This is a genomic window from Microbacterium sp., from assembly GCF_017305435.1.
In the GTDB taxonomy this organism is placed as follows: domain Bacteria; phylum Actinomycetota; class Actinomycetes; order Actinomycetales; family Microbacteriaceae; genus Microbacterium.
On record NZ_JAFKIP010000004.1, the window covers coordinates 170962 to 285986 of the forward strand.

The window sequence follows — 115025 nt, forward strand, 5'->3', positions numbered from 1 at the left end:
CCGAGAGCAGGTCATCGGGGAGCGAGTAGCCCGTGAAGCCCTCGGCCATCGCCAGGATGAACAGCACGAAGCCGATCACCCAGTTGAGCTCGCGGGGCTTGCGGAACGCTCCGGTGAAGAACACGCGCAGCATGTGCACGCCGATGCCGGCGACGAACACGAGCGCGGCCCAGTGGTGGATCTGGCGCACGAGGAGTCCGCCGCGGATGTCGAACGAGATCCGCAGTGTCGAATCGAGCGCGGCAGACATCTCCACGCCGCGGAGCGGCAGGTAGGCGCCGGCGTAGTGGGTCTCGACCATGGATGCCTGGAAGAAGAACGTGAGGAACGTCCCCGACAGGAGGACGGCGACGAAGCTCCACAGCGCGATCTCGCCGAGCATGAACGACCAGTGGTCGGGGAAGATCTTGCGACCGAGCTCCTTAACCATGCCGGACAGGCTCGTGCGCTCGTCGATGTAGTTCGCCGCTCCCGCGACGAAGCGGCCGCCGAGCGGCTTGTCGTCGCGCCGCTCGGCGGACGACGGGGTCTCAGTGACGGTCGCGGTGCTCAATGACGCTCCCAGAAGCTCGGGCCGACGGGTTCGGTGAAGTCGCTCTGCGCGACGAGGTAGCCCTCGTCATCGACCGTGATGGGCAGCTGCGGCAGCGGCCGCGCGGCCGGGCCGAAGATGACCGCGGCGGAGCGCGAGACATCGAACTGGGACTGGTGGCAGGGGCACAGCAGGTGGTGCGTCTGCTGCTCGTAGAGGGCCACGGGGCATCCGACGTGCGTGCACACCTTCGAGTACGCGACGATGCCGTTGTACGACCAATCGAGCTTATTGTGCTCGGCGGGGAGCTGCTCGGGGAGCAGACGCATGAGAAGGACGATCGCCTTCGCCTTCTGCTCGAGGTAGCCGTCGTGGTGGCTGAGGCTCGCGAGCTCCTCGGGGATGACGTGGACGGCGGAGCCGAGCGTCAGGTCGGCTGCGCGGATGGGCTCGCCGCTCGGGTCGTGCGCGAGCCGCATGCCCTTCTTCCACATCGTGTGGCTGAGGAGCGCCACCGGGTCGCCCGCTTCGGGGTGCTCGGGGCTGGACTCCGGCGCGAGGCCGCGGAAGAGCGTGATGCCCGGGAGGATCGAGGCGACGAGGGCGGCGATCAGCGAGCCGCGGATCGCGGTGCGGCGCCCGAACCCGGACTCGTCGTTGGCGTCGCGGAACGCCTGCACTGCGGCCTCGCGCGTCGTGTCGCGGCCGCGGGTCGCGTGACGCGGCTCGATGAACTCCTTGTCGCTCATCACCGCCTTCGACCAGTGGATCGCGCCGATGCCGATCGCGAGGAGGGCCAGCGCGATGCCGAGGCCGATGAAGAGGTTGTTGTGGCGGATGTCGATGATCCGGCCGCTCTCGATCGGGAAGAGCATGTAGGCGGCGATCGCCCAGATGCTCCCGGCGAGCGAGAGGTAGAAGAGCGTGTAGACCGTGCGGACGGCGCGCTTCATGGCGGCCGGGTCCTTGTCGGTGACGCGTTCCCGGTGCGGCGGGAGGCCGGGATTCTGCACGGGATCGGGAACGGCGACGGCGAGCCCGGAGGAGGGCTTCCACGAAGCCCTCTCGTGCTCGAGCGCGTCTTCCTCGTGTGCCATGGTGGGTCCGTTTCCTACGTCGGTGCGGGTGTCGTGCAAGTATTCGGGATCAGTTCGACTTGGCTGTGATCCACACGGTCAGCCCGATGAGGCTGCCGATGCCGAAGATCCAGATGAACAGACCCTCGGAGACGGGACCGAGCGAGCCGAGGTTCAGGCCGCCGGCGGACTCGTTCTCCTGGATGAACAGCAGCGAGGAGATGATGTCGCGCTTCTCCTCCGTGGTGAGCGTCATGTTGTTGAACACGGGCATGTTCTGCGGGCCCGTGACCATGGCGGCGTACATGTGCAGCGCGCTCGTCGACGTCAGCGCGGGGGCGTACTTGCCCTCCGTGAGGGCTCCGCCGGCCGCGGCGACGTTGTGGCACATCGCGCAGTTGACGCGGAAGAGCTCCGCGCCGTTCGCGACGTCGCCCTGGCCGTCGAGCGTCTTCGCGTCGGGGAAGGTCGGCCCGGGAGAGATCGACTGCACCCACGACGAGATCGCGAGGATCTGGTCCTCGGTGAACTGCACGGGCTTCTGCGGCGCCTGCGGGCCCTGCATCTGCAGCGGCATCCGGCCCGTCGACATCTGGAACTCGACCGCGAGCTCGCCGACGCCGTACAGCGAGGGTCCGTCCGCCGTGCCCTCGAGGTTCAGGCCGTGGCACGTGGCGCAGTTCGCCTGGAACAGCTTCTTGCCGTCCTCGACGGTGAGCGTGGTGGATGCCGAGGTCGGCTCGGTCGCGGCCATCGCCGCCGAGGCGCCGGCGTAGACGCCGCCGGTGGCGAGGAGGCCGATGCCGATGAGGGCGGCGGCGGCCCACTTGCTGCGGCGGCCGGACTTCTGGCGCGGGGACTTCGAAGACATGGGTAGCGTCTGCTCCGCTCTCACTTGACGACGTAGATGACGAAGAACAGGACGATCCAGACGACGTCGACGAAGTGCCAGTAGTACGACACGACGATGGCCGAGGTCATCTCCTTGCGTCCGAAGTTCTTGACCGCGAAGGCGCGGCCGATGACGAGGAGGAATGCGATCAGACCGCCCGTGACGTGCAGGGCGTGGAAGCCCGTCGTCAGGTAGAAGGCCGATGCGTACGAGTTGGCGCTGATGGGCAGACCCTCAGCGACGAGGGTCGCGTACTCCCACACCTGACCCGAGACGAAGACGGCGCCCATGAGGAAGGAGAGGAAGAACCACTCGACCATGCCCCACTGGCGGAACTGCCAGAACGATCCCTTGCGGTAGGGCTGGAAGCGCTCAGCGGCGAAGACGCCGGCCTGAGCGGTGAACGAGGAGAGCACCAGGATCACCGTGTTGACGGCCGCGAACGGCACGTTGAGAACCTGCGTCTCCTCCGCCCACAGGTCGGGGGAGGCGTTGCGCAGCGTGAAGTAGATCGCGAACAGACCCGCGAAGAACATGACCTCGCTGCCGAGCCACACGATGGTGCCGACGGCCACCGGATCCGGTCGCTTCACGGATCGCAAGGCCTGGGAATAGGTGGCAGGAGTGGTCGTCACACACCCCATTATGGCGGATTCGGCGCTCGGTTTTCGCATCCCTGAAGGTGGGTTCGCGCACCGCCCGACTTTCGGAGGCATCGGAACCCGCTTCGAAGCGCCCGCGAGTGTGCTGACAGTCTGCCGATAGGATCGACATCCATGGCGGACCTCCACTCGTGGCCTGAGATCCTCACGGCCGTCCTCGATCGTCGCGACCTCAGCGTGTCCGAGTCGACGTGGGCGATGCGGCAGGTGATGGAGGGGCGTGCGACTCCGTCTCAACTCGGCGGATTCCTTCTGGCGCTCCGGGCGAAGGGGGAGACGGTCGACGAGATCGTCGGATTCCGCGACGCGATCCTGGAGGCGGCGCTTCCGCTCCCGGTGCCGGCCGACGTCCTCGACATCGTCGGCACGGGCGGTGATCGCTTCGGCACCGTCAACGTCTCGACGATGTCTGCGATCGTGGCCGCCGCCACCGGCATCCCCGTCGTCAAGCACGGCAATCGCGCGGCGAGCTCGTCGTCGGGGTCGTCGGACGTTCTGGGGGCGCTCGGGATCGACCTGACGCTCTCGCCCGAGCGAGTCTCCGAGATCCTCGCCGAGGTGGGGATCACGTTCGCGTTCGCGTCAGCGTTCCACCCGGGCTTCCGGCACGCGGGGCCGACGCGATCCGAACTGGGCGTCGCGACCGTCTTCAACTTCCTGGGGCCGCTGTGCAACCCCGCGCGTGCCGAGGCTAACGCGGTCGGCGTGGCAAGCCTCGACCGTGTGCCGCTCATCACGGGCGTCTTCCAGACGCGCGGGGCGACTGCGCTGGTCTTCCGCGGCGACGACGGCCTCGACGAGCTGACGACGACGGGTCACAGCCGCGTGTGGGAGGTCAGCCGCGGCGATGTGCACGAGCATGACCTGGACCCGCGCGACCTCGGCATCCCGCTCGCCGACATCGACGACCTGCTCGGCGGTGACGCGGTGCACAACGCCGAGGTCGTCCGTCGCGTGCTCGCGGGCGACAAGGGGCCCGTGCGCGACATCGTCCTGCTGAACTCCGCCGCCGGGATCGTCGCGTACGAGCTCTTCCGGGATGCCGCGCAGGTGCAGCGGCCGATCGTCGAGCGCCTGGCGGACGCCCGCGACCGTGCTGCCGCGGCGATCGACGCCGGTGCCGCTGCCGGCGTTCTCGAGCGGTGGGTCGAAGCGACCAATCACGCTGTGGCCTGAGCGCAGCCTCGGTGGGGTTTTCCCCGGCGTCGGCCCTGGTGGCGGGAGCGAACCGGACGCTACGGTGAAGAGCGTTCCCGGCACTCCAGGAAGGACCGCCCCACATGTCCGAAGCAGTCGTCACCTCAGACACCATCGAACCCCCGCAGAAGAAGGTCGGGTTCGTCAAGGCCGCGGGCGTCCTCGGCATCCTGGGCGGCATCGCCCTGATCATCGTCGGCGTCGTCGTCTGGGTCATGGTCTCCAGCCAGCTGCGCGCGGAGAACATCACGGTTCCCGACGACGCCATGGCGTTCCAGGGTCAGACCGTAGCCGGCCCGTTCACCGCGTACGTGCAGGCCGACATCATCCAGCATCACGCGCTCAAGATCTCGGGCGGCAAGACCTATGCCGAGCTCGCACAGGACGACCCGGTGCGTGTGACGATGATGAACGCCTCGTTCCTGCGGACGTCGCTGTTCACGTCGGTCGTCTCGTTCGGCGTCGCAGCGTTCGCGATCGGAATCGGCATCCTCTCGATCCTGTTCGGAGCCGCATTGACGAGGCTCGCCTCCGTGCCGGTCGTCGTCAGAAGGTCGACCGTCACCAGTTCCTGACCGTCGAACGGGCCCGCGCGTGAGCGCGGGCCCGTTCCGCATTCCCGCTCGCACACCCATGCACCCCACCGACGCGCTCACCGAGATCGCCGCTCTGCTCGAACGCGAGCGGGCGTCGCGGTACCGCTCGGCCGCGTTCCGCAGAGCAGCCGCCGCGATCGCCGGGCTGAGTGAGAACGAACTGACGGATGCCGCGGCGCTGCGACGCCGTCCGGGGATCGGCGACTCCTCGCTCGCCGTCATTCAGGAAGCGCTGGCCGGCGACGTCCCCCGTTACCTCGCCGAGTTACGCGCACGCTACGCACCCGCGGCGTCGGCGCTGCGCGGACGACTCCGCGGCGACCTGCACTGTCACTCGAACTGGTCGGACGGCACGACACCCATCGCGGACATGGTCGCGGCTGCGCGCGCGCTCGGGCACGAGTATCTCGCGCTGACAGATCATTCACCACGGCTGCGTGTCGCGAACGGCCTGTCTGCGGAGCGGCTGCGGGCGCAGCTCGCCGAGGTCGCGACGTTCCAGACGGACGGCTTCACGCTGCTGAGCGGCATCGAGGTCGACGTCCTCGACGACGGCGACCTCGATCAGGAGGATGCGCTCCTCGGCGACGTCGACGTGGTGGTCGCCTCGGCGCATTCGAAGCTGCGGATGGAGTCGGCGCCGATGACGAGGCGGATCGTCGCCGCGGCATCCCACCCGCGTGTCGACGTCCTCGGTCATGTCACGGGCAGGCTGATCGCGGGGGACCGGGGAACCCGTCCGCCGTCGCAGTTCGACGCGCGGGCCGTGTTCGAGGCGTGCGCGGCGCACGGCGTCGCGGTCGAGATCAATTCGCGGCCCGAGCGCGAGGATCCGCCGGACGAGCTCATCGCGCTGGCGCTCGACGTCGGATGCCTCTTCTCGATCGACTCCGACGCGCACGCGCCCGGGCAGCTCGGTCTGCTCGACGAAGGGGCCGCGCGCGCGGAGCGCGCGGGGGTGCCGGCGGAGCGGATCGTCACGACGTGGCCACTCGAGCGGCTGCGCGAGTGGACGGGGCGCGATCGCTGACCGCCACGAGCGAGTCCGGATGACCCGCGCTGATTCAGGTGGCGCGAATGCGGTGCTCGGCGTCGCCGAGAGTCGCGTCTGCGCCACCTCATCGCTCTCCCGCGATGGCTCAGGCGCCCCCGTCAGGCGCGCGCAGTGATCGCCGCCACGGCACGATCGAGCGACGCGCCGAGCCCCCACATCTCAGCGAGGGAGCTGATCGTGGCCGCGTCGGGCGCGTGCAGCCGTGACGGAGCAACCGGGAGCTCGAGAGTGCGGACGACCTCCACGACCTGTGGAGCCACGTCGAGGTAATCGGCGGCCGCCACGATCTTGGCGCGAACACCTGCCGTCATCCCTGTGCCGGAGGTCGCGGCCGCACGGATGCCGGTGAGATCGCCGTGCTCTCTCAGGAGGCTCGCCGCGGTCTTCTCCCCGATGCCGGCGACCCCGGGGAGCCCGTCGGAGGCGTCGCCGCGGAGCACGGCGAAGTCCGCGTACTGGGCGGGGAGGACGGCGTACTTCGCGACCACGGCCGCCTCATCGAGGATCTCGAGATTGCTCATGCCCTTGCCGGTATAGATGACGCGCACGCCACGCTCGTCGTCGACGAGCTGGAAGAGGTCGCGATCCCCGGTGACCACGTCGACGGGCAGCGTGGACTGCGCGGCGAAGCTCGCGATGACGTCGTCCGCCTCGTGCGCGGCGACGCCGACGACCGGGATGCCGAGGGCGTCGAGTTCTGCGCGTATGACGGGGATCTGGGCCTCGAGCGGATCGGGCACCTCCTCGACGTCGGGGGACCCGACAACGACCTCGACCACGCGATGCGCCTTGTAGCTCGGGATGAGGTCGACCCTCCATTGCGGACGCCAGTCGTCGTCCCAGCAGGCGACGAGGTGCCTGGGCTCGTACGTCGTGACCAGCTTCGCGATCATGTCGAGGAGTCCACGAGCGGCGTTGACGGAGCGCCCGTCGGGCGCCTTCACGGTGTCGGGCACGCCGTAGAACGCGCGGAAGTAGAGGCTCGCGGTGTCGAGCAGCATGAGGCGATCGGTCACGCGCCGGAGTCTACGGCGTTGCTCCGGCTCAGCAGCCCGGTCCGCCCGGATTCTCCGCACAGGTCTTGTCGACGAGCGCCGTCCGCGCGACGAGCACCTGGATCTCGACCGACGGCGTGGGGATGTCGAGGAGCCCGTCGATCGGGAGCCAGCCGGGGCCGAGGTTGTATTCCGCTGCGTAACGGATCTGCGCGTTCGCGGTGTACGTGCCTCGTGCCGCGTAGGCGTGACTCGTGTCGGTCGCCGAGAACTGCGGCAGACCGAGCGCGGCCCACGTCGCGCCGCCCGACGCCGCACTGCGCTGAGTCCCGTCTCCGTGGACGTACACGACTTCGACCGGCGTGAAGCGGACGGCGATCGGTACCGAGAACAGCGTGCCGGCCTGCTCGTGCACGGTCGGAGCGGTCACGAAATTGACCGGCATGCCGACGATCCCGACACCGTCCGGCTCATCGACGATCGTCAGGGATGCCGGGGCGAAGCGTGCCACGTCGGCGAGCGTCGGGCGGATCACCGGATCCTCCGGTGCCGACGGCGGTGCCACGCAGGACGTGGGATCGGTGGGGCTGCAGTCGTCGACGGGCGGAGGAGCAGGGACCGTCGGCCCAGGCGCGGTATCCGCGTCACCTCCGCCATAGCCCGAGTCGCCGGGAAGTGACCCTCCGGGCTGCGTGGCCACGATCTCCACGGTCGATCCGTCGTTGGATACAACGGGACAGGATCCAGACCATCCGAGCCCATCGCTGCAGTCAGAGGTGTGTTCCGTAGCGAACGACGACGCGCCATTTGTCAGTGCGGTCAGCGTCAAAGCGATTGCGACTATTGCGTGCACAGCGGCTCGCCTTCGCGGCCTGCAAAGGAGGAAATCAGCCACGAATTGTCCTCATTCAGGACGACAGCCATAAGGCTCTGTTCTTTCGGCCGATCGCCGACCTGAGACACGCCCGCCTCGTCTGTGAGTCTGATATCCGATACATCGACGCAGATGAGCAACTCGACCGTGTCAGTTGCTGTACCTCGCTGTGGTTTGACCAGCGCTATCCGGCTTTCGCCAGCGACTGTCCAGCCGTCTGCGTGCATTTGAGTGAATGACTTCTTGGCCGCGCTTAACGCATCGCCCGTGAGTTCGGCATAGACCGGCTCGAAGGTCTCAGGATCCGACAGCCGTATGCCGTTGGTTGCGTCCACATACGCGCGATACGTGGCCTCGGCCGCGGCGAAGGCCTTCTCCTCCGACGCGAACCCCGTCGGCGTGGGGGTGGGTGCGGGACTCGGAGTACACGCGGTCGTGAGTGTCAGCGCGAGGACGAGAGCCGCACCAGCGGCGAAGCGTCGTTCCCGAATCATTCCCCCACGCTAGTCAGTCGGGCCGACGCGATCACGGGTTATCCACAGCGGGGCTAGTTTCGATCCCATGTCGTTCGGAGCCGCCGCCCACGCCGCCCGACCCCGTCGCGACGCCGAATCCGCGTGTCCGTGCGGCGCGGGCGTGTTCGGCACGTGCTGCGGCGCGATCATCGCGGGATCGCCGGCACCGACGGCCGAGCAGCTCATGCGATCCCGATTCACGGCGTTCGCGATCGGCGATGCGCAGCACCTGCGGGAGACGTGGCATCCCCGCACGGCACCGGCATCCATCGACCTCGACGATGCGATCGAGTGGCGCCGTCTCGAGATCGTCCGCACGGAGGACGGCGGGCCGACCGGCGAGCGCGGCACCGTCGAGTTCCGCGCGCACTGGCGAGCGTCGGAGACGGGGGAGCGCGGCGTGCTCCACGAAGTCAGCCGCTTCCGCCGCGTCCGGGGGAAGTGGTTCTACCTCGACGGCGACGTCGAAGAGGAGTCCGCGCCGCGCTGAGAAGACCGCGCCGCGGGTGCGCGCGGGCGTAGCGTGAACGCATGTCGCCCACGCGCCCTGATCATGCCGCCGCTGCCGAGGCGCGCCCGGAGTCGCTGCTCACGGTGCTGATCGCACTCGGCGCGAACCTGCTCATCGCCGTCGCGAAGACGTTCGCCGCCGCGCTCACCGGCGCCGCGTCCATGGTGGCCGAGGCGGCACACTCCTGGGCGGACACCGGCAACGAGGTGTTCCTCTACATCGCCGCGCGTCGCAGCACGAAGCCGGCCGACCCTCGGCATCCGTACGGTTACGGCCGCGACGCGTACGTGTGGTCCCTGTTCGCCGCGTTCGGGCTGTTCACCATCGGTGCCGGGGTGTCGATAATGCACGGCATCCAGGAGCTCCTCGATCCCGAGCCCGCCGACCGCTTCGTCATCTCCTACATCGTGCTCGGGATCGCGTTCGTCCTCGAGGGCACGTCTTTCCTGCAGGCGACGCGGCAGTCCAAGCGTGAGGCGACGGCGTCGCACCGCGACCTGCTCGACCATGTGATGAGCACGTCCGATCCGACACTGCGCGCCGTCTTCTTCGAGGACGCCGCAGCGTTGATCGGCCTGGTGATCGCGTTCGCCGGCATCCTGGCCCACCAGATCACGGGATCCGCGACACCGGATGCCGTGGGCTCGATCCTCGTCGGCGTGCTGCTCGCCGTCGTCGCGATCCTCCTCATCCGGCAGAACCGGCGGTTCCTCGTCGGCGTCGCAATCGACCCGGAGCTGCGCGCGGCGGCGCTGCAGCGCCTCCTCGCCCACCCGTCGATCGCGCAGATCACCTACCTCCACATCGAGTACGTCGGCCCGGGCCGCGTCTTCCTCGTCGTCGCCGTCGACCTCGCCGGCGACACTCCCGAGCACGAGGTCGCCGTGACCCTCAACGCGATCGAAGACGAACTCGCCGCGTCCCCGCGCGTCGCGTGGGCGGTGCTCACCCTGTCGCGCCCCGGGGCGCCCGCGCTCGACCCCGCCGACCCCGCGGATCCGCTCCGCGGGTGAGCCTCAGCGTCTGATAGCATGAAATGTCACGCGTGTGGCCCTTTGGCATGCGCGTGGACTCGAAAGAACACACCCTTCGCCGTGACCCGGCATCCGTTCGCGCTCGCGCGTGCGATATGGGGCACGGCCCGACATCCCACCACCCAAGGACAACCCACTACATGACTACCGCAACGACCGCCCCGGCCACCAAGCAGGTCGCCATCAACGACATCGGATCTGCTGAGGACTTCCTGGCCGCGGTCGAGAAGACCCTCAAGTTCTTCAACGACGGAGACCTCATCGAAGGCACCGTCGTGAAGATCGACCGCGACGAGGTACTCCTCGACGTGGGCTACAAGACCGAGGGCGTCATCCCCTCGCGTGAGCTCTCCATCAAGCACGACGTCGACCCCAACGAGGTCGTCAAGGTCGGCGACGAGGTCGAAGCCCTCGTTCTCCAGAAGGAGGACAAGGAAGGCCGCCTCATCCTCTCCAAGAAGCGCGCGCAGTACGAGCGCGCGTGGGGCGATGTGGAGAAGATCAAGGAGAACGACGGCGTCGTCACCGGTCAGGTCATCGAGGTCGTCAAGGGTGGCCTCATCGTCGACATCGGCCTCCGCGGCTTCCTGCCGGCATCGCTGATCGAGCTGCGCCGCGTCCGCGACCTCACGCCGTACCTCGGCCAGGAGATCGAGGCCAAGATCCTCGAGCTCGACAAGAACCGCAACAACGTCGTGCTCTCGCGCCGCGCCCTGCTCGAGCAGACGCAGTCCGAGTCGCGCACCACGTTCCTCAACAACCTGCACAAGGGTCAGGTTCGCAAGGGCGTCGTCTCGTCGATCGTCAACTTCGGTGCGTTCGTCGACCTGGGCGGCGTGGACGGCCTCGTGCACGTCTCCGAGCTGTCCTGGAAGCACATCGAGCACGCCTCCGAGGTCGTCGAGGTGGGCCAGGAGGTCACCGTCGAGATCCTCGAGGTCGACCTCGACCGCGAGCGCGTCTCCCTCTCGCTGAAGGCGACGCAGGAGGACCCGTGGCAGGTCTTCGCCCGCACCCACGCCATCGGCCAGGTCGCTCCGGGCAAGGTCACCAAGCTCGTTCCGTTCGGCGCGTTCGTGCGCGTCGCGGACGGCATCGAGGGCCTCGTGCACATCTCGGAGCTCTCCGGCAAGCACGTCGAGCTCGCCGAGCAGGTCGTGTCGGTCGGCGAAGAGGTCTTCGTCAAGATCATCGACATCGACCTCGAGCGTCGCCGCATCTCGCTGTCGCTCAAGCAGGCCAACGAGTCGGTCGACCCCAACGGCACCGAGTTCGACCCGGCGCTGTACGGCATGACGACCGAGTACGACGAGAACGGCGAGTACAAGTACCCCGAGGGCTTCGACCCCGAGTCGGGTGCCTGGCTCGAGGGCTTCGACGCTCAGCGCGAGAAGTGGGAGCAGGAGTACGCTGCGGCCCAGGCGCGCTGGGAGGCGCACAAGGTCGCCGTCGCCAAGGCGCTCGAGGCCGAGGCTGCCGCCCCGGTCGAGACCGGCGCGTCGAGCTTCTCCTCCGACTCGAACAGCGGCGGTACGCTCGCCGACGACGAGGCGCTCGCCGCTCTGCGCGAGAAGCTCTCGGGTCGCTGATCCGCTCCATTCCGATCGGATAGCGCGCACCGCGCATCCCGATCCCGTACAGGGGCCGGCATCTTCGGATGTCGGCCCCTGTCGCGTCGATCCCCACGGCATGGTCGGCGCGCGGTACCGTGATCGGTGAGGTACGCATGAAACGACAGACCCCCCCTGCCGTGGCCACCCGATCGACGTCGCGTGCGGCGTTCCGGTTCGAGCTGCGCGACCGCGTCGCGGCCGGCAACCAGCTGCTGCTGTGCGGCATCGTCGCAGCGCTGTTCATCGGCGGTCTGATCCTCGGGTCGCTGACGCAGCCGGGACTGTTCGCCGCCGGCGCGTTCGCGATCGCGGTCGGGGCGATCGCCGCGCTGTCCGTGCCGTGGTCCCAGGTTCCTGCGGGGTGGGTCGCCGCGGTGCCGATCCTCGACATCTTCGCGATCGCGGTGCTGCGTCTCGCCGAGCCGACGAGCGGGGTGGGGCTGCTCTGGGCCTTCCCCGCGATGTGGCTGGCCTCCCTCGGCCGGTGGGGGCTCGTGACCGGCTGCGCCTTGACCACCACGCTGTACTGGGTGGTCGTGGCCTTCGGCCCCTACTCGGTGTTCACGTTCAGCACCCTCCTCCTCCCGCTCGTGATCATCGCGATCAGCAGTGCGGGATACTCCTCGTCGCAGCGCTTCGCCGCTCAGCGCGAGCTGCTGGATGCGCAAGCGGCGCGCCTCGCTTTCGCGCGCGCTGCGGCGGTACGGCAGGAGCAGCTCGTCTCCGAGGTGCTCGACACGGTGGACTTCGGTGTCGTGCGCCTGTCGGTCGGCGGTGACATCGTCTACGAGAACGACGCCGTGGGGCGTTTCAGCAGCGCGATCCCCGGACTGCATGCGGCGTCGGCGCGCACCGACCTCCTCGCGGAGGACGGCGTGACCCCGCTCGACCCGTCGGACCATCCGCTCGCGCGCGTGCGACGCGGCGAGACCATCGAGGACGAGGTCGTCTGGTCGAGGGATGCCGAGGGTCGTCTCAGCGCGCTGAGCTTTGCCTCCCGCCGACTGATCGACCACCGCGGCGAGGATTCCGGGGCGGTCATCGTCGCGCGCGACGTGACGGCGGAGCGTGAGGCGCTCCGCGCACGCGATGACCTCGTCGCCTCCGTGTCGCACGAGCTGAGGACGCCGCTGACCTCGGTGCTCGGATATCTCGAGCTGGCGTTGGACGATGACCTTCCCGATCGAGCGCGGCGGCACGTCGACACGGCGCTCAGTAGTGGTGAGCGACTGCTGGCGATCGTCGCGGACATCCTTTCCGCATCACGCTCCTCCCGGCATTCGGTCGAGTCATCGGTCCATCCGCGCGAGATCGACGTGGCCGACGTCGTGCGGGCGTCGGCACTCGCTCTGAAGCCCCTTGCGGAGGAACGCGTCATCAAAGTCAGCATGACCGGCGACGAGCGCGTTGCGGCGTACGCCGACGCGAGCCGCATCCGGCAGGTCGTCGACAACCTCCTCGGAAACGCGATCAAGTTCAATCGCGACGGCGGGGCCGTCGAGCTCGCCGTGCACGCAGAGGGCGACACGAGCGTCATCGAGGTGCGCGACACCGGCGTCGGCATCGCCGAGGCGGACCGGGCGCACGTGTTCGAGCGCTTCTACCGGGCATCCGAGGACGTCGCGGGGAACGGGCTCGGGCTCGCCATCAGCGCGGAGATCGTGAAAGCGCACGGCGGGCAGATCTCCGTCGAATCCACTCTGGGGCACGGATCCACGTTCGTCGTGGAACTGCCGGCGCGAGGGCCAGGGGGGCGCAACGCATGACCCTCGATCTCTTCACCCTCACCGTGACGACCGCCGTCGTGGCATCGGTCGCGAGCATGACGTACATCATCGAGACGATCCTCCGTCGCGACACGGGGCCAGGCCGGCTGTGGGCGGTCGCCTTCCTCTGCGGAGTTCTCACGACGTTCGCCTATATCGCGTGGTCCGCCGGCATCGGGAACATGGTGCCGGTCGCGATCGGCAACGCGCTCTTCGTCCTGGTGCCGGGCTTCATGTGGCTCGGCAGTCGCCGCTTCAACGATCGCCCGAGCTTTCTCGCGTCCGTGGTGGTGGGAGTGCTCGCCCTCGCCACGCTCGTCGCGGCGCTGCTGGAGACGCCCACCCGGGGCAGCTGGGGAGGGTGGCCGGTCATGGCCGTGAGTCTCGTGGCGCTCTTCACGGCGGGCGCGATCGAGATCCTCCGCGCGCCGCTGCGGCGACTGCGCACGTCGTGGGCGTTGACCGCGGTCCTGGTGTTCGTCGCGCTGTTCTACGCCGTGCGGGTCGTGCTCTTCTGGACGTTCGGGCCCGACAGCGCGCTCTTCTCGACGTGGTTCGGCTCCATCACCGCGAATTTCGTGACGATGACGCTCACCGTCGTCGCCGCGATCGTCACGTCCGTCCTTCGCTCGCACCGCACCGCCGAGAGCCGGTATGCCTGGCTCACGGAGGGCGGGGTGGCCGCGGACGGTGTCATGCGCGCACGGACCTTCGCCGACGCGGCCGCCGACATCCTGGCGCGCGCCTCCTGGCGGGCGGACGGCGTCGCGATCATCGTCATCCACATCGACGGAGTGGCGGAGATTCGACGAGCCTTCGGCGCCGAGGTCGCCGACGCGGTGGCCCACTCCTGCCGGCAGGCGGTCCGTCGCTATGCGCCGGCATCGGCGATCGTCGGGGAGGATGCCGATACCGAACTCGCCGTCTGCGCCCCCGCGCCGACCGCCGCCGACGCCCGACGACTGGGCGCGACGATCTACCGGGGATGCATGGAGGAACTCTCGGCCGCGGAGTCGGGGCTGTTCCCCGTCGTCGGGGTGGGTGTGGCGTTCACCGAGGACATCGGCTACGAGTTCGCGCCCCTGCAGCGTGTCGCGCTGGCGGCGGCGCGCCGCGCGATCGAGACGCCCGGGTCGTCCGTGCTGCTCGGTGCGCCCACCTCGGCGTCGTGACAGGCTGATCGGTATGACTCTCATCGCCCTCACCGGCGGGATCGCGTCCGGCAAGTCCACGATCGCTCGCCGACTCGCCGAGCACGGCGCCGTCATCGTGGACGCCGATGCCCTCGTACGCGAGGTGCAGCGGCCGGGATCGCCCGTGGTCACTGCGATCGCCGACGCCTTCGGCTCCGATGTCGTGACGCGCGACGGCGCGCTCGACCGCGCGGCCCTCGGTGCTCGCGTCTTCGGCGACCCGGAGGCTCTCGGCCGGCTCAACGCGATCGTCCATCCGGCGGTGAGGGCGGAGTCGGCACGCAGGTTCGCGGCGGCCGCGGCCGCCGATCCCGCCGCCGTCGTCGTCTACGACGTGCCGCTTCTCGTGGAAGCCCGCGTCGACGATCCGTGGGATCTCATCGTCGTGGCGGATGCCCCCGCCGAGCTCCGTGCGCGCCGGCTGGTCGAGCTGCGCGGGCTGAACGCCGACGAGGCATCCGCGCGGATCGCCTCCCAGGTGGATGACGACACGCGCCGTGCGATCGCCGACGTGGTCATCGACACGTCGGGGTCAGTCGACGCCACCCTCGCGCAGACCGACGCGCTGTGGGCGCGTGTGCAATCGGCGTCGGCGACGTAGCAGCACCACGACCGCCACGACGAGGCCAAGAAGAAACACGCCGGCGATGACCGGCGCGAGGATCGCCGCGAGGGCGAGCGCCAACGAGGAGACGTCCTCCGCGGTCGACAGCGCCGGTGCCGCGAGGCCCGCCGTCGCCATGTTCGCGACGGGCCGGACCGCGGCCTTCGCGAGGTGGACGAGAAGTGCGATGACGACGCCGACGACGATCGGCACCCAGGTGCCGTCCGCGAAGAGCCGCGAGGGGTCCGTCACCTCCTGAGCCCCCGCGCCGGCGCCGAAGGCGATGCCTCCCGATGCCGGGCGGACGATCGTCTGGATGACGTCGTTGACCGAGTCGACGGCGGGGATCTTGTCGGCGACGATCTCGACGACGAGGAGGGCGCCGATGATCCACAGCGCGACGTCACCGGAGAGCCACGACCATGCCGTCGGCAGCGCGAATCCCGGAAGCAGCCGGTCGAGGAGGCCGAGCGCGAACAGCGGCATCCATGCGTTGAGGCCCGCCGCTGCGGCGAGGCTCGACCCGACGAGGAACTCCAGCATGCCTCCAGGGTAGGCATCAGGCGCCCCGATCACACGCTCGCGGCGAACGCCGACCCGCATGTCGGAGGCCGCGCCTACGCTGGAAGCATGCAGACCACGCGATCCGTGCGCCCGTTCGAGGTCGTGAGCGAGTACACGCCGAGCGGCGACCAGCCCCAGGCGATCGCCGACCTCGCGGCGCGCATCAACGCCGGCGAGACCGATGTCGTGCTCCTCGGTGCGACCGGTACGGGCAAGTCCGCGACGACGGCCTGGCTCATCGAGCAGGTGCAGCGGCCGACGCTCGTCCTCGCTCACAACAAGACCCTCGCGGCGCAGCTCGCGAACGAGTTCCGCGACCTCATGCCGAACAATGCCGTCGAGTACTTCGTGAGCTACTACGACTACTACCAGCCCGAGGCCTACGTGCCGCAGACGGACACGTTCATCGAGAAGGACTCCTCGATCAACGCCGAGGTCGAGCGGCTGCGGCATTCGACGACGAACTCGCTGCTGAGCCGTCGCGATGTCGTCGTGGTCTCGACCGTGTCGTGCATCTACGGCCTCGGCGCGCCGGAGGAGTACCTGCGCGCGATGGTCGCGCTGCAGGTGGGGGAGCGGTACGACCGCGACGCGCTGATCCGCAAGTTCATCGCGATGCAGTACAACCGCAACGACGTCGACTTCTCCCGCGGCAACTTCCGCGTTCGCGGCGACACGATCGAGATCATCCCGGTGTACGAGGAGTACGCCGTGCGCATCGAGCTCTTCGGCGACGAGATCGAGGCGCTGTACATGCTGCATCCGCTCACGGGCGACATCGTTCAGCGTCTCGACAGCGTGCCCATCTTCCCGGCATCCCACTACGTCGCCGGCACCGACACCGTCCACCGCGCGATCGGGACGATCGAGACCGAGCTCGGCGAGCGGCTGAAGGAGTTCGAGGGGCAGGGCAAGCTCCTCGAGGCGCAGCGTCTGCGCATGCGTACGACGTTCGACCTCGAGATGCTGCAGCAGCTCGGATTCTGCTCCGGCATCGAGAACTACTCACGCCATCTGGACGGACGGTCGCCGGGCGAGCCGCCGCACACGCTGCTCGACTTCTTCCCCGATGACTTCCTCATGGTCATCGACGAATCGCACGTGACGGTGCCGCAGATCGGCGCGATGTACGAAGGGGATGCCTCGCGCAAGCGCACGCTCGTCGATCACGGGTTCCGGCTTCCGAGCGCGATGGACAACCGCCCCCTGCGCTTCGACGAGTTCAAACAGCGCATCGGCCAGACCGTGTACCTCTCCGCCACGCCCGGCAAGTACGAGATGGGGATCGCGGACGGCGTCGTAGAGCAGATCATCCGCCCCACCGGACTCGTCGACCCCGAGATCATCGTCAAGCCGTCGAAGGGGCAGATCGACGACCTGCTGGAGGAGATCCGCATCCGCGTCGAGCGGGACGAGCGCGTGCTCGTGACGACGCTCACGAAGAAGATGGCCGAGGAGCTCACCGACTTCCTCGGCGAGCACGGCGTGCGGGTGCGCTACCTGCACTCGGATGTCGACACCCTGCGCCGTGTCGAGCTGCTGACGGAACTGCGTCAGGGGGTCTACGACGTGCTCGTCGGTATCAACCTCCTCCGTGAAGGGCTCGACCTGCCCGAAGTGTCCCTCGTCGCGATCCTCGACGCCGACAAGGAGGGGTTCCTGCGCAGTGGCACGTCGCTCATCCAGACGATCGGTCGCGCGGCGCGCAACGTGTCGGGCGAGGTCCACATGTACGCCGACAACATGACCGACTCGATGCGCTCCGCCATCGAGGAGACCGACCGCCGCCGCGAGAAGCAGATCGCGTACAACCTCGAGAACGGCATCGATCCGCAGCCGCTGCGCAAGAAGATCGCCGACATCACCGACGCGCTCGCGCGCGAGGCATCCGACACGCAGTCCTTGATGAACGGACGGGCGACGGCCAAGAACAAGTCCGGAAAGGGCAAGTCGCCGACACCGCAGCTGCGCCGCGAGGGCATCGCCGCGGAGGGGGCGATGCAGCTCGAGGCGACGATCGAAGACCTCACGGCGCAGATGCTCGCCGCAGCCTCAGAGCTCAAGTTCGAGCTCGCCGGGCGCCTGCGCGATGAGGTCCAGGACCTCAAGAAGGAGCTGCGCGCGATGGAGAGGGCCGGGCACGCCTGATGGATCAGCGAGTGAGTCTCGTCACGCTCGGAGTGAACGACCTCGAACGCTCCATCCGTTTCTACCGCGCGCTCGGCTGGGAACCGCACCCTTCGTCGGTCGCGGGAGAGGTCGCCTTCTACCAGGCCGGTGGTCTCGTCGTCGGGCTGTGGTCGCGCCGTGCGCTGGCGGCGGATTCGGGCACCGTCGACAGCGGCGGCTGGGGAGGCGTGACCCTCGCGCACAACGTCGTCTCTCGTGACGAGGTCGATTCCGTGCTGACGGATGCCGAGGCCGCCGGTGCCCGCATCGGGCGCCGCGCAGCGGAGACGGATTGGGGTGGCTACTCGGGCATCTTCATCGACCCCGACGGGCACCCGTGGGAGGTGGCCGTGAACCCGGGGTGGACGATCGACGAGACCGGGCGGACGCTGCTGCGCTGAGGCGGTGGCTCGCGCCGCGTTTGGTATCGTCGTGGGGTTGGCAAGACGTCGCCCGAGGGGGCGCGAGAGGCACCTGTGACGAACGAATCCCCGCGGCAGCAGCGCGATGCACGGCCGGAGGCCGACATCTCCCACTCCCTCGCCGAGATCGCTGCGCACGTCGGTGGCGACCTCCGCGTCGATGGGCCCGCCGCCCATGGCGTCGCGTTGAGCACCGCCGGCGTGCGTACGGGTGACCTCTTCGTCGCGGCCGCCGGCGCGAGCACGCACGGTGCCCGATATGCCGCTGACGCGCGGGCTGCCGGTGCGGTCGCGGCGCTCACCGATCCTGCCGGCGCCGAATGGGTCCCCGCGGGCATGCCGCTCATCGTCGTCGACGACCCCCGCGGCCTCCTGGGTCGCCTCTCCGCCTGGTTCTACGGCCACCCGGCGACCGCGTTGAAGACGATCGGCGTGACCGGTACGCAGGGCAAGACGTCGACGACGTTCCTCATCGACGCGGCGCTCGGCGAACGCAGCAGCGGTCTGATCGGATCGATGGGATCGAAGATCGACGGCATCCCGGTGCCGACCAAACTGACGACGCCCGAAGCGCCCGCACTGCACGCGCTGCTCGCGAAGATGCGCGAAGAAGGCGTCACCTGGGTCTCCTCGGAGGTGTCGAGCCAGGCGATCACGATGCGCCGCGTCGACGGGCTGGTCTTCGATGTCGCCGTCTTCCTGAACCTCGGCCACGACCACCTCGACTTCCATGGTTCGCAGGAGAACTACCGCGCGGCCAAGCGCGAGCTCCTCACGCCCGCGATGTCGCGGCTCGCGCTCGTCAACATCGACGATCAGGCCGGCCGCCGCTTCCACGACGATCCCGAGCTGCGCACGGAGTCGTTCTCGATCACCGGTCGCGACGCCGACTGGCGGGCGATCGACATCGAGCTCGGACCCGACGGCTCGGCGTTCACCGTCGTCGGTCCGGAGGGCCAGTCCGCGCGCTTCACGACGCCCATCATCGGCACGTTCACGGTGAGCAACATCCTCGCCGCCGTCGCGGCGCTCGACCGCGTCGGATACCCGCTGGAGCGCTCGGTCGCGGGTCTGGCGGACTTCACCGGGCCCGAGGGGCGCGTGCAGTTCGTGCCGGTCGACGCCGACTTCCGCGTCGTCATCGACGCGGGCCACAAGCCGGAGGCGATCAACGCGCTGCTGTGCGCGCTGCGTCCCGCAACGTCGGGTCGCATCATCACGGTCATCGGCTCCAACGGCAACCGCGACGCGCACAAGCGCCCCTTGATGGGGCGATTCTCCGCCATGGCATCCGACATCGTCGTCGTCACCGACGACAACCCCGCCGACGAGGACCCGGCGATGATCCGCCGTGCCGTCGTGGCCGGCACCCGCGGGTCGAGCGCTCAGGTGTTCGACATCGCGGGGCGGGCGGAGGCGATCCACCACGCCGTCGAGCTGGCGGAGGCCGGCGATCTGCTCGTCATCGTCGGCAAGGGCGACGAGCGGCACCAGATCACGGCGCACGGCATCGTTCCCCACAGCGACCCCGATGAGGTCGCGTGGGCACTCGAGCGGCGCCGCGACCGTACCGCGGACTGACCGCCTCGCCCGCTCGTCACGGGCAGTGCAGAAGCGGTTTGGGCCCGGAGCGATCCACCGTGTGGCTGGCCATCGCGGCTCCGCAGACCGGACACGTCCGCTCCGCCGCCGGAGCGACGGGGACGTCGTCGTATGGGCCGACCGAGGCCGGGCCCGCGAAGCGGATGAGCTGGCGATTCAGGTAGGTGTACCACCCGCCCGCTTCGCGCACGCGCGTGCGGAGGGACGGGCGCTCAGCGTCACTTCGTGTCATGATGATTAGTGTACTAACGAATTCTGAAGGGATGCCATGGACGACGCCGATGCCCGCGACGCGCTGCTGAAGCTCGACAATCAACTGTGCTTCGCGCTCGTGACGGCGGCGCGCAACGTCGTGGCGATCTATCGGCCCATCCTCGAGCCGCTCGGCCTCACACACCCTCAGTACCTCGTGATGCTCGCTCTCTGGGAGCGTGCGCCGCGCCCCCTCGGCGACCTCGCCGAGGAACTCGCCATGGAGCCCGCCACGCTCTCCCCGCTCGTGAAGCGGCTGAATGCGCGCGGACTCGTCTCCCGCGACCGCAGCGAGAGCGACGAGCGCATCCTCGAGGTGGGGCTGACACCGGCGGGGTGGGCGCTGCGGACGCGCGCGCTGGATGTTCCGGCTCAGGTGATGGCGTCGACGGGAATGACCGCGGAGCGTGTCGCCGCCCTGCGCGATGCCCTCGCCCCATTCGCCGGGCGACGCGCTTCCTGAGCTCGGCACGCCTCCCCGCACGACGCACGGACCCCGTGTCGGAGGCCCCGCCTAGACTTGAGCAGTGCCTATCGTCCCCGTCGCAGCCTCGAAACTCAGCGTCCGCGGAGCCCGCGTCCACAACCTCAAGAACGTGGATCTGGACATCCCGCGCGATTCGCTGGTCGTCTTCACCGGTCTCTCCGGATCGGGGAAGTCGTCCCTCGCGTTCGACACCATCTTCGCGGAGGGACAGCGGCGCTACGTCGAGTCGCTGAGCGCCTACGCGCGCCAGTTCCTCGGCCAGGTCGATCGCCCCGACGTCGACTTCATCGAGGGGCTGAGCCCGGCGGTCTCGATCGACCAGAAGTCGACGAACCGCAACCCGCGCTCGACGGTCGGCACGATCACCGAGATCCACGACTACATGCGCCTGCTCTGGGCGCGCATCGGCGTGCCGCACTGCCCGGAATGCGGTGCGCAGATCCAGCGTCAGACCGTGCAGCAGATCGCCGACCAGCTGATGGAACTGCCCGATCGCACCCGGTACCAGATCGTCGCCCCCGTCGTCACGCAGAAGAAGGGCGAGTTCGTCGACCTCTTCAAGGAGCTCTCCGCGAAGGGCTATGCGCGCGCGGTCGTCGACGGCGACCTCATCCAGCTCTCCGAGCCTCCTGTGCTCAAGAAGAGCTACAAGCACGACATCGCGGTCGTCGTCGACCGCCTCGTCGCCGCTCCCGACATCCTGGGGCGCGTCACCGATTCCGTCGAGACGGCGCTCGGCCTCGCGGGCGGCATCGTGCAGGTGAACTACGTCGATGAAGAAGGGGATGCCGCGTGGCAGAGCTTCAGCGAGAAGCTCGCCTGTCCGAACGGCCACCCGCTGCAGCTCACCGAGATCGAGCCGCGCACGTTCTCCTTCAACGCGCCGTTCGGCGCCTGCCCGGCGTGCTCGGGCCTCGGCACCCGGATGTCCGTCGATGTCGAGCTCATGTTGGGGGACGAGGACCTCTCGATCAACGAAGGCGTCATCATCCCCTGGACGACGCAGGGCAAGGGCCTCTATCAGTACTACGAGCGGCTCCTCGTCGGTCTCGCCGATGACCTCGACTTCTCCCTCGACACGCCGTGGCGCAAGCTCCGCGCCGAGGTGAAGGATGCCGTCCTGCGCGGCGAGAACTACAAGGTCACGGTGAAGTGGCGGAACCGCTACGGACGCGAGATGCGGTACTCGTCCGGCTTCGAAGGCGTCGTGCCGTACATCGAGCGGCAGTACACCCAGGCGGAGACCGACACCCAGCGACAGCGGTGGGCCGAGTACCTGCGCGAGGTGCCGTGCCCCGTGTGCAACGGCGATCGGCTCAAGCCCGAGGTGCTCGCGGTGCTCGTGCACGGGCGATCGATCGCGGATGCCTCACGGATGAGCCTCGGCGACGCGCAGTCGTACTTCGACGAGCTCGATCTGACCGATCGTGAGGCGAAGATCGCCGCGGCCGTGCTGCGCGAGATCCGCGCGCGCCTGGACTTCCTCATCCAGGTGGGGCTCAACTACCTGAGCCTCAGCCGCGCTGCGGGCTCCCTCTCCGGCGGTGAGGCGCAGCGCATCCGTCTCGCCACCCAGATCGGCTCGGGGCTCACGGGCGTGCTCTACGTGCTCGACGAGCCGTCCATCGGACTGCACCAGCGCGACAACCGCCGACTCATCGAGACGCTCGTGCACCTGAAGAGCCTCGGCAACACCTTGATCGTCGTCGAGCACGACGAGGAGACCGTGCACGCGGCGGACTGGATCGTCGACATCGGCCCGCGCGCCGGCGTGCACGGGGGAGAGGTCGTCCACTCCGGGCCGCTCGCGTCGCTGCTCACCGAGGACCGCTCCCTGACGGGCGCGTACCTCAGCGGACGACGGTCGATCGAGACACCGAAGAAGCGCCGCAAGATCGACAAGAAGCGCATGCTGACGGTCGTCGGCGCGCGCGAGAACAACCTCAAGAACGTGACCGCGGACTTCCCTCTCGGGGTCCTGACCGCTGTCACCGGCGTCAGCGGCTCGGGCAAGTCGTCGCTCGTCAACGGCATCCTCTACGAAGTGCTCGCGACGAAGCTCAACGGTGCGCGCCGCGTCGCGGGCAAGCACACGCGCGTCACGGGCCTGGACAACCTCGACAAGGTCGTGCACGTCGATCAGGCGCCGATCGGGCGCACGCCGCGCTCGAACCCCGCGACGTACACAGGGGTGTTCGACCGGATCCGGACGCTCTTCAGCGAGACGAGCGAAGCGAAGGTGCGGGGCTATCAACCCGGTCGGTTCAGCTTCAACGTCAAGGGCGGACGGTGCGAGGCGTGCTCGGGCGACGGCACGATCAAGATCGAGATGAACTTCCTTCCTGACGTCTATGTCGACTGCGAGGTGTGCCACGGCAAGCGCTACAACCGCGACACGCTGAGCGTCCACTACAAGGGCAAGAACATCGCCGAAGTGCTGGAGATGCCGATCTCCGAGGCGGCCGACTTCTTCGAGCCCATCCAGGCGATCCACCGGTACCTCAAGACCCTCGTGGACGTCGGTCTCGGCTATGTGCGTCTCGGGCAGTCGGCCACGACCCTCTCCGGCGGCGAGGCGCAGCGCGTCAAGCTCGCGACCGAGCTGCAGCGCCGCTCCAACGGGCGGAGCGTCTACGTGCTCGACGAGCCGACGACGGGCCTCCACTTCGAGGACGTCGCCCGCCTGCTGGAAGTGCTCGGCGGCCTCGTCGACAAGGGCAACACCGTCATCGTCATCGAGCACAACCTCGACGTGATCAAGTCGGCCGACTGGATCATCGACCTCGGACCCGAGGGGGGATCGGGCGGCGGCCAGATCGTCGCCACCGGCACGCCGGAGCAGGTCGCGCGCGTCGCGGAGAGCCACACGGGCGCCTTCCTCGCCGAAGTGCTGGAGGTCGCCGAGGTGCTGGAGTCCGGCTCCGCGGCCACTCGGGAGCCCGCCCGCAAGGCCGGCTGACATGGCGAACGCGCTTCCCTACAAGCCGAAGCCGGGGGAGATCCCGACCCAGCCCGGGGTGTATCGCTTCCGCGACGCCGACGGACGGGTGCTGTACGTCGGCAAGGCGAAGAACCTGCGGGCGCGGCTGTCGAACTATTTCGCCCCGCTGCACACGCTGCACGAGCGCACCCGCCGGATGGTGCTGACGGCGGCATCCGTCGAGTGGACGGTCGTGGCGAGCGACGTCGAGTCGCTGCAGCTCGAGTACATGTGGATCCAGGAGTACTCGCCGCCGTTCAACGTCCGGTACAAGGACGACAAGTCGTACCCGTACATGGCGATCACCCTCGGCGACGAGGCGCCGCGGGTCATCGTGACGCGCAACCGGAGGATTCCGGGCGCGCGCTACTTCGGCCCGTATCCGAAGATCTGGGCGGTGCACGACACGATCGATCTCATGATCAAGGTGTTCCCGATCCGTACCTGTTCGGATGCCTCGTACAAGAAGGCCATGGCGACGGGCAGGCCGTGCTTCCCCGGGCAGATCGGGCGCTGCGGCGGTCCCTGCTCGATGAAGGTCACGATCGAGGAGCACCGCGCGATCGTCGACGACTTCGTGGCCTTCATGGCCGGCGGTGACGCGCGGTTCAGCCGTGAGCTCACGGCGCGGATGCGCGAGGCATCCGCTGCGATGGACTACGAGGCGGCGGCGCGCTACCGCGACCGACTGCAGGCGATCGACGCCGTGCTCAGCCGCAGCTCGCTCGTCCTCGCCGACGACACCGACGCCGATCTCTTCGGGATCGCGGAGGACGAGCTGTCCGCCGCCGTCCAGCACTTCGTCGTGCGCGGCGGGCGCGTCCGCGGTGTACGTGCGACGACGATCGACAAGGAGCTCGACATCTCCGGCGCCGACCTCGTCGATCAGGTGCTCCAGCGCACGTACGGTGCGGCGAGCCCGAGTGAGATCCCGCGCCAGGTGCTCGTCCCGACGCTTCCCGACGACGCCCTCGAACTCGAGCAGTGGCTGCAGGAGCGTCGCGGCAAGCGCGTGTCGCTCCAGGTCGCGCAGCGCGGACGCAAGGCCGATCTCCTGCGCACCGCGACGATCAACGCGCAGCAGGCGCTCCTCCTGCACAAGACGCGGCGCACCTCCGACTACACGTCCCGTACCAAAGCCCTCACGGACCTGCAGCTCGCGCTCGGGATGGACGAAGCGCCGCTGCGCATCGAGTGCTACGACGTGTCGCACCTGTCCGGAACGAACGTCGTGGCATCCATGGTCGTCTTCGAGGACGGGCTGCCGCGCAAGGACCAGTACCGTTCGTTCAGCGTCCCCGAGACGACCGACGACACCGACTCGCTCTATCAGGTGCTGATGCGCCGCCTCGCGCACATCGACCGCGACGATGCGGTCACGGAAGCCGAGGCCGCCGCGCGCGCCCTCGGCGAGTCGGATGACGAGGCTCCGGTCGTGACCGAGCGCAAGCGCCCACGGTTCGCGTACCGTCCGCAGCTGCTCGTCGTCGACGGCGGCGCACCGCAGGTCTCGGCGGCTGCGCGCGCCCTGCAGGACTCCGGCCACACCGAGATCGCCCTCTGCGGCATCGCGAAGCGGCTCGAGGAGATCTGGCTGCCCGGCGACGAGTACCCCGTCATCCTGCCGCGTACTTCGGAGGCGCTGTACCTGCTGCAGCGACTGCGCGATGAAGCGCACCGCTTCGCCATCACGCACCAGCGCACGCGGCGCGGGCGCGACATCACGACGGTGCTGGCGGAGGTCCCGGGGCTCGGAGACGCGCGGATCAAGGCGCTGCTGAAGCACTTCGGGTCCGTCGCGGCACTGAGCCGGGCGAGCGCTGCCGAGATCACCGAGCTGCCCGGGATCGGCCCCAAGCTCGCCGCCGCGATCGAGGAACGTCTCGCGAAGCGCGCAGCCCCAGGTCGCGCCTCCGCCCCTGCTCGCGCGGCCGGCTTCGACACGGTCGAGACCGTGAACCGGTGAGATCGGGCCCCGCCACCGTGCGGCGACTCGCTAGGCTGAGGGAGATCCTGGGGAGGACACGTGGCTGAGGACGAGGTCGCCAGCGAGATCCTGATCGTGACCGGGATGTCGGGCGCCGGGCGCACGACGGCCGCGAACGCCCTCGAGGACCTCGACTGGTACGTCGTCGACAATCTTCCGCCGCAGATGCTGCGGCCGCTGCTCGACATCTCCGACCTCGCCGCCGGTGCGCTGCCGAAGATCGCCGCCGTCGTCGACGTGCGCGGGCGCGACCTCTTCCGCGAGTTGCCCGCCGTGGCGAGTTCGCTCCGCGCCGCGCGCCAGGTCAGAGTGCTCTTCCTGGATGCCTCCGACGACGTCCTCGTGCGTCGCTTCGAATCCGTCCGTCGCCCCCACCCGCTGCAGGGTGACGGGACGATCCTGGACGGGATCCGCCGGGAGCGGGAGCGCCTCGCGGCGATCCGCGAGAGCGCGGATGTCCTCATCGACACGAGCGCACTCAACATCCATCAACTCGCGACGCGCGTCGTCGATCTCTTCAGCGAAGAGGGCGAGGCGCGGCACACCGTCACCGTCATGAGCTTCGGCTTCAAGTACGGTCTTCCGACCGACGTCGACCTCGTCGCCGATATGAGGTTCCTCCCCAATCCGTTCTGGATACCCGAGCTGAAGGGGCTCACGGGGGAGGAGGAGCCCGTGCGCGAGTTCGTCCTCGGGCAGACCGGCGCGCGCGAGTTCATCGACGCCTACGCCGCGGCGCTGCACCCCGTGCTGGAGGGGTATCAGCGCGAGAACAAGCGCCATTCCGTCGTCGCGGTCGGCTGCACGGGGGGTAAGCATCGCTCGGTCGTCACCGCCGTCGAGCTCGCCGCGCGGCTGGCGGAGGTGCCCGGAGTGGCCGTGCGCGTGAAGCATCGAGACCTCGGACGCGAGTAGGCTGGTCGTTCGTCCCCGCACCGAAGACCGAAGGATCGCCGTGTCACCAACCGTCGACGTGAAGACCGAGCTGGCCGGGGTCCGTGACCCTCGACCCACGGCTCGCGTGGCGGAACTGACCGCGATCCTCCGATTCTCCGGCGGGTTGCACCAGATCGCGGGACGGGTTGCCGTCGAAGCCGAGCTCGAGTCGGACCTGCTGGCTCGACGCGTCGCGCGCGACATCATGGAGCTCTACGGGGTGCGCCCCGAACTGCACCGTGTGCAGGCCTCGGGCGGGCGCACCGGCGGGACGTTCGCCGTCCGCGTGATCGACGGCGGCGAGACGCTCGCACGCCAGACCGGTCTGCTCGACCAGCGTCGCCGTCCGGTGCGGGGTCTGCCGAACAAGCTCACCACGGGTGCGCGCCCCGATCTCGCCGCGGTGTGGCGCGGCGCGTTCCTCGCCGCCGGTTCGCTCTCCGATCCAGGGCGCTCCGCAGCGCTCGAGATCGCGTGCCCCTCGGGTGAGGCGGCGATGGCTCTCGTCGGAGCGGCGCATCGCCTCGGCATCACGGCGAAGGCTCGCGAAGTGCGCGGCATCCCGCGCGTCGTCGTGCGTGACGGCGACGCCATCCGCGTGGCTCTCGCCGAGATGGGTGCGGTCCGCACGGCCGACGCGTGGGAGGAGATGCGCCAGCGCCGTGAGGTGCGTGCGGGCGTGAACCGCCTCGTGAACTTCGACGACGCCAACCTGCGGCGTTCGGCCCAGGCCGCGGTGGCGGCGTGCGCGCGCGTAGAACGGGCCCTCGAGATCCTCGGGGACGAGGTCCCCGATCACCTCAGGGAGGCGGGGGAGCTGCGCCTGTCGCACCGCGACGCGAGCCTCGACGAACTGGGCCACCACGCCGACCCGCCGCTCACGAAGGACGCCGTCGCGGGCCGTATCCGCCGCCTCCTGGCGATGGCCGACAAGAAGGCGACCGTCGACGGCATCCCCGGCACCGAGTCCGCCGTCCCCGAGGGCTTCGAGGACTGACGCGCCGCCGCCGTCGTCCGCCCCTCGGGCAGCGACGCGTCGCACGGACACGCATCGCACAGAGACGCATGGGGAACAACCCCCTGCCGCGAGCGTTGCACGTCAATAGGATGAGACTCGTCCCCTCGCCGTGCCCCGTGCGCGGCGCGAACAGGAAGAAGAGAACATGGCGAAGTACACACTCCCGGACCTCCCCTACGATTTCGCGGCCCTCGAGCCCCACATCAGCGGCAAGATCATGGAGCTGCACCACGACAAGCATCACCAGGCCTACGTCACCGGCGCGAACACGGCGCTCGAGCAGCTCGCCGAGGCGCGGGAGACCGGCAACCTGGCGAACGTGAACAAGCTCGAGAAGGACCTCGCCTTCAACCTCGGCGGTCACGTCAACCACTCGATCTTCTGGACCAACCTCGCTCCGGCGACCGACGGCGGTGGCGGTGAGCCCGAGGGCGAGCTGAAGGCCGCGATCGACGACAACTTCGGGGGCTTCGACAAGTTCCAGGCGCACTTCACGGCCGCTGCCACCGGCATCCAGGGCTCCGGCTGGGCGGTGCTCAGCTGGGACCCGATCGGCGAGCAGCTCATCATCCAGCAGCTGTTCGATCAGCAGTCCAACACGGCGCAGGGCACCGTCCCGATCTTCCAGCTCGACATGTGGGAGCACGCGTTCTACCTCGACTACCTCAACGTCAAGGCCGACTACGTCAAGGCGGTCTGGAACATCGCGAACTGGGGCAACGTCGCACAGCGCTTTTCGACGGCGCGCGATAAGACGGCGGGCCTGCTCAAGTAGTAGTGTCGTGACCAGGTGAGGATGCCGGGTCTCGCCCGGCAACGGGAGAGACCCGGCATCCTCTTCTCATAAACCAATCGAACGCGTCGGGGTGCGCTCCGCACCGCCAACACGGCGCGACTGAATCGGGAGACAACGTGTCTGTCAAGATCGGAATCAACGGCTTCGGCCGCATCGGACGTAACTTCCTCCGCGCGGCTCTCGAGCAGGGTGCGGACCTCGACATCGTGGCGGTGAACGACCTCACCGACAACAAGACCCTCGCGCACCTCCTCAAGTACGACTCCGTCGGCGGACGCCTCGACGCCGAGGTCTCGTACGACGCGGACTCCATCACCGTCAACGGCAAGGCCATCAAGGTCTTCGAGGAGCGCGACCCCGCCAACCTGCCGTGGGGCGAGCTCGGTGTCGACATCGTCATCGAGTCGACGGGCCGCTTCACCAAGGCTGTCGACGCCAAGAAGCACATCGAGGGTGGGGCGAAGAAGGTCATCATCTCGGCCCCCGGCACCGATGTCGACGGCACGTTCGTCATGGGCGTCAACGACGGCGAGTACGACTCGGCGACGATGAACATCATCTCGAACGCGTCGTGCACCACCAACTGCCTCGCGCCCCTGGCCAAGGTCTTCAACGACAACTTCGGCATCGAGCGCGGCTTCATGATGACCGCGCACGCCTACACGGCCGACCAGAACCTGCAGGACGGCCCGCACAGCGACCTGCACCGGGCCCGCGCCGCGGCGATCAACATCGTGCCCGCGTCGACCGGCGCCGCCAAGGCCATCGGCCTCGTGCTGCCCGAGCTCAACGGCAAGCTCTCCGGCTCGTCGTACCGCGTGCCGGTTCCCACCGGTTCGATCGTGGACCTCACGATCATCACCCCGACCGAAGGCCTGACCGCCGAGGTCATCAACGCCGCCTACAAGAAGGCTGCGGCTGAAGGCGAGCTCGTCGGCTACCTGAAGTACAACGAGGACGCGATCGTCTCGAGCGACATCCAGCTCGACCCGCACTCGTCCGTCTTCGACGCCGGTCAGACCAACGTCTCGGGCAACCTCGTCAAGGTGTCGTCGTGGTACGACAACGAGTGGGGCTACTCCAACCGTCTCGTCGACCTCACCGAGCTCGTCGCCGAGAAGCTCTGATCTAGAACATCATGGCTCTGCGTACCCTCGATTCCCTGGGTTCGCTGGCCGGTAAGCGCGTCATCGTCCGTGTTGACTTCAATGTCCCTCTCAAAGAGGGCGTCATCACGGACGATGGCCGTATCCGGGCGGCTCTTCCCACGCTCAATCACTTGATCAACCAGGGCGCGCGCGTCATCGCGTGCTCCCACCTGGGCCGCCCCGACGGGGCCCCTGACCCGAAGTACAGCCTCGAGCCGGTCGCACAGCGCCTGTCAGAGCTTCTCGGCAAGCCGGTCGCCTTCGCGACCGACACCGTCGGCGAGTCTGCGCAGACCGCGGCATCCGCGCTCGAAGACGGGGACGTGGCCGTCATCGAGAACCTCCGCTTCAACCCGGGCGAGACAGCGAAGGATGCCGCTGAGCGCCGCGCGTTCGCCGAGCAGCTCGCGGCTCTCGGCGACGCGCTCGTCTCAGACGGGTTCGGTGTCGTCCACCGCAAGCAGGCGTCGGTGTACGAGCTCGCCGAGCTCCTGCCGTCCGCCGCCGGCTTCCTCATCGAGAAGGAGGTCGACGTCCTCGACCGTCTCACCGAGAAGCCCGAGCGCCCCTACGCGGTCGTCCTCGGCGGGTCGAAGGTCAGCGACAAGCTCGGCGTCATCGAGCACCTCCTACCGCGTGCGGACAAGATCCTCGTGGGCGGCGGAATGCTCTTCACGTTCCTCGCCGCCCAGGGCCTCAAGGTGGGCAAGAGCCTGCTCGAAGTCGACCAGATCGACACCGTCAAGGGCTATATCGCGACGGCGGCCGAGAAGGGCGTCGAGCTCGTCCTCCCGGTGGACGCGGTCATGGCCTCCGGCTTCGCGGCGGATGCCGACCACGTCGTTGCGGCTGCGGACTCGCTGGAGGACACGCCGTTCGGCGCCGACGGCATGGGTCTGGACATCGGGCCCGAGACGGCGACGATCTTCGCCGACGCCATCCGCTCGTCGAAGACGGTGTTCTGGAACGGCCCGATGGGCGTCTTCGAGATGCCGGCGTTCGCCGCGGGCACGAAGGCCGTCGCGGAGGCGCTGACCGACGTCGAGGGCCTGTCGGTCGTCGGCGGCGGCGATTCCGCCGCGGCTGTGCGACAGCTCGGCTTCGCGGACGACCAGTTCGGTCACATCTCGACCGGCGGCGGCGCGAGCTTGGAGTTCCTGGAGGGCAAGAAGCTCCCCGGGCTGGAGATCCTCGGATGGGAAAGCTGATGGCACGGACCCCGCTCATCGCCGGCAACTGGAAGATGAACCTCGACCACCTGCAGGCGGTCGCATTCGTCCAGAAGCTGCACTGGACCCTGAAGGATGCCGCGCACGAGGACGGCTCGGTCGAGGTGGCCCTCTTCCCGCCATTCACCGACATCCGCACGGTGCAGACACTCATCGACGCCGACAAGATCCCGTTCGCCTTCGGTGCGCAGGATCTCTCGACGAAGGACTCCGGAGCGTACACCGGCGAGATCTCCGGCGTCTTCCTGTCGAAACTCGGATGCCGCTACGTCATCATCGGGCACTCCGAGCGCCGCGACTACCACCATGAGACCGACGAGCTCGTCGGCGAGAAGGTGCAGGCGGCCCTCCGCAACGGGCTCGTCCCGGTGATCTGCGTGGGCGAGACGCTCGAGCAGCGCGAGGAGTCCGGCCCCACGGCCGTCTCGGTCGGTCAGCTCGAGGTCGCCCTCGAAGGCGTCTCGGCGGACGCGGACATCGTCGTGGCCTACGAGCCGGTCTGGGCGATCGGCACCGGCCAGGTAGCCTCGCCCGAGCAGGCTCAGGAGGTCTGCGGCGCCCTTCGTGCGGTGATCGCCGACAAGCTGGGAGCCGACGCGGCCGCACGCACCCGCATCCTGTATGGCGGCTCTGTGAAGTCGGGCAACATTGCGAGCTTCATGCGCGAGCCCGACGTCGACGGCGCGCTGGTCGGCGGGGCGAGTCTCGTCGCCGACGAGTTCGCTGCGATCATCCGGTACCAGAAGCACGTCGGCGTCTGACGACGGCATCCGAGGGCGCCTCCTCCGGGGAGGCGCCCTCGGACGGTATACTCGACCCTTGTGCGCCCTGCGGTGGGCGCAGCGAAAGGCTTCTTCGACTGTGGACATCCTCGAGTTCGTGCTGCAGGTCCTGCTGGGGATCACCAGCCTCCTGCTGACCCTCCTGATCCTCCTGCACAAAGGGCGCGGGGGTGGCCTGTCGGACATGTTCGGCGGCGGCATGAGCTCCGCAATGGGATCGTCCGGTCTCGCGGAGCGCAACCTCAACCGCTTCACCGTCGTCCTCGCGCTCGTGTGGTTCGTCTCCATCGTCGCGCTCGGACTCATCACCAAGTTCCAGGGGATCTGATGGCTACCGGAGGAAACGCGATCCGCGGCACCCGTGTCGGTGCCGGTCCCATGGGCGAGCAGGACCACGGTCACCACGCCGACCGCGTGGCGATCTCCTACTGGGACGCTCTCGGCAACGAGACCGTCCGCTACTTCGCGGCAGGGATCCCCGAGGAGGAGATCCCCGAGGTCATCGACTCGCCGCACTCCGGCCTCCCCGCCGGTCGCGACAAGGAGAACCCTCCCGCGCTCGCCAAGACCGAGCCGTACAAGACGCACCTCGCCTACGTGAAGGAGCGTCGCACCGAGGAAGAGGCCGACGCCCTCCTCGACGATGCGCTGCAGCAGCTGCGCGAGCGGCGCGGACAGGCCTGAGGCTCAAAACTCCTGATCGATGAGTTCGCCGGGGACGTTCGCCGCGGCATCCTCGTCGACGAAGAACAGCGTGCGTCGGCGGCCCTTCGCGCCGGCAGCCGGCACCGTCTCGTAGCTCGCACCCGCGAGGGCGAGCCCGAGGGCGGACGCCTTGTCGACGCCCGACAGCACGAGCCAGACGCACCGTGCGGAGTTCAGCACGGGCCGTGTCAGACTCAGCCGGTCGCTCGGCGGCTTGGGGGCATCGTGCACCGCGACGACGGCGCGGTCGGTCACCTGGATCTCCGTGCGATCGGGGAAGAGCGAGGCGATGTGTCCGTCCGGCCCGACGCCGAGGAAGCACAGGTAGAACGCGGGCCACGCCTGCTCGTCGTCGCCGTAGCGCGCGAGTTCCGCAGCGTAGGCGTCGGCGGCGGCATCCATGTCGACGACGTCCCCCGAGGTCGCCATCGGGTGGACGTTCTGCGGCGGGATGTCGATGTGATCGATGAGAGCGGCGCGCGCTCCCACGTCGTTGCGTTCCGGGTGGCCTGCGGGCAGGAACCGCTCATCACCCCACCACAGGTGGACCGCCGACCAGTCGACCTCGCCGCGCCGCGGATGCGCGCCCGCGGCGCGGAGCACATCGGTGCCGATCGCGCCGCCGGTGAGGATGAGATGCGACGTCTTGCCGGCGAGCGAGCGGCGGATGAGCCGCACGACGAGCCGCTCCGCGACATCGGATGCCAGGGTCTCGGCGCCGGTGCTGATGACCACTCGCTTCTCGGTCCACAACTGCGCCATCGGAGCTCCTAAGACTCGGACTGGGGGGACGCCTCGAGATGCTCGGGCGGTCCGATCAGGTCCCAGCCTTCCGTGATCACTCGACCATACAGGAGGTCGGGATCGAGGCGTCGGAGCTCTTCGGCGAGGCACTCGCGCAGCGTACGCCGGGGGAGCACGATGTCGTGCGCGGGCTGGCCGGGCTGGGTCAGCGAGGCGTCGATATCATTGCTGCGCTCGAGCAGGATGTCACCCGACGGACGCGTCAGACGCACCGAACGGATGCCGTGGTCCCAGTCGTCCTGGGGGGCGTAGCGCCACACCACCGGCACGTCGAGCTGCAGCCGCAGCCACGCCGCCAGCAGGCCCGTCGAGGGCGAGCTGCCCGCGCCGACGACCTCGACGGCCGTGACGGGCTCGTACGGCGGCTGGTCCAGCACCGCGGCGAGCTGCTCCCGCCAGTGCGTCAGGCGCGTCCAGGCGAGATCGGTGTCACCGGGCGCGTACGACGTGCCGAGCTGGGAGAGGCGATCCTTCGTGAAGGGCTTCGTCGAGGCATCCGTGATGCGTCGCTGCGCCATGCGGCCGACATCCGATGTCGACGGCTGCGCCGGCGGGTAGTCGGGCCACCACGCGACCACGGGAGCGTCGGGGAGCAGGAGGCCAGTGATGAGCCCTTCCTGATTGGCCGCGGCCGGGCCATGCGCGCGCAGCACGATGACCTCGCTCGCCCCGGCGTCGCCGCCGACGCGGATCTGCGCGTCGAGCTTCGCGTCGCCGTCGGTGTTGGTGATGAGGACGATGACGCGCATGGGGTGCTCGCGCGAGGCGTCGTTCGCCGCCTCGATCGCCTCTTCCTGCAGCCCGTGGGTCGTCACGATGACGAGGGTGAGCACACGCCCGAGGGCGACGGCGCCGCCCTCCTCCCGCACGCTCACGAGGGAGCGTGCGATCTTCGAGACGGTGGTGTCGGGCAGATCGACGATCACGGGCGCCTCCAGACGCGGCCGTCGCGGGCCAGGAGTTCATCGGCGGACGGGGGTCCCCAGGAGCCGGGGGAGTACTGCTCGAGACCATCCTGCGCCTCGGCGTCGAGGGCCGACCAGTACTCCTCGACGGGGTCGAGGATCTTCCAGGACAGCTCGACCTCTTCGTGCCGGGGGAACAGCGGCGGGTCGCCCAGGAGGACGTCGAGGATCAGACGCTCGTACGCCTCCGGGCTCGACTCGGTGAACGCGTGGCCGTAGCCGAAGTCCATCGTGACGTCGCGGACCTCGTTCGCCGCGCCCGGCACCTTGGAGCCGAACCGGATCGTGACACCCTCATCGGGCTGCACGCGGATCACGAGCGCGTTCTGCCCCAGCTCGAGGGTCTGGTTGCGCTGGAAGAGGTGCTGCGGAGCGCGCTTGAACACGACCGCGATCTCCGTCACGCGTCGGCCGAGGCGCTTGCCCGTGCGCAGGTAGAACGGCACACCCGCCCAGCGGCGGGTGGCGATCTCGAGCTTCACCGCGGCATACGTCTCGGTCGTCGAGTCGGGGTTCATACCGTCCTCGTCGAGGAAGCCGGTGACCTCCTCGCCGCCCTGCCAGCCGCCGCCGTACTGCCCGCGGGCGGTGGCGACCGAGAGGTCCTCGGGGAGCCGGACCGCGGCGAGCACCTTCTCCTTCTCGGCGCGCAGGTCGGTCGCCGACATCGAGATCGGCTCCTCCATCGCGGTCAGGGCGAGCAGCTGCAGGAGATGGTTCTGGATGACGTCGCGTGCCGCGCCGATGCCGTCGTAGTAGCCGGCCCGTCCGGCGACCCCGATGTCCTCGGCCATCGTGATCTGCACGTGGTCGACGTAGTTGGCGTTCCAGATCGGCTCGTAGAGCTCGTTGGCGAAGCGCAGCGCCAGGATGTTCTGGACAGTCTCCTTGCCGAGGTAGTGGTCGATCCGGAAGATCGAATCCGCGGGGAAGGCGACTTCGAGCGCCGCGTTGAGTTCGCGCGCCGTCTGCAGGTCGGAGCCGAACGGCTTCTCGATCACGACGCGACGCCAGGCATCGGGGTTGGTCGACTTGTCGTCGACGAGGCCCGACTGCTTGAGCTGCTTCGCGACGATCGGGAAGTCGCGCGGGGGGATTGACAGGTAGAACGCGTGGTTGCCCATCGTGCCGCGCTCGACGTCGAGCTTCTCGACGGTCTCGCGCAGACGCCGGAACGCGTCGTCGTCCCCGAACTCGCCCGAGACGAATCGGATGCCTTGGAGCAGCTGCTTCCACGTCTCCTCGCGGAACGGCGTCCGAGCGTGCTGCCGCACCGAGTCGTGCACGACCTTCGCGAAGTCCTGGTCCTCCCAATCGCGGCGGGCGAAACCGACGAGGGCGAACCCGGGCGGCAGGAGCCCCCGGTTCGCGAGGTCGTACACAGCCGGCATGAGCTTCTTGCGCGACAGATCGCCCGTCACGCCGAAGATCACGAGCGCACTGGGACCGGCGATGCGGTTCAGGCGGCGGTCATCGGGGTCGCGCAGGGGGTTGTGCCCACGCGAGATCTCCACGGTCATCGAAAAGGTTCTCCTACTGCGCTGCTTCGAACAGCGCCAGAACGTCGGTCTGCGGATCGGTGAGGGTGAGCGTCACGACGGGACGACCGTGTGCGACGAGCACCGACGCATCGCCCGCCGCCTGCGCGGCGATCAGCTGACCGAACGTGAACGGGCGGCCGGGGATCTCGAGGTCCACCTCGCTCGACCCGAGGATCTGGACGAAGACGCCGTCGGCAGGTCCGCCCTTGTGGTATTGACCCGTCGAGTGCAGGAACCGGGGTCCCCAGCCGAACGTCGTCGGGCGGCCGCTGTCCGCGGCGACCAGCTCGCGGAGCCCCGCGAGCTGGGGAACCGCGGTGCGGTCGACGTACGCCTGGATCGCTACGTATCCCGTGGGCCCGAGGCGAGCCCAGAGCGCGTCGAGGACGCCCGGGAGAGTTCCCGATGCGGCCAGCGCGGCATCCGAGACGCGCACCTCGACATCGCCCGAGACGAACGCGGGAGCCCCGACGTCGGGGCGGGCGTCCAGCAGACCGCGAGTGGCCTCCTTGGCGGATTCGACGTCGGGCTGGTCGAACGGATCGATGCCGAGCACGCGCCCCGCGATCGCGGTCGCATACTCCCACACGACGAACTGCGCGCCGAGCGAGCCGCTCACGAGGATCTCATCCGGGTACTGCTCGATGATCCGGAAGTGCACGGCGTCGTCGACGAGGCGCAGGATCTGCAGATCCGCCGGAGTCTCGTCGACCTCCGGGGAGACGGGGAGGAGGACGACCGGAAGGATGCCGGTGCCCTGCTTGCCGGTCGACTCGGCCACGAGCTGCTCGATCCAGTCGGGCAGGCCCACGATGTGCGTCCCGTCCGAGACGAGCCCGAGCTTGTCGCGGCGGGGGATCTCCGCGGCGCTGCCGGCGATGGCGGCAGCGAGGACGAGCGCGGGGTTCCGCGGGTCGTCGATCGCGACCTCGAGCAGCGTCGCCTCGGCCTCGTCCAGGAGCTCGGAGATGTCGACGCCGGCAAGACCCGCGGGCACGAGACCGAACGCGGTGAGGGCCGAGTAGCGCCCCCCGACCGTCGGGTCGGCGTTGAACACGCGGTACCCGGCCTCGCGTGCCGACGCGTCGAGCGGCGAACCCGGGTCGGTCACGACGACGATGCGCTCAGCGGGGTCGATGCCGAGGTCACGCCATGCGGCCTCGAAGGCGCGCCGCGCGGAGTCCGTCTCGACCGTCGACCCGGACTTCGAGGAGACGACGAGGACGGTCTCGGCGAGGCCGCCGGTCGCACCGTCGCCGTCGATCGCCGCGAGCACCTGGCCAGGAGCGGTCGAGTCGAGCACCACGAGCGGAACGCCGGCTGTCGCCGCGATGACCTCGGGCGCGAGCGACGAGCCGCCCATCCCCGCGAGGACGATGCGCGTGAGTCCTCGACCGACGAGGTCGGCGCGCAGGGCGTCGATCTCGTCGACGAGCGGCCGGGAGACGCTGACCGCGTTCACCCAGCCGAGGCGGCGGGAGGCCTCCTCGGCGGCATCCGGGCCCCACAGGTCCGGATCTCCCGCCGTGATGCCGCTCGCGACGAGCGCGTCCACCAACCCGGGAAGCGTCGCCTCGACGACGTGCTTCACCCGTCCGGAGACGTGGATCTCGAAACTCACCGGGCGTTCTCCGGTGCGGCGGCCAGTGCCGCCGAGACCGTCGATTTGAGGTCCTGCCACGACGCGATGAACTTCTCGACGCCCTCGTCCTCGAGCAGCTGCGTGACGTCGGCGATGTCGACGCCGGCGGCGGCGAGCTCGTCGAAGACGCGGTGTGCGTCCGCGTAGGCACCCGTGATGGTGTCACCGGTCACGACGCCGTGGTCGAACGTCGCCTCGAGGGTCTTCTCCGGCATCGTGTTGACGGTGCCGGGGGCGACGAGCTCGGTGACGTAGAGCGTGTCGGGGAGCGCGGGGTCCTTGACGCCGGTCGACGCCCACAGCGGGCGCTGCACGTTGCCGCCGGCGGCGACGAGCTCCTGCGCGCGCGGCTCGGCGAAACGCTGCTCGAACAGCTCGTACGCGAGGCGGGCGTTCGCGAGCCCCGCCTGCGACTTCAGAGCCGCGGCCGCGTCGGTGCCGATGGCGGTGAGGCGCTTGTCGACCTCGGTGTCCACGCGGGAGACGAAGAACGACGCGACCGAGTGGATGCCGCTGAGGTCGTGCCCGTTCGCCTTCGCCTGCTCGAGACCCGCGAGGTACGCGTCGATGACCTCGCCGTAACGCTCGAGCGAGAAGATCAGCGTCACATTGACCGAGATGCCCGCCGCGAGCGTCGCCGTGATCGCGGGGAGGCCCGCCTTGGTCGCGGGGATCTTGATGAGCGCGTTCGGGCGGTCGACCTTGGCCCACAGCTGCTGCGCCTCGGAGATCGTCGCGTCGGTGTCGTGCGCGAGGTCGGGGGAGACCTCGATCGACACGCGCCCGTCGACGCCGCCGGTCGCGTCGAAGACGGGCCGGAAGATGTCGGCGGCATCCGCGACGTCGGTCGTCGTGATCTCGAAGATCGCCTCATCGGCCGACACGCCACGCGCCGCGAGCGCGGCCAGAGGAGCGTCGTACGAGTCGTCCTCCTTGTTGCCGATCGCGGCCTGGAAGATCGACGGGTTCGTCGTCACACCGGACACGTTCCGCGTCTGGATGAGTTCGGCGAGGTTGCCGGAGTCGATGCGCTTTCGAGACAGGTCGTCGAGCCAGATGCTGACACCGGCGGCGGTGAGATCCTGGGTGGGGGTGCTCATGCGTTGTTCTCCTTGACGGTCGCGCGCGCCGCGTCGGCGACGTGGTCGGTGGTGATGCCGAACTTCTCGAACAGGGTCTTGTAGTCGGCGGAGGCGCCGAAGTGATCGATGCCGACGGTGCGGCCGGTGTCGCCGACGATCGTGCGCCACAGGGGGGTGGAGCCGGCTTCGACGGAAACACGCGCCTTGACCGCCGCCGGGAGGACCGACTCGCGGTAGGCGTCGTCTTGTTCGGCGAACCACTCCAGTGAGGGAGCGGACACGACGCGCGCCTGGATGCCTTCGCCGGCGAGGACCTCGCGGGCCTGCACGGCGAGCTGCACCTCGGACCCGGTCGCGATGAGGATCACGTCGGGGGTGCCGTCGCTGTCGATGAGGACGTAGGCGCCCTTCGCGACGCCGTCCGTCGTCGCGAACCCCTGCTCGCCGCGCGGGAACACGGGGATGTTCTGGCGGGTGAGGGCGATACCGACCGGGCCGCCGTTCGTGCGACGGACGATCTCGTGCCATGCGGCAGAGGTCTCGTTCGCATCGGCGGGGCGTACGACCGTGAAGTTCGGAATGAGGCGGAGCGTCGACAGCTGTTCGATCGGCTGGTGGGTGGGACCGTCCTCGCCGAGGGCGACGGAGTCGTGCGTCCACACGAAGATCGACGGGATGTCCATCAGCGCGGCCAGACGCACCGGGGGGCGCATGTAGTCGCTGAAGATCAGGAACGTGCCGCCGAACGGGCGCGTCGGTCCGTGCAGCTTGATGCCGTTGACGATGGCACCCATCGCGTGCTCGCGGATGCCGAAGTGCAGCACCCGTCCGTACGGGTCGCCCGACCACTCGTGGGTGGACCACTCGGCGGGGATGAAGCTCTTGGCATCCTTGATCGTCGTCAGGTTCGACTCGGCGAGGTCTGCCGAGCCGCCCCACAGCTCCGGGAGCTGCGCCGCGAGCGCATTGATGACCTGACCCGAGGCGGCACGCGTCGAGACGTCCTTGCCCGCCTCGAACGCCGGGACGGTCAGGTCAGCGGGCAGCTCGCCCGCCTCGAGACGGTCCAGCAGCGCCTTGCGCTCGGGGTTCGCCGCGGCCCACTCGTCGAAGTGCGCCTGCCAGGCGGCACGCGCCTCCTTCGCCCGGTCGCCCAGCGCGCGGGTGTGCGCGATGACGTCGTCCGCGACGACGAAGCTCTTCTCGGGATCGAAGCCGAGCACCTTCTTCGTCGCGGCGAGCTCGTCGCCGCCGAGGGCGGAACCGTGGATCTTGCCGGTGTTCTGCTTGCCGGGGGAGGGCCAGCCGATGATCGTCTTGAGGATGATCAGCGACGGCTTGGACGTCTCGCCCTGGGCCGCCTCGATCGCCGCATGCAACTCGGCGACGTCTTCGACGTACTCGCCGGTCTTCTTCCAGTCGACCGTCTGAACCTGCCAGCCGTACGCTTCGTACCGCTTGGCGACGTCCTCGGTGAACGCGACGTTCGTGTCGTCCTCGATGGAGATCTGGTTGGAGTCGTAGATCGCGATGAGGTTGCCGAGCTCCTGGTGCCCCGCGAGGCTGGATGCCTCGGACGTCACGCCCTCCTGCAGGTCGCCGTCGCCCGCGATGACGTAGACGAAGTGGTCGAACGGGCTCGTGCCCGCCGGAGCCTCCGGGTCGAACAGGCCCCGCTCGTAGCGTGCCGCGTAGGCGAACCCGACCGCGGAGGACAGACCCTGGCCCAGCGGACCGGTCGTGATCTCGACACCCTTGGTGTGCCCGTACTCCGGGTGGCCCGGTGTGAGCGAGCCCCACGTGCGCAGCGCCTCGAGGTCCTTCAGCTCGAGACCGAACCCGCCCAGGTACAGCTGCACGTACTGCGTCAGCGACGAGTGACCTGCCGAGAGGATGAAGCGGTCGCGGCCCAGCCAGTGGGTGTCCGCCGGATCATGACGCAGCACCCGCTGATACAGCAGGTACGCGGCGGGAGCGAGGCTCATGGCGGTACCCGGATGGCCGTTCCCCACCTTCTCCACGGCATCCGCCGCGAGCACTCGGGCGGTATCCACCGCACGCCGATCGATTTCATCCCAACGCAGTTCCGACACGGACCGCCCTTTCGAGAGTGAGGGGAGTGCGACCGAGGGGATCGGGCGGCGGCGCCGCTGCGTCTCCGGCGCTCGGCGGCGCTTGTGGTTTCAGCTTACCGACTGCGCATACCCGACAGGCCATGTGACGCAACTGCGCGTCATCCTCGCCGATCGAGAGTCGGTTCAACACACTGTACGGGGTTCAGTGGAGTGGACACAAGAGCGGACTCGCGGAGAGACGCCCTGTCTTAGACTGGACGCGGCAGTCGGCGGAGGGAAGTGCACATGGCGCAGGCGAGCGCGACGGTCGAACTCGAACGAGGTCGACGCTCCGTCGGCAGCACCGTGCGCGCGTACGTCGCGCTCACGAAGCCCCGTGTGCTCGAGCTGCTGCTCGTGACGACCGTGCCCGTCATGATCCTGGCGCAGGGCGGGATGCCGAGCCTCTGGCTCGTGCTCGCCGCCACGATCGGCGGCGCGATGAGCGCCGCTTCGGCGGCCGCATTCAACATGTATCTCGACCGCGACATCGACGCGCACATGCGCCGCACGAAGAACCGCCCGCTCGTGACGGGCGAGATCTCCCCACGGGCAGGCCTGGTCTTCGCGTGGACCCTTGCGGTGGTGTCGACCGTCTGGCTGCTCGTGACGACCAACTGGCTCGCGGCCGTCCTGAGCGTCGCGGCGATCTTCTTCTACGTCGTCATCTACACGATCCTCCTCAAGCGCCGTACGGAGCAGAACATCGTGTGGGGCGGGATCGCGGGCTGCTTCCCCGTGCTCATCGGATGGACCGCGGTCACGGGCTCGCTCGCCTGGCCGCCGTTCATCCTCTTCGTCCTCGTGTTCCTGTGGACGCCGCCGCACTACTGGCCCCTGTCGATGAAGTACAAGGGGGACTACCAGGAGGCGGACGTGCCGATGCTCGGCGCGACGCGCGACGGCCTGCAGGTCGGTCTGCAGGTGATCCTCTACGCATGGGCCACCGTCGCGTGCTCGCTGCTGCTGACGCCCGTCGCCGGCATGGGCCTCGTCTACACGGTGTCCGCGCTGGTCTTCGGCGGATGGTTCGTCTTCGAGGCGCACGTGCTCTACAACCGCGCAGCGCGCGGCGAGCAGATCAAGCCCATGCGTGTCTTCCACGCGTCGATCACCTACCTCACGCTGCTCTTCGTCGCGATCGCGATCGACCCGCTGCTCCCGTTCTGAGCCTCCCCGATACACGAAAGAGCCCGTCCCCTCGAGGGGACGGGCTCTTTCGTGTATGTCTGCGGCTCAGAGAGCGGCGACCTGCTTCGCGATCGACGACTTGCGGTTCGCGGCCTGGTTCTCGTGGATGACGCCCTTGCTCACGGCCTTGTCGAGCTTCTTGGATGCCTTCGCGAGCGCCTTCTCGGCGGCAGCCTTGTCGCCGGCGGCGATCGCCTCGCGGGTGCGGCGCACCTCGGTCTTCAGCTCGCTCTTGACGGCCTTGTTGCGCTCGTGCGCCTTCTCGTTGGTCTTGTTGCGCTTGATCTGCGACTTGATGTTCGCCACGTTCGACGGCTCTTTCGTTCGGTGTTTTCGATGGATGTGCCGGGGTAGCGGTAGAGGGGCGCCTCCGGCGGCGCACGGGGTGGGACCCGTACGCAAGCCAATCACCGAGTCTACCAGGTGTGTCGCCGCGGCTTCGAATCGCTCGGATCCGCCCGGTGCGGCATGATCGGATCACCGGCCCTGCCGGTTGCGCCGACGAAGGAGCCGCCCGTGTCCGCATCCCCCCGCATCCGCCGCGCCGAAGCCGCCCCGCGTCGCGCCGGCGGGCGCTGGTTCCTGCTTTTCACGCTCGCCTGGCTCGCGATCTGGACGGCACAGCTCACGCCGCTGCAGCTGCTCATCCCGCTGCAGCTGAACACGCCCGACGACGCCGACGGCTGGATCTCCGGGGTCGTCTCGTCGGGTCTCGTCCTCGCCGTCGGCGGGCTCGCGGGAGTCATCGCCGGCCCGCTCGCGGGCGGCATGAGCGACCGGAGCCGTGGCGCGTTCGGACGGCGCCGGCCGTGGGTGCTGGGTGGGACGGTGCTCGCGGCGGGGTCGCTCGTCGGGATCGCGTTCGCGAACGGGCCGTGGGGAGTCGGTGCTGCCTGGGTCGGTGTCTCGGTCGGAGTCGCCGTGGCCTCCGCCGCGCTCACGGCCCTCATCGCCGACCAGCTCACTGATCAGCGGGGCGCGGCCTCCGCCGTCATCGCGTCGTCGCAGGCGGTGGGGATCGTGGTCGGTGTCGGGGTGATCGTTCTCCTCGGGCTCGGCGTGGCCACGGGCTACCTCGCCCTCGCCGGATTCCTCCTCGTCGGGGGTGTCGCGGCCGCCCTTCTGCTGCCCGACCCGCCCGCGCCGGCGGCCTCGGCATCCGCCCGAACACAGCGCCGACTGGCCGACCGACTCGCCGCGTTCGGCGACCGCGACTTCGCCTGGCTGCTGTGCGGGCGCCTGATCGTCAACATCGGAAACGCGCTCGGCACGGGCCTGCTGCTGTTCTTCCTCCTCTACGGATTGCACCGCGAGGCGGCGGGCGCCGAAGACGACCTTCTCCTCCTCATCGTCGTCTACACCGTGTTCGTGGTCGCGTCGTCGATCGTCGCCGGGGCGATCTCCGACCGCACGGGTCGTCGTGTCGCGCTCACGGTCGGCTCCGCGCTCGTGCAGGGCGTTGCGGCGCTCCTCATCGCCGCGCTGCCGGGGTTCGAGACGACGCTCGTCGCCGCGGCGCTCCTCGGGGTCGGCTACGGCGCGTACATGTCCGTCGGCCTCGCGCTCGCGACGGACCTGCTGCCGTTCCCCGACGACAGCGCCCGCGATCTCGGGCTCGTGAACGTCTCCGCGGCCCTGGGTCAACTGCTCGGCCCGCTCCTGGGCGCCGGACTGGTTGCGCTCATCGGCGGGTTCTGGCTCCTGTTCGCCGTGGGCGGCGTCCTGTCGATCGTCGGCGGATTGCTGACCCTCGCAGTCCGTGAGCGGGGCCGCGCCTCAGTGCGCTGACGGTGCGGATGCCTCGGCATCCATCGTCGCCAGGGCGACGTCGAGGAGGGCGTTGAACACGCGCGGACGCATCGCCGTGACGAGGTGGCTCGTCCGCGGCACCACGATGAGCTCGGCGTGCGGAACCTGCGAGACGAACAGGCGCTCGTTCACGCGCAGCTGATCGAACTGGCCGTTGATGAACCAGGTGGGGACCTCGATGCGGCGGAGAGCGGCGAGGAGGTCCAGGATCGAGAGACTTCGCAGGGCATCGTCCTGCGCGTCGTACGCGTAGCCGCCCGCACCGAAATCGGCACGCGTCTCGTCGGGCAGCGTGCGGTCGAGCACCCACTCCGCGATGCGGAATCCCCGCCCGGGGAGGCGGTCGAAGCCGCGCGCCAGCGCGCGATAGGTCGCGAGCGCCGCGCCCCGGGGGAGCGCCGTGCAGGACGCACCGATGAAGGCGTCGACCGGCGGCCGCTCCTCGTGCCCGACGTACGCGGTGCAGACGAGGCCGCCCATCGAATGCCCGACGAGCAGGACGTCACCGCTCGCCGCCGCAGCCCGCACGGCGCCGTCGATCGTCTCCAGTGCGCCGTCGAGGGTGAACGTCTCGCTCATCCGCGTGCCGTGGCCGGGAAGGTCTACGGCGACGGAGCCCACGCCGCGGGCGGCGAGGTGCGCGACCTGCGCACGCCACATCGTGGCGGACGTGCGGATGCCGTGCACCATCACCACCGTCGTCGTCACCCTGCCAGCCTAAGGAGCGGACGGCCGGCAGGGCGACGACGACGCCGATCAGAACAGCACGCGCACTCGTGCGGGATCGCTCGTCGAGCCCGCGACCGTCGCCGCGTCGGTGGGGACGAACGTCGCGGTGTAGGTGTGCGTTCCCCCGCCGAGGCGGCCGAGCGTGTAGGCCGCCACGCCGTAGCGCACCTTCACGGTCGCGACCACCTTGGCGCCCTCGCGGAACTCCACGACGCCCTCCGCTCGCGCGCCGTCGCTCTGCCGGACGGTCGCCACCAGCGTCGAGGGGACGAGGCGGTTGATGTGGACGGGCAGGATCGCGGTCAGCCGTGTCGTCGTCTCGACGAGCGGGACGGATGCCGTGACCTCGAGCGGCACGCGCACGACCGTGCCGGACGCCGGCGCCGTGAGGGTGAGCGTCGTCGTGCCCGACGCCAGATCGGCGGGAAGGGTGACGGTGACGGCGGCCGCTCCCGCGGTCACGGGCACCTCGGCGAGGACGTCGTCGCCGATCGCCACCTGCAGCGCGGTGTTCTGCGGCGCGCCGCGGCTCGTCATGTCGAGCCCGGACACCTCGAAGCTGACCGCGGCTCCGGCATCCACCGTCTCCGGCACGCCCGTCACCTGCACGCCGTGCTTCGCGAACGACGGCGCGAGGGGCGAGCCGTCGGCGATGTAGTCCATCCACGCCTCGTAGTCGAGGAGGCCGGTATCGACGTAGTCGGCGCCCTCGGTGAACACGCGGAAGTTGTCGCCGCCCGTTGCGAGGAACGAGAAGGTGCCGATCCGGTAGTTCGCCGCGGGGTCGATGGGCTGACCGTCGACCGTGACCGAGGTGATGCGCTGGCCTTCGGGCAGGGACGCGTCGAAGGTGTAGGACACGTTGTCGGAGAGACCGAGCTGCAGATACGGCCGCTGCGGCACGGAGCCGTCCGCCGCGCGCTGCCATTGCTGCTCGAGGAGCGTCTGGAACTGCGCGCCCGTCAGGGTGACGAGGGCGAGCGTGTTGTTGAACGGCAGCACCGCGTTCGCCTGCGAGAACGAGACCGTCCCGTCGGGGAGGCCCGGCACCGCGGTCGCGCCGAACTCGGCCTGCGTGTCCCAGAGCTCTGCCCGCAGGCCACCCGGGTTGGTCACGCCGATCACGGCGCCGTTCGGCAGCGACGACAGGCTGTCGCGCAGCATGTTGCCGACGGTGTTGCCCAATGCCGATTCGCCGGCCCGGTCGTCGCGGGACCCGCCGGTCCAGACGCCGTCCACGAAGGAGCCGCCTGCGAAGGCCGTCGTGATGTCGCCGGAGACCTCGCCGACCGCCGTGTTGCCGACCTCGGCGGCGGCGGCGAGCGCCTGCGTCACGATCGCGTCGACGGCGGCGACCTTCGGGTACGTCGCGACGAGGGTCGCGGCGGGGGTCGTCGTGCGCTTCACGAGCTCCTCGGTGTGTGCCGTGACGGCACCGGTGGAGCCGTCGAGCGTGAGCGTGATCTTGCCGAGGTTCGCGCCGTACGAGCCGGTCTGCACGACGGGCCGTGTGCGATCGCTGCCCGGCACGGGGGCCGACCACGCGTACTCCTTGTGCGTGTGCCCGGTGAAGATCGCGCCGACCTTCGCGTCGGTGTCGTTCACGAGGTGCGCGAACGGGCCGCCCGCCGCGAGCTCCTCGTCGAGGGTCGCGCCGTCGGGTGTGCCGGCGCCGGCGCCCTCGTGATAGAGCGCGACGAGCACGTCGGCCTCGCCGTTGGCGGGATCGCCGTCGGTGAGCTGCGCGGCGACGCGGTTGACGGCATCGACGGGGTCGCCGAAGTCGAGATCGGCGACACCCGCGGGTGAGACGAGCGTCGGCGTCTCCTCCGTCACGGCCCCGATGACGCCGACCGTGATGCTCCCGGCATCCCACAGCTGGTACTCCGGAAGTGCGGGCGTCGTCGTTCCCTTGAGGTACACGTTCGCGCCGAGCTGCGGGTAGTCCGACGCACCGGCGACGCGACCGGAGAGATCGGCGAAACCGCGGTCGAACTCGTGGTTGCCGACCGCGGTGGCCTGCAGGCCGAGCGCGTTCAGCACGTCGATCGTGGGCTGGTCCTGCGCGACCGACGAGGCGAACAGCGACGCGCCGATGTTGTCCCCCGCGGAGAGGAACAGCGTGGGGCCGGACGCCGCCGCGCGCTGCTCCTCGATGGTGCCCGCGAACGCGACGGTGTTCTGGTCGATGCGGCCGTGGAAGTCGTTGATGCCGAGGAGAGTCAGCTCGACCGGAGCGGCCGCCCCGGACAACCCGACGACGACGGGGTCGTGGTCGCTCGAACGGTAGGCATCCGGCGCGTAGAAGTCCGTGCCGTGGCTGCGGTAGCGGCTGTATTCGAGAGCGACCGACTCGCCGGAGTTGATGTTCCAGATGTCGGCGCCCGTCGCGCGCGCCTTCGCGGCAGTGCTGAGGAGGATGTGGTCGAGCGAGCCGGAGAGCCCGGAGAAGCTGTACGACGACGAGCCGACGTCGAACGCGTGCGCAGCGTCCACGTAGCCGGCGTCGTACAGCACCTGCAGCGGGTCCTCCTGCGTGTAGGAGTTGAAGTCGCCCGCCAGGGCGACAGCGTCGACGTCGCCCCGGATGTCGGACACCCAGTCGCGCAGCGCGGCCGCCTGACGCACGCGCGATTCGTTCGACGCGCCCTGACCGTCACCGGTGTCGGCGTCGCCGGCCCAGGGCCCCGCCGATCCCTTCGACTTGAAGTGGTTGACGACGAACAGGAACGGCGCGCCCCCGGCCGCCGGAGCGAAGGTCTGCGCGATCGGCTCGCGCGCGTTCTGGAACGCCTCGCCGTCGTCGCTCTGATCGCCGAGGGCGCGGGAGTCGCCGACCCGCTCGACCGCGGCGGTGCGGTAGATGATCGCGTTCGTGATGACGTCCTGCTCGGCCGCGGGCGGCAGGTCGGCCGACGAGGGCACGAAAGCCCAGGTTCCGGCGCCGGCGGCGGCGTTGAGCGCGGCGACGAGCGTCGCGGTGGCCTCGTCGGCCTGCTCGCCGAGCGCCGCGGAGTTCTCGATCTCCATCAGGCCGACGACATCGGCATCCAGTGCGCCTATCGCCGCGACGATCTTCGTCTGCTGCCGCTCGAGGTCGGCCGCGTCCCACGCGCCGCGCTGCGGGCAGCCCTCCCGAACGGTCACCCCGTCGCCGAGACGGTCTTTGTACGCCACGCAGGAGGGGGAATCGGTCCCGAGCGTCGTGAAGTAGTTGAGGACGTTGAAGGACGCGACGCGGAGGTCTCCGCCGACCGCTACGGGCGCGGTCGTGCGCGGGTCGGAGAACGCGACGCCGTCCGCGCCCGATCCGTCGCCCGCGAGCGGGGCGGTGGGGTTGAGCTTCCACGTGTCGTTTCGCCAGTCGACGATCACGGGGTCCGTGAACGCGACGGATGCCCCGACGACGATCGGCTCGACGAGCGACACGTAGGCGGGGGTCAGCCCGCTGTTCGCGCTCGAGAGGTAGTTGACACTCGTGCCGTCGTCGAGCGTGATGCCACGCGCAGCATTGTCGGCCGCGACGGCCGCCGCCTCGGGTGTGCCCGGGCGCGCGGCATCCGTCGGCTGACGCAGCGGCGTCGTGCCCGCGGCGAGACCGACCTCGCCGTACTGATTGGTGGAGTAGGTGTTCGAGACGGTGAAGGCGCCCTGCGGAGCGATGAGCATCGACTCGAGGCTCTCGCGTTGGGCCGCGTCGCTGGGCCACGCGACCGCAGCGGGTTGGGGCGCGGGCTGGGCGTCGAGATGCACCGCGACGCCCGGGCCGACGGTGAGCTCGGTGAGGCCGTTCCACTCCGAGACGACGCCGGTCACGCGGACGGTGTCGCCGGAAGAGACCTCGGTGACGGCGCCCGGCGCGTAGACGAAGAGCGCGTCGGATGCCGCGTGGGAGGCGAGATCGATCGCCCCTCCCGTGCCGGAGGTCTGGATGACGTAGCCGTCGAAGCCGCCGGTCGGATAGTGCGCCGTCACGACGCCCTCGGTCGTGACCGTCTGGCCGGCGTAGGGCGAGGCGTCGCCGGCGCCCTGGATGTCGGCGATCGTGAGGACCGGCGGATCCGTCGGGTCGGTCGGGTCGGTGGGATCGGTCGGAAGGCCCGTCGGCGTCGGCGCACCCGCAGCGAAGTCGGCGGCGTTGTCGCCCGTGTTCGCGAAGTCGGCGCCCCGCGCCACGCTCGTCGCGTTGTCGGTGCCGGGCGCCGGGGCGCTGCCGGCGAAGTGCGTCGCCGCGCCCCAGCCGACGAAGTCGATGACCCGGTCGAGCCCGACGAGGTCGGCGGCGCCCGTGAGGGGCGTCTGGTCGGCGACGAGGGCGACCTTGCCCTGGCTGCCCGACATCGGGATCGATCCCTCGACGTCCGCGGCGAAGCCGGGAAGGGACGTGTTCGATCCGGTCGCCTCACCGATGAGCACCTGACCGCCCGCCGGCACCGTGATGCCGGTGAGCGGCGTCACCTGCCACGACGCGCCCGTCGCCGAGGCGTACTGCACGCTGTATCCGGAGAGGTCGAACGCGGCATCCGACACATTGGCCAGCTCGATGAAATCTCGGGAGAGAGCGGCGCCGGCGTTGCCGCCGCCGCCGTACACCTCGGAGATCACGACGGCCGCGTCGGGAGCGACGGCGGCGTGCGCCGCGGGGGCGACGACGGCGCTCGCCGCCGCCGTCGCGAGCGCCGTCGCGATCGTCAGGGCGACCCGTGGCCGCCGTGAGCGTCGCGGCGAACGCGGGTCAGAGGCGGCGGAAGCGGGAACCGGGTACGCGTGCGTCACGATGATCTCCGAGGCGGTCCGCGCACGAAGGGGGGTTTCGCGCAGACGTCGGCCGCCAGATTGAGCATTCTTCGAAACGGCGCCCCTCGGCAAGCAGCAGAACCGTTAATTGTTTCTCATCGTCCCGTGTGCTGGCGTGTCGCCGCGGAGCGGGGTTATGGTTCGCCGTTCAGGCGCGCGCACGCGGCATCCGCCGTTCGCATGCGCCCGGCGCCGGTAGACTTGACGAGACATGTCACCCCGTGCCCTGAAGCCTCTCGAGCCGTCTGCGACCCCTCCCGAGCTGATCCGCAACTTCTGCATCATCGCCCACATCGACCACGGCAAGTCCACGCTGGCCGACCGCATGCTGCAGATCACCGGCGTGGTCTCCGATCGCGACATGCGCGCTCAGTACCTGGACCGCATGGACATCGAGCGCGAGCGCGGCATCACGATCAAGAGCCAAGCCGTGCGGATGCCGTGGCAGACCGCCGAGGGCACTTTCGCGCTGAACATGATCGACACCCCCGGGCACGTCGACTTCACGTACGAGGTCTCCCGCTCCCTCGCCGCGTGCGAAGGAGCGATCCTGCTGGTGGATGCCGCACAGGGCATCGAGGCGCAGACGCTCGCGAACCTGTATCTGGCACTGGAGAACGACCTCACGATCATCCCGGTGCTGAACAAGATCGACCTCCCCGCGGCCGACCCGGAGAAGTACGCGGCGGAGCTCGCGAACCTCATCGGCGGCAGGCCGGAGGACGTCCTGCGCGTCTCGGGGAAGACCGGCATGGGCGTCGAGGAGCTGCTCGACCTCATCGTCGAGAAGATCCCCGCACCGGTCGGCGACCCGACGGCGCCCGCGCGCGCCATGATCTTCGATTCGGTCTACGACTCCTACCGCGGCGTCGTGACGTACGTGCGCATGGTCGACGGCAAGCTCGAGCCGCGCGAGCGGATCCAGATGATGTCCACGCGCGCGAAGCACGACCTGCTCGAGATAGGCGTCTCGAGCCCCGAGCCGATCCCCACGAGGGGACTCGGCGTCGGCGAGGTGGGCTACCTCATCACGGGCGTCAAGGACGTGCGTCAGTCGAAGGTCGGCGATACGATCACGAACGAGCGCAAGCCCGCGACCGATCCGCTCGCCGGATACACCGACCCGAAGCCCATGGTCTTCTCCGGCGTCTACCCGATCGACGGCAGCGACTACGCGGACCTGCGGGAAGCGCTCGACAAGCTGAAGCTGTCGGACGCCTCACTGCAGTACGAGCCGGAGACCTCCGTCGCGCTCGGCTTCGGCTTCCGCTGCGGCTTCCTCGGGCTTCTCCACCTCGAGATCATCACGGAGCGTCTTTCCCGCGAGTTCGACCTCGACCTCATCACGACGGCCCCCTCGGTGACCTACGACGTCACGACGGACACGGGCGAGCACGTCATCGTGACGAACCCGAGCGAGTACCCGGACGGGCGCGTCGCCTCCGTCTCCGAGCCCGTCGTGAAGGTCGGCATCCTGCTGCCCAAGGACTACGTCGGCACCGTCATGGAGCTCTGCCAGAGCCGTCGCGGGACGCTCCTGGGCATGGACTACCTCTCCGAGGACCGCGTCGAGCTGCGCTACAACATGCCGCTCGGCGAGATCGTCTTCGACTTCTTCGACCAGCTGAAGTCGAAGACGCAGGGCTACGCCTCGCTTGACTACGAGCCCGCGGGATCTCAGGAGGCCGACCTCGTGAAGGTCGACATCCTGCTGCAGGGCGACAAGGTGGATGCCTTCTCCTCGATCGTCCACCGCGAGAAGGCCTACGCCTACGGGACGATGATGACCGAACGCCTCCGCAAGCTCATCCCTCGTCAGCAGTTCGAGGTGCCCATCCAGGCCGCGATCGGCGCGCGGATCATCGCGCGCGAGAACATCCGCGCGATCCGCAAGGACGTGCTCGCCAAGTGCTACGGCGGTGACATCACCCGCAAGCGCAAGCTCCTCGAGAAGCAGAAGGAGGGCAAGAAGCGCATGAAGATGGTGGGTCGGGTCGAGGTGCCGCAGGAGGCGTTCATCGCGGCGCTCTCCGGCGACGTCGAGACCAAGAAGTAGCGCCCGGTTAGGCTGGACGCCATGCGCCGCGGGAACTTCCAAGAAGGCACCGTCGACTACGCCGCCGTCGGCGCGACGGGGGCTGCCGACCTCATGAGCTATCCGCCCGAACACAGCATCCCCGCCGAGGCGTCGTGGCGGCTGGGCAGCGGCGAGAGCCGCTTCGAGAGCTCCGCCGACGCGCTCCTGTCGTGGACGGCCCTGCGCGGTGCGGGTCTCACCCTGAGCGACGTGCGCCCGGCGGCCGGACCCATGTACTCCGGCGTCGGTTTCGACGCCGAGGGCGCTCCTGTCGCGCCCAGCCGCCTCGAGGCGGAACAGCGCTTCGATGCCGACGGCACGCCGTATGTCGCCGCCGGCACGACGATCCGCGTGCACGGGCGCGTGAAGGGGATGAATGCCGACGGCGAGCTGCGCGTCATCTCCGCGACGGAGGAGCCGCGTCGCGTGGCGTTCTCGCTCGGCACGGTCGGCGGATCGGTCGTGAGCGGGGAGGAGTCGTTCGCGATCGAGTGGGACGACAGCGACGAGGTGCGCTTCGTCGTGCGGGCCTTCGACCGCCCGGTCGCGTTCGCGTATCGGATGCTCCCGCCGCTCGTGAAGCGCCGCCGCAGCGCGCTGTTCCAGGGGTATCTGCAGGCGATCTCGCCGCTGTACTCCACTCCCGCGTGATGGGCTCGGCTCTTCCGCTCGGCGACCCCGCGCCCGCCGACGGCGCGTTGTCGCCCGACCTCGGGATCGACCCGGCGGTCGACTTCGGGGTGTACCTGCACGTGCCGTTCTGCCGGGTCCGGTGCGGGTACTGCGACTTCAACACCTACACGGCGACCGAGTTGCGCGGCGCTCGTCAGGACGCCTACGCCGACGAGGTCTTGCGGGAGATCGCGCTGTCGCGGGAGGTGCTCGCTGCGCGCGGGCCGCTGCGTGCGGCATCCACCGTGTTCTTCGGCGGCGGAACACCGACGCTCCTGCCCGCGGGGGACCTGGCGCGCATGCTCGCCGGCGTTCGCGAAGCGTTCGCCCTGGCGCCGGATGCCGAGGTCACCGTCGAGGCGAACCCCGACACCGTGACGCCCGCGCTCGCCGAGGAGCTCGCCGACGCCGGGGTCACGCGCCTGTCGATCGGGATGCAGTCGGCGGTGCCGCATGTCCTCGCCGCGCTCGACCGCACCCACGACCCGGCCGGTGTCGCGACCGCCGTCGCCGCCGCGCGCGCCGCGGGCCTCGACGTCAGCGTCGACCTCATCTACGGCGCTCCCGGCGAGTCGCTCGCCGATTGGCGGACCTCCGTCCAGACGGCGATCGCGTTGGCACCGGACCACGTCTCGGCGTACGCGCTCATCATCGAGGAGGGCACGCAGCTGCATCGCCAGATCCGCCGCGGCGAGGTGCCGGCACCCGACGACGACCTGCAGGCCGACATGTACGAACTCGTCGACGACCTCCTCGCCGAGGCGGGGTTCGACTGGTACGAGGTGTCGAACTGGGCGACGGCGCCCGCGCACCGTTCACGGCACAACCTCGCCTATTGGCGCGGCACCGACTGGTGGGGCTACGGCCCCGGCGCGCACAGCCACGTGGCGGGGCTGCGCTGGTGGAACGTCAAGCATCCTGCGGCGTACGCCCAGCGGCTCGCTGCCGGCGAGTCGCCCGCGGCGGCGCGCGAGCGACCGGATGCCGCCGCGCGGCGCCTCGAGGACGTGCTGCTGCGGTCGCGGATCGCGGAGGGGATCGCCGTGTCGGAGCTCGAGAGCGAGGGTCGGCACGCCGTGGCCTCCCTCATCGCCGACGGCCTCATCGACGGCGCTGCGGCCGTGCGCGGCCGTGTCGTGCTCACCCTCCGAGGCCGACTGCTCGCCGACGCCGTCGTCCGCGCCCTGACATCCTGACCGCCCCCCGCACCCTCTGCCCGCGCCAGCGGCCGCTCAACCGGGCAGCGAATCCAGGGCTTCGGCGCGACGAAGCGGGGTGACGCGCGAGGGGACGTCGTACAGCTGGACCTCGCGCCCGGTTCCGTAGCGGGGCCACCCCGGATCGCCCGACTGGACGACCCGGATCCAGTCGGCGTGCATGCGCGCCGCGAGCTCGCGTGGAGCGTCGGGACCGACGATCGTCTGCGAGTCGGGTGCCTCGACGCGGTCGAAGACGAAGCCGATGTCGATCGCGTGCGCCGCGCGCAGGTCGCGGACGGGGCTCGGCCAGGCGAGCTCGTAGACATGGGTCGGGGCGGTGCGTGCCGCCGCGACACGCGCCGCCGGCGCGCGCAGCAGTCGGTCGGTCACGATCTGGCCGAGGATCTCGCCCGGTGATGCTCCGGGGAACGCGGAGCGGTAGGCGCGCACGGCGCTCCGAGGCACACCGGTCGCGAGGCGGGCGAGGGTGAGCTTGAGGCTGCTGATGCCGGCGAGCTGCTCCGGGGTGAACCACAGCCGGTACTCGTCCGTGTTCGTGCCGATGACGAGAGGGATCTCCACCGACCGCAGGGCGACCTCCGGCGAGGCCGGGAGGGTATCCGGATCGAGCGCGAGCGCGTAGCCGGGAGTGCCGGAGAGCGGCGTGGACCCCTCGGCGAGGCGTCGTCGGGCGTCGAGAAGGACCCGCGGCGAAACGGCCGCGAACCCCTCTCTCGTCGCGGCGATCCCGAGCGCTTTCGCGAGTGCACGCGTCACGCGCTCCGCGCGCACGGGCGCGACGGCTTCGAGAGGCCCCGACTGGATGATCGCTGCGACCGGTATCGTCGCGGTGTCGGGTCGGGAGAGAAGGGCTGCGACGAGGGCTCCGCCGGCCGACTCTCCGACGATCGTGATGCGCGCCGGATCGCCGCCGAACCGCGCGATCTCGGTCTGCACCCAGACGAGTCCCGCCGCCGCATCGCACAGCCCGAGATTGCGCGGGGCGCCCTCGAGCACGGAGAAGCCCTCGGCGCCGACGCGGTATCCGATCGACACGAACACGATGCCGTCGCGTGCGAAGGTCGTGCCGTCGTACGCGGGGAGGGCGGGAGTGCCGCGTTCCAGCGCGCCGCCGTGGTACCAGACGAAGACGGGCAGCGCTGCCCCGGAGGACGCCGCGTCGGCCGGCGCCCAGACGTTGACGGTGAGGATGTCCTCGCCGGGGATCGCGACCGACCCGAGCAGCGCGCCGAGCGCCCCGAAGTACGGGTCCTGCGGGGCGGTCGGTCCGTGCTCCGCGGCATCCCGCACGTCCGTCCACGCGGGAACGGGCTGCGGCAGCGCGAATCGGCGCTCGCCGAACGGGGGGAGCGCGTAGGGGATGCCGAGGTAGCGGTCGACTCCTCCGCGCCGTGTGCCGCGCACCGCCCCCTTCGACGTCATGACGGCGGGGCGGAAGTCGGCATCGGCGCGCATACGGCTCATCGTAGGGCGACCGCGATAGGATTGGCACTCGATCGTCGGGAGTGCCAACCAGGAGGAGGGGTCATGGTCTCGGAGCGCGGCCTGCAGGTCCTCCGCGCCATCGTGCAGGACTACGTCGACACGAACGAGCCGGTCGGCAGCAAGACGATCGTCGATCGCCACCAGTTCGGCGTATCCGCGGCGACGATCCGCAACGACATGGCCCTCCTCGAGGACGAGGATCTCATCGTTGCCCCGCACACCTCGTCGGGCCGCGTCCCGACCGACAAGGGCTATCGCGTGTTCGTCGACCACCTCGCCGAGCTGCGGCCGCTCTCGGGCGCGCAGCGCGCGGCGATCTCGACGTTCCTCGCCGACCCCGCCGATCTCGACGACCTCCTCACGCGCACGGTGCGCGCCCTCACCCAGCTGACGGGCCAGGTCGCGATCGTGCAGTACCCGTCGTTCGCCCGCGCGAGCGTCTCGCACGTCGAGTTCGTGCACCTCGGCGGCGCGCGCGTCGTCGTGATCGTCGTGACGGACACGGGCCGGGTCTCGCAGCGGGTCGCGTTCCTGCCGTACGAGCTCGCCGAGACGGATGCCGCCGCCGTCAAACAGTCCATCGCCGCGCTCGTGACGGGCAAGCCCGTCGCCGAGGCGGCGCAGGCGATCGCCGATCTCGGCGTGACGCCGACCGCGCTATCCGGCGCGTCCGAGGCGGTGGACACGGCGGTGCGCGTCGTCGCGCGGATCGTCGCGGAGGAGCTCGAGGACTTCCGGCAGGACAAGCTCGTCATGGCCGGGAGTGCGACGCTCGCGCGCCGCGAGGGCGACTTCCGCGGCAGCATCTACCCGCTGCTGGAGGCGATCGAGGAACAGGTGACGCTCCTCCGGCTCATGGGAGAGATGGTCGCCGATGACAAGGGTCTCGCGGCGAGCATCGGGCGTGAGAACGCCGACTTCGGCCTCGCCGAGGCATCCGTCGTGACGAGCGACTACGACGGCGCCGGCAGCCGCGCTCGGGTCGGGCTGCTGGGTCCGATGCGGATGGACTACCCCACCAACCTCGCGGCGGTTCGCGCCGTCGCGCACTACCTCAGCCGCCTGCTCGACGAGGACGACGCGTCCCGCTGAGCCTGCGGAAGTGAGCCCGGGGACACCGCGTCCCGGGAGCACGCGGAGCACATACGGAAGACACACCGCGCCGGGCGCGGTCAGGAAAGGCGATTGTGGCCGACCACTACGAAGTTCTGGGAGTCTCGCGCGACGCGTCGCCCGAGGAGATCAAGAAGGCGTACCGCCGTCTCGCGCGGGAGCTGCACCCCGACGTGAACCCGGGCGAAGAGGCATCCGAGCGCTTCAAGCTCGTCACGCATGCGTACGACGTGCTGAGCGACCCCGAGCAGCGCCAGCGCTACGACATGGGCGGCGACGGGTCGCCGTTCGGCGGAGGCGCGGGCGGGTTCGGCGGGTTCGGCGACATCTTCGAGACCTTCTTCGGCGGCGGGGGAGCCCGGTCGGGGCGGCCGCGCTCGCGTCGCGAACGCGGACAGGACGCGCTCGTGCGCGTCACGCTGGACCTGCGGGATGTCGTCTTCGGCACGCACCGCGACATCGAGGTCGACACGGCGGTCCTCTGCGACACGTGCCAGGGCTCGTGCTGCCAGCCCGGCACGCAGCCGGTGACCTGCGACATCTGCCACGGTTCCGGCCAGGTCCAGCGCACCGTGCGGAGCCTGCTCGGCAACGTCGTGACCTCCCAGCCGTGCACGACCTGCCAGGGCTACGGCACCACCATCCCGTACCCGTGCGCGACGTGCCAGGGACAGGGCCGCGTGCGCGCCCGCCGCACCGTGTCGGTCGACATCCCCGGCGGCGTTGAGACGGGACTGCGGCTGCAGCTGCCCGGCTCGGGCGAAGTGGGGCCCGCGGGAGGTCCGCACGGCGACCTGTACCTCGAGGTCACGGTCGCTCACGACGAGGTCTTCAGCCGGGAGGGCGACGACCTCCTCGCGACGCTCGAGGTGTCGATGCCCGACGCGATCCTCGGCGCGAAGACGACGATCACTTCGCTCGACGGCGACGTCGATCTCGAGGTGCGTGCGGGCGTGCAGTCGGGAGACGTGCTCACGATCAAGGGGCGCGGCGTCACGCCGCTGCGCGGGGGAACGCGCGGCGATCTGCGGGTCGGCGTGCAGGTCGTGACACCGACCAAGCTCGGCCCCAAGGAGCGCGCGCTCATCGAGGACTTCGCGAAGAAGACGAAGGCTCCCGCGCCGCAGCTCGCGCAATTCCATCAGGGACTGTTCTCGAAGCTCCGCGACAAGTTCCGGGCCTGAGAGGCGACCGACATGGCGCTGCACTTCCTCGTCGACGACCTCTCCGCCGGGGAGGAGATCGCCCTCACCGGCGCCGAGGCGCACCACGCGGCCGTCGTCCGGCGCGTGCGCGTCGGTGAGGAGGTGACCGTCGGGGACGGGCGCGGCACGTGGCTGACCGGCGATGTCCAGGAGGTGTCGCCCCAGCGCGTCGTGGTCCGCGTCGTCGACAGGCGCATCGTGGCCCCGGCATCCCCGCGTCTCGTCCTGGTGCAGGCGCTTGCGAAGGGCGATCGCGACGAACTGGCCATCCAGGCCGCCACCGAGCTGGGCGTCGATGAGATCGTCCCGTGGCAGGCGGCGCGCAGCGTCTCGCGGTGGACGGGCGACAAGACCGCGAAGGGCGTCGCGCGCTGGTCGACCATCGTGCGCGAAGCGGCGAAGCAGGCGCATCGCGCGTGGGTGCCGCCCGTCGCCGATCCCGTGACGACGGCCCAGATCGCCGCCCGCCGCGCGGCACGCGTGCTCGTGCTGGAGCCGACGGCATCCGCCGCCCTGTCGCACGTGGGAGTGGATGCCGAAGACTCCCGCGACCTCGTCCTCGTGGTCGGTCCGGAAGGGGGCATCGCTCCCGAGGAGCTGGCGACGCTCGCCGCGGCGGGAGCCGAGCTCGTGCGCCTCGGCGACACCGTGCTCCGCACGTCGACCGCCGGCCCCGCGGCGCTGGCGGTGCTCAATGCGCGCCTCGGGCGCTGGTGAGCGCGGCCGCTCCCGCCACCGGTCGAACCCCGCGCCATAGACTGGACGGCATGAGCGAGTCGTCGATCTTCACCCGGATCCTTGAGGGCGAGATCCCCTCCGAGATCATCGCCGAGACCGAGAACGTCTTCGCGATCCGCGACATCGCGCCGCAGGCGCCCGTCCACCTGCTGGTGATCCCGAAGGACGCTCAGTACCGCAACGTGGTCGAGTTGGCCGGCGGCGACCCGGCACTGCTCACCGAGATGATCGGGCTCGCAGGCACCCTCGCGGCCGAGCACGGCGACGGCGACTTCCGTCTCATCTTCAACACGGGTGCCGGTGCGGGGCAGACGGTGTTCCACGTGCACGCCCACGTCCTCTCCGGCGGACTGGAGGAGGGGAGGCTCGGTGGCTGACGACTCCGACGTCACCGAGACCATCTACGCCGACGGCGTCGCGATGGTGCAGCTGCTCGGTCCGCAGGACCGGCTCCTGCGCGTCGTCGAACGCGAGCACCGCGATGTCCAGGTGCATGTGCGGGGGAACGAGATCACCCTCGCCGGCGCTGCGGATGCCGTCGCCCGCGCCCGCGCCCTCGTCGAAGAGCTCATCGCCCTCTCCCGCACCGGTCACGGCCTCGACCCCTCCGACGTCGTGTCGAGCGACCGCATCCTGCGGACCGAGGGCGGACCGCGCCCGTCGGAAGTGCTCGGCGAAGCGATCCTGTCGTCGCGCGGGCGCGTCATCCGGCCGAAGACCCTCGGCCAGAAGGCGTACGTCGATGCGATCGACGAGAACACGATCACGTTCGGCATCGGCCCCGCCGGCACCGGCAAGACCTACCTCGCGATGGCGAAGGCCGTGCAGGCGCTGCAGCGCAAGGAGGTCAGCCGCATCATCCTCAGTCGGCCCGCGATCGAGGCGGGGGAGCGGCTGGGGTTCCTGCCCGGCACCCTCACCGACAAGATCGACCCGTACCTCCGTCCGCTCTACGATGCCCTCAACGAGATGATGGATCCCGAGATCGTGCCGAAGCTCATGGCATCCGGCACCATCGAGGTCGCCCCGCTGGCGTATATGCGCGGGCGCACGCTCAACGACTCGTTCGTCGTCCTCGACGAGGCGCAGAACACGACCCCCGAGCAGATGAAGATGTTCCTCACCCGGCTCGGCTTCGGCACGCGCATGGTCGTCACGGGTGACATCACGCAGATCGACCTTCCGCAGGGCGCATCGGGTCTGCGGCTGGTCACACGCGTCCTGAAGGATGTCGACGACATCGACTTCAGCTATCTGACGAGCGACGACGTCGTGCGCCACACCCTCGTCGGACGCATCGTCGACGCGTACACCGAATACGACGAGCAGCGCCTCGCGTCGCGGCGCGACCGCGACGAGGCGGCGGCGTTCGTGGCATCCAAGGATCCTGCGAACCGCGCCGAGCGCCGCGGGCACGCATCCCGGCCCGGCGGGCCCCGAGACCATCTCCCCAAGCGAGGCATGTCATGACGATCGAGATCACCAACGAGTCCGGTGTGGACGTCGACGAGACGGTGCTGCTCCGCCTGACCGAGCACAACCTCGCGGAGCTCAACGTGAGCGCGGATGCCGACGTCGCGATCCTCCTCGTCGACGAGGGCGCCATGGAGGCGCTGCACGTGCAGTGGATGGACGAGCCCGGTCCGACCGACGTTCTGAGCTTCCCGATGGACGAGCTCCGCCCCGGCACGCAGGAGCAGCCGACGCCCGCAGGCCTCCTCGGCGACATCGTGTTGTGCCCGCAGGTCGCCGAGACGCAGGCGCAGGCGGCGAAGCACTCGACGCTCGACGAGCTGATCCTCCTCACGACGCACGGCACGCTGCACCTGCTCGGCTTCGACCACGCCGAACCCGCCGAAGAGCGCGAGATGTTCGGGCTGCAGCGGGAGCTCATCGCCTCCTTCCAGGCCACCGAGCGCCGACGACGCGCATGACCACCGCGCTGCTCCTCGTCGCTGCGGCACTGCTCGTCGGCCTCGGCGGTCTCATGGCGGCCCTCGACGCGGCTCTCGGCGTGACGGGGCGCAGCGATCTCATGGACTCCGCCGCCACCGGCCGCAACGGCACGTCGCTCATGCGCATCGCGGCCGACCCGGAAGCGCATGGCAACGCGGTCGTGTTCATCCGCATCCTCGCCGAGACGACCGCAGCGGTGCTCGTCACCGCCGCGTTCACGTCCCTGTTCGACAGCATCTGGTGGGCGATGCTCGCCGCCGCGATCCTCATGACCGCCGTCTCGTTCGTCCTCGTCGGCGCGAGCCCGCGTGCCGTCGGCCGCCAGCACGCGCGGGGGCTCCTGCGCGCCTTCGCACCCGTCGTGCGCGGCGCGCGCATCATCCTCGGCCCGCTTGCGCATCTCCTCGTCGTCGTCGGCAACCGCGTGACGCCGGGCGTCCCGCACGGCACGTCGTTCGCGAGCGAGGAGCAACTCCTCTCGATGGTCGACGAGGCCGCCTCGCAGGACCTCATCGAAGAGGATGACCGCGAGCTCATCCACTCGGTCTTCGACTTCACCGACACGTTCGTGCGCGAGGTCATGGTGCCCCGCACCGACATGGTGACGATGGATGCCGCAGCCACCACGCAGGAGGCCATGCAGCTCTTCCTCGACAAGGGCGTTTCGCGCGTTCCCGTCGCCGACGGCGAGGCCGACGACATCACCGGCGTCGTCTACCTGAAGGACCTCGTGCAGTTCGCGTTCCGCGACGAGTCGGCCTGGCGCGGTGCGCCGGTCGCGCAGATCGCGCGCCCGGCGGTCTTCGTGCCCGAGTCGATGAAGGCCGAGACGCTCCTCCAGCAGATGAAGCGGGATGCCGTGCACGTCTGCCTCGTCGTCGACGAGTACGGCGGCGTGTCGGGGCTCGTGACCCTCGAGGACCTCATCGAGGAGCTCGTCGGGGAGATCGCCGACGAGTACGATCCGCGCCAGAGCGAGATCGTCGACCTCGGCGACGGGCGCTACCGCGTGAGCGCGCGACTGGGCCTCGACGAGGTCGGCGAGCTCTTCGGCATCGACCTCGAGGACGAAGACGTCGACTCGGTCGGAGGACTTCTGGGCAAGCTGCTCGGCCGCGTGCCGCTCCCCGGTGCCACCGCTCGGGTCGATGCGCGATTCGATGGTCCGAGCGGCGGCCTCGTGCTCACCGGCGGGACCTCACGCGGCCGCGGACGCGGCCTCGCGACGGTGTTCGTCGAGCGCGTGGACGCACCCGCCGACTCCGAGAAGGCGCTCGGCGGGCGCGCCCCGCGCACCGGCGCGATCCCGATCCCGAAGAACCCGTCGCAGAGAGGTGACCAGCGATGACCGTGCACAGATCCGGCTTCGTGACGTTCGTGGGCCGACCGAACGTGGGCAAGTCCACGCTCACGAATGCGCTCGTGGGCGAGAAGGTCGCCATCACGTCGGACAAGCCGCAGACGACGCGCCGGGCGATCCGCGGCATCCTGAACCGGCCCGCCGGCCAGCTCGTGATCGTCGACACCCCCGGCATCCACAAGCCGCGGACGCTCCTCGGGCAGCGACTGAACGACCTCGTCGAGCAGGTGCTCGGCGACGTCGACGTGATCTGCTTCCTCGTCCCGGCGACCGAGAAGGTGGGGCCCGGAGACCGGCGCATCGCGGCATCCCTCGACGGTTACCCGCGTGCCAAGAAGGTCGCCGTCGTCACCAAGACCGACATCGCGTCCCGCGACGAGATCACCGAGCGGCTCCTGGAAGCCGACGGCCTGCGCGAGGACTGGGCGGCCGTGATCCCGCTCTCGGCGGTCGCCGGCGAACAGCTCGACGTCCTCGCGGACGAGCTGCTGAGTCTGATGCCGGAGGGGCCCGCCCTGTACGAAGAGGGCGTCGTGACCGACGAGTCGCTCGAGGATCGCATCGCCGAGATCATCCGCGAGGCGGCGCTCGACGGGGTGCGTGACGAGCTGCCGCACTCCATCGCGGTCACGATCGAGGACATCGCCGAACGCGAGACCGGGTCGCTGACCGACATCTACGCGAACATCGTCGTCGAGCGCGACAGCCAGAAAGCCATCATCATCGGGCACAAGGGGTCGCGGCTCGCTTCGGTCGGGGCCCGTGCCCGCGCGCAGATCGAGCCCCTCGTCGGAACGAAGGTGTTCCTGAAGCTGCACGTGCGCGTCGCGAAGGAATGGCAGCGCGACCCGAAGCAGCTCGGACGCCTCGGGTTCTGACGCCCGCACGTATCACCGCACGAATCACCGAAGGAGACCATCCGTGTCCGATCCGATGTCTGAGCGCCCCGAGATCACTCCCGCCTCCGTGCCTCCCGTGCTGTATCTGCCGCTCAGCACGCGATCGACTCCCGGCGCCCAGCTCGTCGAGATCCGTGAGCTCCGCGACGGCAGGAAGGCCCTCCTCGCCTACACGGCACTGGACCGACTGCTCACGCTCGCGGGGGATCGCCAGCCGTGGGTGCTGATGCGCACCGAGGACCTGTCCGAGGTCATGCGTGAGCAGCCGTACGACGTGGTCGTCTTCGACCTTCGGATCCCGGACGCCTACCGTCGGGACGGAGTGATCGCATGACGCGCATCGCGATGGATCGGGAGGTGATGGCCCGCCATGTGGAGATGCACGAGGAGATCTCCGAGATCGTCAAAGGCAAGCTCGACGACATCCCATCGGCGGTCGACGGGGGTCTCGCCTCCGACAGCATCGCGGCGATCCTGCAGCGTGTGGGGAACGGCGTCGACGCCCTCTATCGCATCAACGGCACGCTCGGCGAGATCGTGTCCGCCATCGCCGATGACTCGTTGCGCACCGAGGAGGACGCCCTCGAACGACTCGCACCGATCGCACGCGAGCTGGAGGAGCTGAGCTCGTGATCGACACGACGACCAAGGGCGAGCCGGCCCAGGTGCGTGCCGCCGCCGAGTGGCTGGATCCCGGGATGAAGACCGCGGCGGACACGGTGTCCTCGGGTGCCGACCTGATTCCGGTGTCGGTCCGCTCGCACTGGTTCGGCGCATCGGCCGATTCGTATGTGTCGAGCCTCTCCGACCTCGGCGATGCCGCCGACGAGATCGTGCCGGTGGCCCGGGATGCGGCCGAGAAGCTGCGCTCCTACGCGGGACAGCTGGAGCGGATGCGCGACGCCTTCGCGCGCCACCGCGAGAAGGCGGCCGGTGCGGGGCTCACGGTCCAGGGCATGATCATCCAGCGGCCGGTCTCGCTCGTGCCGGTGTGCCCGGCGACCAGTGACGACCCGTACTGGGACGAGTGGCAGGACTTCCTCGATCAGGTCGACGTCTACAACGACATCGCGAAGGACGTGGGTGCGTGGTGGGGCGAGCTCGAGGTGTGGATCGCGGAGAACCTCGACCAGTTCCTCGCCGGTATGCCCTCCGAGACGCTCGCGGAACAGATGCTGACGAGCCTCCGCGGGGTGGGCGGCGCGATCCCGCGCGGCTACCTCGACGCGTCGGCGATGGCGTGGAGCCTAACCGCTGACGACCTCGTGACGCAGGCCGAGGGTCTCCGCGCCGACGCGTCGACCTACGTTCGCCAGCTCCGCTCGGGCAACCCGGCGATCCGCGCTGCGGCGGAGGAAGCCAACCCCCGCGGTATGCGCTGGGCGGCGGACGAGGCCGAAGAGCTCGCTCGACGCCTGTCCCGACTCGGCAAGGCCGTGCCGGTGATCGGGTGGGGAATCGACATCTGGTCGCTCGGATCGGCCATGGAGAGCGGCGACGACCCATCGTCCACCGCGGTGAACATCGCGGGAGGGATCGTTGGCGGCGTGGCCGCGACCGCCGCCGTGGGTGCCCTGGCTGCGGCCGGTGTCGTGACACTGCCGGTGTGGGGCACGGCTCTCGTCGTCACCGGCGCCGCGGTGGCGGTGGGAGCCGGTGCCGTCTGGGCGTACGAGAACTGGGTGCCGCAGGATGTCCGCGAGACGATCGACGCCGGCATGGAGCAGGCGTGGGATGCGACGACGGACTTCGCCGAGGATGCCTGGGAGAACACGACCGACTTCGTCGGTGACGCGTGGAAAGGGGTCTTCGGATGACCCGACGGCAGCCGCAGTCCGTGTTCGTCCCGGGCCGGCGGGGATGGGAGGGCCAGCAGGGCTCGCTCGCGGGAGTCGGGATACTGGTGGCGATCCTCGCCGTGGCGGTCGCCGCGGGCGCGCTGGTCTGGCTGTTCGATCCCGCCCCGGCGATGAAGGCGACGGGGGTCGTCGCGCTCCTCACTCTCGGCCTCGGGATCTGGCTGCTTCTCGTCCAGATCCGGGTGGAGCGCGTTCGTGTCGTGCGGATCGACATCGGTGAGGGCATCGCGCGCTTCTCGGGCGCGGCGGAGGTCCGCCGCGTGCTGCGTCTCCTCGGCGTCTGCGGGATCGCGCTCCTCGCGACGTGGGTCTGGATGATCTCAACCGTCACGTCGACGAACGTCCCGGTGCTGACACTGCTGCTCGTTCCCGTCGTCGCGGTGCTGCTCATCTACGGCGGCGTGCGGGCGTGGGTGGGCGCGGACGGCGCACATGTGCTGACTCTCCGCCCCGACGGCGTCACGCTGAAGGTGCCGCGCAACAACCTCAGCGCGCCGTGGGACGAGGTCGGCGGCGCGCGCCTGGTGGGCAACCGCGTCGAGGTGAGCGTCGCGGGCGGCGGCGGGGTGAGCTTCGCCGCACGCGACTTCGCGAGCGATCCGATCATCCTCGCCGAACTCCTCACCTTCTACGCCCGTACCCCGCACGCGCGGGCCGACATCGGCGACGGGACGCTCGCGCTGCTTCGTGACGGCGCATTCTGAACGGCAGGAGATCTGATGGCACGGCGATGGATCGCGACAGCCGCCGGCGGCCCCGAGACCTGGGAGCTCGTGGATGCCGAGGCGCCAGCACCCGCGACGGGTGAGGTCACGATCCGTGTGGCCGCGGCCGGCGTGAACCCCGCCGACGCGAAGCACGTCGCCGTCGAACGCGGTCAGCGGTGGCCCGTCGCGATCGGCTACGAGGTCTCCGGCGCGGTCTCGGCGATCGGCCCGGACACGCGCATCGGCTCGGGCGAGGTCGCCGTGGGGGACGAGGTCCTGGCCTTCCGCGTCCAGGGCGGCTATGCCACCGAGCTCACCGTCGACGCCTCGACGGTGTTCCACAAGCCCGCGATCCTCACGCACCCGGAGGCGGCGAACCTGCTCCTCACCGGAACCACCGCCGCCGAGATGCTCGCGATCGCGGGCGCGAGGGTGGGGGAGACGATCGTCCTGCACGGTGCGTCGGGGGCGGTCGGGGTCAGCATCCTGCAGCAGGCCGCCGCGTGCGGCATCCGAGTCGTCGGCACGGCGTCCGAGGCGTCGTTCGATCGAGTGCGTGCGTTCGGCGGGATCCCGGTCGCCTACGGCGACGGAGTGCGGGAGCGCATCGCTGCCGCCGCCGACGGGGCACCGCTCGTCGCCGCGCTCGACGCCGTCGGCACATCCGAGGCGATCGACGCCTCGCTCGCGCTCGTCGCGGATCGCTCGCGGATCGTGACGATCGTCGATCCGACCCGCGCCGCACGAGACGGCTTCCGGTGGATCGCGGGTTCCCAGCCCGACAGTGCGCGCTACCGGGATGCCGCACGGGCCCGCATCATCGCGGCCGCGGCATCCGGCGCGCTCACCGTTCCCGTCGCGCGTATCTACCCGCTCGCCGACGCCCGCGCGGCGCTCGCCCTCATCGCCTCGGGGCACCCCGGGGGAGCCCTCGCGCTCGTCCCCTGAGGCCGTGTGCTGAGGACGCCCGCGCGGGTGTACTCTGTCAGCATGCGCTTCGGCCAGCTCCTTCTTAGCTGCCGCGACGAGGCCTCGATCTAGGGCCTTCCTCGTCGCGGAGCTCGTCGTTGGTGCGACACCTGGCCCGCCTCACCAGACGAGAGAAGCCACCCATCATGGAAAACACCCAGAAGCCCTCCGGCGCGCCGGTCCACAAGTACCGCCCGTACCACGAGCAGATCAACGTCTCGCTGCCCGATCGCACGTGGCCCGATGCCCGCATCACGAAGGCGCCGCGCTGGTGCGCGGTCGACCTCCGCGACGGCAACCAGGCGCTCATCGACCCGATGAGCCCCGAACGCAAGCGCGTCATGTTCGAGCTGCTGGTCGGCATGGGATACAAGGAGATCGAGGTCGGATTCCCCTCGGCATCCCAGACCGACTTCGACTTCGTGCGCCAGCTGATCGAAGAAGACCTGATCCCGGACGACGTCACGATCCAGGTGCTGACGCAGGCACGTGAGCACCTGATCGAGCGCACGTACGAGGCGATCGCCGGCGCCAAGCAGGCGATCGTGCACCTCTACAACTCGACGAGTGTGCTGCAGCGCGAGGTCGTCTTCCGCACGGACAAGCAGGGCATCGTCGACATCGCGCTCGAGGGCGCGCGGCTGTGCCGCCGGTTCGAGACGCGGATCCCCCAGACGCGGGTCTACTACGAATACTCGCCCGAGTCGTACACGGGCACCGAGCTCGAGTTCGCCCTCGACGTCTGCAACCAGGTCATCGAGATCTTCGAGCCGACGCCCGACCGCAAGGTGATCATCAACCTGCCGGCGACCGTCGAGATGGCCACGCCGAACGTCTACGCCGACTCGATCGAGTGGATGAGCCGTCGCCTCGCGCACCGCGAGAACGTCATCCTGTCGCTGCACCCGCACAACGACCGCGGCACCGCGATCGCGGCCGCCGAACTCGGCTACATGGCCGGCGCGGACCGCATCGAGGGGTGCCTGTTCGGCAACGGCGAGCGCACCGGCAACGTCGACCTCGTTGCGCTCGGCATCAACCTGCTGACGCAGGGCATCGACCCCGAGATCGACTTCAGCGACATCGACCACGTCAAGCGCACCGCGGAGTACTGCAATCAGCTGCCCGTGCACGAGCGCAGCCCCTGGGCGGGTGACCTCGTGTTCACGGCGTTCTCGGGATCGCACCAGGACGCGATCAAGAAGGGCTTCGAGGCGATGGATGCCACGGCTGCGGCGGCCGGCGTCACCGTCGACGAGATCGAGTGGGCGGTGCCGTACCTGCCGATCGATCCGAAGGACCTCGGCCGCTCGTACGAAGCGGTCATCCGGGTGAACTCGCAGTCGGGCAAGGGCGGCGTCGCCTACCTGCTGAAGACCGACCACGCACTGGACCTGCCGCGGAAGCTCCAGATCGAGTTCTCCGGCGTCGTGCAGACCAAGACGGATGCCGAGGGCGGCGAGGTCTCGAGCGACCAGATCTGGTCGATCTTCACCGATGAGTACCTGCCGGCGGCGTCCGCCTCCGACAAGTGGGGCCGGTTCGAGCTGCTGTCCACGCGCACGCAGAGCGACATGTCGGGCGAGGTCTCGCTCGACGTGACGCTGCGCGACGGTGACGGCGAGGTCGCGACGCGCGGCGTCGGCAACGGCCCGGTGTCGGCGTTCCTCGAGGTCGTGCGCGAGCAGGGCTTCGACATCACGCTGTACGACTACGTCGAGCACACGCTCTCGGCGGGGGGCGACGCCCAGGCGGCGTCGTACGTCGAGCTGCAGGTCGACGGCGAGCGCCTGTGGGGCGTCGGCATCGACGGTGACATCTCCACGGCATCCCTGAAGGCGATCGTGTCCGCCGTCAACCGCGCGATCCGCACGCGCGCGGCCGCCGGCGCCGACCTCGCCGCGGTCTGATCCGCCCCGTCGCCGCCCCGCGCCCGTCGCCCCGCGCCCGTCGCCGAGACTTCACTGGTGCGCCGAGACTGCAGCCACCGCGCGCAGTTTCGGCGCACCACTGCAGTCTCGCGGTCGCGGGGCGGGGGTCGCGGGGACGGGAGAGGGAGGGGGTAGTCGTCAGTCCGCGGGCGGGTGGATGATCGGGATCGCGCTCGTCTCGATCGCGACCTTCCGCCGATGCAGCGCACGCTGCTCGGGGAGGGAGATGTCGAAGATCACGGCGAGCAGACGGATGACGGTCGTGACGATGACGCATGCGACGGCGGCGGCGACGATCGGCGCGCCGAGGGCGGCCGCTCCGGCGAGGACGGCGCACCCCACTCCCGCCGCGACCGCGTACAGCGAACCGACGTGCATGATCGCGACGGGAAGCCCGAGGATGACGTCCCGCAGGATGCCGCCGCCGACGGCCGCGCACACGCCCACGAACACCGCGGGCACGAGCGGGAGTCCGATGACGAGGGCCTTCGCGGTGCCGAAGGCTCCGAACAGGCCGATGACCACGGCATCCAGCGCGACGATGACGGCATTGAGCCTGCGGAAGACCCCCGCCAGGAGCATGCCGACCAGCGACGCCCCGACCGCCGTGAGCAGGTACCAGTTGCTCTGCAGCGTCGTCGGCGCGACGTTCAGCAGCAGGTCGCGGATGAGTCCGCCGCCCATGCCCATCACGATGCCGATGAGGGTCACGCCGAGGAGGTCGAGTCGCTGACGCCCCACGAAGCCGGACGCGAAGAGCGCACCCTGCACACCGCCGAGCCCGACGGCGAGCAGGTCGGCCCACAGCGGGATCACGAAGAGGGGTTGTGTCACCCCTCCATTGTCGTCCCCCCGGCGATAATGGAGGGGTGCCCACCTACCGCGACGAAGTCGTGGTCCTGCGTACCCACAAGCTCGGGGAGGCGGACCGCATCGTGACGATGCTCAGCCGCCGTCACGGCAAGGTGCGCGCCGTCGCGAAGGGCGTGCGTCGCACGTCGTCGAAGTTCGGGGCACGGCTCGAGCCGTTCATGGTCGCCGACGTGCAGCTCTACCAGGGGCGCACGCTCGACATCGTCCAGCAGGCCGAGTCGCTCGGCGCGTACGGCGCGTCGATCGTCACGGACTACGACAGCTACACGGCGGCCCACGCGATGGTCGAGACCGCAGACCGGCTCGGTGACGCGGAGGCGACCCCGCAGCAGTACCTCCTCCTCGTCGGGGGTCTGCGCACGCTGTCGCTCCGCGCGCACACGGCACGGTCCGTGCTCGACTCGTACCTGCTGCGTGCGATGGCGCTCTCCGGATGGGCGCCGTCGCTCGAGGATTGCGCGCGCTGCGGCGCACCGGGCCCGCACGACGGTTTCGTCGCGCAGCTCGGCGGCACCGTGTGCACCGCCTGCGCGCCGGTGGGCTCCGCGCGCCTCCGGCCGGAGACCCGTGCGCACCTGCGCGCGCTCATCGCGGGGGAGTGGGAGAGCGTGGATGCCGCGCCCGACGCGACCTCGGCAGCGGCATCCGGTCTCGTGGCCGCCTACACCCAGTACCACCTGGAGCGCGGCATCCGCTCCCTGTCCCACGTGGAGAACCTGCGGTGAGCCCCAAGCCCTACACGCACCGCGACGCGGTCCCGTACCGCCCGCTCGACTGGACGGGCGTCCACCCGCCCGCGTTCCCCAAGGGGAGCGTGCCCGGCCACGTCGCGATCGTCATGGACGGCAACGGCCGCTGGGCGAACCGCCGCGGCCTCACCCGCATCGAGGGGCATCGCGCGGGCGAGGAGGTCCTGCTCGACGTCGTGGCGGGCGCGATCCAGACGGGGGTGAAGCACCTGAGCGTGTACGCGTTCTCGACGGAGAACTGGACGCGGTCTCCCGACGAGGTCCGCTTCCTCATGGGGTACAACCGCGACGTGCTGCACCGCCGCCGCGATCAGCTCAACGAGTGGGGGGTGCGCATCCGCTGGGCGGGCCGCAGACCGCGACTGTGGGGCTCGGTCATCAAGGAGCTGCAGTACGCCGAGCAGCTCACCCGCGGCAACGACACCCTGACCCTGACGATGTGCATCAACTACGGCGGGCGCCACGAGATCATCGACGCGATGCGCGCGCTCGGCGAGGAGATCGCCGCGGGCCGGCTGAAGCCCTCCGCGATCACGGAGAAGGCCCTCCGCCGACACCTCTACGTCCCCGATATGCCCGATGTCGATCTCTTCCTGCGATCGAGCGGCGAGCAGCGCACGTCGAACTTCCTGCTGTGGGAAGCGGCGTACGCGGAGATGGTCTTCCTCGACACGCTGTGGCCCGACTTCTCGCGCACCGACCTGTGGCACGCGATCGAGGTGTACCTCAGTCGCACCCGCCGCTTCGGCGGAGCGGTCGACGCGCCGACCAACGCGCAGTCCGATTGATGCCGCTGCGGGAATAGATCATGACGCCGTCGCGGTTATGTCTGAGGTGACGGACAAGATCAGAATCGACGTGTGGAGCGACATCGCCTGCCCGTGGTGCTACATCGGCAAGCGCAACCTCGAGACGGGCCTCGCGGCGACGGCCGCTGACGAGAACGCGCCGGAGGTGGAAGTCACCTTCCACTCGTTCGAACTCTCGCCCGACACCCCCGTCGACTTCGACGGGGACGAGCTCGACTTCCTCGCCGGACACAAGGGGATGCCGCGCGAGCGCGTGCAGGAGATGCTCACGAACGTCACGGGTGTCGCGGCGAACGCCGGGCTCGAGTACCGGTTCGATCTGCTGCAGCACACCAACACGGTCAAGGCGCACGAGCTGCTCCATTTCGCGAAGGCGGAGGGCCGGCAGGCGGAGATGGCCGAGCGGCTCATGTCCGCGTACTTCACCGAGGGGCGTCACGTCGGCCGCGTCGACGACCTCGTCGCCCTCGCCGCCGAGGTCGGTCTCGATGCGGATGCCGCGCGCGGCGCGCTCGAATCGGACCGTCACCTCGCGGACGTGCGTGCCGACCAGGCGCAGGCGCAGGCCTACGGCATCCAGGGTGTGCCGTTCTTCGTGATCGACGGCACCTACGGCGTCAGCGGTGCGCAGCCGCCGGAGGCGTTCGCGCAGATCGCTCGCCAGGTGTGGTCGGAGCGGCAGGCCTGAACGGCCTCACCGCGCCTCAGCGCACGGGGAGCGATGCCTCGATCGCCGCGATGACTTCGGGCGCGTCGGGCTTCGTCTGCGGGCGGAAGCGGTGGACGGCGCCGGAGGCGCTGACGAGGAACTTCTCGAAGTTCCACATCACGGGGCCCTTCGCACCCTCGACGTTCTTCGCCTTCTTGAGCGCCTTGTAGAGCGGGGCGGCGTGTGAACCGTTCACGCGGATCTTCTCCGCGACGGGGAACGTGACGCCGTAGGTCACGGAGCAGTACTCGAGGATCTCGTCCATCGAGCCGGGCTCCTGCCCCATGAACTGGTTGCAGGGGAACCCGATCACCTGGAGGCCCCGCTCGCCGTACGTCTTCTGCAGCTGCTCGAGCTGCTCGTACTGCGGCGTGAGGCCGCATTTGGATGCGACGTTGACGATGAGCAGCGTCGAGTCGCCGAATTCGGCGAGGGTGCGTTCGGTGCCTGCGGCATCGGTGTAGGGGATGTCGCGGATGTCCACAGGGGTCGTGTTCGCCATGTTGTCCACGATAGGACCGTCGAGGCGCCTGCGGCGCCGTCATGTCTGGGAGAATGGACAGGATGTCCACCGCCACTCCCGCAGCCTCCGCGCTCGTCGAGGCGACGCCCGCGCTGAAGATCGGGCCGATCACCCTCGACGCGCCCGTCGTGCTCGCGCCGATGGCAGGGATCACGAACACGGCGTTCCGGCGGCTCTGCCGCGAGTACGGCGCGGGTCTGTACGTCAGCGAGATGATCACGACGCGCGCGCTCGTCGAACGCAACGCGACGACGATGCGCCTCATCACGCATCATGAGTCGGAGACGCCCCGCTCGATCCAGCTCTACGGCGTCGACCCCGCGACGACGGAAGCCGCCGTCCGGCTCCTCGTCGAGGAGGACCGCGCCGATCACATCGACCTGAACTTCGGATGCCCCGTGCCCAAGGTCACGCGCAAGGGTGGGGGAGCAGCCCTCCCATGGAAGACGGGCCTCTTCCGCGAGATCGTCACGCGCGCGGCGCGCGCGGCGGGCGATGTGCCGCTCACGGTGAAGATGCGGAAGGGCATCGACGCCGACCATCTCACGTTCCTCGACGCCGGACGCATCGCCGAGGACGCCGGCGTCGCCGCAGTCGCGTTGCACGCCCGGACGGCCGCGGAGTTCTACTCCGGCCACGCCGACTGGTCGGCGATCGCGGCGCTGAAGGAGGCCGTCACGAGCATCCCCGTCCTCGGAAACGGCGACATCTGGTCGGCGGAGGACGCCGTCCGCATGATGGCCGAGACCGGCTGCGACGGCGTGGTCGTCGGCCGCGGCTGCCTCGGCCGACCCTGGCTGTTCGGCGACCTCGCCGCGGCCTTCGGTGCCCCCGGCATCCGTCCCGACGCGACGCTCGGCTACGTCGCGGCCGCCTTCCGCCGCCACGCGGAGCTCCTCGTCGAGTTCTTCGAGGACGAAGGCCGCGGATGCCGCGACATCCGCAAGCACGTCGCGTGGTACTTCAAGGGGTACCCGGTCGGCGGAGAGCTGCGCGCGGCGCTCGCGACGGCATCCACGCTCGCGGAGATCGACGACCTGCTCGGCGCGATGGATCTCGATGCGCCGTACCCCGGTGCGGCTGCCGAGGGCCAGCGCGGGCGCGCGGGTACGCCCAAGCGGCCCGCGCTGCCCGATCGCTGGTTGGACACCCGTGAGATGGCGGGAGACGATGCGCGCACGCTCGCCGACGCCGAACTGGACACCAGTGGCGGGTGAGGGAGGCGCCCTCGGCGCGCTGTCGGGCCGGCCCGCCGGCTACGACGACCACGACGCCGAACGCTTCCTCGCCGAGACGCACCGGTCGCAGCGCGACAGCTTCGCGCGTGACCGTGCCCGTGTGCTGCATTCGGCGGCGCTGCGCCGGCTCGCATCCAAGACGCAGGTGCTCAGCCCCGCGAGCCCGGCGGACTTCGCCCGCAATCGGCTCACCCATTCGCTCGAGGTGGCGCAGGTGGGTCGTGAGCTGGCGGTCGCGCTCGAACTCTCGCCCGACGTCGTCGACACGGCGTGCCTCAGCCACGACATCGGGCATCCGCCCTTCGGCCATAACGGCGAGCGTGCGCTCAACGAATGGGCCGACGACATCGGCGGGTTCGAGGGCAACGCGCAGACCCTCCGCATCCTCTCGCGCCTGGAGCCGAAGGTCGTGGACGCCGCGGGTCGCTCGATCGGACTGAACCTCACCCGCGCGAGCCTCGATGCGACCTGCAAGTACCCCTGGACCGTGGAACACGCCGTTCCGGACCCGGGTGGGCGCGACAAGTTCGGGGTGTATCCGGAGGACGAGGACCTGTTCCGTTGGATGCGCGAGGGCGCGCCGGGGCGCCTGCGCTGCATCGAGGCGGAGGTCATGGACCTCTCCGACGACATCGCCTACTCGGTGCACGACTTCGAAGACGCCGTGCTCAACGGCTACCTCGATCCCGCACGCCTCACCGACCCGCGCGAGCGTGATGCGCTGCTGACGGCGATCCAGACGTGGGTGGGCTACGGGTTCGCGCGGGACGAGCTCGAAGACGCCCTGTACCGCCTGACCCGCCTGCCGGAGTGGCTCACGGAGTTCTCCGGCGACCGCGCGAGCGTGGCGCGGCTGAAGAACCTCACCTCCGACCTCATCGGGCGTTTTGCCCGCGCCGCGACGACCGCGACACGCGAGCACTACATCGGCCCCTCTCTCACGCGCTACCGCGGACGTGTCGTCGTGCCGCGCATCGTCGAGGCCGAGATGGCGGTGCTGAAGGGCATCATCGGCGCGTTCGTCGTCACGATCGACGGACGCAAGGGGCTCTACAAGGAGCAGCGACGCGTCCTCAAGCGTCTCGCGACGGCGCTCTGGGAGCGGCCCGAGCACCTGGATCGCCTCCACGCCGAGGACTTCCGCACGGCGGCGACGGATGCCGCGCGCCGCCGCGTCGTCGTCGATCAGGTCGCGAGCCTCACCGATCGCTTCGCGATCGAATGGCACGCGCGCCTGATCGGGCCGGTGGACCTCCGCGAACTCGGCCTCTGGTCCAGCGACGGCCGCGCGACCGTGCACGCGGGTTTCGCCCTGCCCGAGCCGATCCCCGGGCTCTGGCCGTTGGACGGCGTCTGATGGCGCGCATCGCGCAGGCCGACGTCGACGAGGTCAAGGCGCGGACGAACATCGCCGACATCGTCGGCGAGCGCGTCGCGCTGAAATCGGCCGGCGTCGGATCCCTGAAGGGCCTGTGCCCCTTCCACGACGAGCGCAGTCCGAGCTTCCACGTGCGACCGCAGGTCGGGTACTACCACTGCTTCGGGTGCGGGGAGTCGGGCGACGTGTACTCGTTCCTCCGCGCCATGGACCACCTGTCGTTCACCGAAGCCGTCGAACGCCTCGCGGGGCGGATCGGCTACACGCTGCACTACGAGGACGGGGGAGCGGCGCCCGAGACGAGCGGGCGCACGCGCCTCTACCAGGCGAACACGGCCGCCGCGGAGTGGTTCCGCAGCCAGCTCGCGACGCCCGAGGCCGACGCCGCCCGCCGATTCCTCGGCGAGCGCGGTTTCGACGCGGGCGCGGCGGCGCACTTCGGCGTCGGCTACGCGCCGAAGGGGTGGAACGGTGCCCGGGATGCGTTGCGCAGCCAGGGATTCACCGACGAGGAGCTCCTCGCCGCCGGCATCCTGTCGCAGGGTCAGCGCGGGGGCTACGATCGCTTCCGCGGGCGCGTGATCTGGCCGATCCGCGACATCACCGGTCAGACGATCGGCTTCGGCGCGCGTCGCCTCTACGACGACGATCAGGGCCCCAAGTACCTCAACACCCCGGAGACGCCGATCTACAAGAAGGCGCAGGTGCTGTACGGCCTCGATCTCGCCAAGAAGGAGGTCTCCCGTTCGCACCGCGTCGTCGTCGTCGAGGGCTACACCGACGTCATGGCGTGTCACCTCGCGGGCGTCACGAGCGCGATCGCGACCTGCGGGACGGCGTTCGGCTCGGAGCACATGCGCGTCGTCGGACGCATCGTCGGCACGGAGAGCTCCGGCGAGGTCGTCTTCACCTTCGATCCGGATGCCGCCGGTCAGAAGGCCGCCGTCCGCGCCTTCGCCGAAGCACGCACGTCGACCCTGCAGAGCTACGTCGCGGTCGGACCCGAGGGCCTCGACCCGTGCGATCTGCGCCTCAACCGCGGCGACGGGGCCGTGCGGTCGATGATCGAGACCAAGTCGCCCCTGTTCGAGTTCGTCATCGACCAGCGCATCGCGGGGCACGATCTCGCATCCGTGGAGGGTCGGGTCGCGGCTCTCGCTTCGGCGGCGCCGATCGTCGCGGAGATCAAGGACAGCGGCATCCGCGGGCGCTACGAGCACGTCCTCGCACGGCGGCTCGGCGAGGACCTCCGCGAGGTGCATCGCGCGGTGGCTCGCGCCGCCACGCGCTCCGACGGCGGATCGGCGACGGCCGCGGGTCCCGGACCCGGAGGGCGGGCCGCCCCGGGAGCGGCACAGGGAATGACGCCCGGAGCGACACCGGGCGGAGCAGCCGGGGAGGCACCCGCCGCCCCCCGCGCGACGATCGCGACCCTGCCGCGGTCGTCCGATGCCGCGCTCGAGCGCGATGCGCTCATGGGCATCCTGCAGTACGGCCACGTCGTGGACGCCGCCGAGATCGACGCCGCGCTGGCCCTGCCGATGACGGTGCCGGCGCTGGATGCCGTGCGCCAGGCACTGCTGGCGCAGCCGGACCGCACGCGTATCGGGTGGGCGGTGACGGCTGCCGAAGCGGTGCGCGAGCCGTTCCGCTCGCTCGCGGTGGAACTCCTGACGGCGAGCTTCCCCGCCCTCTCCGAGGCAGAGGCGCATTCGTCGACGCGGTCCCTCGCGCGGACGCTCCGGATCCGCGCGATCGATCGGGAGAAGTCGGCGCTGCTCGGTGCGATCCAGCGTGTTCCGGCCGAATCGGAGGAAGGGCGGGCGGTTCGCCTGCAGCTGCGCGATCTCGACGCGCGGCGGCGCACCCTCGCCGAAGGGGCGTGAGACGCTGCGCTGGCGCGCCCGGCGCGAACCCGGCAGGATGATCGCATGCAGCGACGCCCCGTGAACGATCTCGCCGTGCACTGCGACGACCTCTCGGTCGCGCGTGGAGGTGTGCGGGTGGTCGAGGGCGTGACGCTGCGTCTCGAGGCGGCGCGCGCGCTCGCGCTCATGGGGCCGACGGGCGCGGGCAAGTCGAGTCTCGCCGCGATCCTCGCCGGTGCCGACAACGCGAGTCTCACCGTCGTCGGGGGCGCAGCGCACGTCGCGGGCATCTCGGTGCGCAGAGGCGGTCGCGCGCGGCGCGTGCGGTCGTACCTGACGGGCTATCTCGAGCAGGGTGCGGGGGCACAGCTCGCGGCGCGGATGACGGTTGCGGAGCTGATCGGCGAGCCGGTCACCTCGCGCGATCGACGCGTCAACCAGCGGGCGCTCTCCTACCGCATCGCGGGCCTCCTCGACGAGGTGCAGCTTCCTCTCGGCGCGGCCGCGAAGTATCCGTACGAACTCAGCTCGGGCATGCGCCAGCGGGTCGCCCTCGCGCGCGCCCTCGTCCTGCAGCCGCGCGTGTTCATCGGCGATGATCCGTACGCGAACCTCGATCCCGAAGTCCGCCTCGCCGCGCGCGACGCCCTTCTGCGACGGCGCGACGAGGAGGCGATGGCGATCCTCATCGTGACGAACGACGCTGTCGCGGTGCAGGAACTGGATGCCGATGTGCTGGTGCTGCGCGGCGGTCACCCCGTCGGATTCGGACACGGCACGAGCGACGTCCTCTGGACTCCCGATGAGGCGACACGCCTCGCGTCGTAGTCGCGCGCGGTCACGAGCACCCTTGCGGATTTGCTAGTATGGACGGGTTGCCCGCTCGCGGGTGACTGATCCTCGGTAGCTCAATTGGCAGAGCAGCCGGCTGTTAACCGGCAGGTTCTTGGTTCGAGTCCAAGCCGGGGAGCCACGCAGAAGGCCCGGAATTCCTGAGTAAAACCAGGTTCCGGGCCTTCTTCCTTTTCGCTGCTGAAATCGGAAATCAGCGCGAATTCAGCGCGAGTGTTTCGCACGCGCGCGCCGTCAGCGCGGATCTCGGATTGCTCCGCCAAGATGAGAACATGCAGTGGCGCTCGCGAAGATCCGACCCGACCGACCTGGCGGCGCTTCACCCTGGTGTACCGACATGGATGCTTCGTCCCCTGGTTATGTGGGCCACCGCTGTGATGGGGATGCGCAAGACGAATCACGGCACGCTCGAAGGCCCCTACTCGCCCGACCCCGAGTTGCTACAAGAGTTCGAGACAGCCACGCGGCGCCCTCGATCCTTGCTGTCGAACCTCCGACAGACGGCTGTCCAAGGGCTGTACGACGCGATGGGTGTTGACGAGTTTCTGGACTTCATCGACTTTCTCGTCTTCCACGTCGAGAGGCTCGGCTGGCAAGCTAGCGAGTTTCAAGACGCCCTCGAAGACCTCCTCCGCGACGCAGGTTCGGAGTGGGCGGTGGGTGATCGGGATGGACACGCCTCCCTGGAGAAGCGAGTGCCCGAGGGCGTAGCGCTGGCCGCAACAGACATCGTCGCAAGTTCTGGGAGTGCCGGAACGCTCTTGGCGGAGGCGTGGCACGCTGCGTTCGGCCGCTCGCCCGACGCCGAAGAGGCGTACGAGAAGGCGATCAAGGCAGTCGAGGAAGCCGGATATGACAAGGTGTCACCCAAGAACGCGAAAGCCACGCTCGGGTCCATGGTCCGGGACATGAAGGTTCAGAGGGATTGGGCGATCGACTTCGGACCTTCGCACGGCAACGTGGCTGTACAGATGGCGGAAGCGCTATGGGTCGACCAGGAGAGCCGCCACGGCGGCAACAACTACCGCAAGCCAACTCAAGCCGAGGCTGAGGCCGCGGTCCTGCTCGCGGTGCCACTTGTGCAGTGGTTCACTTCGGGCGCTATCGCTAGACGATCCGACGCTCCATCGGTGTGAAGATGATGTACTTCGGAGGCATTGCGATTCCTTCCGTTGGGGTTGGCTGTCGTGCGCCTAGGCGGCGCTGGTCTCGACGGCCGGAGCGTTAGCTAGGGCCTCGGCGAGTTGTGGGTTGGTCGCGGCGAACGGCTGGAGGATCGCATGGCGCAGGATCGCCGCCTTGCTCACCCCGCCGCTCATGGCCACGAGCTCGTCACAGCTGCGTCAAAGTCGGCGGGGATTTGGGTCTGCACGGTCACGCTGCCCTCTGACAATGTGCGGCGGCGTCCTCTGGGCACTTCGGCTCCACTCATTTGGTGCGGCAGTAAGTCAAGTCTTCCCTGCCGGCGGCCCTCCGCGCTTGAAGCTCTGAAAATCAATCCCAGGTCAGCGGCCATAAAAGTTGCAGAGTGAGTGTTGCATAGCGAGCAGGCGCTCGTCCTGCGACCATGGATTGATGACTGATGACTGATGACTGATGACTGATGACTGATGACTCGGACCTGGACACTCCGAACTGTTCGCAGCGTCTTCATCCGATGGAGCCGCGACTGGGCGCGTGGTGCTGCGAGAGCTGCAAGCGCGCGCTCCGTCCGGAGGACGCGGTCCGCGAGTAGCGCAGTGCTGTTTCGGGGCGGCGCTTCAAGCAGATTCCCTTGTGCGGGCCGCCTGAATTCAATCGCGTCGCTATGGCGCATCTCGTCGCCGATATACAGCAATGGATAGCCGGTTATGTTCGAGCCGCTCGGCCATGATGGTGTCGTGACTGAAGCGATAGACGGCCTGTTTGACCCAAACCGCAACGAGACCCCTCCCGCCCTGGATCTCGACGACCTGAGAGCCCTACTGCAGGCGCAGGCCAACATAGTCGTGAGTGTCGGAACAGGCGGCGAGCGCATCGAGAACGTCGATTCCAGGTGGCAACGGGATACGCGCACTCTCAACGCGAACTTTCGCCGCCTTGGGTTACGCGCGCCGTTCCCCTGGAATGGACTTTGGGATTGGCACGGCTTTTACTCAACAAATCTCCCTCGCTATCACGAGCGCCGCAGTCATGTACGCGAGCTGACGCAGGCGGCGCTCCAACAACTAGACCAAATCGAGGCTAGGGGCGGTATCCATGACCCCGCCGCAGACGACGACACGCCCACCTGGGAGAATCTGAACGGTCGTATTTCGAGCCTCGTCGAGGAGTACTCCACTGCTCGAGACCGCGACGGCTGGCAGGATGTAGGGCGACGCAGCCGCGAGATTCTCATCGACTTCGGCAAGTTGATCGCCGACCCGGCGCTCGTGCCAGGGGGACAAGAGCCGCCCAAGCGCGGCGACGCCAAGGCATGGTTCGATCTGTTTCTCGCGAAGTACGCAGAGGGTCGAGACAAGGCAGAACTTCGAGGCACTATGCGAGCGGTGTGGGATCTCGCGCAGAAGGTCACCCACGGCGACATAGACGACGTGGACGCCTTCGGCGCTGCGCAGGCGACCGTACTGGTAGTTCGCACCGCGCAGCGGCTCTTGCGTGGCGATGAGTAGGAGGTTTCGATGGCGAACTTCGATGATGAGACCCTCCGCGCCGTCGGGGAGTTGATCGCGCTCGGCGAGCAGGAAGGCTTCGGTATCACGTTCGAGCCGGACGCAGACGGGTGGACGGTCGGCTTCATGCGTGGCAGGGGTGGCGGCGACCTGCACAGCGACTATGACTTGGAAAGCGCTGCTCGGGGAGCGATACGCCCGCTGCTCCAGCTGTCTGCGCGATACATCGCCAACCGTCGTGACCGCCAGAGCTAACCGGGAATGATCTTGTGGCCATGCTCGGCCACGCCAGCGAGCTGGTACGAGCAGAACTGAGCTAACCCGTCGCCGCTGTGGCCATCTTGGCCCGGGACCAACGAGAAGGCCACCGGAGGGGACTTACCCACCCGGTGGCCTCGTGTCGACTGAGCGCCCAGCACTATCCCGGGAGCTGTCGGATACTTCGATTCCCGATGTTCACGATGTACTCGTCTTCACCCCTCGTCTGGTGGAAGTACGCGAGGACTTGATGCGGCTCCACTGTGGCTTCGAAGAGGAACAGCGGGTGCGGAGTGTATCGACGGTAGTACTCCTGGAAGATGCGCGCCTGTTCGATGTTGGGTGACCACGCAAGACCGGGCGTCCTTCGATCGTGAGCGGTTGCCGCGCGATATAGGATGAGGGGCATTCGAGGCTTCAAGGCTTCACTGCGCAGCGAGTCCGAAAGGAACCCAACGCGCTGGAACAGCTCGATCCAATGTCGCCGATCCAGTGACAACAGAGGCATGTCCGCCATGGTCCAAGCATTTTCGATTGCGATCGCGAGCTCATCAATGCCTTCCGCGAGGATGTCGCCCGCGAGTTCGTACAACAGAGCAGGAAAGTCGTTGCGCCCGACTATGCGTTCTTACTTCTCCCGCTCCCAAACTGTGTCCATCCAACGAGCGTAAGCACTGGCACCGAATCAGCGCGGAATCAGCGCGCTTGTTTCGCGCCGCCGCACTCCGGGGTGCTCCGACCTCAACCGAACGTGACCAGGGAGAGTGCCCGTATTTCCGGTGTACGATGGGGCATAGGCGGGTTCTTCGGATCACGCCGGTTGTCCTCGGGATGCCAGGTCTACTGCCTGTTAACCGGCAGGTTCTTGGTTCGAGTCCAAGCCGGGGAGCGAACGGCCCCAGACTCCACTCTGAGGCCGTTTTCGTTCCCGTCGTCAGGCGTCGATGTCGTCGACGCCCGGCATCCACGAGGCGCCGGGGCGCCCCCAGCCGCGCTTCCGGGCGATCTTCTGCACGGTCTTCCAGTCGCCGTCATCGAGACGGTCGATGTAGAGGATGCCGTCGAGGTGGTCGAACTCGTGCTGCATGATCCGGGCGCGCCAGCCGTCGACCTCGATGCGCACGGCGGCGCCCTCCAGGTCGGTGCCCGTCACCACGACGCGGTCCGAGCGGCGCAGCGGGAAGCGTTCGCCGGGGAACGAGAGGCATCCCTCGGACTCGTCGTCCGGGTCGGGGGCACCCGGCTCGGGCGGGGTCATCCAGAGCTCCGGATTGATGATCACCCCGCGCCACGGGGCGCCGTCGTCGTCCGGATAGGTGTAGGTGTAGATGCGCAGCCCGACGCCCACCTGGGGGGCTGCGAGGCCGACGCCCGGCGCGGCATCCATCGTCTCGAACATGTCGGCGACCAGCTGACGGACCTCGTCGGTGATCTCGGCGACGGGGGAGGCGGGGGCGTGCAGGACGGGATCGCCCATGATGCGAATCGGAAGAACGGCCACGCCTTGAGCCTATCGAGCGCGCTCGACGGTTAGTGTCGAAGGCATGGATGTCTTGTCGGCCGACCTCGGGGACGTGACCGACCAGCTGGTCGGCGTCTTCAAGGACCCTCGCATCCTCATCGGCATCCCGCTCGCCCTGCTCGGTGCGGTGTTCATGTCGTTCGGTGCGCAGTACCAGCACCGCGGCGTGCAGAAGGTCGAGCGGCTCACCGGCACCGACGGCGGGGCGGGGCTCACCGGCGGACAGATCTGGAACCTCCTGCGTCGACCGTCTTGGGTGTCCGGCACGGTCATGCTGGGGCTCGCGATCGTCTGCCAGCTCGCGGCCCTGTCCTTCGCGCCGCTCATCCTCGTGCAGCCGCTCGGCGCGGTGTCGCTCGTCATCACGACGCTCCTGAACGCTCGCATCAGCGGCCATAAGCCGACGCGCCAGTCCATCACGGCGATCACGCTGTGCATCGCCGGCATCTTCACCTTCGTCACGATCGCCGCGATCTACGCGACCGAGACGCCCGTCAGCGACGGCCAGCTCATCACCGTGCTCATCATCCTCGCGGTGGTCATCGTCCTCGTCGGCGGCGCGTGGGTGTGGTACCGCCAGCGTGCCTCGGCGCTCTTCTACATCGTCGCGGCAGGCATGATCTACGGCTTCGTGGCCACCCTCGCGAAGGTCGTCATCAACCGTGTGCAGAACGAGAACTTCGACTGGCTCACGATCATCTGCGTCGTCGCGCTCCTCGCCGGCACCGCGTCGGGCGCCTACTTCGTGCAGACCGCCTACGCCTCCGGGCCCCCCGACCTCGTGATCGCGGGCCTCACGGTCGTCGATCCCATCGTCGCGATCGTCATCGGGCTCGCCGTGCTGCACGAGGCGGACGGCGCACCCTTCGGCGCCTACGTCGGCTTCGCGATCGCCGGTGCACTGGCCGTCGCGGGCGTGTTCCTGCTGGCGCGGTTCCACCCCGAAGTCGTCAGTCAGCACAGCGGCGAGGTGCCCATCACGCGCGGTAGCGGGGCGCCGAGCGAGCCTCGCACCAACGCGGAGAAACTGACGGATGCCGTGGCCAAGGTCTGGCCGGAGCCCCCGGTGCGTGACCGCGACGACCCGCGACGTCGTTAGAATCGGTCTGCCGGATCCTCCGGCGCGGGGCGGTGGCCAAGCTGGTTAAGGCAGCGGGCTCATAACCCGACGATTCGTGGGTTCAAGTCCCACCCGCCCTACCGCGAATGACAGGCTTGTCATTCCGCGCACCCATCGGTCATAATGGGCGCATAACCGCACATCTCGCCGGAGTTTCACCATCAGGTCGTAGGGGAAGACGTACCTGAAGGAACGGAGAAACCGATGGCGTCTGTGGCGACCACACTGGCGCGCGGAGTGATCATGATCCACTCCGCGCCGCGAGCGCTGTGCCCCCACCTCGAGTGGGCGGTTGGGCGCGCCCTCGGGCGTGCCGTGAACTTCGACTGGGCCGACCAGCCCGTCCTCGCGGGCAGCCGCCGTGCGGAGTTCTACTGGGAGGGCCCGGTCGGAACCGGCGCCGCTCTTGCAACGGCGATCCGCGGGTGGGAGCACCTGCGGTTCGAGGTGAGCGAAGACCCGACCCCCCGCAGCGACGGCGGGCGCTGGATGCACACCCCTGACCTCGGCATCCACTTCGCCCAGACCGATACGGCGGGCAACGTCGTCATCGGCGAGGATCGCGTCCGCTACGCGATGGAGATCGCCGCCGGCGACGTCTTCGAGCTGCAGCGGGAGCTGCACGTCGCCCTCGGCGCCGCGTGGGACGAGGAGCTCGAGCCCTTCCGGCACGCGAGCGACGACGCCCCCGTCGTGTGGCTGCACAAGGTGGGGTGACCGGCCGGCGCCCGTGCACAGACCTCAGGCGGGTCGAGGCGCCCGTACCGGCTTCGGACGGCTTCCCGGAGACCGAGAGCGCGCATCCCCTCCTGACACGGAAGCGGCCCCCGAGATCAGATGATCGCGGGGGCCGCTTCCGTACGTCGGTGTGGGATCAGGCCGACGCGAAGGCCACGACGGCGTTGTGCCCGCCGAAGCCGAACGAGTTGCTGATCGCGAGCTGGTCGCCGGCGCCGAGCGGGGTCGGCGCGCCGGACAGGCGGAACGGCACCGCCGGGTCCTGCTCGGTGAGGTTGATCGTCGGCGGCGCGACGCGGTCGCGCAGGGCCAGGACCGTGAAGATCGCCTCCAGGGCGCCCGTGCCGCCGAGGAGGTGACCCGTGGATGCCTTCGTCGCGGACACCGGGATCTCGTCGATCCGATCGCCGAAGACGTTCTTGAGCGCCACGTACTCGTTGGGGTCGCCCACGGGGGTCGAGGTCGCGTGCGCGTTGATGTGGGTGACGTCGTCGGGCGACGCCCCGGCCATCTCGAGAGCGAGCCGGACGGCGCGCGATGCCCCCGCACCCTCCGGGTCGTTTGCCGTGATGTGATACGAGTCGGCGGTGACGCCGCCGCCCGCGACGACGCCGTAGATCTTCGCGCCGCGTGCCTTGGCGTGCTCCTCGGTCTCGAGGATCAGCACACCGGCGCCCTCGCCCATGACGAATCCGTCGCGGTCGATGCTGGCGGGTCGCGAGGCCGTCTCGGGGGAGTCGTTGCGCTTCGAGAGCGCCTGCATCGACGAGAACGAGGCGATCGTGACGGGGTGGATGACCGATTCCGTGCCGCCCGCGATGACGACGTCGGCGAGGCCGTCGCGCAGGTGCTCGATCGCGTTCACGATCGATTCTGTGCTCGACGCGCACGCGCTCGCGACTGTGCGGGCGTAGGCGCGCGCGTTGAAGTGCAGCGACAGGTTGCCGGCCGCCGCGTTGGGCATGAGCATCGGCACGGTCATCGGCAGGACGCGGCGGGGGCCCTTCTCGCGCAGGGTGTCCCAGGCGTCCAGCAGCGTCCAGAGCCCGCCGATCCCGGTTGCGAAGTCGACGCCGAGCCGCTCGGGCTCCACTTCGGGGCTTCCGGCGTCGGCCCAGGCCTCCATCGCCGCCACGAGGGCGAACTGGGATGAGGGGTCGAGGCGCTTCGCGACGGGGCGCTCGAGCACGGTGTCGGGTCGCACGGCGGCCTGTGCGGCGAACGTGACCGGCAGGTTGTACTGCTCGACCCAGTCGTACTCGAGGGTGCGGGCGCCGGACGCGCCGTCCAGCAGCGCCGACCAGCTGTCGGGCGCCGTGCCGCCGATGGGGCTCGACGCGCCGATACCGGTGACGACGATTCGGGAATTGCTCATGGTGTCCTCACGCTGAAGCGGGGGTGCTCCGGTGGGGGCGATGCCCCCACCGGGGTGTGCGGGTCGGCGAGACCGGGTCAGGCCTGGTTCGAGGTGATGAAGGTGACGGCGTCGCCGACGGTCTTCAGGTTCTTGACCTCTTCATCGGGGATGGTGACGCCGAACTTCTCCTCGGCGTTGACGACGATCGTCATCATCGAGATGGAGTCGATGTCCAGGTCGTCGGTGAACGACTTCTCGAGCGCGACCTCGTCGGCCGAGATGCCCGTCTCGTCGGTGATGAGCTCGGCGAGCCCGGCGAGGACCTCGTCGTTGCTGAATGCCATGGGATTCTCCTTGTTTTCTCGGTGGTGTCTCGGCCGGGGCGGGCCCGTCCGGGTCGGGATCAGTCTAGGTGCGAGGCTCGACGCGTCAGGGGAGGACGACGACCTGTGCGCCGAACACGAGCCCCGCCCCGAAGCCGATCTGGAGGGCGAGGCCGCCGCTCAGCTCCGGGTGCTCCTCGAGGAGGCGATGCGTCGCGAGCGGGATGGATGCCGCCGACGTGTTGCCGGTCGTCTCGATGTCGCGCCCGATGACGACCGTGTCGGGCAGCTTGAGCTGCTTCGCGAACTCGTCGATGATGCGCATGTTGGCCTGGTGCGGGACGAACGCGGCGAGGTCGGATGCCTCGACGCCGGCGGCTTCGAGAGCCTGACGCGCGACCTTCACCATCTCCCACACCGCCCAGCGGAACACCGTCGGGCCCTCCTGGCGGAGCGTCGGCCACGGCGCGACGCCGTCGCGGAACTCGACGAGGGTGTGGTTCATGCCGACGGCATCCGACTTGGATCCGTCCGAGCCCCAGACGGTGGGTCCGATGCCGGGATAGTCGCTCGGGCCGATGACGACGGCACCCGCGCCGTCGCCGAGCAGGAAGGAGATCGATCGGTCGGTCGGGTCGACGACGTCGCTGAGCTTCTCGGCGCCGATGACGACCGCGTAGTGCGCGACACCGCCACGGATCAAGGCGTCGGCCTGCGCGACGGCGTACGCGAACCCGGCGCAGGCGGCGTTGACGTCGTAGGCGGCAGCCGGGTTCGCGCCGACCCTGTCGGCGACGATCGCGGAGACCGACGGGGTCTGCTTGGGGTTCGAGATCGTCGCGACGATGACGGCATCGATCTGCGACGGGTCGACGCCGGAGCGGGCGATCGCCTCCGCCGCGGCATCCGTCGACAGCTCGATCGCGGTCGTCTCGGCGTTCGCGCGCGCGCGGGTGACGATGCCCGTGCGCTGCCGGATCCACTCGTCGCTCGAGTCGATCGGGCCGACGAGGTCGTCGTTGGGCACGGCGTTCTCGCCGCGCGCGGCGCCGTACGCGTAGATACGGGTGTGCGCCGGTCCCGTGGGCTGGGTGAGGGTGATGCTCACGCGCCTTCTCCTGTCAGCAGAGCGGCCGCGGCCGCAAGGTCGTCGGGCGTCTTCACCGCGACGGTCGGGATGCCGCGCAACGCGCGCTTGGCGAGGCCGACGAGCGTCCCGGCGGGGGAGAGCTCGATGATCCCCGTCACGCCGCGCTCGGCGAACGACTCCATGCACAGGTCCCACCGCACGGGGGAGGCGACCTGGTTCACGAGGAGCTCCACCGCGGCGCTCCCCGTGTCGACGGTCGTGCCGTCGTTGTTCGTCCAGAGCGTCAGCCGCGGGTCGGATGCCGGGACGTCCGCCGCTGCGACGCGCAGCGCCTCGACCGCCGGCGCCATGTAGCGGGTGTGGAAGGCTCCGGCGACCTGCAGCGGGATGACGCGTGTGCCGGGGACGGGGGATTCGGCGAGAGCGGCGAGCGGGGCGAGAGCGCCCGCGGCGACGATCTGGCCGCCGCCGTTGTGGTTCGCCGGCGTGAGGTCGAGTTCCGCGAGGCGCGCGAGTACCGCGTCGCGGTCTCCGCCGATGACCGCGCTCATGCCGGTCTGCTCCGAGGCCGCGGCCTCCGCCATCGCGCGCCCGCGGATGCCGACGAGACGCATGCCGTCCGCGGGAGTGAGGACTCCCGCGGCGACGAGCGCGGCGATCTCGCCGACGGAGTGGCCGGCGACTCCGTCGGGGGTCGCGTTCGCGGCATACGTCAGCGCGGCGTACGACAGCAGACTCGCGGCGACGATGAGGGGCTGAGCCACCTGCGTGTCGCGGATGCGGTCGGCATCCCACTCCGTGCCTGCCGCGACGAGATCGACACCCGCGTCGGAGGAGAACTGCTCCACGCGCTCACGCGCGCCGTCGAGCTCGAGCCACGGCGTGAGGAAACCGGGCGTCTGCGAGCCCTGACCGGGGAAGACGGTGATGATCACTGCTCTATCCTGCCAAGATCTGGGCGCGCGTGCTGGGGGTCTTGTCACAAGAAACGCCGGATGCCTTGTGCGCGCCCCACAAGCACTCCGACGTCCCGGGGATCATCCGGGTCGACGGACGGCACGGCGCCGGGTGACGTCGGTGCCGATCGAGCCGATGATGAGGGCGGTCTGGAGGATGAGGGCCTCGCGGGGTCCCGTGGCATCCCAGCCGATGACGTCCGAGACGCGCTTGAGCCGATAACGCACGGTGTTGGGGTGCACGAACAGCTCACGTGCGGTCGCCTCGAGCGACCGACCGTTGTCGAGGTAGCTCCAGAGCGTCGTCACGAGGTCGGATGAGTGCGCCTGGAGCGGCCGGTAGATGCGCTCGACGAGCGTCGCCTTCGCGGCGGTGTCGCCCGCGAGCGCGCGCTCGGGGAGCAGATCATCGGCCTCGACGGGTCGCGGCGCGCCGCGCCATGCTCCCGCGACGGCGAAGCCCGCGAGCGCCGCGCGCGCGCTCTGACCGGCGTCGAGGAGGGCGGGGACGGTGGGCCCGAGCACGAGATGGCCGGCGCCGAAGCCGGGTTCGAGCCGCTTCGCGATCTCGGTGAAGGCGAGCTCGCCGTTCGGGTCCTCGCCGCCGGGGGTCACGGCACGTCCGATGACGAGGACGAGTCGAGACCCCTGCACGCCGATGAGGACATCGACGCCGAGCTTCCGCGCGATGCGGCGCAGCTGGTCGACGTCCACCTGCGCGGGCGTCGTCCCCACGAGGACGGCGACCTCGCCGTGACCGTGCCAGCCCAGGGCGGCGATACGGCTCGGCAGCTCTTCGTCGGCTTCGCCGGTGAGGATCGAGTCGACGACGAGGGCTTCGAGCCGGGCATCCCACAGCCCTCGCGCCTCGGCGGCGCGCGCGTACACATCGGCCGAGGCGAACGCCACCTCGCGTGAGAACAGCAGGATGCTCTCCCGCAGGTCCTCGGCGCGTCCGGCGACGCGCTCCTCCGTCACGGCGACCGTGACGCGGATCAGCTGCAGCGTCTGCGTCAGGCTGACGCTGCGCAGCAGCTCACGCGGCGCCGCGGCGAAGATGTCGGCCGCGATCCACGGCGTCGAACCGGGGTCGTCGTACCACTGGATGAACGACGCGATGCCCGCCTGCGCGACGAGGCCCACCGCGGAGCGCCGTGCCGGAGGCATGTCGGCGTACCACGGGAGGGAGTCCTCGAGACGCTTGATCGTCGCCGTCGCCAGATCGCCGGAGATCCGCCGCAGCCAGGCGAGGGTCTCCGCCTTCTCCTGGGCGGTCGGGCGAGCGGGCATCGAGTCGGTCAGCTCTCGCCGCCGGCGTTGCCCGTCGTCCCGGCCGTCACGTCATGCAGGCGGTACTTCTCGATCGCCTGTGCGGAGAGGGAACGGTCGACGAGCCCTTCGTCGGCCAGCGCCTGCAGTGCGCGGACGACGATGGACGGGCCGTCGATCTTGAAGAAGCGACGTGCGGCCGCACGCGTGTCCGAGAACCCGAAGCCGTCGGCGCCCAGGCTCACGAAGCGGTTCGGCACCCACTCGCGGATCTGGTCCTGCACGGCGCGCATGTAGTCGCTCACCGCGATGACGGGGCCGGGCGTGCCCTGCAGCTTCTGCGTCAGGTACGCCGTGCGCGGCTCGTCGGTCGGATGCAGGAAGTTGTGCTCGTCGACGGCGAGTCCGTCGCGGCGCAGCTCCGTCCAGCTCGTGACCGACCAGACGTCGGCCGCGACGCCCCAGTCGTCGCGCAGCAGCTGCTGCGCTTCGAGCACCCACGGCACGCCGACGCCCGAGCCCAGCAGCTGGACGCGGTGGCCGTCTCCCGTGCCCTCGGAGATGCGGTGGATGCCGCGGACGATGCCCTCGACGTCGACGCCCTCGGGTTCGGCCGGCTGCACGATCGGCTCGTTGTAGAGCGTGATGTAGTACATGACGTTCGGGTCGGGGTGGTTGCCGCCGTACATGCGGTCGAGGCCCGAGCGCACGATGTGCGCGATCTCGTAGCCGTAGGCCGGGTCGTACGACACCGTCGCCGGGTTGGTGGATGCCAGCAGGTGCGAGTGCCCGTCGGCGTGCTGCAGACCCTCGCCGGTCAGCGTCGTGCGCCCTGCGGTCGCGCCCATGATGAAGCCGCGCGCCATCTGGTCGCCCGCCGCCCACTGGGCGTCGCCGGTGCGCTGGAAGCCGAACATCGAGTAGAAGATGTAGACCGGAATGAGCGGTTCGCCGTGCGTGGAGTACGCGGTCCCGGTGCCGGTGAACGCGGCCAGCGCGCCGGCCTCGTTGATGCCGACGTGCATGATCTGACCCTGCGGGCTCTCCTTGTACGCCAGGAGCAGCTCGCGGTCGACCGACGTGTAGTTCTGGCCGTTCGGGTTGTAGATCTTCGCGGTGGGGAAGAACGCGTCGAGGCCGAAGGTGCGCGCCTCGTCGGGGATGATCGGGACGATCCGGTTGCCGAAGTCCTTCGAGCGCAGAAGGTCCTTGAGGAGGCGCACGAACGCCATCGTCGTGGCGATCTCCTGCGTGCCCGAGCCCTTCTTCGGCAGCGCGTAGGCGCTGTCGTCGGGGAGGGTGATCGGCACGTGATGCGTACGGCGCTCCGGCAGGAACCCGCCGAGCGCACGGCGCTTCTCGACCATGTACTGGATGGTCTCGTCCTCCAGGCCCGGGTTGAAGTACGGCGGCAGGTACGGGTTCTCCTCGAGCTGCGCGTCCGTGATCGGGATGCGCATCGAGTCGCGGAAGTGCTTGAGGTCCTCGAGGGTCATCTTCTTCATCTGGTGGGTCGCGTTGCGGCCCTCGAAGTGGTGCCCGAGGCCGTAGCCCTTGATCGTCTTCGCGAGGATGACGGTCGGCTGGCCCTTGTGCTCCGTCGCAGCCTTGTAGGCGGCGTAGAGCTTCTGGTAGTCGAGGCCGCCGCGGCGGAGCTTGCCCCAGATGTCCTCGTCGGACCAGTTCTTCACCATCGCGGCGGTGCGCTCGTCGCGACCGAAGAAGTGGTCGCGGATGAACTTGCCGTCCTCGGCACGATAGGTCTGGAAGTCGCCGTCGGGCGTCGTGTTCATGAGTCGCACGAGGGCGCCGTCGGTGTCGACCTGCAGCAGCTCGTCCCAGCCGCGGCCCCATACGACCTTGATGACGTTCCACCCCGCACCGCGGAAGAACGCCTCGAGCTCCTGGATGATCTTGCCGTTGCCGCGCACCGGCCCGTCGAGGCGCTGGAGGTTCGCATTGACGACGAAGGTCAGGTTGTCGAGGCCCTCGTTGGCCGCGACCTGGAGCTGGCCGCGCGATTCGACCTCGTCCATCTCGCCGTCGCCGAGGAAGGCCCACACGTGCGAGTCCGACAGGTCCTTGACGCCGCGGTTCGTGAGGTACTTGTTGGTCATCGCCTGGTAGATGGCGTTGATCGGACCGAGTCCCATCGAGACCGTGGGGAACTGCCAGTAGTCCGGCATGAGCCGCGGGTGCGGGTAGGAGGGGATGCCGAGGGGAGCCTTGGACTTCTCCTGGCGGAACCCGTCGAGCTGGTCCTCCGACAGGCGGCCCTCGAGGAAGGAGCGGGCATAGATGCCGGGGGAGGCGTGCCCCTGGATGAAGATCTGGTCGCCGCCGCCCGGGTCGTCGAGCCCGCGGAAGAAGTGGTTGAAGCCGACTTCGTACAGCGATGCGGACGAAGCGTAGGTCGAGATGTGGCCGCCGACACCGATGCCAGGACGCTGCGCGCGGTGGACCGTGACGGCCGCGTTCCAGCGGATCCAGCGGCGGTAGCGGCGCTCGAGCTCCTCGTCGCCGGGGAACTCCGGCTCGTTCTCCGGAGCGATCGTGTTGATGTAGTCCGTGACCGGCACCTGCGGCACGTTCAGCTGCAGTTCGTGGGACTTGTTGAGGAGGCTCAGCATGATCTCGCGACCGCGCCCGGCGCCCTTCGCCTCGACGAGCTGCTCGAGCGACTCCGCCCATTCGCTGGTCTCTTCGGGGTCGCTGTCCTGCGGGCCCTGCGAGTACGGATCCTGATCGTTGACAGTCACGGGAGACCTTTCGTCATCTGGCAGATCGTGCCAGGGATGGGGCTTCGGATGCGCGCGGCTTTGTGCAGCGTCGACAACGCACCGTGCATCAGCCTAGTCACATCGATGCACGGTCGGCGCACGTCGCCGACGGAGGAGACGGTGGGCCCTGCCGGGATCGAACCGACGACATCCACGGTGTAAACGTGGCGCTCTACCAGCTGAGCTAAAGGCCCTGGCCGGACCAGTCTACGAGTCGCGGCCGACGACTTTCGGCTCCGCAGGGTTGAAGTAGGTGTCGGCATCCTTCCCCAGCCGCGAGTTGCGGTGCGAGTAGGCGAAGTAGATGACGAAGCCGATGACGAGCCAGACGAGGAAGCGCAGCCATGTCTCGACCGTGAGGTTGAGCATGAGGTACATGCAGACGAGCGCGGAGAGGATGGGCAGGACGGGGCTCCACGGCACGCGGAACCCGCGTTTCAGGTCGGGGCGCGTGCGGCGCAGCACGACGACGCCGATCGAGACCAGCACGAACGCGGAGAGCGTACCGATGTTGACCATCTCCTCGAGCACGCCGACGGGGGTGAGACCTGCGACGAGGGCGACGATGACCGTCACGATGATCGAGATGAGCCACGGCGTGCGCCGCGTGGGGTGCACCTTGGCCAGCCCCGCGGGGAGGAGATGATCGCGCGACATCGCGAAGATGATGCGGGTCGCGCCGATCAGGAGCGTCAGCACGACCGTCGTGAGACCCGCCACCGCCCCGGCGGAGATGATCGTCGCCATCCACGCCTGACCGTGGTAGGCGAACGCGTTCGCGAGCGCCGCCGCCGGGTCGAGCTGGTCGTAGGAGACCATGCCCGTCACGACGAATGCGACCGCGCAGTACAGCAGGGTGCAGATCGCGAGGGACGCGATGATGCCGATCGGCATGTCGCGTTGCGGGTTCTTCGTCTCCTCCGCCGTGGTCGCGACGACGTCGAAGCCGATGTACGCGAAGAAGACGAGAGCCGCGCCGGCGAAGATCCCGCCGACGCCGAACGCCATCGGCTCTGCCCCGGAGAGGAACTGCAGGAGGGGCTGGGTGAGGCCCGTCGCGACCTCGCGCGGTGCGGCATCCGGAACGAACGGCGAGTAGTTGGCGGGGTTGATGAACATGATGCCCGCGACGATGACGAACAGGACGATGAAGAGCTTGACGGCGACGAGCACGAGATTGACGCGCATCGATTCCCGGATGCCGAGGGTCATCAGCACGCCGAGGACGAGGACGAGGAGGATCGCCATCAGGTCGACGGTTCCGCCGTACCCGATGGCGGCGGGGAGGGGCGCTCCGAGCTGCTGCAGCAGGACGCCGAGGTACGCACTCCACCCCTGCGCGACGACCGACGCGCCGAGGAACATCTCCAGGATCAGGTCCCAGCCGATGATCCACGCGAACAGTTCGCCGAGCGAGGCGTAGGAGAACGTGTAGGCCGACCCGGACACGGGCACCGTGGAGGCGAACTCCGCGTAGCACATGGCTGCCAGGGCGCAGGCGATCGCGGCGACGACGAAGCTCACGACGATCGCGGGGCCGGCGACCTCATGCGCGGCGCGGCCCGTCAAGGTGAAGATGCCCGCGCCGATGACGACGCCGACACCGAAGATCGTGAGATCCAGCGCGGCCAGCGATTTGCGGAGCTGGAACTCCGGTTCCTCCGTGTCGGCGATCGACCGTTCGACCGATTTCGTACGCATCACGCTCATGTCCGCTCCTCCTCGGGACGGGGCCATCGGGGCGCCAGGGACCACATGTTAGTGCTCGCCGGTTGCGACCGGGAGGGGCTTTCGTCGATGGCGCAGGATAGGTTGGAGACGTGAAAGCACGCCTTCTCGACCAGCAGCTCCTGATCGACCTCGCCCGCCTGGACGGCGTGATCCGCGCCGCCGACGCAGCGCGCCGCAACCCGGCCCAGAGCGCGCGCGTGAGCGAGCTGCTGAGCGAGCGCCAGGCGCAGTCGGCGGTGCTGACGGGTCTTCTCGGCGACCGCGACGACGCGCGCACCGAACTCGCCCGGCTCGAGTCGGATGTCGCACTCGTCGATGCGCGCACGGCTCGCGACACCGAGCGACTCGCGGCGACGAGCAACGCGAAAGAGGCCCAGGGGCTGGAGCACGAGCTCGTCTCCCTCGCGAAGCGCAAGGGCGACCTCGAGGACGCCGAGCTCGTCATCATGGAGAAGCTCGAGACCGCGGATGCCGCCGTCGCGCAGCAGGAGGCCGTGATCGCTGAGATCAACGCGGAGGGTGCGCGCCTGAGCGCGGAGGGCAAGGCCGCGGTCGCCGCCGCGACGGAGTCGTGGGACTCGGCGACGCGTGATCGTGCGGCGCTCGCCGCCCGAGTGCCCGCCGACCTGCTCGGACTCTACGACCGGCTCGCGGCCCGCGGCGTCGGTGCCGGCGAGCTGCGGCAGCGGACGTGCGGAGCCTGCCACATGGTCCTCTCCGGCACCGATCTGCAGACACTGCGACAGGCCGACGACGACGAGGTCGCGATGTGTCCCGAGTGCGGCGCCATCCTCGTACGCACCCCCGAGTCCGGGCTGTGATCCGACGGCGGCGATGACCGCACCGCCGCGATGGCGCGTCGTCGGGGCGGACGGTTCCGGCATCGTCGTCGTCGATCTCGACGAGGACCTGCGCGAGACGGGTCGCACGCGGGGCGACGTGGTAGACCTGGCGATCGCGGCATCCGCCGCCCCGGCGACGACCCGCTGGGTCTGGAGCGACACGGCCCGGTGGTACCCGCAGCTGCTCGCGCACGGGGTCACCGCGGCACGCGGCCACGACCTGCGGCTCTGCCACGCGATCCTCCGTGACAGCGCGTGGACGCCCGAGGCGTCCGATCTTCGCGGGGCGGTGGTGTGGGATGCCGCGACGGCCGAACCCTCGGACGGGGCCCCGGCGCTGTTCGATCTCGACGACGGGGAGGCCGGAGCGGTCGGCGTGCCGAACGGCGTGGATGCCGCCGTCGACGAGTTCCGGAGGCAGCGTGCGGCACTCGCGGGGTCGACCGACCCCGCACGGCTCGAGCTCCTGCTCGCGGCGGAGTCCGCAGGCGCGCTCATCGCGGCGGAGCTGCACGCCGCCGGGGTGCCCTGGAGCCGCGAGGTGCACGAGGGCATCCTCGAGGAGACCCTCGGTGGACGGCCCGCTGCCGGCGAGCTCGCACCACGCGTGCGCGAGCTCGGAGCCGTCGTGCGGGCGGCGCTCGGAGATCCCGCCGCGAGCCTGGATTCGCAGCCGAAGCTCCTGCGCAGCCTGCACCGCGTCGGCGTGCTCGCGGAGTCGACCAGCCGATGGGAGCTGGCGCGATTCGATCACCCCGCGATCGGTCCGCTGCTGCAGTACAAGAAGCTCACGCGCCTCGCGAACGCGAACGGGTGGACCTGGCTGGACGAATGGGCGCGCGGGGGGCGGTTCCGACCCGTCTACGTGCCGGGCGGCGTCGTGACGGGCCGGTGGGCGTCATCGGGCGGCGGCGCGCTGCAGCTGCCGCGGCAGCTCCGCCCGGCCGTGCGCGCGGACCCGGGCTGGACGCTCATCGTCGCCGATGTGGCTCAGCTCGAGCCGCGCGTGCTCGCCGCGATGTCGGGAGACCGCGCCTTGGCCGAGGCCGCGCGTGGGCGCGACCTCTATGACGGACTGGTCGAACGCGGCATCGTGGACAGCCGGCAGGAGGCGAAGATCGCGATGCTGGGGGCGATGTACGGGGCCACGACCGGCGACAGCGGGCGGCTCGTCCCGGCCCTGCGACGCGCCTACCCGCGGGCGATGGGTCTCGTCGACGAGGCGGCACGGCTGGGCGCCGAAGGTGGCGTCGTCACGACGTGGCTCGGCCGTACGAGCCCGGGCGTCTCGGACGGCTGGCGCGACGCCCAAGGCCGCGCCGGTGCCCCGGACGCGACCGAGGCCGACCGGGCGCGCGCCCGTCGCTCAGCCGGCGATCGTGGGCGCTTCACGCGCAACTTCGTCGTACAGGGCACCGCCGCCGAATGGGCCCTCGCCTGGCTGGGGAGCCTCCGCACGGAACTCGCGCAGCTGCCGGCTGTCGATGCCGCGAGCGGGGGAGAGGCGACGGCATCCGGCCCCGTCTTCTCCCGGCGTGCGCACCTGTGCTTCTTCCTCCACGACGAGATCATCGTGCACGCCCCGCTCGGCCAGGCCGACCTCGTCGCCGAGGCCGTGCGGCGGTCGGCGGCGCGCGCGACGCAGATTCTCTTCGGCGCGTTCCCTCTCGACTTCCCGCTGGATCTGCGGATCGCTCCGGATGCCACGAAGGACTGACGCGTCGCGGCGGACCAGGCGCCGCGCGACTAGGATCGACGGTGCGAATGGGTCGGCTGGACGGTCGCGTGGCGGGGTGACCCGCACCGAGGAACGTCCGGGCTCCACATGGCAGGGCGGTGGGTAACACCCACCCGGAGCGATCCGCGAGACAGTGCCACAGAGAGCAGACCGCCGCGGCTTCGGCCGCGGTAAGGGTGAAAGGGTGGTGTAAGAGACCACCGGGGTCGTGGTGACACGACCCGCACGGTAAACCTCGCCCGGAGCAAGGTCAGACAGAGGATGTTGACGCGGCCCGCCGAGTCCTCGGGTAGACCGCTGGAGCGGCACGGCAACGTGTCGCCGAGAGAGATGACCGTCCACGGAGCACGCCTCGCGCGTGCTCCCGGACAGAACCCGGCGTACAGGCCGGCCCATTCGCCCTCTCGAGCCGCGGGGCTCAGCGCTCGTCGTCGAGCGCGAGCGCTGCCGCGCCGATGATCCCCGCGTTGTTGCGGTGGACGGCCGGCACGATGGGCGTCTTGAGGTGGAGGAGCGGAAGGAACTCGTCCGCATGCTTGGAGACCCCGCCACCGACGATGAACAGGTCGGGGCTCAGGAGGAATTCGAGGTACGAGTAGTAGCTCTGCAGGCGGCGCGCCCACTTCGACCAGGTCAACTGCTCGCGCTCGACCGCGGAGTACGCCGCCCAGGCTTCGAAGTCCTTCTTCCGGTTCGCGCGCTGCAGGTGACCCAGTTCGGCGTTGGGGATCAGGTGCCCGTTGTAGAGCACGGCGGTGCCGATCCCGGTGCCGAGCGTCGTGAGGATCGTGAGGCCCGCGGCATCCCGTGCGGCGCCGTAGCGCGCCTCGGCGACACCCGCGACGTCGGCGTCGTTGGCGAAGTGGATGTCGCGGCCGAGGCCGTCCTCGAAGAACTTCTCCGCTTCGAACCCGATCCACGTGTCCGCAACGTTCGCGGCGGACAGCGTGCGCCCGTTCTTGACGATCGCGGGGAAGGCGACACCGAGCGGGATGTCGGCGTCCGAGACGCCGAGGGTTCCGAGGACCTGCCGGACGGCGTCCAGCACGTCGCCGGGCTCTGCGCCCGCCGGCGTCGCGACCTTGACGCGGTCGCTCAAGAGCTCGCCGTGTGCAAGGTCGACGAGCGCTCCCTTGATGCCGGTGCCGCCGATGTCCACTCCGACCGCACGGGTCGCCTTCGTCGTCATACGTCAACCCTATCCGCGCGCTCGTTAGGATCGGAGGACACTCAGGGAAAGGGGCCCGCGATGTCGGCAGGCGAAGACAAGTTCTGGTACAACCTCACGACCGGCAGGGTCGAGCGGGGCTTCGAGTCGCCCGCGATCGATCGCGCCGGCCCGTTCGACACCGAGGAGGAGGCGGCGAACGCCCCGCAGCTGCTCGCCGAGCGCTCGCGCGCATGGGCTGAGGAAGACGCCGAGGAAGACGCCTGAGCCGAGCGCTCGGCGATGAGAGCCGGTGAGGCCGCGGGCCGATAGTCTGGCCTGCGAGCGGCTCGCACGGCGGGCCGCGACGATCTGCGACACCGCAGCGAGAGGACGCGATGGACAAGCAGCGGGACTTCGTACTGCGCACGATCGAGGAGCGGGGCGTCAAGTTCGTCCGCCTCTGGTTCACGGACGTGATCGGCACCCTGAAGTCGGTCGCGATCGCGCCGGCCGAGGTCGAGGGAGCGTTCACGGAGGGGCTCGGATTCGACGGCTCCGCCATTGAGGGCCTGACCCGCTCGTACGAGTCGGACCTCCTCGCCCACCCGGATCCGACGACGTTCCAGACGCTGCCCTGGCGGGGAGAGATCGACCCGACCGCGCGCATGTTCTGCGACATCACGACGCCCGACGGGCAACCCGCTGTCGCCGACCCGCGTCATGTCCTCAAGCGCGCCCTCGCGAAGGCGGCGGATGCCGGCTTCACGTTCTACACGCACCCCGAGATCGAGTTCTACCTGCTGAAGTCCTCGTCATTCGGCCCGAACGGCCCGGAGCCGGTCGACTCGGCGGGCTACTTCGACAACGTCCCGGGCGGTACCGCCCACGACTTCCGACGTCGGAGCGTCCGCATGCTCGAGGATCTCGGCATCTCGGTGGAGTACAGCCACCATGAGGGCGGGCCGGGGCAGAACGAGATCGATCTGCGCTACGCGGATGCACTTGCGACCGCCGACAACATCATGACTTTCCGCACGGTCGTCAAGGAAGTCGCGATCGAGCAGGGCGTGTATGCCACGTTCATGCCGAAGCCGCTGTCCGGACAGCCCGGCAGCGGGATGCACACGCACATGTCGCTGTTCGAAGGCGACCGCAACGCGTTCTACGAAGAAGGCGCGCAGTACCAGCTCTCCAAGACCGGGCGTCAGTTCATCGCGGGGCTGCTCACGCATGCGAACGAGATCGCGGCCGTGACGAACCAGTTCGTGAACTCGTACAAGAGGCTCTGGGGGGGCGACGAGGCGCCGAGCTTCATCTGCTGGGGTCACAACAACCGGTCCGCGCTCGTACGCGTACCCATGTACAAGCCGAACAAGGGTGGTTCCACGCGCATCGAGTACCGCGCCCTCGACTCGGCGGCGAACCCCTATCTCGCCTACGCGCTCATGCTCGCGGCGGGCCTCAAGGGCATCGAAGAGGGCTACGAGCTGCCGCCCGAGGCGGAAGACAACGTCTGGTCGTTGACGGATGCCGAGCGCCGCGCGCTGGGCTACGCGCAGCTCCCCGCGAGCCTCGACCACGCCCTGGAGTACATGCAGGAGTCGGAGCTCGTCGCCGAGACCCTCGGCGAGCAGGTCTTCAACTACGTGCTGCTGAACAAGCGCCGGGAGTGGCATGAGTACCGCGCCCAGGTGACGCCGTTCGAGCTGAAGAGCAATCTGGAGATGCTCTAACAGCCATGTCGGCAGGCGAGCGCACGTCCGTCCGGACCGTGCTGGCACGCGACGGCTTCGGTGAGATCGGCGACGCTCTCGAGCTGCTCACGGAGCTCGCCGACGTCCTCGGCATGGAACGCACCGACATCCTGCGCGGCGCCGACGGAGCGGCCGATCCGGATGCCGCGCTGGGCGCGCTCGCCCGCATCGCACGCCGCGACAGCGGCGCGGTCGCGGCGGCGCTGTCGCGCGTGGGATGGGTCGTGTGGCGGCTCCTCGGTGCCTCGACGGGCTTCGGTGACTTCTATCTGCGGCATCCCGCGGAACTCGTCCACATCGCCGAACCGGGCGGACGGCTCCCGGGGGCGGATGAACTCGTCGCCGAAATGCGCGGCTCGGTCGGAGCGGATGCCGACGGCTTCGCCGAGGCGGGCGATGAGAAGGCGTGGGTCGCGCTGCGTGTCCGCTACCGTCGCCTGCTCGCGCGCATCGCGGCGTACGATCTCTCCTCGCCCGATCCCGTCGCGGTGCTCCCCGAGGTCGCCGCCGCGCTCGCGGATGCCGCCGGCGCCGCTCTCGAAGCCTCGCTCTGCGTTGCGCGCACGCGGGTGGCCGGCGGGGGCGGGCCGGGGCTCTTCCCGCGCGACCAGGTCGCGGCGACGCGGCTCGCGATCATCGGCATGGGGAAGACGGGTGCGCGGGAGCTCAACTACGTGAGCGACGTCGATGTGATCTTCGTGGGGGGAGGCACCGACGAACTCGTCGACGAGGTGGGGGAGAGTCGCGTGATCGATATCGCGACGCGACTCGCCGTCCAGACGATGCGGGGCATCTCCGGCATGGAGATCGAGCCGCCTCTGTGGGAGGTCGACGCGAACCTCCGCCCCGAAGGCAAGCAGGGCGCGCTCGTGCGCAGTCTCGAGTCTCACCTCTCGTACTACGACCGCTGGGCGAAGAGCTGGGAGTTCCAGGCGCTCCTCAAGGCGCGTCTCCTTGCGGGCGACCGTATGCTCGGTGAGGCATACGTCGACGCCGTCCAGCCGAAGGTGTGGACGAGCGCCGCCCGCGAGAACTTCGTCGACAGCGTGCAGCGGATGCGCGAGCGCGTCACCGAGTTCATCCCCGCCGAGGACGTCGCCTACCAGTTGAAGCTCGGCCCGGGCGGCATCCGCGACATCGAGTTCACGGTGCAGCTGCTTCAGCTCGTGCACGGGCTGGCGGACGACCGCATCCGTCAGCGCGGCACGCTCGACGCTCTGGAAGCGCTCGTGTCCGAGGGGTACATCGGCCGATCGGATGCCGCGGCGTTCGCCCGCGACTACCGCATGCTCCGCGTGCTGGAGCACCGTGTGCAGCTGCGCGACCTGCGCCGCACCCACCTCATGCCGCGCACACCGGAGGAACAGCGCGTGCTCGCCCGCGCGTCAGGGCTCGCCGCTGACGGTCCGGGTGTCTGGGCCGTGTGGGAGGGGATCAAGCGCGAGGTGCGTGAGATCCACGTGCGGGTGTTCTATCGTCCGCTCCTGTCGGCGGTGGCGGCGCTCCCGGCCGAGGAGCAGCAGCTCTCGACCGCGCAGGCGCACGACCGGCTCGCGGCGATCGGCTTCCGCGACCCGGCGGGGGCGCTTCGGCACATCGGTGCGTTGACGGGCGGCCTCAGCCGGAAGGCGACGATCCAACGCCACCTGATGCCGATCATGATCCGCTGGTTTGCCGACGGCGTGGATCCAGATTACGGCCTTCTCGCGTTCCGCCGCGTGAGCGAACGGCTGGGGGACACGCCCTGGTTCCTCCGGATGCTGCGCGACTCGTCCGGAGCCGCCGAACGGTTGACGCGAGTGCTCTCCGGCTCCCGCTACATCGGCGAGCTCATGGAGTGGATCCCCGAGTCCGTCGCGTGGCTCGACTCGGAGGATCAGCTGCGGCTGCGGTCGGGTCTCGCCCTGCAGCAGGAGGCGCGGGCCATCCAGACGCGCCATGAGACGATCCGTGACGCGATGGATGCCGTCCGGGCGCTGCGACGTCGCGAGCTGCTGCGGCTTGCGTTCGGCGCTGTCCTCGGCACCCTCACGATCGAGGAGCTCGCCGAGGGACTGACGACGATCAGCGAAGTGACGATCCAGGCGACGCTGCGCGCGGTGCGGCGCGAGGTCGTCCCCGCCGCGGACGAAGCGCTCGACTTCTCGGTGATCGCGATGGGACGCTTCGGCGGCGCGGAGCTCGGATTCGGGTCGGATGCCGACGTGCTCTACGTCTACGACGCGAACGGTCTGGATCCGCAACGCGCGAACGAGCTCGCGCGTCAGCTCGTCGCGGGTCTCCGTGAGTACTCGGAGGACAACCGCGTCCCCTTCGACCTCGATGCGGACCTGCGGCCCGAGGGGCGCAACGGCCCGCTCGTGCGCTCGCTCGACTCGTATGCGGAGTACTACCGGCGCTGGTCCCTCTCGTGGGAGGCGCAGGCGCTCCTGCGGGCACGCGGGGTCGCAGGCAGCGTCAAGCTCATCGGCCGGTTCATGGAGCTCGCCGACGACGTGCGCTACCCGTCGCAGGTCGCGCTGCAGGACCTTCGGGAGATCAAGCGCATCAAGGCCCGCGTCGAGAACGAGCGCCTGCCGCAGGGGGTCGACCGCGCCCGGCACTTGAAGCTCGGCCCGGGTGGGCTCAGTGACGCCGAGTGGCTCGTGCAGCTCCTGCAGCACGCCCACGCCGCCGCGATCCCCGCGCTGCGGACGACCTCGACGATCCAGGCCTTGGAGGCCGCGCGCGACGCCGGTCTGGTGCCGGATGCCGCGGCGGAGCGGCTCGCGGCATCCTGGCGTCTGGCGAGCAGACTCCGTTCCGCGAACACCCTGCTCTCGGGGCAGACGAGCGACGTGCTGCCCACCGACCGCGGCAAGCTCGACGGCATCGGCCGCCTTCTGGAGTACCCGCCGCGCTCGGCGACGGTCGTCGAGGAGGAGTGGTTGCGCACCGCGCGGCGCGCGCGGCGCGATTTCGAGAAGCTCTTCTACGGCTGATCGGCGAGCCGTGCCCACGCGGCCGTGAGGGCTGCGGCTCCCAGACCGACGCACACCCAGGTGAGGGCCGCGGCGGGAGCCCCCGTCACGAGCAGCCCGAGGAGCATGGCGAGGACCGTGCCGAGGACGACGGCGAGCGCGGTCAGCACGACAAGGCCTAGCAGTCGCCACGGGTGGGCGCGGGCGGTGCGGGCGGCCGCACGGATGCCGCCTGTCGCGATGACGGGACACGCGACCGCGATACCCAGGGGGAGGAGCACCGGCGCGATGACGGCGAGCGCCGCGACGACGACGGCGCTGGCGGCGATGAGCGCGGTGCGGCGCGGCGAGTGGCCACCGCGAACGAGCGACCAGAGCGTCACGGAGGTCGCGACGAGCGCGATGCCGGAGAGGATCGCCAACCCGATCGCGCCGGCATCCAGCGCGCTTCGCGGCGCGAGGGCGACGAAGAGCGCCTGCACCGCGGCGTTCGCCGCGACCACCGCGACCACCGTGACGACGAGGGGCGCCGTGCGGAGGCGAACCGGGTTCTGTGTCATCCGCGCGCCGCCTCGTCGATGAGGTCGCGCAGGGCGCCGTCGTACACCGTCTCGCCGCCGACCTTGACCTCGATCGCGGCGTCGTCCGCGGTGCTCGACCGGACGAGGATGTCGGCACCCGTGAGCGTCGTCCCGTGGCATGTCACGGTCGTCGAGTCCGCTTCGACCGCGCACACGGGAGCCGTGAGGATGTCGATCCGCTGCGCCTGCAGGGCGTCGATCGCGCCGAAGCGCACTTCGGCGAGTGCATCGCCGCCGACCGGCGCCAGGGCGCTCAGCTGGGAGCATCCCGCAAGGGCGAGGCTCATGGCGCCGACGAGCACGACGACACGCATCCTCGCGACGGCGCCCCTCACGACAGTTTCCGTTCGTGGGCGAGGATCCGCGAGCGCGCCACGAGGTGCTGCGCCTCCAGCGCGGCATCCGTGATCGTCGCGAGGTCGAAGGGCGCCGGCAGCAGCAGCTCGGTGTTGCGGTCCAGCGGCGACCCGCGACGCATGAGGGGCGTCTCCGCCCAATCGTTGGATGCCAGTTCCCGACTGCGTGCGGCGAGCGAGAGGTAGTCCGTGCCGGCGCCGGGTGCCGCGTCGGCGGCGTGATCGACGACGGTCGTGAGGAGCGAGAGCGTGCCGTCGCGGTTGTCGACGATCTCGACGGTCTGCTGCTGCTGCGGGAAGTCGATGCACGAGGCCGTCGTGATCTCCCAGAAGCCCCCGCCGGACGGTCTCGTGTGCGCGAGGATCTGGTTGAGGTGCGTGTGACCGTTGAGCCATCCGACGACGACCGGGTATCGGAGCAGCATCGCGATGAACTCGTCGGCTCCGATGAGGATCTCGTCCTGCCCCGGGCGTTGCGCGCGGTTCTCCAGCGTGTCGCTGTTGTGATGGCTGAGCACGAGGACGAGACGGTTCTCGCGGGTCGCCTCGACGAGCTGCTGTTCGAGCCACACGAACTGGTTCTGCGGCACGGCGCCGTCCGGCCCCGCGACCTGATTGCACGTGTCGAGGCCGAAGACGCGCACGTGGGGTGTGAGATCCGCCTGCCACCACGTCTCTCCCGTGCGGAGATTGTGCTCGGTGAAGCCGTGCCCGATCGGGCCCGGCTGCTGCGCCGTCGTGAAGTGCTGCTCCATGAACTCGTGCCGGGTGAACAGCGCGCGCCCGGAATCGGCGGGGACGGCGCGGAACCCGGGCCGGAGGCCGAGTGCCAACCCAAGGGCGTCGAGGCTCTGCTGTACGACGCTCGTGCGTGCCGCATATCCGCCGAGGGCGAGCCCCGCCGTCGCTTCGAGCGTGTACGACTTGCGCCCGCCGACGGCGAGCTGCCGCAGCTGCGAGTCGAGGTCGAAGGTGCCGAGCAGCAGGGTCTCGTGGTTTCCGTACACCGAGTACCACGGAGCGGGGAGTCCGACGGAGGGCACCGGCTGCGCGATGGCGTCGTCGAGCAGCGTCGGCAGGGTCGGGAACCCGTACGCGCCGAAATCCCCGCCGGAGGGGTCCGCCGGACGGTAGGCCCATACGGCTTCGGCCCACGCCTGCACGCCCTCGAAGTGCGGACTCGTGCGCGGATCCACGCTGAGACCGTCGAGGAGGTCGATGTACCAGCGCAGCTCGCGGTGCGAGTGCATGTCAGCGCTGTCCCCGGTCACGACGGCGGCTCCCATCGGCGCGCCCGTGACGGGGCTGTAGCGCAGATCGGACATCGACTTCGTCATCGCGGCGATGACGTGCGGGCTGAGCGGATCCTGCGGGTGGAACGCCGACCCCCAGGCGGCGTGGTCCTGGACGACCATCGGCTCGATGCGTCCGGGTGACTGCGCGTCGATCACGTGCATGTCGGAGAGATGGCCGAGGTAGAGAAGTGAGCGTCGAGCGGTCAGCCGGGCCGTGTCGGGGGCATGACCGAGGATGTCGAGGCGCGGCAGATGCGGCTCGCCGGCACCGTCGACGAGGGTGCGGTACGAGCCCTGCAGGACACGTCCTTGAAGAATCGTGCGGGTGAGCGTGCTCGGCGCCGCAGCGAACGCGGCGGGCGCCACCGGTCGGGAGAGCTCGTCCGCCAGCAGGTCGCGCGGAAGCGCGCCGGCGGCTGCGATGCCGCCGACGACGGTGAGGAACTGACGACGCGAGAGGGCGCCCACATGGACCTCCGGGATCGGGTGTGCTCACCCTAGCGGATGCGGACGACCCGGCATCCGTCACGCGGCTGACGTTCACGTCGATGGCGGCCGATTCCCGCCAGCGCCGCGGCGCCCGATGGTGTGGACTGAGACGCATGACCACTTCTGCGACGCCCGCGCCCTCCTTCCACGCTCTGCATTCCGCTCCGACGCCGCTCCTGCTCACGAACGTATGGGATGCCGCGAGTGCCGCGCTCGTCGCGAGCAGCGGCGCCCGCGCGGTCGCGACGAGCAGCGCGGGCGTGGCGTGGTCGCTGGGCTACCCCGACGGTGACATCCTGCCGCGGCATGAGCTCCTCGACGCGGTCGCGCGGATCGTCGCGGTGGTGGACGTGCCGGTGACCGCTGACATCGAGAGCGGCGGCCGGACGCCCGCGGAGGTGGCGGACACCGTCACGGGGGTCGTGGATGCCGGCGCCGTGGGGATCAACATCGAGGACGGCGACCGGTCGGTGCCCGACGCCGAGTCCCGCATCGTGGCCGCGCGGCGGGCGGCCGAAGGTGCCGGTGCTGAGCTCTTCATCAATGCGCGCACCGACGTCTACCTGCGCGGGCTCGTGCCCGCTTCACAGCTCGTGTCCGAGACCGTCACCCGCGCGCGTCGCTACCTCGACGCCGGCGCGAACGGCATCTTCGTCCCCGGGCTGGCGGACCTCGACGTCATCGCGGAGCTCGTCGCGCGCATCGACGCGCCGGTGAACATCATGGTCGGCCCGGGGAGTCCGGCCGTCGGGCCACTCGCCGCGGTCGGCGTGCGGCGCCTGAGCCTCGGCTCCGCGCCCGCGCAGAGCGCATACGCGCTCATCGCCGCGGCGGCGCGAGAACTGGAGGCATCCGGCACCTACACGTCGTTGGGCGAGGGCGTCGACTACGGCCGCCTGAACGCGCTCCTCGAGCGTTCATAGCCGCGCACACGCACGACGTCCCCGGCACCCATGGGATGCCGGGGACGTCGTGATCAGGCGTCAGACGCCGAAGTAGAGCTCGTACTCGAACGGGTGCGGGCGCGCGGCCAGCGGCTTGATCTCGTTCTCGATCTTGTACTCGATCCACGTCTCGATGAGCTCGGGCGTGAACACGCCGCCCGCGAGCAGGAACTCGTGGTCAGCGCGGAGCGCCTCGAGCGAGTCGAGTAGCGAGTTCGGCACCTGCGGGATGTTCTTCGCCTCCTCGGGGGGAAGCTCGTACAGGTCCTTGTCGACCGGCTCGTGCGGCTCGATGCGGTTCTTGATGCCGTCCAGGCCCGCCATCATCTGCGCCGCGAAGGCGAGGTAGGGGTTGCCCGAGGCATCCGGTGCGCGGAACTCGATGCGCTTCGCCTTCGGGTTCGAGCCCGTGATCGGGATGCGGATGGCGGCGGAGCGGTTGCCGGCCGAGTAGACCAGGTTGACCGGGGCCTCGTAGCCCTTGACCAGGCGCTTGTAGGAGTTCAGCGTCGGGTTCGTGAACGCGAGCACCGCGGGAGCGTGCGCGAGGAGACCGCCGATGTACCAGCGGGCGAGGTCGGAGAGACCGCCGTAACCCTTCTCGTCGTAGAAGAGGGGCTTGCCCTCGAGCCACAGCGACTGGTGCGTGTGCATGCCCGAGCCGTTGTCGCCGAACAGGGGCTTGGGCATGAAGGTCGCGACCTTGCCCCACTCCTCGGCGACGTTCTTGACGATGTACTTGAACTTCAGGATGTCGTCGGCCGCGTGCACCATGGTGTCGAAGCGGTAGTTGATCTCCTGCTGGCCGCCCGTGCCGACCTCGTGGTGAGCGCGCTCGAGGATGAGCCCCGACTCGATCAGCTTGAGCGAGATGTCGTCGCGGAGGTCAGCCGTCTTGTCGACGGGGGAGACGGGGAAGTAGCCGCCCTTGAAGGGGGTCTTGTTGGCGAGGTTGCCGCCCTCTTCGACGCGGCCGGTGTTCCAGGCGCCCTCTTCCGAGTCGACGGAGTAGAAGGAGCTGTTCTGCTTCACTTCGTAGCGCACGTCGTCGAAGATGTAGAACTCCGCCTCCGGGGCGAAGAACGCGGTGTCCGCGATGCCGGTGGAGGCGAGGTACTTCTCAGCCTTCTTGGCGACCTGACGCGGGTCCTTGGCGTAGATCTCACCGTTGCGCGGGTTGTAGATGTCGAAGAGCATGATGAGCGTCTTCGCCTCGCGGAACGGGTCGAGGTAGGCGGTGGAGACATCCGGGATCAGCTGCATGTCCGATTCGTGGATGTTCGCGAAGCCGCGGATCGACGAACCGTCGAAGAGCTGACCGACCGTGAAGAACTCCTCGTCGACAGTCGAGGCGGGGATGTTGAAGTGCTGCTGCACGCCAGGGAGGTCCGTGAAACGGATATCGAGGAACTTGACGTCCTCGTCCTTGATGAACTTCAGCACCTCGGATGAATCTTTGAACATGGAGTCTCCAAGATCGGGTGTGGAACGGGCCTGACGGGGCCAGGCTCGCTCCGACGTTATCGGGGGAGGGTTGCTCCCCAGTATCCCCCGTGTTTCGGGGATGTTACGACGCCGCGGGTACGCTGAGGAGGTGACGGATGCCGCGAGCGAGAACACCTATCCCGGCGAGCGACTCGGCTTCCCCGCCACGGGAGCGGGCAGCATCGCGCGTCCGGGCCGACGCATCGGCGCCCTCGCGATCGATTGGGCATGCGCCGTCCTCGTGTCCATCGCGTTCTTCGAGTACGACGCGATCGCCACCACCGTGATCTTCGCGATCGTGCAGATCGTCTTCCTGCCCACGCTCGGCGGCAGCCCGGGCCATCGCCTCCTCGGGATGCGGCTGCAGCTCGTCGGCGGGGGATGGGTGGGCCTGTGGCGACCCATCGTGCGGACGGCTCTGCTCTGCCTCGTGATCCCGGCCGTCATCTGGGACGCGGACCAGCGCGGCGTGCACGACAAGGCGGCCGGAACGGTCCTGCTGCGCTCCTGAGCCGTGCGCGTCGCGAGCGCAGGACGCGGCGCTCAGCGCGGGCGCGGCGCCCGGGCGCGCATCGGGTCGATCCCCTTCGGGATCGGCAGCGAGGTCACCGACTGCGAGACCGAGTCGACGCGCTTGACGACCGCGGCCATCGTCGCCCGGTCCACCTTCTTCGGCAGCGACTTGATCGACGCGGCGAGCTTGCCGATCGCGACGTCTCCCTCGCCGTGGCCCACGTAGAACACCGTGATCGGCACGCCCGAGGCGACGCGCTGCACCTTCATCTTCTCATCGTTGACGAGTCGGGTGAGGCGCCCGCGCGCTCCCTCCGCGACGAGCACGACGCCGCCGCGGCCGATGACGCGGTACACGGCGTCCTGCGACTTCGGGTTGACGCCGACCGGCATCTCGGATGCCACCCAGCTGCGCCCGAGGGACGTCGACAGCACGTGGCCGGAGGCTCCCGGCATCCCGTCGAGCTTCTTGTACATCGCGCGCGTCGAGAGTCGGGTGAGGAGGATCATCGCGCCGAGGATGCCGAGCATGAGGCCCGTGACTCCCCACAGGATGATGCTCCAGACGGCGACCGGCGGGATCAGGAACCCGACGAGGACGCCGAGCGCGACCGCGACGACGACGATCGCGATGAGCGCCCACGGCAGCCAGGGGAACTCGGCCTTGGTGAAGGTGAACAGCGAACGCAGCTGTGCGAAGAATCCGGGGCGCTTCTCGGGCGCGGTACTGCGGGAGGACATACGCACAGCCTACCGTCCGGCGGTGAGTGCGAAACGGCCATCGACTCCTCCCCAGGAGGCGGATCCGGCGGTCTCTCCACAGATCCCTGCTCGACGTGACCGTCGGAACGGGCGAGACGCGAGACTGCGAGCATGACTGCAGCCCCGCCCTCGCTCCTCGACCCGCAGACCGCGCTCCGTCGCCTCAGCGCCGAGGAAGCGCCCTACGCGGGGTGGCTGCACACGGGCTCGCCGCCGACGGTGTGGGCGGACCTCGAGCAGGTACCGGACGACGTCTGGCGATGCGCGCGTGACGGTCACATCCTCGTTCCGATCGACCTCGCTCGCTCGGGCAGCGGCCTCGCCGCCGTCGTGCCCCATTGCCCGGCCCGGCTCGGCCTCGACAGCGCCGACCGCGCGACCCCGGGGGCCGCCGTCACGATCGCGGTGAGTGTTCTGCGCGCGGCAGCCGAAGCGCGCAGCTGCGGCATGGAGGAGGGCAGTTGGTGGCTGGATGCCTCGGGCCGCCCCGTCCTCGCGGTGCACGACGGAGCGTCGTGGGCCGACGACGGTCGCGACCTGCTGGAGCGCCTCGCACTCGGTGCGGGCCCGGTGCTCGCCTCCGCGCTGGCGCGCGCGGGGGAGTTGCTCGCCGCGCCCCGGTGGCGAGATGGCGATCTGGAGGAGTGCGAGGAACGACTGTTCGCGGCCGCCGAGCCGGAGCCGCTCCACGTGGCGGATGCCGCACCCGGCGAAGCCGGGGTCTTCCCGCTGCCGTTGCGCGCCACGACGGCGCGCGCCGACCGGAGCGAGACGGCACCGGACGCGGCGGAGTCCTGGCTCGCCCGCTTCACGGACGCGGCGTGGGCGGCGCGTGTCGCTGCGGCCGTGCGGGACGTCGCTGCGATTCCCGGTCACGCGTGGTCTCGCGTGCGCGAGGGCCGGGAGCAGCGGGAGCACCGGGGGGTTCGGGGGGCTCGGGAGCACCGGGGGGTTCGGGAGGCTCGGGCGTCGCGGGGCGGCCGCGAGGAGAAGTCGCGGAACGCGCCCTCCACACGCCGGCGCGCGCCGCTCCTCGTCGCTGCGGCTGTCGCCGCTGTCGTGATCGGTGGGGGACTGCTGTGGCCCGAGCCGGAGCCGACCGCCGGAGCCGCACCGGGCCGCTCTGTGTCGCTGAGCATCGCCGGCTCGGAGGCGCCGGCGACCGCGCCGACGGAGCCGTCGCCGACGGAGACGAGGACGTCCGATGCGAGCGCGCCGACGGATCCGGCGACGGAGCTGGAGGACGCCGCGCTCGACATCGTGCGCGCGCTCGCGCGGTGCGCGGATGCCGAGGCGGAGGTATGCGCCGCCCTGCTCGAGCGCCCCGAGACGGCGACGCCGGCGGGGGTCGTCTCCGCGGGCGCGGCCGACACCGCGGCGACGCTCCTCGATGAGTACGGCGGGGTGGCGGTGTTCCGGATCGAGGCTGCGGCTCTTGAGCCGCAGGTCCTCGTGCTCGTCAGCGCGAACGGGAAATGGCTGGTCCGCGACGTGTACGACGTCGCGGACCAGCCATGATCACACGGGTGCGGGTGTGGTCAGAACCCGAGCTTCGTCGCGAAGTCGGCCGCCTCGAGGCGCGCCTTGATCGCTCCCAGGAAGCGGGCGGCGTCCGCACCATCGACGATGCGGTGGTCGTACGAGAGCGCCAGGTAGACGTAGGAGCGGACGCCGATGGCATCCACACCGTCGGTCGTCACGACGCCCGGCTCCTTGACGACGGCGCCCGTGCCGAGGATCGCGGACTGCGGCAGGAACACGACGGGCGTGTCGAACAGCGCGCCGCGTGAGCCCGTGTTGGTCACCGTGAAGGTGCCGCCGGCGAGCTCGTCGGGCTTGAGCTTATTGTCGCGTGTGCGAGCGGCCAAGTCGGCGATCTCCGACGAGATGCCGGCGAGCGTCTTGTCGCCCGCGTCGCGGAGCACCGGCGTCAGCAGGCCCCGCTCGGTGTCGACGGCGATCGAGATGTTCTCGGTCGCGGGGTAGACGATGTCGGTGCCGTTGACCGTCGCGTTGATGATGGGGAACGTCTGGAGCGCCTCGGCGGCGGCGAGCACGAAGAACGGCAGGAAGGAGAGCTTGCCTCCGGTCGCTGCGACGAAGTCCTTCTGCACGGCGGAGCGGTAGGCCGCGACGCGCGTCACGTCGACCTTCACGACCGTCGTCAGCTGAGCCGTCTGCTGCATGGATGCCACGGCGCGCTCGGCGAGCACCTTGCGCAGGCGCGACATCGGCGCGGTCGTTCCGCGCAGCGCGGACACCTCGAGTGCGGGCGCCGCGGCGGCGGGGGTTGCGGCGGCGGGAGCGGACTTCGCTGCCTCGGCGGCCTGCAGGACGTCCTCCTTGCGGATGCGACCGCCGACGCCCGTCCCGGTGACGGAGGCGAGATCCACGCCCTGCTGCTGAGCCAGGCGGCGCACGAGCGGCGTGACGTACGTGGTCACATCGTCGTCCGCGGCGGCAGCCGCAGCAGCCGGGGCCGGGGCAGCCGGAGTCGCAGCGGCGGGCGCAGCCGGAGCGGCCTGTGCCGGAGCGGCGGGAGCAGCCTGTGCCGGAGCGGCCGGCGCAGCCGGGGCGGCTGCCGGAGCCGCGGGCGCGGCAGGAGCCGGTGCGGGCTCGGCCGCCGGTGCCGGAGCGGCGGCAGGTGCGGCAGGAGCCGCACCCGAGCCGATGCGGGCCAGCACGGCGCCGACGGCGACGGTCTCATCCTCGGCGACCAGGATCTCCTGCAGCGTGCCGGCGACCGGCGAGGGGATCTCGGTGTCCACCTTGTCGGTGGAGATCTCGAGGAGCGGTTCGTCGACGGCGACCTCGTCGCCGACCTGCTTCAGCCACCGGGTCACGGTGCCCTCGGTGACGCTCTCGCCGAGCTCGGGCAGCACGACGTCCTTCGCATCGCCGGAGGCGGCGGGCGCGGGCGCCTCGGACGCCGGCGCGGCCTCGGTCTGCGCGGGCTCGGACGCCTGCGCGGGCTCTGCGGCAACGGGTGCGGCGGGCGCGGCCGGCACCTCGGCAGCGGGGGCGGCGTCGCCGGCGGGAGCGCTCGAACCGTCGCCGATCTTCGCGAGCACGGCGCCGACCTCGACGGTCTCGTCCTCGGCGACGAGGATCTCCTCGATCACGCCGCTGACGGGCGAGGGGATCTCGGTGTCGACCTTGTCGGTCGAGATCTCGAGCAGGCCCTCGTCGGCCTGGATCGTGTCACCGACCTTCTTGAGCCAGCGGGTGACCGTTCCCTCGGTGACGCTCTCTCCGAGCGCGGGGAGGACCACGGATGTGCTCATGACTGTGTCTCCTTCAGAAAGTCCGATGTCGTTCTAGCTTAGTGACCCCTGCGTGCGGCCGGAGTCAGAGGGCGTGCAGCGGCTTGCCCGCGAGCGCCAGGAACGCCTCGCCCAGCGCTTCACTCTGCGTCGGGTGCGCGTGGATGAGCGGGGCGAGGTCCTCGGGGTGCGCCTCCCACCCGACCGCGAGCTGCCCCTCGGTGATGAGTTCGCCGACGCGGTCGCCGATCAGGTGCACGCCCAGGATGGGCCCGTCGGCGCGCCGGACGACCTTGACGAGCCCCGCGGTGCCGAGGATCTCGCTCTTCCCGTTGCCGGCGAGGTTGTACTCGTACGTCGCGACCTCGTCGCCGTGCCCGGCGCGCGCCTGCGCTTCGGTGAGACCGACGGAGGCGACCTCCGGGCTCGAGTATGTGACGCGCGGGATGGATGACTCGGGCACCGCGATCGGAGTCAGACCTGCGATCTGCTCCGCGACGAAGATGCCCTGCTGGAAGCTCCGGTGCGCGAGCTGGAGTCCGGGAACGATGTCGCCGACGGCGTAGATGTGGGGCGCGGTCGTGGCGAGGCGCTCGTCCACCGTCACGAATCCGCGGTCGACCGTCACGCCGGCTTCCTCGAACCCGAGCCCGTCCGTGGCCGGTCCTCGGCCGACGGCCACGAGCAGGTAGTCCGCGCTGAGCGCGGTGCCGTCTTCGAGTCCGACGTCGACCCCGGCATCCGTCTGCGTGACGCCCGCGAAGCGGACGCCGAGTTTGGCCACGATGCCACGCTTGCGGAACGCCCGCTCGAGGGCCTTGCTCAGGGCGATGTCCTCGTTCGGGACGAGGTGGTCGAGGGCCTCGACGATCGTGACCTCGGCGCCGAACGAGCGCCAGACGCTCGCGAACTCGACCCCGATGACACCCCCGCCGAGGATGATCACCCGCTCCGGTATCACGTCGAGGGCGAGCGCCGCCTCGCTGTCGAGGACCCGTCCGCCGAGCTCGAGACCCGGGAGGGTGCGGCTGTAAGAGCCGGTCGCGAGGATGACGTCGGTGCCGCGGTAGACGTCGTCGCCGACGGCGACGGAGCCGTCCGCCTGCAGTCGGCCGGACCCGGTGACGACCTCGATTCCGCGTGCCTTCAGCAGGCCCTCCAGGCCCTTGAACTTCTTCGCGACGATGCCTTCGCGATACGCCGTGACGCCCGCAGGGTCGATGCCGTCCCACTGGGCGATGACGCCGACGGATGCCGCGGTGCGCACGTGATCGGCGACCTCGGCCGCGTGCAGGAGGGCCTTCGTCGGGATGCAGCCGCGGTGCAGACACGTCCCGCCGACCTTGTCCTTCTCGATGAGGACGACCTTCTTGCCGAGTTCGGAGGCGCGGATCGCCGCCGCGTACCCCCCGCTTCCCCCGCCCAGGACGACGATGTCCGCCGTGCGCTCGCTCATCGCGCCTCCTCCTCGATGAAGCTGATCAGTGACCGGACGGTCGCCGCGGTGGGGCCCTTGTCGGTCGCGCCGAACGCGCTCTTCGCGGTTCCGCTGCCGGCGATGTCGAGGTGCACCCACGGGATCGGCGGGGCGTCCTCGGCATCCGAGACGGGACCCACGAAGCGCTGCAGGAAGAGGCCCGCGAACAGCGCGCCGCCGGAGGTGTCGCCGATCTTCGCGTTCTGCAGATCGGCGATGGGGGAGTCGAGCTCCTCCTCCATGTGCGCGGGGAGCGGCAGGTGCCAGGCGAGCTCGCCGACGCGCTCGGCGGCGGCCAGGTATGCCGCGACCGCCGCGTCGTCGCCCATGACGCCGGTGTGCCGGTTGCCCAGCGCGACGATGATCGCGCCGGTCAGCGTCGCTACGTCGACGAGCACGTCGGGTTGCGTGCGGCTCGCCGCGACGAGGCCGTCCGCGAGGACGACACGGCCCTCGGCATCCGTGTTGGGCACCTCGACGCTCGTGCCGTCCGCGATGCGGACGACATCCCCCGGGCGGAGGGCGCGACCGGAGGGCATGTTCTCGGCGAGGCACAGCCATCCCGAGACGCGCACCGGGAGGGCGAGCGCTGCGGCGGCGCGGACGACGGCGAGCACGGTGGCTGCTCCCGCCATGTCGAACTTCATCCCGACCATGCCCGCGGGGGGCTTCAGCGAGAGCCCGCCCGTATCGAAGGTGATGCCCTTCCCGACGAGCGCGACGTGGCGCTCTGCGCCCTCAGGAGCGTAGTCGAGGTGGACGAGCCGCGGCGGACGGTCGGATCCCTGGCCGATGCCGAGGATGCCGCCGAAGCCCTGCTCCTCGAGGGCGGCCTCGTCGAGCACCGTCACGTCGACGGGGAGGCCCGTGAGCTCGGTGACGGCGGCGTCGGCGACGTCCTGCGGCCCCAGCCACTGCGCGGGGACGTTCACGAGATCTTTGACGATGGCCACCGACGCGGCGATCGCGCGGGCATGCGCGAGCGACGAGGCATCCGGGTCGACCGGCCAGTGCAGCACGATCTCGGCGGCGCGGGACGGCGCTGCGGTCTTCTTGTAGTCGGCGAACCGATACCCGCCGATCAGCGCGCCCTCGGCGGCAGCGGACCAGGCGTCGGCGACGTCGTGGGTGAGCGGTGCGGCGACGGCGAGGCGGGGGAATCCCGTCGTCGACCTCGCGGCCTGCCCGATCGCATCGCGTATCGCAGCGGCATCCGGATCGGCGCCGGTGCCGACGACGAACACCGGCCGCGACGTGGCCTCGGGCACGTGGACACGCACGGTTGCACCGCGTGCACCGGTGAACCCCACGCCTTCCAGTGCCGCGGCGAGTCCCGGCCAGTCATCGAGCGCCGTCTCCGCCTGCGCGATCCGATCACGCGGCGGTAGCGCGATGACGAGAGCGTCGGCGGTCGAGGTGGAGAGGGGGGCGGTGGAGGTGGACAGCTCGGGGAACGCCATGGGATCCATCCTAGGTTTGCGTGGCCGGAGTGTTCGCTGTCAGCGGCACCGCGCCCTGCACCCGTGCGCGGCTCGTACAGTGGATTCATGCCTCTGAGCGGTCCCCTCTACGAGCGGGTCACGTCGGCGCCTCCGGTGCCGGCGGGCCTGCCGATGGTCATCGTCCTGACCGGGTTCACGGATGCCGGGAGTGCAGTCTCCCGCATGACGGATCTCTTCCGCGACGACCTCGACCCGGCCCCGATCGTGGTCTTCTCCGCCGATGTACTGCTCGACTACCGTGCCCGGCGCCCCTCGATCACCTTCGACGGCGATCACCTGCTGGACTATCGCCCGCCGCGTCTCGAACTGTCACTCGCGCACGACGCGCTCGGTCAGCCGTTCGTCCTCCTCGCGGGCTACGAACCCGATTTCGCATGGGACTCCTTCTCCGAGACGGTCGTCGGGCTCGCGGAAGGACTGCAGGTGTCGACGATCACGTGGGTGCACGCGATCCCGATGCCGGTCCCGCATACGCGCCCCATCGGCACGACGGTGAGCGGAACGCGCTCCGAGCTGACCCAGGCGCACTCGGTGTGGAAGCCGCACACGCAGGTGCCGGCGACGATGGGCCACCTGCTGGAGCTCCGCCTCGCGGAGGCGGGCCGCGAGATCGCGGGCTTCGTCCTGCTCGTGCCGCACTACCTCGCCGACACCGAGTACCCGGCCGCGGCTCTCGCGGGGCTCGACAGCGTGTCCGTCGCGACCGGGTTGGTGTTCGACGCGGACGAGATCCGTGACGAGAACAAGGAGTACCTCGCGAAGGTCGACGACCAGGTGGAGGGCAACGCGGAGCTCACCGCGATGCTCCACACGCTCGAGGAGCGATACGACTCCTACATGGCCGGTTCGACGCTCGCGCAGCCGATCATCCACACGGGTGATCTGCCGAGCGCCGATGAGCTGGCCGCCGAGCTCGAGCGATTTCTGGCCGATCGGCGCGAGGGCGACGAGAAGCGCGGGCGTCGCTGAGCGGAATGTCTGCAGGCCCGCCGGCGTTGTCAGAGGAACAGCAGGCAATCCCGGCCGTTGCGTAAGTTCGCAGGCTGGGGTATGCGACAATAGGACATCCGACCCGTTGTCTCGACGGCGCCGCCTTCGTCAGGCGCGCTGGACTTGACAAGGGTCTTACTAGTGTCCGAAACCCCGGCGCCCGTCGTCGGTGAAAGGCGAGACGTGACCTCCGGCACGAAGACCACCCGTACCCGCACGGCAGAAGACACCGAGACCGACGAGGTCGTCGAGACCGCCGCCACGAAGGCGCCGGCGAAGAAGGCGCCCGCCAAGAAGACGGCGGCGAAGAAGCCGGCCGCCAAGGCATCCGGTCGTGCGAAGAAGTCCGACGACGAAGAGGTCGACGACGAGGTCGATCTCGAAGACGAGGTCGAGGACGACGCCGACGCCGACGCGAGCGATGACAGCGAGGACGCCGACACGTCGAAGGACGACAAGAAGGACGCCGCCGAGGACGACGCCGACGAGGACGACGAAGAGGAGGGCACGACCAAGCCCGCCTTCAGCGAGCCGCTCCCGACGGGAGCCATCGTCATCTCGTCGAGCGACGACGAGGACGTCCCGGTCTACTCGACACAGATCACGGGTGCCACCGCGGACCCGGTCAAGGACTACCTGAAGCAGATCGGCAAGGTCCCGCTGCTCAACGCGGCCGAAGAGGTCGAGCTCGCGATGCGCATCGAAGCCGGCCTGTTCGCCGAGGAGAAGCTGTCGCACATGTCGGCTTCGGAGAAGTCGTCGCAGCTGGGACTCGACCTCCAGTGGGTCGCGCGCGACGGTCAGCGTGCCAAGAGCCACCTGCTCGGCGCGAACCTCCGCCTCGTGGTCTCCCTCGCGAAGCGCTACACCGGTCGTGGCATGCAGTTCCTGGACCTCATCCAGGAGGGCAACCTCGGCCTCATCCGCGCGGTCGAGAAGTTCGACTACACAAAGGGCTTCAAGTTCTCGACGTACGCGACGTGGTGGATCCGTCAGGCGATCACGCGCGCCATGGCGGACCAGGCGCGGACCATCCGCATCCCCGTGCACATGGTCGAGGTCATCAACAAGCTC

The 115025-nt window shown here is 69.7% G+C and carries 103 protein-coding genes, 3 tRNA genes and 1 other RNA gene (2 of these 107 only partly in view); 67 read left to right on the forward strand and 40 right to left on the reverse strand.

Features of this window, described 5'->3' with window-relative positions; genetic code table 11:
- The 4 genes in view from J0I43_RS06930 to J0I43_RS06945 are tightly spaced (at most 49 nt apart) and all read right to left on the reverse strand, a layout consistent with a single transcriptional unit that may run on beyond the window.
- Positions 1–553, reverse strand: partial view of a cytochrome bc complex cytochrome b subunit gene (locus tag J0I43_RS06930; protein WP_292861072.1) — the beginning only. Its footprint begins 1145 nt before the window's first position; only the first 553 of its 1698 coding nucleotides appear in the window; it begins with the start codon at positions 551–553; its stop codon lies off the left edge, out of view.
- On the reverse strand, positions 550–1629 hold the full coding sequence (locus tag J0I43_RS06935) for a ubiquinol-cytochrome c reductase iron-sulfur subunit (RefSeq protein ID WP_292861075.1): 1080 nt from the start codon (positions 1627–1629) through the stop codon (positions 550–552). Before J0I43_RS06935 ends, J0I43_RS06930 begins: the two co-directional genes overlap by 4 nt.
- Before the next feature lie 49 nt (positions 1630–1678).
- The gene (locus J0I43_RS06940) at positions 1679–2479 is read right to left on the reverse strand and encodes a cytochrome c (protein WP_292861078.1); all 801 of its coding nucleotides are present in this window, start codon (positions 2477–2479) and stop codon (positions 1679–1681) included.
- A gap of 20 nt (positions 2480–2499) precedes the next feature.
- A complete protein-coding gene (locus J0I43_RS06945) occupies positions 2500–3144 on the reverse strand; it encodes a heme-copper oxidase subunit III (RefSeq protein WP_292861081.1) in 645 nt (214 codons plus the stop codon).
- Between the two features lie 132 nt (positions 3145–3276).
- Between J0I43_RS06945 and trpD the strand changes: the two genes are divergently transcribed.
- From trpD to J0I43_RS06960, 3 genes are all read left to right on the forward strand, one after another.
- The gene (trpD, locus tag J0I43_RS06950; RefSeq protein ID WP_292861084.1) at positions 3277–4338 is read left to right on the forward strand and encodes an anthranilate phosphoribosyltransferase; all 1062 of its coding nucleotides are present in this window, start codon (positions 3277–3279) and stop codon (positions 4336–4338) included.
- Between the two features lie 104 nt (positions 4339–4442).
- Complete coding sequence (locus J0I43_RS06955) at positions 4443–4934, forward strand: aromatic ring-opening dioxygenase LigA (RefSeq protein ID WP_292861087.1); 492 nt, start codon at positions 4443–4445, stop codon at positions 4932–4934.
- Between the two features lie 58 nt (positions 4935–4992).
- Complete coding sequence (locus tag J0I43_RS06960) at positions 4993–5985, forward strand: PHP domain-containing protein (RefSeq protein ID WP_292861950.1); 993 nt, start codon at positions 4993–4995, stop codon at positions 5983–5985.
- Positions 5986–6107: 122 nt separating this feature from the next.
- Here J0I43_RS06960 and J0I43_RS06965 read toward each other — a convergent pair whose 3' ends face one another.
- From J0I43_RS06965 to J0I43_RS06975, 3 genes are all read right to left on the reverse strand, one after another.
- A complete protein-coding gene (locus J0I43_RS06965) occupies positions 6108–7025 on the reverse strand; it encodes a 5'-3' exonuclease (protein WP_292861090.1) in 918 nt (305 codons plus the stop codon).
- A gap of 28 nt (positions 7026–7053) precedes the next feature.
- Positions 7054–7539 (reverse strand): hypothetical protein, encoded by a 486-nt coding sequence (locus J0I43_RS06970; protein WP_292861093.1) that lies wholly within the window; start codon positions 7537–7539, stop codon positions 7054–7056.
- 305 nt (positions 7540–7844) lie between these two features.
- Positions 7845–8372: a hypothetical protein gene (locus tag J0I43_RS06975; RefSeq protein WP_292861096.1), complete on the reverse strand. Its 528-nt coding sequence runs from the start codon at positions 8370–8372 to the stop codon at positions 7845–7847.
- 67 nt (positions 8373–8439) lie between these two features.
- Between J0I43_RS06975 and J0I43_RS06980 the strand changes: the two genes are divergently transcribed.
- The 6 genes from J0I43_RS06980 (at position 8440) to coaE (ending at position 15111) form a co-directional block, all read left to right on the forward strand.
- Positions 8440–8883: a YchJ family metal-binding protein gene (locus J0I43_RS06980; RefSeq protein WP_292861099.1), complete on the forward strand. Its 444-nt coding sequence runs from the start codon at positions 8440–8442 to the stop codon at positions 8881–8883.
- A 41-nt stretch (positions 8884–8924) separates the two neighbouring features.
- Positions 8925–9917 (forward strand): cation diffusion facilitator family transporter, encoded by a 993-nt coding sequence (locus tag J0I43_RS06985; RefSeq protein WP_292861102.1) that lies wholly within the window; start codon positions 8925–8927, stop codon positions 9915–9917.
- 161 nt (positions 9918–10078) lie between these two features.
- A complete protein-coding gene (rpsA, locus tag J0I43_RS06990) occupies positions 10079–11527 on the forward strand; it encodes a 30S ribosomal protein S1 (protein WP_292861104.1) in 1449 nt (482 codons plus the stop codon).
- A 161-nt stretch (positions 11528–11688) separates the two neighbouring features.
- Complete coding sequence (locus tag J0I43_RS06995; protein WP_292861106.1) at positions 11689–13317, forward strand: HAMP domain-containing sensor histidine kinase; 1629 nt, start codon at positions 11689–11691, stop codon at positions 13315–13317.
- The gene (locus tag J0I43_RS07000; RefSeq protein WP_292861108.1) at positions 13314–14489 is read left to right on the forward strand and encodes a diguanylate cyclase; all 1176 of its coding nucleotides are present in this window, start codon (positions 13314–13316) and stop codon (positions 14487–14489) included. The genes J0I43_RS06995 and J0I43_RS07000 overlap by 4 nt, the downstream gene beginning before the upstream one ends.
- 13 nt (positions 14490–14502) lie before the next feature.
- A complete protein-coding gene (coaE, locus tag J0I43_RS07005; protein WP_292861110.1) occupies positions 14503–15111 on the forward strand; it encodes a dephospho-CoA kinase in 609 nt (202 codons plus the stop codon).
- Here the strand turns inward: coaE and J0I43_RS07010 are convergent.
- Positions 15043–15657, reverse strand: a complete 615-nt coding sequence (locus J0I43_RS07010) for a DUF4126 domain-containing protein (protein ID WP_292861112.1) — start codon at positions 15655–15657, stop codon at positions 15043–15045. The genes coaE and J0I43_RS07010 overlap by 69 nt on opposite strands.
- A gap of 87 nt (positions 15658–15744) precedes the next feature.
- Between J0I43_RS07010 and uvrB the strand changes: the two genes are divergently transcribed.
- From uvrB to J0I43_RS07025, 3 genes are all read left to right on the forward strand, one after another.
- Positions 15745–17826 (forward strand): excinuclease ABC subunit UvrB, encoded by a 2082-nt coding sequence (gene uvrB, locus J0I43_RS07015; protein ID WP_292861114.1) that lies wholly within the window; start codon positions 15745–15747, stop codon positions 17824–17826.
- A gap of 11 nt (positions 17827–17837) precedes the next feature.
- Positions 17838–18248 (forward strand): VOC family protein, encoded by a 411-nt coding sequence (locus tag J0I43_RS07020; protein ID WP_292861116.1) that lies wholly within the window; start codon positions 17838–17840, stop codon positions 18246–18248.
- A 75-nt stretch (positions 18249–18323) separates the two neighbouring features.
- Positions 18324–19850, forward strand: coding sequence for a UDP-N-acetylmuramoyl-L-alanyl-D-glutamate--2,6-diaminopimelate ligase (locus tag J0I43_RS07025; RefSeq protein WP_292861118.1), 1527 nt, complete (start codon positions 18324–18326; stop codon positions 19848–19850).
- A 16-nt stretch (positions 19851–19866) separates the two neighbouring features.
- Here the strand turns inward: J0I43_RS07025 and J0I43_RS07030 are convergent, their stop codons facing one another.
- Positions 19867–20103, reverse strand: a complete 237-nt coding sequence (locus tag J0I43_RS07030) for a hypothetical protein (RefSeq protein ID WP_292861121.1) — start codon at positions 20101–20103, stop codon at positions 19867–19869.
- 36 nt (positions 20104–20139) lie between these two features.
- Here J0I43_RS07030 and J0I43_RS07035 point away from each other — a divergent pair, with 36 nt between their 5' ends.
- The 11 genes from J0I43_RS07035 to J0I43_RS07085 all read left to right on the forward strand — a co-directional run bounded on the left by J0I43_RS07035 (position 20140) and on the right by J0I43_RS07085 (position 32170).
- Positions 20140–20586 (forward strand): MarR family winged helix-turn-helix transcriptional regulator, encoded by a 447-nt coding sequence (locus tag J0I43_RS07035; RefSeq protein WP_292861124.1) that lies wholly within the window; start codon positions 20140–20142, stop codon positions 20584–20586.
- Positions 20587–20650: 64 nt separating this feature from the next.
- Positions 20651–23569, forward strand: a complete 2919-nt coding sequence (gene uvrA, locus J0I43_RS07040; protein WP_292861127.1) for an excinuclease ABC subunit UvrA — start codon at positions 20651–20653, stop codon at positions 23567–23569.
- Between the two features lies 1 nt (position 23570).
- Complete coding sequence (gene uvrC / locus J0I43_RS07045) at positions 23571–25556, forward strand: excinuclease ABC subunit UvrC (protein ID WP_292861130.1); 1986 nt, start codon at positions 23571–23573, stop codon at positions 25554–25556.
- A 60-nt stretch (positions 25557–25616) separates the two neighbouring features.
- Positions 25617–26492: an RNase adapter RapZ gene (rapZ, locus tag J0I43_RS07050; protein WP_292861133.1), complete on the forward strand. Its 876-nt coding sequence runs from the start codon at positions 25617–25619 to the stop codon at positions 26490–26492.
- Positions 26493–26532: 40 nt separating this feature from the next.
- Positions 26533–27510: a DNA-binding protein WhiA gene (gene whiA / locus J0I43_RS07055; protein ID WP_292861136.1), complete on the forward strand. Its 978-nt coding sequence runs from the start codon at positions 26533–26535 to the stop codon at positions 27508–27510.
- 166 nt (positions 27511–27676) lie between these two features.
- The gene (locus tag J0I43_RS07060) at positions 27677–28306 is read left to right on the forward strand and encodes a superoxide dismutase (RefSeq protein WP_292861139.1); all 630 of its coding nucleotides are present in this window, start codon (positions 27677–27679) and stop codon (positions 28304–28306) included.
- Between the two features lie 137 nt (positions 28307–28443).
- Entirely contained in the window at positions 28444–29454 is a 1011-nt protein-coding gene (gene gap / locus J0I43_RS07065; RefSeq protein WP_292861142.1) for a type I glyceraldehyde-3-phosphate dehydrogenase, read from the forward strand.
- Between the two features lie 11 nt (positions 29455–29465).
- Positions 29466–30683 (forward strand): phosphoglycerate kinase, encoded by a 1218-nt coding sequence (pgk, locus tag J0I43_RS07070; protein ID WP_292861144.1) that lies wholly within the window; start codon positions 29466–29468, stop codon positions 30681–30683.
- Complete coding sequence (tpiA, locus tag J0I43_RS07075; protein ID WP_292861147.1) at positions 30683–31465, forward strand: triose-phosphate isomerase; 783 nt, start codon at positions 30683–30685, stop codon at positions 31463–31465. Before pgk ends, tpiA begins: the two co-directional genes overlap by 1 nt.
- Before the next feature lie 100 nt (positions 31466–31565).
- Positions 31566–31814 carry a preprotein translocase subunit SecG gene (secG, locus tag J0I43_RS07080; RefSeq protein ID WP_196322857.1) on the forward strand — a complete coding sequence of 83 codons (249 nt, stop codon included), beginning with the start codon at positions 31566–31568 and terminating at the stop codon, positions 31812–31814.
- Positions 31814–32170, forward strand: a complete 357-nt coding sequence (locus tag J0I43_RS07085) for an RNA polymerase-binding protein RbpA (protein WP_292861157.1) — start codon at positions 31814–31816, stop codon at positions 32168–32170. The genes secG and J0I43_RS07085 overlap by 1 nt, the downstream gene beginning before the upstream one ends.
- Before the next feature lie 3 nt (positions 32171–32173).
- Here the strand turns inward: J0I43_RS07085 and pgl are convergent, their stop codons facing one another.
- The 6 genes from pgl to tkt are packed head-to-tail and all read right to left on the reverse strand — an operon-like array spanning position 32174 to position 40318.
- Positions 32174–32953, reverse strand: a complete 780-nt coding sequence (pgl, locus tag J0I43_RS07090) for a 6-phosphogluconolactonase (protein ID WP_292861160.1) — start codon at positions 32951–32953, stop codon at positions 32174–32176.
- Between the two features lie 8 nt (positions 32954–32961).
- Positions 32962–33921: a glucose-6-phosphate dehydrogenase assembly protein OpcA gene (locus J0I43_RS07095; RefSeq protein ID WP_292861163.1), complete on the reverse strand. Its 960-nt coding sequence runs from the start codon at positions 33919–33921 to the stop codon at positions 32962–32964.
- A complete protein-coding gene (gene zwf, locus J0I43_RS07100) occupies positions 33918–35480 on the reverse strand; it encodes a glucose-6-phosphate dehydrogenase (protein ID WP_292861166.1) in 1563 nt (520 codons plus the stop codon). The genes J0I43_RS07095 and zwf overlap by 4 nt, the downstream gene beginning before the upstream one ends.
- Positions 35481–35493: 13 nt before the next feature.
- Positions 35494–37122, reverse strand: coding sequence for a glucose-6-phosphate isomerase (locus J0I43_RS07105; RefSeq protein WP_292861169.1), 1629 nt, complete (start codon positions 37120–37122; stop codon positions 35494–35496).
- Positions 37119–38243: a transaldolase gene (tal, locus tag J0I43_RS07110; RefSeq protein WP_292861172.1), complete on the reverse strand. Its 1125-nt coding sequence runs from the start codon at positions 38241–38243 to the stop codon at positions 37119–37121. Before tal ends, J0I43_RS07105 begins: the two co-directional genes overlap by 4 nt.
- Complete coding sequence (gene tkt, locus J0I43_RS07115; RefSeq protein WP_292861175.1) at positions 38240–40318, reverse strand: transketolase; 2079 nt, start codon at positions 40316–40318, stop codon at positions 38240–38242. The genes tal and tkt overlap by 4 nt, the downstream gene beginning before the upstream one ends.
- 267 nt (positions 40319–40585) lie before the next feature.
- Between tkt and J0I43_RS07120 the strand changes: the two genes are divergently transcribed.
- Entirely contained in the window at positions 40586–41509 is a 924-nt protein-coding gene (locus J0I43_RS07120; protein WP_292861178.1) for a heme o synthase, read from the forward strand.
- A 66-nt stretch (positions 41510–41575) separates the two neighbouring features.
- Here J0I43_RS07120 and rpsT read toward each other — a convergent pair whose 3' ends face one another.
- Positions 41576–41836 (reverse strand): 30S ribosomal protein S20, encoded by a 261-nt coding sequence (gene rpsT / locus J0I43_RS07125; protein ID WP_292861181.1) that lies wholly within the window; start codon positions 41834–41836, stop codon positions 41576–41578.
- Positions 41837–42046: 210 nt separating this feature from the next.
- Between rpsT and J0I43_RS07130 the strand changes: the two genes are divergently transcribed.
- Positions 42047–43318, forward strand: a complete 1272-nt coding sequence (locus J0I43_RS07130; RefSeq protein ID WP_292861183.1) for an MFS transporter — start codon at positions 42047–42049, stop codon at positions 43316–43318.
- Here J0I43_RS07130 and J0I43_RS07135 read toward each other — a convergent pair.
- The gene (locus J0I43_RS07135) at positions 43307–44047 is read right to left on the reverse strand and encodes an alpha/beta hydrolase (protein ID WP_292861186.1); all 741 of its coding nucleotides are present in this window, start codon (positions 44045–44047) and stop codon (positions 43307–43309) included. The genes J0I43_RS07130 and J0I43_RS07135 overlap by 12 nt on opposite strands.
- 48 nt (positions 44048–44095) lie before the next feature.
- Positions 44096–48844: an ExeM/NucH family extracellular endonuclease gene (locus J0I43_RS07140; protein ID WP_367267547.1), complete on the reverse strand. Its 4749-nt coding sequence runs from the start codon at positions 48842–48844 to the stop codon at positions 44096–44098.
- Positions 48845–49076: 232 nt separating this feature from the next.
- Between J0I43_RS07140 and lepA the strand changes: the two genes are divergently transcribed.
- From lepA to hemW, 3 genes are read left to right on the forward strand one after another with little or no spacing between them, the layout of a single operon-like run.
- A complete protein-coding gene (gene lepA, locus J0I43_RS07145; RefSeq protein WP_292861189.1) occupies positions 49077–50921 on the forward strand; it encodes a translation elongation factor 4 in 1845 nt (614 codons plus the stop codon).
- A 21-nt stretch (positions 50922–50942) separates the two neighbouring features.
- Complete coding sequence (locus J0I43_RS07150) at positions 50943–51593, forward strand: DUF1990 family protein (protein ID WP_292861192.1); 651 nt, start codon at positions 50943–50945, stop codon at positions 51591–51593.
- Complete coding sequence (gene hemW, locus J0I43_RS07155) at positions 51593–52810, forward strand: radical SAM family heme chaperone HemW (RefSeq protein ID WP_292861195.1); 1218 nt, start codon at positions 51593–51595, stop codon at positions 52808–52810. The genes J0I43_RS07150 and hemW overlap by 1 nt, the downstream gene beginning before the upstream one ends.
- A gap of 36 nt (positions 52811–52846) precedes the next feature.
- Here the strand turns inward: hemW and J0I43_RS07160 are convergent, their stop codons facing one another.
- On the reverse strand, positions 52847–54289 hold the full coding sequence (locus J0I43_RS07160; RefSeq protein WP_292861198.1) for a carboxylesterase family protein: 1443 nt from the start codon (positions 54287–54289) through the stop codon (positions 52847–52849).
- 72 nt (positions 54290–54361) lie between these two features.
- Here J0I43_RS07160 and hrcA point away from each other — a divergent pair, with 72 nt between their 5' ends.
- From hrcA to leuA, 14 genes are all read left to right on the forward strand, one after another.
- Entirely contained in the window at positions 54362–55411 is a 1050-nt protein-coding gene (gene hrcA, locus J0I43_RS07165) for a heat-inducible transcriptional repressor HrcA (protein ID WP_292861201.1), read from the forward strand.
- Positions 55412–55506: 95 nt separating this feature from the next.
- A complete protein-coding gene (dnaJ, locus tag J0I43_RS07170; RefSeq protein ID WP_292861204.1) occupies positions 55507–56616 on the forward strand; it encodes a molecular chaperone DnaJ in 1110 nt (369 codons plus the stop codon).
- Positions 56617–56628: 12 nt separating this feature from the next.
- Positions 56629–57354, forward strand: a complete 726-nt coding sequence (locus J0I43_RS07175) for a 16S rRNA (uracil(1498)-N(3))-methyltransferase (protein ID WP_292861207.1) — start codon at positions 56629–56631, stop codon at positions 57352–57354.
- Between the two features lie 50 nt (positions 57355–57404).
- On the forward strand, positions 57405–57752 hold the full coding sequence (locus J0I43_RS07180; RefSeq protein WP_292861210.1) for an HIT domain-containing protein: 348 nt from the start codon (positions 57405–57407) through the stop codon (positions 57750–57752).
- Positions 57753–57795: 43 nt separating this feature from the next.
- On the forward strand, positions 57796–58845 hold the full coding sequence (locus tag J0I43_RS07185; RefSeq protein WP_292861956.1) for a PhoH family protein: 1050 nt from the start codon (positions 57796–57798) through the stop codon (positions 58843–58845).
- Positions 58842–59309: an rRNA maturation RNase YbeY gene (ybeY, locus tag J0I43_RS07190; protein WP_292861213.1), complete on the forward strand. Its 468-nt coding sequence runs from the start codon at positions 58842–58844 to the stop codon at positions 59307–59309. Before J0I43_RS07185 ends, ybeY begins: the two co-directional genes overlap by 4 nt.
- Positions 59306–60679 carry a hemolysin family protein gene (locus J0I43_RS07195; RefSeq protein WP_292861216.1) on the forward strand — a complete coding sequence of 458 codons (1374 nt, stop codon included), beginning with the start codon at positions 59306–59308 and terminating at the stop codon, positions 60677–60679. Before ybeY ends, J0I43_RS07195 begins: the two co-directional genes overlap by 4 nt.
- Positions 60676–61569: a GTPase Era gene (gene era, locus J0I43_RS07200; RefSeq protein WP_292861219.1), complete on the forward strand. Its 894-nt coding sequence runs from the start codon at positions 60676–60678 to the stop codon at positions 61567–61569. Before J0I43_RS07195 ends, era begins: the two co-directional genes overlap by 4 nt.
- A gap of 43 nt (positions 61570–61612) precedes the next feature.
- Entirely contained in the window at positions 61613–61924 is a 312-nt protein-coding gene (locus J0I43_RS07205) for an SAV_915 family protein (protein WP_292861222.1), read from the forward strand.
- The gene (locus J0I43_RS07210) at positions 61921–62223 is read left to right on the forward strand and encodes a hypothetical protein (protein WP_292861225.1); all 303 of its coding nucleotides are present in this window, start codon (positions 61921–61923) and stop codon (positions 62221–62223) included. The genes J0I43_RS07205 and J0I43_RS07210 overlap by 4 nt, the downstream gene beginning before the upstream one ends.
- Entirely contained in the window at positions 62220–63407 is a 1188-nt protein-coding gene (locus tag J0I43_RS07215; RefSeq protein ID WP_292861228.1) for a hypothetical protein, read from the forward strand. Before J0I43_RS07210 ends, J0I43_RS07215 begins: the two co-directional genes overlap by 4 nt.
- On the forward strand, positions 63404–64153 hold the full coding sequence (locus J0I43_RS07220) for a hypothetical protein (protein ID WP_292861231.1): 750 nt from the start codon (positions 63404–63406) through the stop codon (positions 64151–64153). Before J0I43_RS07215 ends, J0I43_RS07220 begins: the two co-directional genes overlap by 4 nt.
- A 15-nt stretch (positions 64154–64168) precedes the next feature.
- A complete protein-coding gene (locus J0I43_RS07225; protein WP_292861234.1) occupies positions 64169–65104 on the forward strand; it encodes a zinc-binding dehydrogenase in 936 nt (311 codons plus the stop codon).
- Between the two features lie 167 nt (positions 65105–65271).
- The gene (gene leuA, locus J0I43_RS07230) at positions 65272–67035 is read left to right on the forward strand and encodes a 2-isopropylmalate synthase (RefSeq protein WP_292861237.1); all 1764 of its coding nucleotides are present in this window, start codon (positions 65272–65274) and stop codon (positions 67033–67035) included.
- Positions 67036–67194: 159 nt separating this feature from the next.
- Here the strand turns inward: leuA and J0I43_RS07235 are convergent, their stop codons facing one another.
- Entirely contained in the window at positions 67195–67890 is a 696-nt protein-coding gene (locus J0I43_RS07235) for a TRIC cation channel family protein (protein WP_292861240.1), read from the reverse strand.
- 35 nt (positions 67891–67925) lie between these two features.
- On the opposite strand from J0I43_RS07235, the gene recO reads away from it, so the two are divergent.
- The 3 genes from recO to J0I43_RS07250 are packed head-to-tail and all read left to right on the forward strand — an operon-like array spanning position 67926 to position 70175.
- On the forward strand, positions 67926–68654 hold the full coding sequence (recO, locus tag J0I43_RS07240) for a DNA repair protein RecO (protein WP_292861243.1): 729 nt from the start codon (positions 67926–67928) through the stop codon (positions 68652–68654).
- Positions 68651–69466 carry an isoprenyl transferase gene (locus tag J0I43_RS07245; RefSeq protein WP_292861246.1) on the forward strand — a complete coding sequence of 272 codons (816 nt, stop codon included), beginning with the start codon at positions 68651–68653 and terminating at the stop codon, positions 69464–69466. Before recO ends, J0I43_RS07245 begins: the two co-directional genes overlap by 4 nt.
- Positions 69467–69512: 46 nt before the next feature.
- Positions 69513–70175 carry a DsbA family oxidoreductase gene (locus tag J0I43_RS07250; protein WP_292861249.1) on the forward strand — a complete coding sequence of 221 codons (663 nt, stop codon included), beginning with the start codon at positions 69513–69515 and terminating at the stop codon, positions 70173–70175.
- A 16-nt stretch (positions 70176–70191) separates the two neighbouring features.
- Here the strand turns inward: J0I43_RS07250 and J0I43_RS07255 are convergent, their stop codons facing one another.
- Complete coding sequence (locus J0I43_RS07255; protein WP_292861252.1) at positions 70192–70698, reverse strand: glutathione peroxidase; 507 nt, start codon at positions 70696–70698, stop codon at positions 70192–70194.
- 62 nt (positions 70699–70760) lie between these two features.
- Between J0I43_RS07255 and dusB the strand changes: the two genes are divergently transcribed.
- The 8 genes from dusB (at position 70761) to J0I43_RS07295 (ending at position 78961) form a co-directional block, all read left to right on the forward strand.
- Positions 70761–71936 carry a tRNA dihydrouridine synthase DusB gene (gene dusB, locus J0I43_RS07260; RefSeq protein ID WP_292861255.1) on the forward strand — a complete coding sequence of 392 codons (1176 nt, stop codon included), beginning with the start codon at positions 70761–70763 and terminating at the stop codon, positions 71934–71936.
- Complete coding sequence (locus J0I43_RS07265) at positions 71890–73314, forward strand: deoxyguanosinetriphosphate triphosphohydrolase (protein WP_292861258.1); 1425 nt, start codon at positions 71890–71892, stop codon at positions 73312–73314. The genes dusB and J0I43_RS07265 overlap by 47 nt, the downstream gene beginning before the upstream one ends.
- Positions 73314–75221, forward strand: coding sequence for a DNA primase (gene dnaG, locus J0I43_RS07270; RefSeq protein ID WP_292861261.1), 1908 nt, complete (start codon positions 73314–73316; stop codon positions 75219–75221). The genes J0I43_RS07265 and dnaG overlap by 1 nt, the downstream gene beginning before the upstream one ends.
- Positions 75222–75266: 45 nt before the next feature.
- Positions 75267–76031: an ATP-binding cassette domain-containing protein gene (locus J0I43_RS07275; protein ID WP_292861264.1), complete on the forward strand. Its 765-nt coding sequence runs from the start codon at positions 75267–75269 to the stop codon at positions 76029–76031.
- Between the two features lie 69 nt (positions 76032–76100).
- Positions 76101–76176: transfer RNA gene (locus tag J0I43_RS07280), tRNA-Asn, on the forward strand.
- A 151-nt stretch (positions 76177–76327) separates the two neighbouring features.
- On the forward strand, positions 76328–77191 hold the full coding sequence (locus J0I43_RS07285; RefSeq protein ID WP_292861266.1) for a hypothetical protein: 864 nt from the start codon (positions 76328–76330) through the stop codon (positions 77189–77191).
- Positions 77192–77905: 714 nt separating this feature from the next.
- Complete coding sequence (locus J0I43_RS07290) at positions 77906–78706, forward strand: hypothetical protein (RefSeq protein ID WP_292861269.1); 801 nt, start codon at positions 77906–77908, stop codon at positions 78704–78706.
- Positions 78707–78715: 9 nt separating this feature from the next.
- A complete protein-coding gene (locus J0I43_RS07295; RefSeq protein ID WP_292861272.1) occupies positions 78716–78961 on the forward strand; it encodes a hypothetical protein in 246 nt (81 codons plus the stop codon).
- A gap of 163 nt (positions 78962–79124) precedes the next feature.
- Here J0I43_RS07295 and J0I43_RS07300 read toward each other — a convergent pair whose 3' ends face one another.
- On the reverse strand, positions 79125–79556 hold the full coding sequence (locus J0I43_RS07300; RefSeq protein WP_292861275.1) for a hypothetical protein: 432 nt from the start codon (positions 79554–79556) through the stop codon (positions 79125–79127).
- Positions 79557–79898: 342 nt separating this feature from the next.
- Entirely contained in the window at positions 79899–80465 is a 567-nt protein-coding gene (gene def / locus J0I43_RS07305) for a peptide deformylase (protein WP_292861278.1), read from the reverse strand.
- Positions 80466–80508: 43 nt separating this feature from the next.
- On the opposite strand from def, the gene J0I43_RS07310 reads away from it, so the two are divergent.
- The 3 genes from J0I43_RS07310 to J0I43_RS07320 all read left to right on the forward strand — a co-directional run bounded on the left by J0I43_RS07310 (position 80509) and on the right by J0I43_RS07320 (position 82323).
- Positions 80509–81585, forward strand: a complete 1077-nt coding sequence (locus tag J0I43_RS07310) for a DMT family transporter (RefSeq protein ID WP_292861281.1) — start codon at positions 80509–80511, stop codon at positions 81583–81585.
- 26 nt (positions 81586–81611) lie between these two features.
- Positions 81612–81686: transfer RNA gene (locus J0I43_RS07315), tRNA-Ile, on the forward strand.
- Positions 81687–81810: 124 nt separating this feature from the next.
- Complete coding sequence (locus tag J0I43_RS07320; protein WP_292861284.1) at positions 81811–82323, forward strand: DUF3145 domain-containing protein; 513 nt, start codon at positions 81811–81813, stop codon at positions 82321–82323.
- A 157-nt stretch (positions 82324–82480) separates the two neighbouring features.
- Here J0I43_RS07320 and J0I43_RS07325 read toward each other — a convergent pair whose 3' ends face one another.
- From J0I43_RS07325 to J0I43_RS07360, 8 genes are all read right to left on the reverse strand, one after another.
- Positions 82481–83719 carry a beta-ketoacyl synthase gene (locus J0I43_RS07325; RefSeq protein WP_292861287.1) on the reverse strand — a complete coding sequence of 413 codons (1239 nt, stop codon included), beginning with the start codon at positions 83717–83719 and terminating at the stop codon, positions 82481–82483.
- A gap of 77 nt (positions 83720–83796) precedes the next feature.
- On the reverse strand, positions 83797–84045 hold the full coding sequence (locus tag J0I43_RS07330; protein WP_121058750.1) for an acyl carrier protein: 249 nt from the start codon (positions 84043–84045) through the stop codon (positions 83797–83799).
- Positions 84046–84130: 85 nt separating this feature from the next.
- The gene (locus J0I43_RS07335; protein ID WP_292861290.1) at positions 84131–85132 is read right to left on the reverse strand and encodes a beta-ketoacyl-ACP synthase III; all 1002 of its coding nucleotides are present in this window, start codon (positions 85130–85132) and stop codon (positions 84131–84133) included.
- Positions 85129–86049 carry an ACP S-malonyltransferase gene (locus J0I43_RS07340; RefSeq protein WP_292861293.1) on the reverse strand — a complete coding sequence of 307 codons (921 nt, stop codon included), beginning with the start codon at positions 86047–86049 and terminating at the stop codon, positions 85129–85131. The genes J0I43_RS07335 and J0I43_RS07340 overlap by 4 nt, the downstream gene beginning before the upstream one ends.
- Positions 86050–86151: 102 nt before the next feature.
- Positions 86152–87360 (reverse strand): CdaR family transcriptional regulator, encoded by a 1209-nt coding sequence (locus tag J0I43_RS07345; RefSeq protein WP_292861296.1) that lies wholly within the window; start codon positions 87358–87360, stop codon positions 86152–86154.
- Between the two features lie 8 nt (positions 87361–87368).
- A complete protein-coding gene (gene aceE / locus J0I43_RS07350) occupies positions 87369–90098 on the reverse strand; it encodes a pyruvate dehydrogenase (acetyl-transferring), homodimeric type (RefSeq protein WP_292861299.1) in 2730 nt (909 codons plus the stop codon).
- A gap of 142 nt (positions 90099–90240) precedes the next feature.
- A tRNA-Val gene (locus J0I43_RS07355) sits at positions 90241–90313 on the reverse strand.
- Positions 90314–90326: 13 nt separating this feature from the next.
- Positions 90327–91829 carry an amino acid permease gene (locus tag J0I43_RS07360; protein WP_292861302.1) on the reverse strand — a complete coding sequence of 501 codons (1503 nt, stop codon included), beginning with the start codon at positions 91827–91829 and terminating at the stop codon, positions 90327–90329.
- A 110-nt stretch (positions 91830–91939) separates the two neighbouring features.
- Here J0I43_RS07360 and J0I43_RS07365 point away from each other — a divergent pair, with 110 nt between their 5' ends.
- The 3 genes from J0I43_RS07365 (at position 91940) to rnpB (ending at position 94829) form a co-directional block, all read left to right on the forward strand.
- Entirely contained in the window at positions 91940–92671 is a 732-nt protein-coding gene (locus J0I43_RS07365) for a C4-type zinc ribbon domain-containing protein (RefSeq protein WP_292861305.1), read from the forward strand.
- A gap of 13 nt (positions 92672–92684) precedes the next feature.
- Positions 92685–94409, forward strand: coding sequence for a bifunctional 3'-5' exonuclease/DNA polymerase (locus J0I43_RS07370; protein WP_292861308.1), 1725 nt, complete (start codon positions 92685–92687; stop codon positions 94407–94409).
- 48 nt (positions 94410–94457) lie between these two features.
- Positions 94458–94829: RNase P RNA component class A (gene rnpB, locus J0I43_RS07375), an RNA gene on the forward strand.
- Positions 94830–94848: 19 nt separating this feature from the next.
- Here the strand turns inward: rnpB and ppgK are convergent.
- Positions 94849–95619, reverse strand: coding sequence for a polyphosphate--glucose phosphotransferase (gene ppgK, locus J0I43_RS07380; RefSeq protein WP_292861312.1), 771 nt, complete (start codon positions 95617–95619; stop codon positions 94849–94851).
- Between the two features lie 60 nt (positions 95620–95679).
- On the opposite strand from ppgK, the gene J0I43_RS07385 reads away from it, so the two are divergent.
- The 3 genes from J0I43_RS07385 to J0I43_RS07395 all read left to right on the forward strand — a co-directional run bounded on the left by J0I43_RS07385 (position 95680) and on the right by J0I43_RS07395 (position 100315).
- A complete protein-coding gene (locus J0I43_RS07385) occupies positions 95680–95865 on the forward strand; it encodes an SPOR domain-containing protein (protein WP_292861315.1) in 186 nt (61 codons plus the stop codon).
- A 110-nt stretch (positions 95866–95975) separates the two neighbouring features.
- Positions 95976–97313, forward strand: a complete 1338-nt coding sequence (gene glnA / locus J0I43_RS07390; RefSeq protein ID WP_292861318.1) for a type I glutamate--ammonia ligase — start codon at positions 95976–95978, stop codon at positions 97311–97313.
- Positions 97314–97318: 5 nt separating this feature from the next.
- Positions 97319–100315 carry a bifunctional [glutamine synthetase] adenylyltransferase/[glutamine synthetase]-adenylyl-L-tyrosine phosphorylase gene (locus J0I43_RS07395; protein WP_292861321.1) on the forward strand — a complete coding sequence of 999 codons (2997 nt, stop codon included), beginning with the start codon at positions 97319–97321 and terminating at the stop codon, positions 100313–100315.
- Here the strand turns inward: J0I43_RS07395 and J0I43_RS07400 are convergent.
- The 3 genes from J0I43_RS07400 to J0I43_RS07410 are packed head-to-tail and all read right to left on the reverse strand — an operon-like array spanning position 100306 to position 102994.
- Positions 100306–100854: a hypothetical protein gene (locus tag J0I43_RS07400; protein ID WP_292861324.1), complete on the reverse strand. Its 549-nt coding sequence runs from the start codon at positions 100852–100854 to the stop codon at positions 100306–100308. The genes J0I43_RS07395 and J0I43_RS07400 overlap by 10 nt on opposite strands.
- Positions 100851–101210 carry a hypothetical protein gene (locus J0I43_RS07405; protein WP_292861327.1) on the reverse strand — a complete coding sequence of 120 codons (360 nt, stop codon included), beginning with the start codon at positions 101208–101210 and terminating at the stop codon, positions 100851–100853. Before J0I43_RS07405 ends, J0I43_RS07400 begins: the two co-directional genes overlap by 4 nt.
- The gene (locus J0I43_RS07410; protein WP_292861329.1) at positions 101207–102994 is read right to left on the reverse strand and encodes a TIGR03767 family metallophosphoesterase; all 1788 of its coding nucleotides are present in this window, start codon (positions 102992–102994) and stop codon (positions 101207–101209) included. The genes J0I43_RS07405 and J0I43_RS07410 overlap by 4 nt, the downstream gene beginning before the upstream one ends.
- A gap of 134 nt (positions 102995–103128) precedes the next feature.
- Between J0I43_RS07410 and J0I43_RS07415 the strand changes: the two genes are divergently transcribed.
- A complete protein-coding gene (locus J0I43_RS07415; RefSeq protein ID WP_292861331.1) occupies positions 103129–103938 on the forward strand; it encodes an isocitrate lyase/phosphoenolpyruvate mutase family protein in 810 nt (269 codons plus the stop codon).
- 60 nt (positions 103939–103998) lie between these two features.
- On the opposite strand, the gene glnA (J0I43_RS07420) is transcribed toward J0I43_RS07415, so the two are convergent.
- On the reverse strand, positions 103999–105423 hold the full coding sequence (gene glnA / locus J0I43_RS07420) for a type I glutamate--ammonia ligase (protein WP_292861335.1): 1425 nt from the start codon (positions 105421–105423) through the stop codon (positions 103999–104001).
- Positions 105424–105553: 130 nt separating this feature from the next.
- Between glnA (J0I43_RS07420) and J0I43_RS07425 the strand changes: the two genes are divergently transcribed.
- Complete coding sequence (locus tag J0I43_RS07425; protein WP_292861338.1) at positions 105554–105955, forward strand: RDD family protein; 402 nt, start codon at positions 105554–105556, stop codon at positions 105953–105955.
- Positions 105956–105987: 32 nt separating this feature from the next.
- Here the strand turns inward: J0I43_RS07425 and J0I43_RS07430 are convergent, their stop codons facing one another.
- Positions 105988–106698: a DUF4191 domain-containing protein gene (locus J0I43_RS07430; RefSeq protein WP_292861341.1), complete on the reverse strand. Its 711-nt coding sequence runs from the start codon at positions 106696–106698 to the stop codon at positions 105988–105990.
- A gap of 132 nt (positions 106699–106830) precedes the next feature.
- Between J0I43_RS07430 and J0I43_RS07435 the strand changes: the two genes are divergently transcribed.
- Positions 106831–108237: a hypothetical protein gene (locus J0I43_RS07435; protein ID WP_292861344.1), complete on the forward strand. Its 1407-nt coding sequence runs from the start codon at positions 106831–106833 to the stop codon at positions 108235–108237.
- Positions 108238–108257: 20 nt separating this feature from the next.
- On the opposite strand, the gene sucB is transcribed toward J0I43_RS07435, so the two are convergent.
- From sucB to J0I43_RS07450, 3 genes are all read right to left on the reverse strand, one after another.
- Positions 108258–110003: a 2-oxoglutarate dehydrogenase, E2 component, dihydrolipoamide succinyltransferase gene (gene sucB, locus J0I43_RS07440; protein WP_292861347.1), complete on the reverse strand. Its 1746-nt coding sequence runs from the start codon at positions 110001–110003 to the stop codon at positions 108258–108260.
- 64 nt (positions 110004–110067) lie between these two features.
- On the reverse strand, positions 110068–111438 hold the full coding sequence (lpdA, locus tag J0I43_RS07445; protein ID WP_292861350.1) for a dihydrolipoyl dehydrogenase: 1371 nt from the start codon (positions 111436–111438) through the stop codon (positions 110068–110070).
- Complete coding sequence (locus J0I43_RS07450) at positions 111435–112919, reverse strand: leucyl aminopeptidase (protein ID WP_292861353.1); 1485 nt, start codon at positions 112917–112919, stop codon at positions 111435–111437. The genes lpdA and J0I43_RS07450 overlap by 4 nt, the downstream gene beginning before the upstream one ends.
- A gap of 87 nt (positions 112920–113006) precedes the next feature.
- Between J0I43_RS07450 and J0I43_RS07455 the strand changes: the two genes are divergently transcribed.
- Together J0I43_RS07455 and J0I43_RS07460 are read left to right on the forward strand one after the other, a co-directional pair.
- Entirely contained in the window at positions 113007–113930 is a 924-nt protein-coding gene (locus J0I43_RS07455; RefSeq protein WP_292861356.1) for a proteasome assembly chaperone family protein, read from the forward strand.
- Positions 113931–114134: 204 nt separating this feature from the next.
- On the forward strand, positions 114135–115025 hold the 5' portion of the coding sequence (locus J0I43_RS07460; protein WP_292861359.1) for an RNA polymerase sigma factor. 450 nt of this gene lie beyond the right edge of the window; the window shows 891 of its 1341 coding nt (coding positions 1–891); the start codon lies at positions 114135–114137; the stop codon falls past the right edge of the window.

Coding starts and splice junctions, on each gene's coding strand:
- J0I43_RS07220 (WP_292861231.1), top strand. CDS start 63,404: ATGACCCGACGGCAGCCGCAGTCCGTGTTCGTCCCGGGCCGGCGGGGA.
- J0I43_RS07225 (WP_292861234.1), top strand. CDS start 64,169: ATGGCACGGCGATGGATCGCGACAGCCGCCGGCGGCCCCGAGACCTGG.
- J0I43_RS07295 (WP_292861272.1), top strand. CDS start 78,716: ATGGCGAACTTCGATGATGAGACCCTCCGCGCCGTCGGGGAGTTGATC.
- ybeY (WP_292861213.1), top strand. CDS start 58,842: ATGACGATCGAGATCACCAACGAGTCCGGTGTGGACGTCGACGAGACG.
- J0I43_RS06985 (WP_292861102.1), top strand. CDS start 8,925: ATGTCGCCCACGCGCCCTGATCATGCCGCCGCTGCCGAGGCGCGCCCG.
- J0I43_RS07430 (WP_292861341.1), bottom strand. CDS start 106,698: ATGTCCTCCCGCAGTACCGCGCCCGAGAAGCGCCCCGGATTCTTCGCA.
- dusB (WP_292861255.1), top strand. CDS start 70,761: ATGTCCACCGCCACTCCCGCAGCCTCCGCGCTCGTCGAGGCGACGCCC.
- hrcA (WP_292861201.1), top strand. CDS start 54,362: ATGGTCTCGGAGCGCGGCCTGCAGGTCCTCCGCGCCATCGTGCAGGAC.
- sucB (WP_292861347.1), bottom strand. CDS start 110,003: ATGAGCACATCCGTGGTCCTCCCCGCGCTCGGAGAGAGCGTCACCGAG.
- J0I43_RS06955 (WP_292861087.1), top strand. CDS start 4,443: ATGTCCGAAGCAGTCGTCACCTCAGACACCATCGAACCCCCGCAGAAG.
- J0I43_RS07360 (WP_292861302.1), bottom strand. CDS start 91,829: ATGAGCGTGATGCGTACGAAATCGGTCGAACGGTCGATCGCCGACACG.
- lepA (WP_292861189.1), top strand. CDS start 49,077: ATGTCACCCCGTGCCCTGAAGCCTCTCGAGCCGTCTGCGACCCCTCCC.
- leuA (WP_292861237.1), top strand. CDS start 65,272: ATGGAAAACACCCAGAAGCCCTCCGGCGCGCCGGTCCACAAGTACCGC.
- J0I43_RS07290 (WP_292861269.1), top strand. CDS start 77,906: ATGTTCGAGCCGCTCGGCCATGATGGTGTCGTGACTGAAGCGATAGAC.
- glnA (WP_292861335.1), bottom strand. CDS start 105,423: ATGTTCAAAGATTCATCCGAGGTGCTGAAGTTCATCAAGGACGAGGAC.
- J0I43_RS07345 (WP_292861296.1), bottom strand. CDS start 87,360: ATGCCCGCTCGCCCGACCGCCCAGGAGAAGGCGGAGACCCTCGCCTGG.
- tpiA (WP_292861147.1), top strand. CDS start 30,683: ATGGCACGGACCCCGCTCATCGCCGGCAACTGGAAGATGAACCTCGAC.
- J0I43_RS06935 (WP_292861075.1), bottom strand. CDS start 1,629: ATGGCACACGAGGAAGACGCGCTCGAGCACGAGAGGGCTTCGTGGAAG.
- J0I43_RS07160 (WP_292861198.1), bottom strand. CDS start 54,289: ATGCGCGCCGATGCCGACTTCCGCCCCGCCGTCATGACGTCGAAGGGG.
- J0I43_RS07120 (WP_292861178.1), top strand. CDS start 40,586: ATGGCGCAGGCGAGCGCGACGGTCGAACTCGAACGAGGTCGACGCTCC.
- J0I43_RS07010 (WP_292861112.1), bottom strand. CDS start 15,657: ATGCTGGAGTTCCTCGTCGGGTCGAGCCTCGCCGCAGCGGCGGGCCTC.
- J0I43_RS07000 (WP_292861108.1), top strand. CDS start 13,314: ATGACCCTCGATCTCTTCACCCTCACCGTGACGACCGCCGTCGTGGCA.
- J0I43_RS07085 (WP_292861157.1), top strand. CDS start 31,814: ATGGCTACCGGAGGAAACGCGATCCGCGGCACCCGTGTCGGTGCCGGT.
- J0I43_RS07180 (WP_292861210.1), top strand. CDS start 57,405: ATGAGCGAGTCGTCGATCTTCACCCGGATCCTTGAGGGCGAGATCCCC.
- glnA (WP_292861318.1), top strand. CDS start 95,976: ATGGACAAGCAGCGGGACTTCGTACTGCGCACGATCGAGGAGCGGGGC.
- uvrC (WP_292861130.1), top strand. CDS start 23,571: ATGGCGAACGCGCTTCCCTACAAGCCGAAGCCGGGGGAGATCCCGACC.
- J0I43_RS06945 (WP_292861081.1), bottom strand. CDS start 3,144: ATGGGGTGTGTGACGACCACTCCTGCCACCTATTCCCAGGCCTTGCGA.
- J0I43_RS07030 (WP_292861121.1), bottom strand. CDS start 20,103: ATGACACGAAGTGACGCTGAGCGCCCGTCCCTCCGCACGCGCGTGCGC.
- J0I43_RS06975 (WP_292861096.1), bottom strand. CDS start 8,372: ATGATTCGGGAACGACGCTTCGCCGCTGGTGCGGCTCTCGTCCTCGCG.
- J0I43_RS07395 (WP_292861321.1), top strand. CDS start 97,319: ATGTCGGCAGGCGAGCGCACGTCCGTCCGGACCGTGCTGGCACGCGAC.
- J0I43_RS07310 (WP_292861281.1), top strand. CDS start 80,509: ATGGATGTCTTGTCGGCCGACCTCGGGGACGTGACCGACCAGCTGGTC.
- J0I43_RS07325 (WP_292861287.1), bottom strand. CDS start 83,719: ATGAGCAATTCCCGAATCGTCGTCACCGGTATCGGCGCGTCGAGCCCC.
- J0I43_RS07370 (WP_292861308.1), top strand. CDS start 92,685: ATGACCGCACCGCCGCGATGGCGCGTCGTCGGGGCGGACGGTTCCGGC.
- J0I43_RS07285 (WP_292861266.1), top strand. CDS start 76,328: ATGCAGTGGCGCTCGCGAAGATCCGACCCGACCGACCTGGCGGCGCTT.
- J0I43_RS07415 (WP_292861331.1), top strand. CDS start 103,129: ATGACCACTTCTGCGACGCCCGCGCCCTCCTTCCACGCTCTGCATTCC.
- J0I43_RS07265 (WP_292861258.1), top strand. CDS start 71,890: ATGCGCGCACGCTCGCCGACGCCGAACTGGACACCAGTGGCGGGTGAG.
- J0I43_RS07175 (WP_292861207.1), top strand. CDS start 56,629: ATGGCGCTGCACTTCCTCGTCGACGACCTCTCCGCCGGGGAGGAGATC.
- lpdA (WP_292861350.1), bottom strand. CDS start 111,438: ATGAGCGAGCGCACGGCGGACATCGTCGTCCTGGGCGGGGGAAGCGGG.
- J0I43_RS07185 (WP_292861956.1), top strand. CDS start 57,796: ATGGTGCAGCTGCTCGGTCCGCAGGACCGGCTCCTGCGCGTCGTCGAA.
- J0I43_RS07455 (WP_292861356.1), top strand. CDS start 113,007: ATGCCTCTGAGCGGTCCCCTCTACGAGCGGGTCACGTCGGCGCCTCCG.
- J0I43_RS07400 (WP_292861324.1), bottom strand. CDS start 100,854: ATGACACAGAACCCGGTTCGCCTCCGCACGGCGCCCCTCGTCGTCACG.
- dnaG (WP_292861261.1), top strand. CDS start 73,314: ATGGCGCGCATCGCGCAGGCCGACGTCGACGAGGTCAAGGCGCGGACG.
- J0I43_RS07435 (WP_292861344.1), top strand. CDS start 106,831: ATGACTGCAGCCCCGCCCTCGCTCCTCGACCCGCAGACCGCGCTCCGT.
- J0I43_RS07150 (WP_292861192.1), top strand. CDS start 50,943: ATGCGCCGCGGGAACTTCCAAGAAGGCACCGTCGACTACGCCGCCGTC.
- J0I43_RS07035 (WP_292861124.1), top strand. CDS start 20,140: ATGGACGACGCCGATGCCCGCGACGCGCTGCTGAAGCTCGACAATCAA.
- coaE (WP_292861110.1), top strand. CDS start 14,503: ATGACTCTCATCGCCCTCACCGGCGGGATCGCGTCCGGCAAGTCCACG.
- trpD (WP_292861084.1), top strand. CDS start 3,277: ATGGCGGACCTCCACTCGTGGCCTGAGATCCTCACGGCCGTCCTCGAT.
- J0I43_RS07210 (WP_292861225.1), top strand. CDS start 61,921: ATGACGCGCATCGCGATGGATCGGGAGGTGATGGCCCGCCATGTGGAG.
- tal (WP_292861172.1), bottom strand. CDS start 38,243: ATGAGCACCCCCACCCAGGATCTCACCGCCGCCGGTGTCAGCATCTGG.
- uvrB (WP_292861114.1), top strand. CDS start 15,745: ATGCAGACCACGCGATCCGTGCGCCCGTTCGAGGTCGTGAGCGAGTAC.
- J0I43_RS06980 (WP_292861099.1), top strand. CDS start 8,440: ATGTCGTTCGGAGCCGCCGCCCACGCCGCCCGACCCCGTCGCGACGCC.
- rpsA (WP_292861104.1), top strand. CDS start 10,079: ATGACTACCGCAACGACCGCCCCGGCCACCAAGCAGGTCGCCATCAAC.
- J0I43_RS07060 (WP_292861139.1), top strand. CDS start 27,677: ATGGCGAAGTACACACTCCCGGACCTCCCCTACGATTTCGCGGCCCTC.
- J0I43_RS07330 (WP_121058750.1), bottom strand. CDS start 84,045: ATGGCATTCAGCAACGACGAGGTCCTCGCCGGGCTCGCCGAGCTCATC.
- zwf (WP_292861166.1), bottom strand. CDS start 35,480: ATGACCGTGGAGATCTCGCGTGGGCACAACCCCCTGCGCGACCCCGAT.
- J0I43_RS06960 (WP_292861950.1), top strand. CDS start 4,993: ATGCACCCCACCGACGCGCTCACCGAGATCGCCGCTCTGCTCGAACGC.
- J0I43_RS07385 (WP_292861315.1), top strand. CDS start 95,680: ATGTCGGCAGGCGAAGACAAGTTCTGGTACAACCTCACGACCGGCAGG.
- hemW (WP_292861195.1), top strand. CDS start 51,593: ATGGGCTCGGCTCTTCCGCTCGGCGACCCCGCGCCCGCCGACGGCGCG.
- J0I43_RS07450 (WP_292861353.1), bottom strand. CDS start 112,919: ATGGCGTTCCCCGAGCTGTCCACCTCCACCGCCCCCCTCTCCACCTCG.
- era (WP_292861219.1), top strand. CDS start 60,676: ATGACCGTGCACAGATCCGGCTTCGTGACGTTCGTGGGCCGACCGAAC.
- J0I43_RS07195 (WP_292861216.1), top strand. CDS start 59,306: ATGACCACCGCGCTGCTCCTCGTCGCTGCGGCACTGCTCGTCGGCCTC.
- pgk (WP_292861144.1), top strand. CDS start 29,466: ATGGCTCTGCGTACCCTCGATTCCCTGGGTTCGCTGGCCGGTAAGCGC.
- pgl (WP_292861160.1), bottom strand. CDS start 32,953: ATGGCGCAGTTGTGGACCGAGAAGCGAGTGGTCATCAGCACCGGCGCC.
- ppgK (WP_292861312.1), bottom strand. CDS start 95,619: ATGACGACGAAGGCGACCCGTGCGGTCGGAGTGGACATCGGCGGCACC.
- J0I43_RS07320 (WP_292861284.1), top strand. CDS start 81,811: ATGGCGTCTGTGGCGACCACACTGGCGCGCGGAGTGATCATGATCCAC.
- J0I43_RS07255 (WP_292861252.1), bottom strand. CDS start 70,698: ATGGCGAACACGACCCCTGTGGACATCCGCGACATCCCCTACACCGAT.
- J0I43_RS07275 (WP_292861264.1), top strand. CDS start 75,267: ATGCAGCGACGCCCCGTGAACGATCTCGCCGTGCACTGCGACGACCTC.
- J0I43_RS06940 (WP_292861078.1), bottom strand. CDS start 2,479: ATGTCTTCGAAGTCCCCGCGCCAGAAGTCCGGCCGCCGCAGCAAGTGG.